Raw genomic sequence first — 115,343 nt, forward strand, 5'->3', positions numbered from 1 at the left:
CCATAACAGCATACATAGCCGCACCTGTAGCAATACCTCCGGCTGCGATTAAAGGAACATTTATTCTTTCTTTGACCATAGGAATCAATGCTAATGTAGTAGTCTCATCTCTTCCATTATGCCCTCCTGCTTCAAATCCTTCTGCTACCACTGCATCAACACCAGCCTCTTGTGCTTTTAAAGCAAATTTAAGGCTGCTTACTACATGTACTACTGTAATTCCTTTTTCTTTAAGGTAAGAAGTATATATTTTTGGATTCCCGGCAGAGGTAAATACTATTTTTACACCTTCTTCGATAATAATCTGTATAGCCTCTTCCAAATTAGGATATAACATCGGAATATTTACTCCGAAAGGTTTACTGGTTGCTTTTTTACATTTCTGAATATGCTCTCTAAGTACATCTGGGTACATAGATCCCGATCCTATAAGCCCCAAGCCTCCTGAGTTACTCACTGCACTTGCTAACCTCCAACCACTTGCCCATATCATCCCCCCTTGTATTATTGGGTATTGAATATCAAATAGCTCTTTAATTTTGTTCATACTATATAAATATGTGTAGTTTAATTTTTATGAGATTACTCCAGACCCAACTAATTCATCTTCGATATACCATGCTACAAATTGACCTTCGGTTATTGCGCTTTGATCATTTTCAAAAACCACATATACTCCAGAATCAACCCTATACAATGTAGCTTTCTCTAATGGTTGTCTATATCGAATTCTCGCCATTACTTCTAGCTCTTCATCTATCATTAATTTAAGATCATCTCTCACCCAATGCAGCTCTTCTATAGCTATAAACAAAGCTTTTCTATATAATCCAGGATGTTTTTTTCCCTGACCTGTATAAATAGTATTCGTTTCTACATCGGTTTCTATTACGAAAAGTGGTTCTGGAGTACCTCCAACCGCCAAACCTTTACGTTGTCCTTTAGTATAAAAATGTGCACCCTGATGTTTTCCTACTACCTTACCATCATTAATATCATACGTATATTTGTTAGATAAAAACTCTAATTCGTCTCTTTTGGATACAAATTGAGGGCGTTCTCGTTGGTATTTTTTTTCTGAAGGAGATATTTCAATAATATTTCCTTGTTTTGGTTGTAATTTTTGTTGAAGAAATTCTGGCAGTCTAACTTTCCCAATAAAGCATAATCCTTGAGAGTCCTTTTTATTTGCAGTTGCTAAGCCTTGCGCTTTGGCAATATCTCTAACTTCGGGTTTCAATAATTCACCTACAGGAAAAAGTGTTTTTGCCAGTTGTTCCTGAGATAGTTGACATAAAAAATAAGATTGATCTTTATTAGGGTCTTTTCCTTCTAATAAACGATATACTTCTTTTCCTTCTTTTATAATAGTATCTTTTCTACAATAATGTCCTGTAGCTACATAATCTGCTCCAAGAGATAATGCAATTTTTAGGAAAACATCAAATTTGATTTCACGATTACATAATACATCCGGATTTGGTGTACGTCCTTTCTCATATTCATTGAACATATAATCAACTATACGTTCCTTATACTCTTCACTAAGATCAACAGTCTGAAATGGTATTCCTAATTTTTCTGCTACCAATAATGCATCATTACTATCATCTAACCAAGGGCATTCATCAGATATTGTAACCGAGTCATCATGCCAGTTTTTCATAAACAAGCCAATAACTTCATACCCCTGTTCTTTAAGTAAATATGCGGCTACACTAGAATCAACTCCACCCGATAATCCTACGATTACTCTCTTCATCAAAAATGCTGTATTTAATCTTTAAAATTTTTATGCAAAAGTAATAAATAAAAAAAGCAATGCTAGTGCAATGCTTTATGGTTTTATCTATAATGGTATTTTATATATCAATCCTAAAACCCTCTTTTTTGAACTGGAAATAATTTTTGTTCAGAGAGTTTTCCTTCTTTATAGTAGTTCCACATACCATCTTTACGTCCTCTTTTATAATTTCCTTCGATAATCAATATTCCGTTTGTATCATAATACTTAGTAATCCCATGTAACTGGTCATTTTCATAGGTAAATTCTTTTATGATCACACCTGTATCAGAATACATAATTCTTTTTCCGTTTTGCTTGCCATTTATATACAGAGCTTTTTCGGTTAACTGGCCATTTTCAAAATAGGTAAGTTGTTCTCCTTCTAATTTTCCAGATTGGTATTGTTCGGTCATCATGATCTTATCAGATCCTTTATGGTAATATTTCCATATTCCTATTCGGTTTTTACCAATCATCTGACCCTCACTTATTACTTTCCCTTTTTGAGTAAAGTATTTAACGCCAACTGTATCGTTATCTTTTGAGAACGTTTTAATTGCCGTAGGAAACTCCCCATTAATAGGTTTGTAAAATTTAAATTCTCCTATTTCTTTTCCGTGATCAAATTTTCCTTCATAGCGAAGCTGGTCGCTATCTTTGTATTTTTTTTGCCATTTACCATGCCGTTTACCATTAGCATCAAATGCATTATATTTTTGACCTAAAACAGAGCAACATACAAGAAAAGATAAACTACAAAATAAAAATATACTTCGCATAACTACAATTTAATTTGGGACATTATTTCAACAAATCTAATCTCCAAAAAGTATACCAATAATATAAAATCAAATTCACAAAACGAAGGTTAAATTAAAAAAAAGCTCCTTATTCAGGAGCTTTTCTAAAATATATGAACATTAAGGTTATTTCTTTTTTGTCTTTTGTTGTTGTTCTGCCTGTTCCATTAATTCCTTCATTTTTTTCTGAAACTTACCTTGTTTCTTAGGTTTCTTCTTATTTTCTTGAATCTTGGCATGAATCTTATCTTCATCAATAATTACATTTTTAATGACTAACATAATCCCTATAGTAATTAGGTTAGAAATAAAATAGTACAATGATAAACCACTTGCATAGTTATTAAAGAAAAACAACATCATTAATGGAGATAAATACATAATAAATTTCATATTAGGCATCCCTGGTTGTTGTGTTTGCATTGTTTGCCCTGTAGTCATCATCATGTAGATAAAAATAGCTACCGATGCCAGTATAGGAAACAAACTGATATGATCTCCATAAAAAGGTATAGTAAATGGCAGCTCTGCTATAGTATCATAACTAGATAAATCATCTGCCCACAAGAAACTTTTTTGTCGTAATTGAAATGCACTTGGGAAGAAATTGAATAAGGCATAAAAAACAGGAATCTGCATTACCGCAGGTAAACAACCGCTCATCGGGTTAACCCCTGCTTTGCCATAAAGAGCCATTGTTTCTTGTTGCCTCTTCATCGCATTATCCTTATGTTTTTCGTTAATTTCTGTAATCTCTGGTCGCAAAACTTTCATTTTAGCCTGTGATAAATATGACTTGTACGTAACGGGAGATAAAATGATACGTACAATAATGGTCATCACAATAATAGCGATCCCATAAGGCAGAAAACCACTTAAAAATGCAAAAAACGGTATAAACAAATACTTATTTATTATCCCAAAAATTCCCCAACCTAGAGGTACTATCTCATCAAGATTACGCTCATAAGTATTTAAAATTCTATAATCAGTAGGACCATAATACCAATCCATTGAATAATTAAGTTCTCCTCCTTGTAGCTCTAAAGGCATAGAGGCAGAAAATTCTTTGGTTACTTTTATATCTTTATCATCCAACTCGCTTGAGTTTGCTATATTTTTAGAAGTAAAAGATGCTTTTTTGAATGGAGTATCTGTTAGCAGCACAGAAGTAAAGAAATGTTGTTTAAAAGCTATCCAACTCACATCTTGCTCTTCGTCATCTGCAAACTCTCCTTGCCCTAAATAGTCATCTTTATCACCATCATATTCATATAAAACCTCGGTATATCGATTTTCATATGTTGCGCTTTTAGCATGTCTTATCCCCTGAAGTTTCCAATCCAGGTTTACTGTTTGACTACTATTAATTACTTGTTGTAACCCTTGAGATCGAACTGTAAAATCAACCATATACTCATCTGGTTTCAGTTCATATCGATATTCTAGAAATTTGGTGTTCGAAACCTTTAGTTTCATAGATAAGATTGTATTCTCTCCATTTTTGGTTACCGTAGGTTCAAAGAATAAATCTTTTGTATTTAAGATTCTATTATCTGTAGTTCCAAAATTAATATTGAAAGAAGCATTTTTCCCGTCCTTAATCAGATAAACAGGAACCGAATCATAGGTTTTAAAGTTTTTTAATAATGCTTCAGAGATATACCCTCCTCTATTATTTACTTTAAGGCTCAAAACTTCATTCTCAATCTTGGTGAATTCATCTTTGGCCGAAGGTAAACTAGCAGAATACGAAAATGCTCCTAATTGCGATTTTGCATTAGATAATGCAACCGAATCTAATGGATTTGCTATGATAGCTTCGCTTTCTTTTACAAAATCTGTAGTTTTTTCCTTGTCTGTTTTTGTCTCTGACTCTAACTGTTCTTTTTTAGCTTTTTCTGCCTCAATTTCTTCTGGAGTTGGTTGATTTAGGTAGAACATCCAAACGATGATTCCAAAAATAAGTGCAAATCCAATTATCGAATTAAGATCAAATTTCTTTTCTTCCATGTATTGATGTATAAAAAGCCTTTATTTGATATCTCAGAAAGGCTTTTAGAATTATATATTGTTATTTTGTTGTCAATTATCTAGCCAATTACTATCCTTGTGACACTTTGGCACTCTTATCACTTTTTGAATATTCTACAGCGGCTCTTATAAAAGCAATAAACAAAGGATGTGGGTTTGCAACTGTACTCTTATACTCTGGATGGTATTGAACCCCAACAAACCAAGGATGATCTGGGATCTCTACAATTTCTACCAATCCAGTTTTTGGATTAACCCCTGTAGTACTAAGTCCTGCTTTTTCTAATTGTTCTTTATAATTATTATTATATTCATACCTATGGCGATGGCGTTCGGCTATCATAGATTTTCCGTATGCTTCAAACACTTTACTGTTTTCTTTCAATTCACAATCCCAAGAACCTAATCGCATAGTACCTCCCATATCGGTAATATTCTTTTGCTCTTCCATAATATCAATTACTGGATGTGGAGTATTTTCATCTACTTCTACAGAAGAAGCTTCTTTTATCCCCATAACATTACGAGAATACTCAATAACTGCCATTTGCATTCCTAAACAAATTCCAAAAAACGGGAGTTTATTTTCTCTAGCAAATTGCACTGCTTTTATTTTTCCTTCTGTCCCACGTTCACCAAATCCCGGTGCTACCAAAATACCATCTAAGTGAGCTATTTCATTTTCTATTGTATCGTTAGTAATATACTCAGAATGTATACTTACCACATTTACTTTCACTTCATTTTCTGCACCTGCATGAATGAAAGCTTCTAAAATCGATTTATAAGAATCTTGTAGTTCTACATATTTACCTATAAGTCCAATAGTGACCTGGCATTTTGGATTTTTATGCCTCTGCAAAAATTTATTCCAGTTTTCTAAATCCGGAGTATCATCATCTTGAAGTACCAGTTGTCTAAGAACTACTTTATCCAGACCTTCTTCTAACATTAGATTAGGTACATCATAAATTGTAGATGCATCTATAGATTGTATTACTGCTTCTTGTCTAACATTACAAAAAAGCGCTAGTTTTTTACGTAAATCATCAGAGAGTTCATGCTCGGTTCTACATACCAAAATATCTGCTTTGATCCCACTTTCCATCAATGTTTTCACACTATGCTGAGTAGGCTTTGTTTTTAACTCTCCAGCTGCAGAAAGATATGGAATTAAAGTTAAATGAATCACTAAAGCATTAGTATCCCCAAGTTCCCATTTTAATTGACGTACAGCTTCTATATACGGTAAAGACTCTATATCACCAACGGTTCCTCCTATTTCGGTAATTACAATATCGTAGGATCCGCTTTTACCCAGAATCTGTATTCTTTCCTTTATTTCGTTTGTAATGTGCGGAACAACCTGAACTGTTTTTCCTAAAAATTCTCCTCTTCTTTCTTTTTGAATAACACTTTGATATATTCTTCCTGTAGTTACATTATTGGCTTGAGAGGTTGGCGTGTTCAGAAAACGCTCATAATGCCCCAGATCAAGATCAGTTTCTGCTCCATCGTCGGTTACATAGCATTCACCATGTTCATATGGATTCAAGGTTCCCGGATCAACATTAATATATGGATCCAGTTTCTGAATTGTAACCCTGTATCCTCTTGCTTGTAATAATTTTGCCAGAGAAGCTGCTATAATCCCCTTTCCTAAAGAAGAAGACACACCTCCGGTTACAAAAACATATTTGGTATTAGCCATGTAAACTAAATATTTAGTAAGATTGTATTAAAATTTTGCGCAAAAATACAAAGAAGTCATCAAATCATACATCGAAAATCGATCAATATTATGTAACTTATCCATATTCCTTCAACAACTTAAAAATTTGAAAATGAATTCACAACACATATAAAAAAATAAAATCCTGCCTCACGACAGGATTTTATTATAAAAAATTATGTTCTTATTCTTCTTCTTCAGTAACTTTCTCTTCTTCTATTTCATCAAAATCTGTTAATCCTTTGGATTGTAAAATATTATACCATTGAATTACTTTTTTCATATCGCTAGCATACACTCTATCCTCATCATAATCTGGTAGCACTTCGCTAAAATAAGCTTCTAATTTGTCTTTAGATTCTTTGTGACTTATAGCTTTTTCGCCATTTTCTTTTTCAAAAATCTTTTTAAAGATTTCTCGTAAGGGAACTTCTTCTGTAAATGTATAAATTGCAATTTCGCTAAGCACACTTACATTGTGTCTTATACTTACCGATAACCTTTTTCCATCTAATAAAGATTCTGCTAAAAATCCACTTCGAGTTTGAGTTTTTAACTCATATAAACCAGGTTTACCCGAAATTGCTAATATTTTATCTAAGCTCATATATTTTTATCTATTTATGATATATTTCTTTTTAAAGATCAGACCTGTATTAACGCAGATCGATAAGGAATTTACACGCCAATTATTTCAATTACTATTAAAATTTTTAAAGCTTGTTCATCTTCCTCACAAAGTTGGCAAATATCAGTAGTTCGTTTTAAAAAATCAAACATTTAACCAACATAAATATTAAAAGTAGCCTGTGATTACCTACCTTTTTTTAGTAAAGGGAATCGCATTCTGTATTCTGAATTAATTTTCCCTTTAGAAATATTTGCTAGTTTCCCTTTTATTAAACGCTTTTTAAGGCTCGATAGTTTGTCTGTGAATAAAACACCTTCGATATGATCATATTCATGCTGAATTACTCTTGCTGCCAGCCCGCCATAAGTCTCGGTATGCTCTACAAAATTCTCATCAAAATAGTGAATTTTTATAGTTTCATTACGAAATACATCCTCTCGTATTTCAGGAATGCTTAAACATCCTTCGGCAAAAGCCCACTCCTCACCTGTTTCTTCTAAAATAGTAGCATTAATAAATACTTTTTTAAAATTCTTTAACCGATCTGCTTCTTCTTTAGATAATTCTTCATCTTCAGAAAAGGGTTCTGCATCAACGATAAATAATCGAATAGGAAGTCCAATCTGTGGAGCTGCTAACCCTACTCCATGTGCATTATACATGGTCTCAAACATATTATCCAGCAATTCTGATAATTTGGGATAATCTTTGGTTATCTCTTTTCCTTTTTTCTTCAATACCGGATCTCCGTATGCTACAATGGGAAGTATCATATTTTATTTCTTATTTCTAATTATTTATCGATTATACAAATAATCTTGCAGTATAATCGTCGCACTAATCTGATCTACTAATGCTTTATCTCTTCTTTTCTTTTTTGAAATACCACTAGCTATCATTGTATCAAAAGCAATTTTAGAGGTAAAGCGTTCATCAATTCTTTTTACAGGAATATCTGGAAGTAATTTATTCAATTTCTCTAAAAAAGGTAAAATTAACTGTTCGCTTTCTGAAGCTTCTCCATGCAACCTTTTAGGTTCTCCTACTATAAAAAGCTCGACCTCTTCCTTAGACACATAATCCTTTAACCATAACAATAAATCACCAGTATCGACAGTAGTCAACCCAGAAGCGATAATCTGCAATTCATCTGTAACTGCAATCCCGCAACGTTTTCCTCCATAATCAATCGCTAAAATCCGTGGCATTCCTTTTTTTTGCAAAAATATAATATTATTACAAAACGACACTTATTTATTAATGGTTTCCTAAAATATCTATAATAGATACTTTTTTCAAAGGAAGCTGTTATCTTTACCAAAATTTTTTATTCGATGAACCAACTAAAAGAAACCATAGAAAAAGCCTGGGAAAACAGAGAGCTTTTAAAAGAATCAAATACGCAAAGTGCAATACGTGAAATAATTAACTTATTGGACTCTGGAAAACTTAGAGTTGCAGAACCTGTAGAAGGTGGCTGGCAAGTAAATGAATGGGTAAAAAAAGGAGTAGTACTATATTTTCCTATTCAAAAAATGGAAACTCTAGAAGCCGGAATTTTTGAATATCACGATAAAATTCCATTAAAAAAAGGATATGAAGCCAAAGGAATTCGTGTAGTTCCTAATGCTGTTGCACGTCACGGTGCTTACATCTCTCCTGGCACTATCTTAATGCCTAGCTATGTAAATATAGGAGCCTATGTAGATCAAGGAACTATGGTAGATACATGGGCAACTGTGGGTAGCTGTGCTCAAATAGGAAAAAATGTTCATCTTAGTGGTGGTGTTGGCATTGGTGGTGTTTTAGAGCCATTACAGGCTGCTCCTGTAATTATAGAGGACAATGCATTTATAGGATCCAGATGTATTGTAGTTGAAGGAGTTCGAGTAGAAAAAGAAGCTGTGTTAGGTGCTAATGTAGTATTAACAGCGTCTACCAAGATCATTGATGTTACAGGAAATACTCCTGTAGAAAGAAAAGGAATTGTTCCTGCTGGATCTGTTGTAATCCCAGGAAGTTATACAAAGAAATTTGCTGCTGGAGAATTTAATGTACCTTGCGCTTTAATTATTGGAAAACGTAAGGAAAGTACAGACAAGAAAACTTCACTTAATGATGCTCTTCGTGAATATGATGTAGCCGTATAGTGTAAAGCATATAGAAAGAAACTTGAGCTTGTCTTCTCTTTTTAAGACAAGCTCAATTATTTTGATCAATAGCATATGAAGATTTTGGTTATTCAACAAAAGATGATTGGTGATGTGCTCACAAGTACTATTATTTGTGAAGCATTACGAAAAGAACACCCTAATGCTACTATTGATTTTTTGGTGAACTCTAATACTAAATCTGTCATAACAGAAAATCCATTTTTTGATCATATCATAGAGTTTAAAAATGAATTTCAAAATGACAAAAGGGCTTTTTACACTTTTTTAAAAGAAATACGAAAGTCCAAATATGATCATGTAATCGATGTATATGGGAAATTAGAAAGCAATCTTATCACTTTATTTTCTGGTGCTTCAAAAAGAGTATCTTTCTATAAATGGTACACTCAGTTTTTGTATACCAAAACCATTAAAAGAAATCTTGTTCCTATTACAAATGCTAGTATAGCCATTGAAAACAGATTACGTTTGGTTTTTCCTGAAAACAGAATTACTTCTGAGATTACGAGACCAAAAATATTTTTAACTAAAGAAGAAAAAGAAAAAGCTCGTGAGTTTTTAGAATCTAATGGAATTGTTACCAAGACGCCATTAATAATGATTAGTGTTTTGGGTAGTGAAATGAGAAAAACACTTCCTTTCGAATATATGGCTGAAACTATAGATGCAGTTGTTAAGAATACAGGGGCAAATATTCTTTTTAATTATATCCCAAATCAAGAAAAAGATGCCCGCACAATCTACAACCATACCATGCCTAAAACACAGAGGCATATTCATTTTGATGTATTCGCCAAAAGTTTACGAGGATTCCTTGCAATTCTCTCTCATTGTGATGCATTAATAGGCAACGAAGGAGGAGCTGTAAATATGGCCAAAGCACTTGACATACCTACTTTTACTATTTTTTCTCCCTGGATTCATAAAAAACATTGGAATATGTTTGAGGATGGAGAAAGGCAAACATCGGTTCACTTATCTGATTATATGCCTGAATTATTTTTAGACAAAAACACTAAAGAACTCAAAAAGAAGTCCTTAGAACTTTACCCTTATTTCAAAACAGAATTGTTCATTAATCAATTATATATTTTTTTAAGTAAAAACTTGTAATTTGCATTTTTAAAACTAAACTATCATAGAAAAAGACGTTTTACATAGAGAAAAAATTACAGCTATAGTCCCATGCTATAATGAAGAACACAATATCAAAGATGTATTAGAATCAGTTTCATTTGCTGATGAAATTATGGTTGTTGATTCTTTTAGCACAGATAAAACGGTCGAAATCGCAAGAGAATATACAGATTTCATTATCCAAAGAAAATTTGATTATCCTTCATTTCAAAAAAATTGGGCTATTCCTCAAGCTACGCACCAATGGATATTATTAGTTGATGCAGACGAAAGAGTAACCCCTGAGCTTAAAAATGAAGTCTTGGAGGTATTAAAAGATCCCGGAAAAGATAATTATGTAGCATACTGGATAAAGCGAATGAATCATTTTATGGGAGAAAGAATACACTATAGTGGCTGGCGAAATGATAAAGTTATTCGCCTATTTCATAGAGATAAATGTAAGTATGATAACAGGCATGTACATGAAGAAATTGTTACTCCGGGTAAAATAGGGATATTAAAAAACAAATTTTACCACAATACATATACTACTTTTGACGCTTATATCAGTAAATTAAATAGATATGCTTCTTGGCAAGCAGAAGATTATGACAAAAAAACAAAACGATTAACACCATATCATTTTGTTATAAAACCACTTTGGGCATTTTTTAAACATTATATTATACAAAGTGGATTTAGAGATGGTGTTCCTGGTTTAGTTATAGGTTATGTTCAGGCATATGCAGTTTTTATGAGATATGTAAAGCTTTGGTTATTTAGAAAAAATCGAAAATAACATGTAAAGGTTTCTATATTTTTTCTCAGAGAAAAATTCTTCTTTTTTAAAAAACCAGGCTTATCGGGTTTTTTCGAGGTTCTTCTTTATTTTAGAATACATAGTATACAACAGATATAGTTTTGAATAAAAATTGTTTAAAACTATATCAAATATGAAGAAACAACTTGTATACCTATTTTGTCTATTTTGCCTTGGAAGCTATGCTCAGGAAAAATTTTCAATAAGTGGATATGTAAAAGACAATCTTTCTGGAGAAAAACTACTGGGAGTTAATATTATTATTAATAATACTTACGGAACTACCACAAACGACTATGGTTTTTATTCTATAAATCTAAAAAAAGGCATTCACCAAATTGAAATTAGCTATTTAGGATATAAAACCATTAGTAAAGAGATTAGTATAACTGGCAATCAGAAAATAGACTTCGATCTCTCCGAAGAATTAGCAGAATTAGATGAGATTATAATTTCTTCTAATACAACCCGAAAGAATATCGAGTCGACTGAAATGAGTGTGATATCCTTAAAAGGAGAAACCATCAAAAAACTACCCGCTATACTTGGTGAGCCAGATGTACTAAAATCACTTCAATTATTACCCGGTGTATCCAGTGTTAATGAGGCTTCTTCTGGATTTAATGTAAGAGGTGGCTCTGTTGATCAAAACCTTATACTTCTTGACGAAGCTACTATTTATAATGCCTCTCATCTGTTTGGTTTTTTCTCTGTCTTTAATTCTAATGCTATTAAAAATGCAAAGCTATACAAAGGAGGAATCCCATCAATATATGGAGGTAGATTATCATCGGTACTAGATATTAAACAACGAGAGGGTAACACCAAAGATTTTGGTGGAGAAATAGGAGTTGGTTTAATTTCGGCAAAAGCACTTATAGAAGGGCCAATATTAAAAGGGAATAAAGAAGAAGCTTCTGGAAGCTATATGCTCGCAGGCAGAAGGTCTTATATTGACTTGTTTACTTTTCTTACCGATGATTTTAAAAATAGTTCGCTTTTTTTCTATGACCTCAACCTTAAATCGAATTACAATATTAATGCTAACAACCGTTTATTTTTATCAGGATATTTTGGCAGGGATAAATTCGAGCTAGATAAGTTTTTAGGAACCATATGGGGAAACACATCCGCATCCTTACGCTGGACTAGTATTCTTAACGAAAAACTCTTTTTGCAAACCTCTGCTATCTATAGCAATTACGATTACAACCTTGATAATTTGAGAACAGGATCTGAGTTTAGATGGAAATCCAGTATTACTAACTATAATTTCAAACCAAGGTTATCCTGGTTTATTAATAACAATAATACTCTTAAAACAGGTATCGATATTACATATTATAATTTCAAACCAGGGAAAATATCTCCTTTTAAAGGCTCTACTATTAATGAGGAAGAATTTAGTCAGAAATTTGGTTTAGAAAATGGTATTTATGCCGATTTAAAACAAAAACTTTCTAAAGATTTAAGTTTGCAATATGGAGTACGTTGGTCAAATTTCTCAAGGTTAGGAAAGGGAGACATTCGTGAATATAATACAGGAACTCCTCTTACCTATAACGCAGAACAAGACATTTATGAAGAAAATGAAGTTACACAGATCACAAATTATAGCTCTGGAAAACGCATTAAAACATTTAATGGTTTTGAACCTAGAATTTCTATTAGATACCTTTTAAACGAATCTAATTCTTTAAAACTAAGTTATAATAAAATGTATCAATATTTACATCTTATTTCTAATACTACTTCTCCTACTCCTCTAGATGTATGGTCGCCCAGTGGCCCGTATTTATCACCACAATCAGCAGATCAGCTCGCACTTGGATATTTTAAATCTTTTAAAAAAGGGAAATATGATCTAAGCCTTGAAACTTATTATAAAAAACTAAAAGATGTAACCGATTTTATTGACGGAGCAGATCTTTTATTTACTGAAGAAATAGAAACTCAGGTCGTACAAGGAAAAGGAAGAGCATACGGACTGGAAGTACAACTTAATAAAAACGAAGGCAAGCTTACGGGATGGTTGAGCTATACCCTCGCTCGCTCTGAAAACAAAGTACTGGGTATTAATAACAACAAATATTACCCCAGCAATAGTGATCAATTACACGAACTAAACCTGGTAGGTTTTTATAAACTTAATAATAGGTGGGATTTTGGAGTAAACTTCATTTTTGGCTCAGGAAGGCCCGTTACTTACCCTACAGGACGATATACACAAAGTGGACTAGTGGTAGCCGATTATAACAATAGAAATGGCAATCGATTACCTACATATCACAGATTAGATATTTCTGCAACATTAAATCCAAAAAAAGGTAAAAAAGGAAAATGGGTTTTCAGTATTGTTAATGTGTATAACAGGCAAAATGCAGCCTCGATCTATTTCAATGAAATTGGCGAAACTAACAACGTAGAGATAGCTACGGGAATGACACAAGCAACCAAATTATCATTCTTTGGGATCGTACCTAGTATATCATACGAATTCAAATTTTAAAAATTATTAGCATGAAAAATATAATCACCATACTGTTTACGTTATTAATTATAATCGTTTCTTCTTGTGAAACAGATGTTACCAACGATATCTCTCTAGTCGAAACACCACCTCAACTAGTAATTGATGGAGGTTTAGAACGAAATATCAAGGCTTCCGTTACCACACAACAAATAAGATTACTAACCACAGCACCCTTTTTATCTAATAAAGATTTTCCTTTTATTAGTGATGCTCAGGTTACTATATCTAACAGTGCAAATTCCTGGATTTTTGAACATACAAACAATGGATTTTATGAAAACTCAGACATAGTCCTGGAAATCGGAAATACCTATACTATCACAATCTTATGGAAAGGAGAAACATACCAAGGAACAGATACGCTACAGGAAGAAGTACCCAAATTCGATAAGTTTTATTTTGAGTTTGAAGAAGAAACCGTTTTTGCAGACGAAGGATACTATATAAAGTTTGATACAACCGACCCTATTAATGTTCAAAATTTTTACCATTACAAACTCTTCAAAAATAATGAGTTCGTCACCGTTCCCGACCCGGGGAATAGCCAAGTATTAGTCGTATCTGATGAATTTTTTGATGGAAAACAACGTATTGGGGTTAAACCTAACGAAGATATCTTTTTTGAAATTGGAGATATTGCAACCGCTCAGCAATTATCAATATCAGAGCCTTATTTTGATTACCTTAAAGAATTATTTACTCAAACCGGAAACTTAGGAAATCCAATAGTTGGTAATCCTCCTCCGGCATCAATACGAGGAAATTTGATAAATTTAGACAATAGTAGCAATCGCGCCCTTGGGTATTTTTATGTAGTAGATGTAGAAGAAGATACTGTAACCATTACTGAAAACTAAAATAAAATAGTATACATTGAAAAGTAACAGAATATATTTTTATCTACTTATCATTCTTTTGTTGAATGCTCTTCATCTTATTAGTGAAATCTATACCGATGGTTTAGAAGAAGGTATCATTGAAACCTTAATTCTGTTACCAGTTAGTTTTCTTTTTACTTTATTTGTCTTTTGGTCAAGATTGTATATCAAAAACACTATTGCAAACAAAATTATAACAGGTAAAAACAAAATACACTTTTTAAGCTTCTGGGCTATAGTTATTACAATCAAAACCCTAGTATTAACTTTCGTTTTAAAAGGATTCAGCACTTACTTTTTTAATGATGATGAAGACCCCGAACCTTTCTTTGATTTAGCTTTTTGGGCAGTATTACTTGCCTGTTTCTCTATAATCGTATTTGTATATTTTATAGAGATCTTTCTTGAGTCTCAAAAAGAAAAACAAGATATTAAAGTAAAACTAACCCAGTACCAAAGTGAAAAATCTATAGCTCAATATTTGGCCTTAAAGAAACAATTAAACCCCCACTTTCTTTTTAATAGTTTTAATAGTCTTTTGGGTTTAATTAGTATTGACAGCAAAAAGGCTGAATATTTTTTACAAGAACTATCTAATATCTACAGGTATAATTTAACCCAAAGTGAAGAAGTTGTAGTAACATTAAGGAAAGAGCTTAAACTAATATACTCCTACATGTCTTTACAAAAAATAAGGTTTGGAGAACACATAACTCTTGAAGATCATATCGAAGAAGCTAAACTTAATTTTTTACTACCTCCTATGACTTTAGAGTTGTTATTGGAGAATGCCATAAAACATAATATCATCGAGAGTAATAAACCGCTAAAAATATCTATCATAAGTGAAGGGAATAGTATTAAAGTAATGAACAACTTTCAACCTAAGAATCATCATTACGAAAAGTCATTAGGAATAGGGTTAAAAAATCTAATCAATCAATATAAAATGCTGCATCCAGAAATTCCGCATTTTAAAATAATCAATGGTAATTATATTGCTTATATTCCTTTAATAGAGCCTGAATTATGATAAAAAGTATTATTATAGAAGACGAAAGTATTGCTGCCATTAGGTTACAGAACTTAATTCAAGAAGTTAATGAGCAAATTATAATCACAAAAGTACTTTCTTCTGTAAACGAATCTATACAATATCTATCTACAGAAAATCCCGATCTCATTTTTTTAGATATTAATTTATCCGACGGGTATTCTTTCGAAATTTTTAAAATACTAGATATTAATGTTCCTATAATATTTACAACCGCATACTCTGAATATGCTATCAAAGCTTTTGAACAAAATAGCATTGATTATCTTTTAAAGCCAGTTACCAAAGAAACACTACAACGTAGTATAAATAAGTTTTTTTCACTTAACAAAAAGCAGCTTCCGGCATATAAAGATTTGTTTTTGCATACCGGACAAGAATACAAAAAAAGGTTTTTAGTAAAGATGAACACCAGTTTAAAAACTATAGACATCAATCAGGTTGCCTATTTTTATACAGACGAAAAATTAACTTTTATTAAACTATGGGATGGTAAGAAAATACCAATTGATTTTTCATTAAAAAAACTAGAACAAGAGTTAAATCCTTTGGATTACTTCAGAATAAACAGAAAATACATTGTTCATTTAAAATCTATTGGAGAAATGTATTACTCTTCTAAGTCGAGGATAAAAATAGCTTTAAAACCAGCATCGCACGAAACTAATATATTTGTTGCTATTGAAAAACTAGGGAAATTTAAAAAATGGCTTTCGCTTTAATCATAACTGTTCATTTTTAATCTTCCCGATATTTTTTCTTCCAGAAAAAGATTTTTCTTTTTAACGCTATTTTATCATGATATTTCTTTTGAAATGCTTCAGTAAGTTCCCACATGTTTTGATATAGCATTGATTCATCCTCACCAGTTAACTTGGCATATTCATTAGACATAATTGCAACCATTTCCTTTTTGGGCGTTAATCTCGAAAAATTACGGATTCTGGTTTCTATATCCAAATCCCTAAACTCCATCCTATTAAGATCTACCAAATAAAAATCATACCCAGAGCTTGTTTTTACAATCAATGTATTCCCGGGAGAATGATCTAAAAACAGGATTCCCTTTTCATGAAGATCATACGTAAATCTTGTAAAAGCTCGTAAAATAGCTTCATGATCTGGATAATCTGGCTCATGTACTAATTCGCGATACGTAAGGTCATAATTGAGCAATTCACTAACATAATAGCTTTTTCTAAATAAAAAAAAGGTAGTATACAAATCATAGGCTAATGGGAATGGAGTTTTTATTCCCAGTTCTAACAACCTATTTGCATAATTATAAGACCTTTCTGCTTTTGATTTTCTAAAGAATCGATATACAACCTGATTTATAAAATTAGGAACCTTGAATGATTTGATAGTATATTTTTTACCTTCAATCTCTACAATTTTTATAACATTGCGTTCTGCATCTCCCAATATCTCATGATAATCATCAAAATGCGCTATTGTCTTCTGCACTTCGGTTTCAACTGATTTGTATTTTGGGTGTATGATAAATTTACGTTGCATTCTTTATGTATAATAATCTAAACAAAAGTAACTTTTTGATACGGTTCCTCGGTAATTAGTATTTCGGGATAAGACAAACTTATACACTTAGTATAAATTACATTAAGGATTTGTATATTTCATTGTATTCTAATGCTGCTGTTTGCCAACTAAATTTTTCTAATTGGGTTTTAATTTTTTCTTCCATTATAAGTCTATTAGACTCAAAATAGGTGATTTTTGTTAAAAATACATCAGCCATATATTCAGGTCCTAATTCTTCCCAATAAAAACATGCTTCACCTCCTATTTCGGGTAGTGACGTTTTATTATAAAGAAAAATAGGTTTATTAAAGTTTAATGCTTCAACTACTGGTAATCCAAATCCTTCTCTTGAAGAAGGAAACACAAAAGCAAAACAATTAGAAAACAGCTTAACTTTTGTTTCTTCGGATACAATACCTTTCAAAAAAACTCTATCTTCAAGCTTATTTTCTTTAATTACATTTTTTAAATGTAAAACATAATCACTACTACCTTTTCCTGCAAGAATAAGTTTAAATTTTTCTGGAATGTGATTCATCATTAAAATAAGCTTCTCCAGGTTTTTATAGGGTCTCATTTCCGTAATACAAAAAAGATAATCATCTGTGCTCTTTTCAGGATCAACTAACGAGGTTTCTTTTAAAGAATTACCATTATAGATTACTTTTTGTGTTTTTGATGCAGTAACATTGAAATGCTTATTCACCTCATCTTTGGTAAAGTGCGATACAAAAACAAGTACTTGTGCTCTATCTATTTTTTTTTGAATAAAATCCTTCGTTTTCTGATCTACTGTATCCTCATACATAAAATTAATATCATGAATCGTTAAAACATATGGGATTTTCTTATTCGAAGGTTCAATTTTACTTAGTTGGTTAGTAGAATGAAATATATAATTACGACCAAAAACACCCAACTGGCGATGTATTGAATAATAGTATTTAACAAAAATATTTTTCTGATTAAATATTGATTTATAACCTCCTTTTTTGGGGGTATAAAAAACATAATTCAGATCGGTATCAATAGATGAAAAAGCTTTAGACAAATGATATGAAAATTGTCCAAAGCCTTTATTTAAGTTTTTTAAGTAATGAAAATCTACAAATACTCTTTTATTCTTCACCTTATTATAAATTTAGAATTCTCTTTATCCAATTATCTATCAGGTACTTTTGATAGATTTCATCTGGTATTTCTTCATATTCATTTTCAAAAAAAGATTTAGGAATTTGAATATCGTTTTTATCTATGATTAAGATATTATTTGGGTTATAAAAATCATAGCTAGCAATAGCTGCATTGGTAGTTATTAGTTTTTTGTTGTTTCCTAAACTTTCAAAAACTCTAAACGATAGTCCATCTTGTCCTTCTCTATGAATATCTAACAATACATTAGAATGAGCTACTAACTCATTAACCTCTTTCATATTTATTCGTTCTGTAACGTACTCTACACTACTTTTAGATTCGATTTTCTTTTTACCGAAACTAACAATTTTATAGGAAACCCCTAACTCATCTAATTGTAATGCAATATTATCTATAACTTTAGATCGTTTACTAAACGTACTTATATTAAAAACCTCTTGTTCTATCGATAGGTTATTTTTGTTTTCTTTAAAAATATAATTTGTTGCAAATTTAAAATTATGGTTTTTTGAATCATTGGGCTCAAAAGTATATACCTCATTAAAAAAAGGTGCTACTAGTAATATTTTTGGTATTCTTTCTATATTATCATTAAAAAATGCTGTCAAATCCTCTGTAAATGAACTTATATTTTTAATAATCTGAGGCAGTAAAAAATTAGCGTTAAGCATTAGGATTTTATCTTGTTTCCCTATTTCATTTAATCGCTTAAGGATTTCTTTATTTAAGTGATTCTTTTTTATATCATACTTAAAAAAAGTTTTCCCAATAAAATTAAAAATTCGATGAAAAACTGTAGGATACTGATACCTAAAAGTGTGAAAGTTTATATGATTAACTTCATATCCCTGCTTTTTTAGACTCTTGGCAATTTCATCGTTAATCCCCAAAACATCTAGACTAATCAGTGTTATTTTCATGTTTAAAATAATAATAGAGACAAACTTACTAAAACTAAAGAATCATATTGCTAAAAAAGTAATTTTTAAAATCAATACATTTGTCAGCATTATATTAAAATTATTATAATGAATTATCTATTTATCATTTTACTTATTGTGCTATTAGGGATTGCATTTCCTAAAATCCTCAAACTTATTAAGCATAAATCATTATATCCTTTTATGCCCTATAAATATAATTTTAGAAGAAGACGCATAACTTTTTCTAAAACATTACAGCTTTTAAATGAACGAAATGCAAAAATATTGGTAGAGACGGGAACTTCGAGAAACGGTCTTAAAGCGACTAAAACTGATGGCGGAGCAACAATCGTTTTTGGTAAATGGGCAAAAGAAAATAATGCAAAATTGCATTCTGTAGATATTAGCAAAGATTCTGTACAAGGGGCTCAGGAAGCAGTACAAGAAGAAAACTTACAAGATAGTACAACAGTATATCTAGGAGATTCTCTAGATTTCTTAAAGAATTTCAACGAATCTATCGACTTTTTATACTTAGACAGCTATGATTATTCAAAAACCGATATAGAGATTCAAAAGAAAAGTCAGGAACATCACTTACAAGAATTTATCCTGGCCGAAGATAAATTACATGATAAATCTATCGTTTTAATAGATGATTGCAGACTTCCCGGAGGTGGTAAAGGAAAAACAGTTGTAGAGTATATGCTAAAAAAAGATTGGGAGATTTTAATTAATGCATATCAAATTTTATTAGTAAAAAAATAATCCTGTTTATAAGGTTTTAAAAAATTATTACACTTCAATTACCTAATACTAATTAATGTGATTTTAATATAGATCGATATATTTGCATGATATTTAGTAATTGCATCCTAAAAATAAAGTGATAATTTCTATTCAAAATGTAGTTGCAAAAATTATCATTAACTAAAAAACATTATAATAATGGATTATGACAATAAACCCGAGGGGTACTACAATAATATCAGAAATGAAATGTTTTCTTTTTTTCCAAAAGAAGCAAAAACAGTATTAGATGTTGGTTGTGGAGAAGGTACTTTTGCTGCTTTTATTAAAGAAAAACACAATACTGAAACCTGGGGTATTGAATTGATGCCAGAGCATGGAAAAAAGGCCGAAAAAGTGCTCGACAAAGTTTTTATTGGTGAATGTGAAAAATTTATTGATGAACTACCAGATAATCATTTTGACGCTATCTATTTTAACGATGTTTTAGAACATCTTGTAGATCCATATTGGGTATTAGAAAAAATAAAAAACAAACTATCACAAAACGGTGTCATTATAAGCTCGATACCTAATATGAGATACCATAGTGCTTTAAAAAATCTGGTGCTTAAAAAGAATTGGGAATATGAAGAACACGGTATAATGGATAAAACACACTTGCGATTCTTTACTGGTAAGAGTATTGCAAATATGTATACGAGATTAGGATATAAAATAGTACTTCATAAAGGTATTAATAAAACAAAATCTATTAAGCCATTTCTATATAATATTCCTTTTCTATTTACAGCAATGGATATGAGATATCTGCAGTATGCTACTGTTGTTAAAAAGTAAGATCTAAGAAAGAGATGAATAATCTGCTTTCTTTGGATAATAAGAATATTAAATTAACATATCACTTACTCCAAAATACAGAAGGCATTTTATATACAAATTAACAAAGGGTTCCAATATTGGAACCCTTTGTTTTTTTTAAATTCTATCTAATTTTAGCGTTTATCAAACTACCAATTAATTCGATCTCTCCATCGGTTACGTTCTACATCGCCATACATCTTCTCTGTTATGGTTCCGCTTACATTAATATCCCAATGAGCACCAGCTATTGGTCCCGGAGCAGTGACAGAATTAAGAAGTAATGTTTGATGGGTAGCACAAGAGGATGAAAATACAACAGAACGATTATTAACATCACTTGGATGAGGTGAAACCGGACCATTATGATTTCTTAAAAAAGAGTTATTACTTAAATTAATTGAAATTTCTCTTCTTTCCCCAGAAAGTCTCCATCTTCTACGTTTAGGGTTATATTCTAATTTTACTCGTAAGAATATTCTATAGGTATCTACCCGGAAAGGTCCTCCTGTATTTAAATGTTCTGCATAAACTTCATGCACATATTTAAAAGCTCGAGGAGAAGTTCCTTGAACGTTACCCGAACCGCAATTCTCAACATATCTTTGCTTTCTAAATTCATATTGATTATCCACAACAACTGTTTTTGCACCATCTATTCCTGTCTCATTACTAGGCACTCCTTTCGGATTAACTCGAGTGTAGGATACAGAACCAACTTCTTTAAGGTTTTCTATATTAGATTTTTGATTAGCAATTTCTCCTTCGTCAAGTTCATAAAATTTGCCAGCATTAAACCAAACGATTTTTCCACCCAATTCAAACTCATTATCATTATTTAAAATCCCTTGAATTGCAGGTGAAACCTCTAGGTCTCTATCAAATGAGAAAAAAGAGTTCATTTCTAACTCTTCCATACCCAATTTTGAAAACTTAGAATAAAGATCATTAAATTCATTCCAATCTTTAAAAGAAAATCTATCCGTTTTTGATTCAATAATCGATTCGACACTTGCCTCTTGTTCAATAGAATTGACATCTCTTTTTTCACAAGAAATGATTACTGTCATTATGAACAGTAAAAAAATGATTTTTTTCATAATATTAAGGTTTTAAGATTATTTTTGCACAAAATAATTTCTGTCATGCATTCAGAATTTGTATAATGGAATTGGCCAATTCATAAATGAATGTTTTCAACAATAAGCATGTTACTGGCAAAAACAATAATTACAACTACTTTAACTTTTCTTACAAAAAAAGTTTTAAAGTAATACCATTTCATAATCATCTATTAATTCAAAACTAATGTCTGATCAAATCATAGAAACCCAAAATGCAATCAATACACTAAAAAAAGGAGGGATTATCCTCTATCCAACCGATACGATTTGGGGTATTGGTTGTGATGCTACTAATGCAGAAGCAGTTGATAAGGTATATGCCCTAAAAAAAAGGGAAGAAAGTAAATCTATGATCTGTTTGGTTAGTGATTTTAAAATGCTACAACAATACATAGAAGAAGTCCCAGAAGTAGCCTATGATATTCTAAAATATGCTACAAAACCTACTACTATTATCTATGACAGACCTCTGCGTGTGGCAGAAAATATTATTGCAGATGATAATACATTAGGTATTCGAGTGATTAGAGATCCTTTTTGCGGAAAACTAATTAGGAAACTTAAACGACCCATCGTTTCAACTTCTGCTAACATTAGTGGTATGCCTGCTCCAAAAAACTTAAAAGAAATACCTGCTGCAATTTTGGAAGGCGTAGACTATGTCGTAAATTTGCCCCTACAAAAAAAAGGAGCTAAACCTTCTTCGATTATTAAAATAGGAGGCGATAGTACCGTAAAAATTATTAGGAAGTAATTGATTCATGTCGGAAATCAAAAATTATAAAGAAGCGTTACAACATCCAATTTTTGATACAATTGCCAAAGCATCAGCACATCTAAAATTAGACAGCTATGTTATCGGCGGATTTGTAAGAGATCACATATTGCAAAGAAAAACTGCCAAAGATATTGATATTGTTGCTATTGGCAGTGGTATAGCATTAGCCAAAGAAGTATCCAAACTTTTACCTGGTAATCCTAAAGTACAGGTTTTTAAAACCTATGGTACAGCAATGCTAAAAACTGAGGATATCGAGGTAGAATTTGTTGGAGCACGAAAAGAATCTTACTCTAAAAATAGTCGCAATCCCACCGTAGAAAACGGAAGTTTAGAAGATGACCAGAATAGACGGGATTTTACAATTAATACTCTTGCTTTACACCTATCACCAGAAAATTACGGAGAAATACTGGATCCTTTTAATGGTTTAGAAGATCTTAAATCAAAAATAATCCGTACTCCTTTAGATCCTGATATTACATATTCTGATGATCCTTTGCGAATGATGAGGGCTATTCGTTTTGCTACACAACTCAATTTCAAAATAGAATCCACCTCGCTAGGGGCTATTGCAAAAAACAAAGACCGAATTAAGATCATTACCAAAGAACGCATTGTTGATGAGTTACATAAAATTATGTTAAGTGATAAACCATCAACTGGTTTTAAATTACTAGAACAAACCGGTCTTTTGAATTATATTTTACCCGAACTTATTGATTTAAAAGGTATAGATGAAGTCGAAGGACAACGACATAAAGATAATTTTTATCACACCCTAGAGGTGGTAGATAATATTGCCCAAAACACAGATGATCTCTGGTTACGCTGGGCAGCTTTACTTCATGATATTGGTAAAGCTCCTACCAAAAAATTTAGCAAAAAAATAGGATGGACTTTTCATGGTCATGAATTTGTGGGTTCAAAAATGGTATTTAAACTCTTTAAGCGTTTAAAAATGCCCTTAAATGAAAAAATGAAGTTTGTTCAAAAAATGGTATTAATGAGCTCCAGGCCTATAGTGATTGCAACAGAAGTTACAGATTCTGCAGTTCGAAGACTGGTGTTTGATGCAGGAGAACATATTGAAGAGCTAATGACACTTTGTGAAGCCGATATTACTACCAAAAACCCGAAACGCTTTAAAAAGTATCACAATAATTTTAAGATTGTAAGACAAAAAATGATTGAAGTTGAAGAGCGAGATCATATTCGCAATTTTCAACCTCCTGTTACCGGAGAAGAGATTATGGATACTTTTAATATCAAACCCTCTCGTGAAATAGGAATCATTAAAGAAGCTATAAAAGAAGCAATTCTAGAAGGTGAAATTCCTAATGAGCATGAAGCAGCTTACGAGTATATGGTAAAGAAAGGTGAAGAATTAGGGCTAAAAAGTAACTAAGATTCTCTATATCAAAAATTTGTATTAGCAAAAAAATGAAAAAAGACAATAAAAAGGTAATATACTGGTTGCTCACAGGCTGCCTATTGATTTTTATTATGGTTGTTGTTGGTGGAATTACCAGACTTACTCATTCTGGGTTATCAATCTCTAATTATAAATTAATTTCAGGCACTATTCCTCCTATGAGTGAAACAGAATGGAATGCTGCATTTGACCTATACAAACAATACCCCGAATATCAAAAGATAAACCATCAATTTACTCTCGAAGATTTTAAAGACATCTATTTCTGGGAGTGGCTGCATAGAGTTATCGGAAGATTTATAGGTATCGTATTTATTATTCCATTCGTATATTTCTTAATCAGAAAGCAACTTACGAGACCCACCATAAAAAAATCTATAATACTTATGTTATTAGGAGGTTTTCAAGGGTTTCTTGGTTGGTTTATGGTAAAAAGTGGATTAATCGACAGGCCCGATGTAAGCCATTATCGTCTTGCAATGCATCTTACTGCAGCATTCATAACCTTTGCATATACATTTTGGGTAGCTCTAGATCTTATATATCCTAACAAAAAGCAAATTGACATTAAATTTAGAAATCTAATCCGATGGGGATTGGCAGTTCTTTTACTTCAAATTATCTATGGCGCTTTTGTTGCAGGATTAGATGCTGGCTTGCTACACAATCATTGGCCATTAATGAATGACGGAACTTTAATTCATGAATCTGTTTATATAGAACAATCTCCTTTAATCAAGAATTTTGTAGAGGGAAAAAGCGGAGTTCAGTTCATACATCGCTATCTGGCTTATATCGTTGTAGGACTTATTGCCTTTATCTGGTATAGAAGTAAAAGAATTAAAAAAAATAATATTCAATCTAATTCATTAAATACATTAGTAATTATCGTATGTATCCAGTTTTTGCTAGGAATATTTACATTAATTTTTAGAGTACCCATAGTATTAGGGATATTACATCAAATTGTTGCTTTTTTCTTATTAGGGGCAATGACTTTTTCATTACACCGTTTTAGTAAATAACAATGCATTTATAGTATCTTTGCATTTTCAAATTAATAAATAATGATATACCGTTTCAGAATTATCCTGGATACAGAAGAAGATGTATTTAGAGATATTGAAATAGAACAAGATGCTACTTTAGAGCAGTTTCATAATGTAATAACCCAATCTTTTGGTTTTGATGGAACAGAAATGGCTTCTTTTTACATTAGTGATGATCAATGGAATCAAGGAGAAGAAATATCATTATTTGATATGAGTGATGGTAATCAACCTGTTAGATTAATGAATGAGACAACTCTTATTGATGTGGCTCATGAGGCTTCTCCCAAGTTAATCTATATCTATGATTTCTTAAGTATGTGGACGTTTTTGGTAGAACTTGCTGAAATTGCTGAATATGAAAACGGAAGAGAATATCCAAATGTAATGTATATTCATGGTCAAATACCTGATCAGGCACCTGATAAAGAGTTTAAAGCAGACGAATTAGACGACTTTAATGAAGAAGGTGAAAATAAAGATTTTATGGATCTTGATGAATATGAAGATTTGGGATTTGATGAGAATTGGAATTAAAATTTAACTATTAATTAAAAAGATCCCGGCTTTCGCTGGGATGACATACATGTCATGATCAACTTATATAGCACTCAAATCGAATCATTATCGGTTCACCGGGTTGGAAACAAGAATAAAAATGAAAATATATTCTTGTCAGAATCACCATATGTCCTTAATGATGAATTAACTGCACTTCTAAAAGAATATTTTTTTAAACCTTTTAGAGAAAAGGAAGAGAATTATTTTCAATTTGCTAATGAAGTAGATATAGAATTTAATCCACTGTTTAAAATTGTAACCGAAATTTTTGAACATCCTTCTTCAGTTCATGAAAAATCTAAAAGAATTGCTTCATTATTGTATGAACAATCACAACATCCACATATTAAAAGTGGCGAGGTATATGTCACTTATTTAGACAATGTGACTATCGATAATGAAAAAGTTGATGCTATAGGTATCTTTAAATCAGAATTAAAACATGATTTCCTTCAGTTTGAAGAAAAAGAAACTGATATCGAATTATTAATCCAACAAGGTGTAAACCTAAATAAGCTTGATAAAGGCTGTTTAATTTTTAACCATAAAAAAGAAGAAGGATATAAAATCCTTTCTATAGATTCTAACCGTTATGATACCAAATATTGGTTAGAGCATTTCTTAGGAGTAGAAGCTTTTGCCGATGAGAATTTTTATACTAAAAAGTATATGAAATTCTGCCAGGATTTTGCAAAAGATGTAGTACTCCCTGCCGAAGATAAAAAAGAAGAAGTGATGTTTATGAATCGTGCTGTAAACCACTTTGCCAAAAATGATGAATTTGAAGAATCTGCATTTTTAAATGATGTGATTGATAATCCTGATTTGATTCCAGAATTTAAGCATTATAAAGTAGAAAAAGCACCAAAATATCAAATCGAGGACCTTACCACCTTTCCTATCGCAAATAATGCAGTAACTGCTGCTCGCAAAAAGATAAAAAATGTCATCAATCTAGATACTAATGTGCAGATAAAGATGGATTTCATCAACCCAGAATCCGCAGAAAAATTTGTAGAAAAAGGATGGGATGAAGAAAAGCAAATGTATTACTATTTGGTATATTTCAATAAAGAACAAAAGACCTAAGAAAGCAAAAAGCTAATAACCATCTATTATGGATTTTATTCTGGTCGGTATTATAGCTTTATTAGGATCGGGATTAACATTTTTTTCTGGTTTTGGGTTAGGTACATTATTGATGCCTGTATTTGCTATATTCTTTCCTATAGATATTGCAATCGCTCTTACAGCAATAGTGCACCTGCTTAACAATTTGTTTAAACTAACTCTTGTTGGTAAAAAAGCCAATTTGCAAACAGTACTGCGTTTTGGGCTACCTGCTATTGTATTTGCCTTTTTTGGAGCATATACATTAGGAAAACTCACCTATATAGATCCTTTATTTAGTTATACTATTGCCAATACCCTATATGAAATCACAGCAGTAAAAATATGTATCGCAATAGTATTAATCTTTTTCTCTCTGTTTGATCTCATTCCAAAATTGAAACGATTAGAGTTTGATATCAAATATTTACCCTGGGGTGGCGCACTAAGTGGCTTTTTTGGAGGATTATCGGGGCATCAAGGAGCATTACGAACAGCTTTTTTAATTCGAGCAAAACTTAGTAAAGAAGCTTTTATAGCTACAGGAGTTATTATTGCTTGCTTTATTGATATCTCGAGACTTACTATATATGCCAAAGACCTTTTACAATTAGGTGATCAACTTAATTATCCTATGCTTATAGTCGCAACATCAATGGCTTTTATTGGAGCTTACATCGGGAATAAATTTCTTAAAAAAATCACCATACATACGATTCAAATAGTGGTAGGAGTTTTATTAATTGTTTTTGCACTACTTCTGGGAATTGGAATTTTGTAACCTGAGTTCGACCAAAGCTAAAATATTATAAAAAGCGTCAATTCGAGCGGTTTTTCAGAATGACCTCTCGACTACGCTCGAGGTGAGGTGGAGAAAAACTGTATCGAGAATAGTTTTTTTGGATAGAAAACCACTATTCTCGACACAATCTTTTTACCTGTACTGAGCTATGTCGAAGTATCAGATCACTAGAATTGATGTGATTTTCTTACGTCAAACTCAGGTTTGTAAATCTGATCTTAGATCAAACGGCATAGGTCTTACGCTTTTTTCGTTTCTTACTCCTGTTCAGAGTACACATTTAAAAAAAGTGTGATTTCATTTTTGTTTCAATCGATGTTAATCAAATGGGTTATCAAAAGTATCTGGTCCTTTCTGATAGAAGAGTACTTCTCCTCCTACTTTTCTATTATCATTCCATACATCCCAATCACAATGAAATTCTATCCCCCTTACTCTTTGTTTAAACCACTTATTTGAAATATAACCAGACGATACCTGAGTTCGAGGTGAAAGAGTTATTTGTCTAATCTCTTTGAAATGATTTCCTTCACCTTCAGTTACACTAAACTTAACCTGTCTGTCATAATCACAGTTTCCAACCTTAAAGCGAAGTCCTCTGCAAGACTTCCTTACAGTCCAATTATTATGTGTATCTGGACCAGCATTCCAATTAAAAGGTGTATAATTAAAGTAATACGCTGTACCTGAATTGGTTGAACTATTAACCCATACTCTTTTCCCTCCTGTAAGGAAGCTATTACATTGCGATAACTGAACAGGAACAGGTGAAGCAGCTCGATTTTTTAATTTTGACATCGTTGATACTGATATTTTTATGGGACTTTTATGATTCTCTATTATTTTTCTAGTAGAGATCAATTTTTGTACATCCTTAAAATCAGGTGAATCCATAAATGCTTTTGGTACTGCAACATGGTCTTCTGTAAGTAATAAAAATCGCTTAAGACAGCCATCGTTCTCGTCAAAATCAATTATTTCATTGTCCATCGAACCTCTTTCTTCGTAATAAAAACCCTCGCCATTAAATTCGAATGTCACCGTATTGTTATTGGGCAGCTGTAATGTTGCCAAGGTTTTCCATCCTAATTCTTCAGTTTCAGGTTCATGCATAATCTCATCGTGATCTGTACAGTTTAACAGGAATAAACACACACCTAGGGGCAAGGTATTTTTAATTAATAATTTTCTCATAGTTTTACCATTGGTAAAGTTTAAAATGTTTGACAACATGATTAATTTTTTAAAATTAAAATCTCCTAAACTTTTATAGACACTCAGGGATATGTCTTTATAATTTTACTATTTGTTTTAAAATAATAATCTAGCTTTCTAATATTTGCCAAACCTAGGGAGCTATCGATATTATATTGTCCTGATTCTTTGAATTTTCAAGAAATAAGGACAGTTTTGTAAAATTTTATAAGGCTCTAGAGTGAGGTTACTACAGTTGCTTGGATAGAAGTTTTAATACTATTTAATTAATCTACTGGCTTCTCTCAACTCTATAAATTCATTAATATCTTGCAATTACAAATTACATTTATGTATATTTGCCCTTGAATTCCTACCCTATTACAAAATCAATATTTATTTAATTTTTAAACTATGAAGAAAAGTATATTTCTATCAGTATCTCTTGTATTGATATCATTCATCAGTACTGCTCAAACCAACACTTTCCCAACTACTGGTAATGTAGGAATTGGAACGACCACTCCAGATCAGGCTCTTGTGGTTAAAGGAAGTATTTCATTTGATTATGGTGACACAAAATCCTATAATGGTTTTCGACGTAATGGTGCTAAAACTGAATACTACAATATAATTACAGGTGTAAATACCAATGTTATTCATGAGTTCACGGGAGCTAATCGAACAATTATGTCTCTTACACAAGGAGGTAATGTAGGGATAGGAACAACTAATCCTCAAGAAAAGTTACATGTAAAAGGAAACCTTTTGATCGATGCCTTTCAAAATGGAGGAGGAGCTAAAGGTGTGTTTTTTAGAGAAGGCTTTTCTACTTCAAACAAATATAATTTATCTATATTAACACATCATGATGGAGACAATACTCCCGATGCTTTAGACATCAACGCTTATGATGGAGTGTATTTCAACACAGGTTCTAATGATAGAAATCCTAGAATGGTTATCTTAGGAGATGGTAATGTAGGAATAGGAACAACAATCCCAGATTCAAAACTTGCAGTAAATGGTAAAATACATGCCAAAGAAGTAAAAGTTGATCTAACCGGTTGGCCTGATTATGTATTCGAAAATAATTACAACTTACCTAGCTTACAAGAAGTAGAACATCATATCGCAGAAGAAGGACACTTACCTAATATCCCATCTGCTTCTGAAGTAGAGAAAAATGGTATTCAACTTGGAGAAATGAATGCTAGACTACTTCAAAAAATCGAGGAACTTACGTTGTATATGATTGCACAAAATAAGAAGACAGAACAGTTACAAAGAGAGATAGAGTTACTCAAACAAAAGAATATAGAATTAGAAAAAAAATAGTGTACTTTTTTTTCTAATAAAACAACCAAAAGGTTTCTGATAGAATATTGGGAACCTTTTTTGTTTCTTTAAGCAGAATAATTCCGCAGAGAGTTATCGAAATAATTAGATAAAGATCAATCTAATTTAAATATACAGTTTATAAGTATAACATCACTCTAATAATCGTCTCATATTCACATTCTCATAATTACGTCGTACAAAATCCATCGCCGTTTTAAGAACTTCACCCATAGATTTACTACGACGAAATTTTAAATCCAAAGTAAAATTATACAGATGTTCTCTAAGTTCTTTCAAGTTTTCTTGGGTAGAGATGCGATCTGCACACATACATTCAAGCAAATTTTCATAACGGGATCTCGATGTTAATACTCGTTTTGCCAAAATAGAACGTTCTTCTTTTTTATATTGTTCGATAGAACTTAGCTGCAACTTATTCATCACAATATCTACCATATCAAAATTCTCTTTAAAAAACTGGGGTTGATATACTTTAAGTTTTCCTTCATAACATTGCTGATCAAAATCAATAGCTCTTATCTTGTATTCTACATGATCAAAATCGTGAATAGGAATAATCACATAGTTATAAGATCTCATATCTCCTAGCAATCGCATTTGGCAACGCTCATTAAATTTCACAAATTCTTTAGCTATCTGTGACTTGGCCTGATCGCTTAAATCAGGTAAAAAATCTTTGATAAATACATCCCCGGGAATCCCGGCAATATGTTCTTCAATAAGTGTATTTTTATACACCAAAAAGTTAATTCTATTTGGTGAAAACATATGCTCTAATTCTAGTCCATAAATACGCGACGCATCAGCTTTTTTCACATAGATATATGTATAGTTATCATTAAGAATATTTCTAACTTTTATTCTAAAAGGCTTTGAGTTTCCAAAAGTACAATAATCTATAGCATCGATATTAAGAAACTCAATAGCATCTTCATTACCATCAGAATGCAGAATTGTATATACTTTTTTAAGGCTGGATTCTATTTCTGGTCGCTCATGTTCTTCATAATACACCCGTACCCATAGCGTATCCTCATCCTTGCTATCATAAACAACTATAGAACCCGAAAACCTAAGTAAATCATCATAAAATACCGGAATCTTAATTTTACGATTACATTCTTTTAAATACGTATCCAGTTTATCGTTGATAGGATACGTTGGTTTTTTCTTCGACATTAATTTTTCGTCCATAGCAGCACTTTTTGTAAAAAAGCAATTTACAAATTTCAGATGTACAAATCACTTTTAAAAAAAATTGCTGAATACCGTTTAACAAACAATAATCCACAATAAAAAACATATACTTACATTCAATAAATAACTATCTACGTCAAAAAAACATACACTTACATTCAACAAATAACTATCTACATCAAAAAAACATACACTTACAATCAACAAATAACTATCTACATCAAAAAAACATACACTTACATTCAACAAATAACTATCTACATCAAAAAAACATACACTTACAATCAACAACTATCAACTTTCTTGTAACAAAACCCTATACTTGTCGTCTTGTTTTATATAACCACCAAAAACAATTACAATTGGAAAATATCCTCACCTTAAACAATCTCACCAAAAAGTTTGGAGCACTAACGGCTGTCAAAGACCTCTCTTTTACTATAAAGAAGGGAAATGTGTATGGCATTCTTGGTCCAAACGGAAGTGGTAAATCTACTACTTTGGGTATCGTACTTAATGTTGTTAACAGTACCTCTGGTGAGTTTATCTGGTTTGATGGTAATACATCAACTCATGATGCACTAAAAAAAGTTGGAGCAATTATAGAACGCCCAAACTTTTACCCATATATGACTGCGGCCCAAAACCTTAAATTGGTATGCCAAATTAAAGGGGTGGACAGCAATAAAATTGACGAAAAACTTGAAGTTGTAGGGTTATTAGATAGAAAAGACAGTAAGTTTAGAACGTTCTCTCTGGGAATGAAACAGCGATTAGCTATTGCTTCTGCCCTGCTAAATGATCCCGAAATATTAATCCTTGATGAACCTACTAATGGATTAGATCCACAAGGGATACATCAAATTCGTGAAATCATCAAAAAAATTGCCTCTAAAGGAACTACTATTCTTTTGGCATCTCATCTACTCGATGAAGTAGAAAAAGTTTGTAGCCATGTAGTGATTATAAGAAAGGGCGTAAAACTATATTCTGGACCTGTAGATGAAATGAATGCTAGTTATGGATTTTTCGAACTGAAGAGCGATCAAAAATCTGCATTAACAGAGTGGTTATCTAAGCATAATGATTTTAAAAATTTCAAAGAAGAAGACGGTAAAATAATTGCATTTTTGGCACACGAGCTGGATGCAGAAAGTCTTAACAGGCAACTATTTAAAGAAGGAATAGTTCTTACACACCTTGTGAAACGAAAAGAAAGTCTCGAAGAACAATTCTTACAATTAACCAACAATTTAAACTAAAGCCATGTTACGACTACTAAATATAGAATTTCAAAAACTAAAATATAACAAAGCCGCAAAGGTAATTACGATAACCTACTTTATATTAATAACCTTTATCGCTTTAATCGCCTCGATAGAATTTAATTTTGCTGGTGTAAAATTTAGAATAGCCGATCAGGGGATTTTCAATTTTCCATATATATGGCATTTTAATACGTATATCGCTGCGTGGTCCAAGCTATTTTTGGCTATTGTTATTGTTTCTATGATGGCCAATGAATACAGTCATCGGACCTTAAAACAAAATCTAATCGACGGACTAAGTAAAAAAGAATTCATTAGTTCTAAGTTTCTAACCGTTGGTGTCTTTGCCCTGATCTCTACCCTATTTTTATTCGTAGTATCTATGATTTTGGGATTAAGCTTCTCTGATTATAATGAGTTTTCTATTATATTCTCTGATCTAGAATATGTTCTGGCGTATTTCATAAAACTAATTGGTTTTTTTGCTTTTTGTATGTTCCTTGGGATTTTTGTAAAGCGTTCTGCCTTCGCCCTTGGGTTTCTATTTATCTGGTGGGTTGTAGAAAATATTATATATGCATTGCTAAAGTTTAGGCTATTTAGAGGGACCGAAATCGCAGATAACATCGTACAGTTTTTCCCTTTAGAATCTATGGCAACTTTGATTAATGAACCTTTTACACGGTTAAATTTTATTCAATCGGCTGCAAGTCAATTAGGAGAAACTTTTCAAAGAGATTATACTGTACATTGGTATGAAATCTTAATCGTATTGGTTTGGACAGTTGTTTTTATATATCTATCTTATTACTTGCTTAAAAAGAGAGATTTGTAATATATTTGGGCTTCAGAGCTCAACTATGCGATACATCTATGTAGTTTTTTTTGCTTTATTCTTTCACTATTCATTGCTGTATAGTCAGGGAGAAGCTAATAGTTGGTATTTTGGTCAGAATGCAGGTATAAGTTTCAATACAACTCCTCCTACTGCACTTACTAATGGTAGAGTGAATACACTTGAAGGGTGTACTACAATATCTGATGCAACAGGAAATTTATTATTTTATACCGATGGCATTACCGTTTGGGATCGATCGCATTCTATTATGCAAAATGGTACAGGGTTAAAAGGTGATCCCTCCAGTACTTCTTCTGCACTAATTGTTCCTCAACCAAACTCTCCAAATCTGTACATCGTTTTTACTGTAGATGAGCCTCATCATGACAATGCTGATAATGACCCTACTACTTTTGATGGAGATGGGGTAAACGATGGATTTATGTATTCTATTGTAGATATGTCTTTGAATGGAGGAAATGGAGCTGTAGTTACAGGCCAAAAAAACATACCTTTAATTACTTACAATACTTCAAATGGCTTAGAGAGTCGATACAAATGTTCAGAAAAAATTACAGCTGTAAAAAGTGATGATTGTGATTCATTTTGGGTAATTACACATTTTGTAGATACATTCTATGCTTTTAAAGTTGGTCAAACAGGAGTTAATACTACACCGGTTACTTCTCGCATTGGAGTTACTGTTCCTCTTTCTGGGTATCGGCGTAATGCTTTAGGGTATATTAAAGCTTCACCAGATGGTGATAAAATAGCTGTAGCACATTTTGGTTTTGCAACTGTTACGGCAGGTAATGGGCCAGGAAAAGTTTTACTTTACAATTTTGATAATACCACCGGAGCTATTAGTAATGAGGTCGAGTTAAGCAATAGCAATTCTCCCTATGGAATAGAGTTTTCTCAAACCGGACAAAGACTATACGCTACTTTCGATATTGGTGACGAAGGAAACGGACAAAGTTTTTTAATGCAATATGATCTCTCATTGCCGGATAATCAAATTGCAGCAAGCGGAACAAGGATTCTTAACCAAAATAATCAAAGCACTTTTTCTTTTGGTGCAGGAGCTATACAACTCGGTCCAGATGGTAAGATTTATCGAACATTATATGATTTCAACACCCAAATAGGCGATTATCTTGGAGTTATCCAAAACCCCGAAGCAGCAGCAGCCAATATAATTTATAACGAGCAAGGGGTACTTGTTAATACAGATGGTTCTAGAAGTGCTCTTCTTGGACTTCCTCCCTTTATTCAATCTATTTTTGCACAAAATATTGATATCATTAATAATGGAGATCCTAATAACGTTAATCTTGCTTTATGTGAGGGAGGTACATACCGATTGTCTTATCAAAATATCCCAGGTGCCAGCTATACCTGGTTTGTAGATAACAATCAGATTGCAAATGCTGTTCATTTTTTAGATATTACAATAACAGCCAACTACAGATTAGAAGTTGATCTTAATGATGGTAGCTGCCCTCTCATTGGCGTTGCTAATGCCACTTTTTTCGAAGTCCCGACTGCTATTGCTTCTACACTAGTACAGTGTGATGCGTATCAAACTATTGGAGATAATATTACCCTGTTTGATTTACATCTTGCAAACGATCAGCTTACTGGTGGAAATAATCAATACACAACCCAATTCTTTATAGATCAACCTTCTGCACAGGCAGGAACACCAAGAATCAGTAATGAAAATGCTTTTCAAAATACTCAAAATAATCAACAAGTATATGCGCGGGTAATTAATACCAACAATACAAATTGTTTTGACATTACAACTGTTACTTTAGAGGTGAGTTCTACCGATGTAAACGATGCCGAGTTACGAGTTTGCGATGATGATGGTACCGAAGATGGGTTTACTGTTTTTGATCTAACTGAAGCAAATCAACAGGTATTATCAGGAATTACCAACCCTGGATTAACGATTACATATTATGAAAATACAGAAGATGCATTATTAAACAGAAACCCTATTACAACCACTACCAATCGTACACAAAACACTCAAGGTGATGATATTGTTTATGCAAAAGCTGAAGAAAATGGAGGGGAATGTTTTGGAATAAGCAGTGTACGTTTATTTGTAGTCCCGTTACCCAATATCGAACCTGATTCTGAGTATTTCTTATGTCAAAACGAAACAAATATCGAAATCGATGCTGGCCTCCCTACTAATGGTAATCTCAATGATTTTACAATCTTATGGTCAACAAATGAGTCTACAGAAACAATTTTAGCAAATCAACCCGGAGATTATACCGTAGAAATTACAAGCCAGCAAACCGGGTGTTCTAAATCCAGAACAGTAACTGTAATTGCATCCAGTGTAGCAACTATACGGTCTATTGATATCAATGATGCAAGGGATAATAATACTGTTACTATTAATACAGAAGGCCTGGGTAATTATGAATATGCAATAGAAATAAATGGAGTTTTGAGTGCATATCAGGATGATTCCACTTTTACCAATGTACCTCCAGGTTTTCACAGGGTATATGTAAGAGACAAAAACGGATGTGTTCCTGTAACCTCTCAGGATATTTCGGTAGTTGGATTTCCAAAATATTTCACTCCAAATGGAGATGGTTTTCATGAAACCTGGAACGTAGAAGGAATATCAAACCAGATTATGGGTAATTCTCTAATTTTTATATTTAATCGATACGGAAAACTAATCAAGCAGCTAAGAGCAGGTACTCCCGGATGGGATGGGACCTTTAACGGGCAACTAATGCCCTCTAGTGAATATTGGTTTCGTGTAGAATTAGAGGATGGTAGAATTCTTACCGGAAGTTTCTCTCTTATTCGTTAACTATGTTTACCATAGAGTTTATAGAGAATATTAAACTAGCTTTCTATTTATTAGTATCTTGACCGACAATATAAATACCCCAAATGAAAAAAAAATTACTTTTAACTTTACTTCTTACTTCTGTATTTTTTATCGGTTATTCACAAAACGAACCTACCGATTGTGTTAATTCTATTATTGTTTGTGGAGATACTAATCTAGAATTAAACTCTAACGGTGTAGGCATCAACGATTTTGCATTACCTGGTAACAATGCTCCTGCTTGTTCTTTTACAGAAAGTCAAAGTTTATGGTTACGAGTTAATATTGTTCAATCAGGAACGCTAGCATTCACCATAACACCAGAATCCTCAAGCACTGCCGAAGATTATGATTTTGCAGTTTACGGACCTAATGTTACATGCTCTACTTTAGGTAGTTCTATTCGATGCTCCTCTACCAATCCTCCAGCAGCTGGAGTCTCTACCTTAACAGGGCTCAATAGCACTGAAACGGATCTGAGCGAAGGCCCCGGAAATCTTGGAAATGGGTTTGTACGTGCCATAGATGCCGTAGCCGGAGAAGAGTATTTTATTTTAATTGATAATTTTTCTCAGAATGGAGGTTTTGACCTTACATTTACAGGTACAGCAATACTTCCAGATAGCCCTGTTAATACTGCAGGCACTACGGCAAATCTTGATCTTACAGAATGTGATGTCATAGGAAACTCTGGTGACGGAAGAACAAATTTTGATTTAAATAGTAATACAGCTGCTATATTAGGAACACAGACCAATACAGCAATCTCATATCATAATACCGAAGAAGATGCCAGTATTAATAACTTGCCCTTAGCCAGCCCTTATCTAAGTACTCAAAATAATGAAACCATACATGTACGTATTGAAAATACAATTACTGGTTGTTTTATCACTGATACATTCACATTGATAACCATTCCTGGACCACAAATAACTACTCCTTCCCCATTCACGGTATGTGATAATGCCAATGATGGCAATGATACAAATGGATTTGTTTCTTTTTTACTTAGAGATAAAGACAATGAAATTCTTAACGGACTAGACCCTGCTATCAATATCATAACATATCATTCATCTCTGACTGATGCAAATACTGGAATTGGTATTATAGATAAAAACGCTCCTTTTACAAATACTGTGAATCCTCAGACGATTTTTGTTAGAGCACAATATGCCGCAACACAACCATGTATAAATACTATTAGTATTGTTCAATTTAATTTAGAAGTAAACCCCTTGCCTGTAGCAAATGCCATTTCTTTAATACAATGTGATGAATTCATGGATCCAACAGATGGCATCACTCTTTTTAATCTTAATGAAGCTAGTAATCAGATTACGGGAAGTACAACAAATAGAACTGTATTATTCTTTGAAGATATTGCATCTGCAAATGCAAATACTCCGGCTATTACAAATACAACCACATATCAAAATACTTCGATAAATCAGCAATTATTCGTTCGTGTTACAGATGATCTTAATGGATGTTTTAGGATTTCAACTTTAGACTTAGAAGTAAGTGTTACATCTGCAAATGATGCAATTTTAAGATTATGTGATGATGACGGTACAGAAGATGGGTTTCGTGAATTTGATCTTTCACTGGCTAATCCACAAATATTGCTTGGCATAGCAACACCTAATTTAACAGTTATGTATTATCAAACTATAGCAGATGCTTTAAGTGAATCTAACCCTATAACAACAACAACTAATACCACTTCATTAACACAAGGGCAAGATATAGTATTTGCTAGAGTAGAAAACCTCAATCAATGTTTTGGTATCAATCAAGTACAATTATTTCTTAATCCTTTACCTAATATTGAACCTGAAGCACAATATTTCTTATGCCAAAACCAAGCAAACATTGAAATAGATGCAGGTTTATTATCTGGTAGTAATGCTGGTGATTTCACTTTTCTCTGGTCTACTAATGAAACTACTCAAACCATTTTTGTGAACCAGCCAGGAACATATACAACACAAGTTACCAGTACACTTACAGGATGTTCTAAATCCAGAACAGTAACTGTAATTGCATCCAGCGTAGCAACTATACAATCTATCGATATCAATGATGCAAGAGATAATAATACCGTTACCATTAATGCAGAAGGTTTGGGTAGTTATGAATATGCAATAGAGATAAATGGGGTTTTGAGTGCATATCAGGATGATCCCACTTTTACCAATGTACCTCCAGGTTTTCACAGAGTGTATGTAAGAGACAAAAACGGATGTGTTCCTGTAACCTCTCAGGATATTTCGGTGGTTGGATTTCCAAAATATTTCACTCCAAATGGAGATGGTTTTCATGAAACCTGGAACGTAGAAGGGATATCAAACCAGATTATGGGTAATTCTCTAATTTTTATATTTAATCGATACGGAAAACTAATCAAGCAGCTAAGAGCAGGTACTCCCGGATGGGATGGGACCTTTAACGGGCAACTAATGCCCTCTAGCGAATATTGGTTTCGTGTAGAATTAGAGGATGGCAGAATTCTTACCGGAAGTTTCTCTCTTATTCGTTAATTCTATAGGTAGATTTGGTATCTTTATTGTGAAAAAGAAAAGATACATGAAGTTCGAATTGGAATCTGAATTCAAACCCACTGGAGATCAACCAGAAGCAATACGACAATTGGTTGAAGGTATTGAATCTAACGAAAAATATCAAACGCTTTTAGGCGTAACGGGATCAGGAAAGACTTTTACTGCTGCTAATGTAATCCAACAAGTACAGCGACCAACTTTAATATTGGCGCATAACAAAACATTGGCCGCCCAGCTTTTTTCTGAGTTTAAACAATTTTTCCCTAAGAATGCTATAGAATATTTTGTTTCATACTATGATTACTATCAGCCAGAAGCTTATATTCCTACTTCGGGAACCTATATCGAAAAAGATTTATCAATCAATGATGAGATTGAAAAGCTACGTTTAAGCGCTACTTCTTCGCTCTTATCTGGAAGAAGAGATGTTTTGGTTGTCGCTTCTGTATCTTGCCTATATGGTATTGGTAATCCTGCAGAGTTTAAGAAAAATGTGATTTCGATACAATCAGGACAGTTTGTATCCAGGACAGCTCTATTGCACCGTTTGGTACAAAGTTTATATTCGAGAACCGAAGCTGAGTTTAAACATGGAAATTTTAGAATAAAAGGAGATACTGTTGATATTTTTCCAAGTTATGCTGATGATGCATTTAGAGTTCATTTTTTTGGAGATGAAATTGAAGAGATAGAATCTTTTGATGTACAAACCAATACGGTTGTTGAGAAATACGATCAATTGAACATTTATCCAGCCAATATGTTTGTAACTTCTCCTGAAGTATTACATAATGCAATTGATCAAATTGCGCTTGATTTAGGAAAACAGGTAGAATACTTTAAAGAAATTGGAAAACCACTAGAAGCTAAACGACTAGAAGAACGCACTAATTTTGATCTGGAAATGATCAAAGAACTTGGTTATTGTTCTGGTATCGAAAACTACTCTCGTTATCTCGATGGTAGAAATCCAGGCACAAGACCATTTTGCCTACTCGATTATTTCCCCGATGATTATTTAATGATTATTGACGAAAGTCATGTTACGATACCCCAGACTCATGCCATGTATGGTGGTGATCGCTCTAGGAAAGAAAACCTGGTAGAATATGGCTTCAGACTTCCTGCCGCAATGGATAATAGACCTTTAAAGTTTGAAGAACTTGAGGCAATCCAAAATCAAGTTATGTATATCAGTGCTACACCAGCAGATTATGAATTACAAAAAAGTGAAGGAACCTATGTAGAACAAATCATTAGACCAACAGGGTTACTAGACCCTGTAATAGAAGTTCGCCCTAGCTTAAATCAAATCGATGACCTCATCGAAGAGATGCAAAAACGAATTGATTTAGACGAGCGTATCCTCGTTACTACACTAACCAAAAGAATGGCAGAAGAATTAACAAAATATCTAACCAGAATCGATATTCGCTGTAGATACATCCATAGCGATGTAGACACATTAGAACGGGTAGAAATTATGCAAGATCTGCGAAAAGGTATTTTTGATGTATTGATAGGAGTAAACTTATTGCGAGAAGGGTTAGATCTTCCTGAAGTATCATTGGTAGCTATTCTAGATGCCGACAAGGAAGGTTTTTTAAGAAATAAGCGTTCCTTGATACAAACTGTTGGTAGAGCAGCAAGGCATGTAAACGGAAAAGCAATTATGTATGCTGATAAAATTACAGATAGCATGCAAAAAACCATTGATGATACAGAATACCGACGGCAAAAACAAATAGCTTACAATACTAAACATGGCATTACACCAACCGCGATTAAAAAATCCCTGGATAATGCCTTAGCTGGTAAAAAAGTAGAACCTTATACTTTTGAAAATGCTCCTACCCTAAAAGCTGCTGAAGAAGAAACAGCCTACTACACCAAAGAACAATTAGAGACACGAATCCGTAATGTTCGTAAGGAAATGGAAAAAGCCGCTAAAGAATTAGATTTTATGACTGCAGCACGATTGCGAGACGAGATCAAAATGTTGCAAAATAAGATACAGGATCAAAAAGTGTAATTTTTGCGATATAATTATAGTGTAGATCTTGAGATGATCATGCTATTAAAAAAACATAAGACCATTATGAGTAATATTTCAATTGAAAAATTTATTGAAGGTATACCTAAAGTAGAACTTCATCTACATATCGAAGGAACATTCGAACCTGAGTTGATGTTTAAAATTGCAAAAAGAAACAATAAAGAAATCAAATACTCTACAGTCGATGAGTTAAAAAGAGCTTATAGTTTTAATAATCTTCAAGAATTTCTTGATATCTATTATGCTGGTGCCAATGTACTGATCGAAGAACAGGATTTTTATGACCTCACTTGGGCGTATCTTACCAAAGTCCATACACAAAATCTTGTGCATACAGAGATTTTTTTTGATCCTCAAACCCATACCGACAGAGGTATTTTATTTGACACCGTTATTAAAGGAATTTATCGTGCATTAGAGGATGGCAGAGAAAAACTGGGGATTACCTACAAATTGATTCTATCCTTTTTACGGCATCTAGATGAGGCTTCGGCTTTTGAAACATTACAACAAGCTTTGCCTTACAAAAAATGGATTAGTGGAGTTGGTCTGGATTCTTCTGAAGTAGGAAATCCACCTTCAAAATTCGAACGTGTTTTTGCTAAAGCAAAAGAGGAAGGTTTTATAACAGTAGCTCATGCAGGAGAAGAAGGGCCTGCAGAATATATCTGGGAAGCTATTAATCTATTAAAAGTAACTCGTATTGATCATGGCAACCGATGTTTAGAAGATGATCGATTAGTAAAACAACTGGCAAGTTTACAAATACCACTAACATTATGTCCTTTGTCTAATCTTGAATTGAAAGTGATTAACGATTTAAAAAAATATCCTTTACCAGAAATGATGGATAAAGGTTTATTAGTAACCATTAATTCTGATGACCCAGCCTATTTTGGAGGATATATGAACGAGAATTATATAGGCATTGCTCAAGCATTAAATCTTTCTAAAAAGCAAATTACAGAATTAGTTAAAAACAGCTTCAAAGCAAGCTGGTTATCCGACAAAGAAAAAGAAGAGAAGATCGCACAGGTCGAAGCGTATTTTCAAAATAATTAAATTTCCATACGTGTATAGGAAACAAAAATCAAACCCAAAATAAAATAGTACATGCCGCATTTCATATTAGATTGCTCCGAACACATCATTCAATTAAAATCTCCTGAAGAAATCATACAAGCTGTATACAATGCAGCCGATGCTACCGGGCTTTTTACCGTAGGAGACATTAAAGTAAGAATCAACCCTTTTAAATACTATACTGTAGGAAATACCAAAGATGATTTTATTCATGTTTTTGGTAATTTGATGGAAGGTAGAAATGATCATCAAAAAGCTGATCTTTCTAAAAAAATAGTCAGTACACTAAAAACGATGTTTCCCAATGTACCTATTCTTTCTATTAACCTTAGAGAGTTTGAAAAATCATCCTACTGTAATAAAACAATGGTATAATCAACTTCAAAGCATCAGTTTTTCTTCTATTTTTAAATTAGATTAATAAAATACTATAGGGTAAAATTTGCCCCTTATTTGATAAGTGCTATAAACAAAATAGCTTTGTTCTGTAATCTTTAGATCCAGAATATGAGAGGCGTAATACTACAAGGAAGTTCGAAAAGTAATGGAAATACAAACAAAATAGCATTATTTATAAAAGAAAGAACCGGATTCGATATAATAGATTTGAAATCCAAAAACATAGGTCCTTTTGATTATGATTTTAAGAATAGAGATGATGACTTTCTCCCCACAATAAAAGAGATCGTTGAAAACTATGACACTCTTATTTTTGCCACACCAGTGTACTGGTATGCAATGAGTGGGATCATGAAAACTTTTATGGATAGGATAACGGATTGCATAAAAATCGAAAGGACAACCGGAAGAAAGTTAAGAGGAAAAAAGATGGTAATGATAAGTTGTGGTTCTGGATCAGAATTAAAGAAAGGCTTTACAATGCCATTTATAGAAAGTGCACATTATCTTGGTATGGAATATTTAGGAGATATCCATACATGGATAGAAGACGAGAATATTCCAAAGCAATTAGAGAACGATATCAATGTTTTTATTTCTGAAAAGATAAAAAAGAAGGATTAAATAAAAGAGGCTTGTCTGAAAAGAATATTTCAGACAGCCTCTTTACAAAAAATCACATACAATACTTGTAAACAGGTTTATTAGGTGTTCAAAATATCCCTAATGATCCTTAAATGATGAATAGCACAAACTTCTATGCTGCTTGTTGTCATACTAAATGAGAAATATATTTTTTAGAATTGAAAGCGATACCCAAAATCAGGAAAGAACCCAATTTGATCCACTTGATCCACCTGATTAGTTAAACGATTATAACGACGAGTAAAAATATTCTCATTATTCGTTACATTTTGAAGATCAACATAAAACTGGTGAGAACGTTTTTTTGATTTGCTATTGATTTTGTATCCAAATTTAACATCCCATCTAAAATAGTCATCATTTTGCTCACTAAAAGCCAAATCTTCTCTTAACACCTGAAAACCTGCCAATTGTGAAGCTTCCAAATTAACAGGGGTAAAATACCTTCCTCCTGATACGGTTAGCTTAGTATCAAAAAATAATACATCTTTCTTGGCCTTACCAATAGTAAACTCTTTTCCGGCAAGAAGATTTACTACATATCCATTATTAAAAGGTGTATTTCGTTCTATACCATCACTTCCTTCATATTTACTTTCGAATAGCGAAGTGGTTAACAATCCATAATATCCATCACTAAAAAACTTCTCTAAAGTCAGTTCTATCCCCTGGTTAAAACCTGTCCCTTCATTAACCAGTGATACCCTATCGTTTTCGAATCCAAAATCTGCTCCTTCTGTCAAAGAAGAATAGCTTGATGAAAAAGGTTCTACCGCGGCCTTACTAACATCCTGATAATATACCTCGACTTTACCTCTCCAGCCTTTACTAATTCTTACATCATAACCTAACACATAATGATTACTTCTCACAAAATCAAGATCCAGGTTGGTCTGTACCAATTCTCCATTAACGTCCTCATTTAAAAACAATAATGGTAAAGGAACTGGTTGATGATGCAATCCATATCCAAAACTAAAACGATGATTCTGATTAATCTTATAAGAAAGCCCTGCTCTAGGTTCAAATACAAATTGTTCATTCAGTGTACTATACTGCCCGTGTAGTCCGGCATTTAACGTTAGTTTCTCGGTAAGCCTAAACTGCCCCTGAATATAAGGTTGAATAATACTTAGATTTTCGTCTATATCTGTAAACGTGAAAAGATCAGGATCGCCATCACCATCATTATCAGGTTGTTTTGTACGATCTCGTTCTATAGATTCTATTCCAAAATTTTCTACCAAAACTCCTGTTCGTAATGTACTTTTACTACTCAATTTAGAGTTAAAAAGCGTAGAGAACGTGAGGCGTGATTCTGTATTATCGGCTTCAGTATATTTTATAATACGTTCTTGCGGAGTGTTTTTTTCAATAAAGCGGTCTGCTTTAAATTCATTAGTTGCAAAAGATCCAGCTACTGTTGTTCTTAAAAAAGAGGATGAACCAATATTGATCTGGTGCTTAAGACCAATCACCCCAAAACCAGAGTCTGCCTTAGAATTTTCATCTTCGGCAGCAAATAGATCATCCTCATCAATATCATCTCCAAGAAATTCAATATCAGAAAAACCAATAATCCCAAATAATGAAAAGTTACCTAGTTTACTTTTTCCAAAATCTACATTAAATGAAACATCATAGTAATTTGGTGTAGCCGATGTTCCTCCTGCTCCTATTCCCAGAAGACTTACTAATGAATATCTTCCGGCCACCAAAAACGAACCTTTATTTTTCCCTAATGGACCTTCTGCCATTGCTTCTACTCCTGTAAAAATACCTACCTGACCAGTATATTCATAATCATCTACATTACCTTTTCTAAATCCAAGATCAAATACTCCTCCTATTGCATTTCCATATTCTGCAGGGAAAGCCGAGGTAATAAAATCTGAGTTTTTTAACAGATTAGGATTTAAAGCAGAAACTGGCCCACCTGTCGTTCCCAGGGTAGAATAATGATTAGGGCTTGGTATGGGCACTCCTTCTACCCGCCATAGTAATCCTACAGGAGAATTACCTCGTATCACAATATCATTTCTACTATCATCGGGGGAAGAAACACCTGCAAAATTTGCTGCCAAACGACCAACATCACTCCTTCCTCCCGAAAAACGTGTTACTTCTTCGACTCCAAACTGTCTGGCCGAAACAGAGGTAAGTTTATTTATAGCCTGTGCTTTACCGGTTTCTGATGTAATAATAACTTCATCTAACCGATCAAAAGCCTCTATAAGTGCTACATTAACTGCTGCATCCTTACCAGAAGTTACTACGATATTTGGTATCGTAATCGATTCGAACCCAATGTAACTTACTCGTATCATTTGACGGCCAAGCGGTACATTTTCTAATGTAAAATACCCATCTATATCGGTTATCACCCCAATGGCTTGTTCTACATTTAATAACTCAATTGTAGCTCCGGGTAAAGGGCTTTCTGATTGTTTATCAACAACAAGACCTTTAATGATTCCTGTTTGTGCATTTGCTATGTATCCTAGTACAATAATAAATACAAAAGTGATTTTTCTCATGATTTGATTCCTATTTTGTTCAAATCTGTGACTTCTTTTTCAACTCTTAAAATTTAAAATACCCAGTTGGTATTTTTACTCTTGAAATGTCAAAAACAAGTCTGAATAGTATAAAATGAAGTAGTACCCTATGTCATCAAATCAAACGTTATTTAAAACAATTCAACATCTTATCTGACGATTGAATATGTCTAAAAATGATTATTGTATATCAGTTATGTATCTTTACCTGTACTATTAAAAAGGATACATCTATTATTGACTTTACATATGATATCTAAAGCATACATAAAGAAGTTTACATTTCGCTTTATTGTTATAAACGTGGTTTATTTCCTTATTAAATCGACTATCGATCATAATGGTGATGTTACAGAATTTGATGCTACTAGTTTATTTTATTATTTAACTGCTTTTTTCCTTTTTATATTCACCTGGGAGACCAATGACTGGTTAATACGAAGGGAAGTTAAGTCTAATCAAGGTAAAAGTCTGGACTTAAATAATGGAATGAATATTATTGCTATAAATATGGCGATTTTTATTCCTATAGCTGCTTCGTTATATTATTTGGCGATTTTTGAATTTAATCATATATGCAAGATTAATACTAATAAACCCTGGTTACTATTTAGAATAGATTTTTTTAGAGCTACACTCTTAGGCTTTGCTGTTGTTATTTTTAATCTCTTTTATTATTCTTTAAAACAGAAAAAAGAAATGGAAAATACAATGAACAAACTAAAAAAAGAAGTCATGACGTCTAAATATAAGTCTTTAAAAAATCAAATTAGCCCCCATTTTTTATTCAATAGCTTAAATACACTTACATCATTAATGTATCAAGACAGGGATCTGGCATCTGATTTTGTATCCAGATTAGCAACATGTTATAGGTATATTCTGGATAATCGTGAAGAGGACCTGGTTAGTCTCGAAAAAGAATTAAGTTTTCTTGATTCTTTTATATTTATGATGAATGTGAGACATGAAGGCGCGCTTAGTATTACTACTCATATTTCGGTTAATCCAAAAGAATATGTAATTCCTACCTTATCGTTACAAATGCTCGTAGAAAATGCCTTAAAACATAATTATTACTCTAAAGAAAGGCCTTTGGAGATTAGTATTATTTCTATTGAAAAAAGTAGTATTCTTATTCAAAATAATTTACGGGTAAGAAAACAAAAAGAAGAATCAACACAATTAGGGCTTAAAAATATTAAAAAGAGGTATTCCTTTTATACAAATCAAGAAGTATTAATAGAAACAGAGCATGAATATTTCAAAGTTACTCTCCCACTATTGACCAAAGATATAAAAGAAGTAACCATGGTAAAAGTTTCATAAAATGACTGCTGTAATTGTTGAAGACGAAAATATAGCCTCTAAGCGTTTGGCAAATCTCATCGAAGAATTAGCTCCAGAAATAAAGATTGCCGGTCAAATCACTTCTGTCGAGAACGGGAGACATTGGTTTGAAAATAACCCACTCCCCGATCTAATATTTCTGGACATTCAATTAAATGATGGATATGGATTCGATATTTTAGATACGCTAGAAGATCACCCCCCTATTATATTTACTACGGCATATAACGAATATGCCATAAGAGGTTTTAAGTATAATGGGCTAGATTACCTTCTAAAACCAATTGACAAAAAAGATTTAAAAAACGCTCTTGCCAAATACAAAAAGAGCTTTACGGGAGCTGGTAAATCGATAGATGATGTAAAATTCGAACGTATTAAAAATTTGTTTGCAAAAGAATACAAACGTCGTTTTATGGTTAAAGTTGGAAATCAATTTAACACTTTTAATGTTGACGATATTGCTTATTTTAAATCCCATGAAGGAATTATTTTTTTGCACTCCCACACAGGAAAGCAATATCCTATAGAATACACTATAGATCAACTTGAGGAAATTCTAGATCCTGTTCATTTTTTTAGAATTAATAGAAAATTTATGATTTCTGTTAAAGCTGTAGTTGAGATTCACAGTTATTTTAATAGTAGATTATTATTGAAACTAAAGCCTATGGACGATGATCAGATTATTGTTTCCAGAGAGCGGACCTCTAATTTCAAAAAGTGGCTTGACCTTTAATTTACAAAATGGTAAAAAAAATTACTCAAGTCATTTTTGTTCTATTAAGTACTGTGATAGGTCTCTATCCTTTTATATATCTCTTTGTAAATCGAAAATTTGGTTTATTAAATTCGAAAAGTAGTGACTTACTTGTCGATACCATTTGGAATATTGCCTTTTATAGTCATATCTTTTTTGGAGGTGTTGCGTTATTAATAGGCTGGATTCAGTTTAATAAAAAAATAAGAGTCTCTCGATCAGAATTGCATAAGCGTATTGGAAAAATCTATATGATTATGGTCTTTATAAGTGGAATTTCGGGAATTTATATTGGTTTCTTTGCTACAGGAGGAGTTATTGCATCTCTCGGATTTATATGCTTAGGAATACTTTGGATATACACTACCTATAAAGCATATTGGTATGCCAAAACTACCCGAATACCCCAACATCAAACTATGATGTATTACAGTTATGCGGCCTGTTTTTCTGCTGTAACCCTTAGAGTATGGTTACCCATACTTATTATGCTTATTGGAGATTTCATCATTGCATATCAAATAGTAGCATGGCTTTGCTGGATTCCGAATCTTATTTTTGCATATTATCTTGTGGGTAGAATCAAATCCAGGTTAGTCGTAAGTTCTATTTGAATATCACTATAAAAAATGCTCCCGGTATATCAGGAGCATTTTTACAATAGTAAATATTTAAAATCTTTATACTATTCTTCAGAATCGTTAGACTTTTTTTTAGGTTTCAGACGCTTTGCATCTTTAAGGCTTTTATGTATCATCCATTCTAGTTGCCCATTAACACTTCGAAACTCATCATCAGCCCATTTTTCAATCGACTTAAAAGTTTCTGGGTCTATTCTAAGAACAAATGATTTTTTCTTACTCATAAATTACGAATGTAATGTCCCAGTATTAATTACTGGTGTTGCTTCTTTATCACCGCACAAGACAACCATCAGATTACTCACCATAGATGCTTTCTTATCGTCATCAAAATCTATGATATCATCTGCAGATAATTTGGTTAAAGCATCTTCTACCATACCAACAGCTCCTTCAACTATTTTTTTACGCGCTGCTACGATAGCTACTGCTTGTTGTCTTTTTAACATCGAACTTGCTATTTCTGGGGCATATGCCAGGTATCCAATTCTGGCCTCAAGAACTTCTATTCCTGCAATGGCCAAACGCTCTGTTATTTCATTTTCTAAAGCTTCATTTACTTCATCCATACCAGATAACAATGTTACCTCCTGTTGTCCATCAGCAAAATTATCATACGGATAAGAGCCTGCGAGTTTTCTTACGGCAGCATCTGTTTGTACTCTTACAAACTCTTCGTACTGATCAACATCAAAAACTGCTTTATATGTATCTGATACCTTCCACACCAAAATTACATTAATCAAAATTGGATTACCAATTTTATCATTCACTTTTACCCGTTCGCTATAGAAGTTTCTGGCCCTCAAAGAAATTCTTTGCCTGGTATAAAAAGGATTTGCCCAAAAGAAACCATTATTCTTTACTGTTCCTTTATACGCCCCAAATAACACCATTACTTTAGAACTATTAGGGTTTACAATAAAAAAACCTTTAATGATAAACAATATTACCATTATAAGAATTATAAATAAGGGGTTTTCACTTAGAAGCAAACCAGTAACCATAGCCATTACAACTAATAAAAGTAAACCTAACATTAGATAACCACTACTTGCTTTTATATTTTTTTCGTATTTCATAATAATATCATTTTGATATCACAATAATACAAATATTTTTTTAATATTCTTAGAAATGACTAAAAATTAACTATTTAAAGTGATCAAAATACCTTTGTTGAGTTATTTCATTTTAGACTTGAATTAAAAAACAAAAACACTCTTTACTTTAAAGAGTGTTTTTGAAACATTAACTAACTAAATCTCAAATCAATCAAATCATGAAATCTCAATCAACCTTTTTGGTTGTACTTTTGCTTCCTCTTTTTTAGGAAGTTTTACCAATAGCACTCCGTTTTCGTATGAAGCACCTATTTTGTTACCGTTTACTGCTTCTGGTAAGCTAAATGAACGTTTAAATGCATTGTATCCAAATTCTTTTCGCGTGTACTTTCCTTTTTCATCTTTAGTTTCTTTTTCTGATGTGCTCTCTGAAGAAATAGTAAGAACATCGTTATTCAGTTCAATACTAAAGTCTTCTTTAGTAAGTCCTGGCGCAGCTAATTCTACAACAAAATCTTCATCTGTTTCTTTAACATTAACTGCTGGAGTATTTACCCCAATTTTATTAATATTAGATGTTCCACCAAGCCAATCGGTAGTAAAGAAATCATCAAAAAGGAAAGGTAATCTGTCTGTTTTTTTTAGTAAACTCATTGTATATTTTTTTAAGGTTATTCAAAATTTCAATTACAATGAGTATATAGCAATTTGGGTTCCGTTTTACTTTTAACGACATTTTGTCATTAAATCATACTCAATTAATGACATTTTGTCAAAATATCCTTTTGTAAGAGTGACAAAACATCTTAAATATTAAAAACCCGAAAGGATTTTCTTTCGGGTTTTTAGCATGAGAGCACAGCATCTTAATTATAGATGAGTCATCTCTATATTTTTAGAATATTGGTTTGATTGCTTAAATAGGTTTCAAAACCAGTACACACATAAGCTTACTATGTTAATTATAAAAACGTGTGAAAATAGAGATCAATTCCTTTGGCGGAATAATCTTATTAGGGTATTCATTCATTTTTTCAAGAACTGTATCAATGGCTTCTAGCCTAAGCCCCATATGTAATCCTATTTCTTTTATCTTATGAATTTCTAATTGAGAAGTTTCCTGATCTATATTCATGAGCAGCACCAATCTATGAAATTGAAGAATTCTTTGTGACTCGGGTTGCAAGTTCTTTTTTTCTCCCCCTTCTTCTATCAAAATATCCACCTCTTCTTTTGTTATCTTAAGTTGCGATGCAATGACCAGGATAAAATTATATTCTTGTTCTTTAAATTTTTTATCTGCTTTAGCAAACTGTATCATTTCAGAAAGCAAACTCAATTTCTCTTCTTTACTATACATAAACCAATTACTTTTTGTCGAAAATAGTAATTTTCAACTAAACTCGTACAACATTTTTCACACTCAACTTCTCATTTTAATCCCATTATCAATTCAAAAAAATATACCTTTGCAGTATGGGTTTAACAAATAATGATATTTTTAAAAAATTAAGGGTTGCACATAAATTACGCGATGATGATATTGTAAAAATCTGTGCATTGGTAGATTTTAAAGTAACTAAAAGCGAATTAGGTGCATTTTTTAGAAATGAAAATCATCCAAAATACATGGAATGTGGTGATCAAATACTACGCAATTTCTTAAATGGGCTAATTATTCATCTTAGAGGTCCGATGCCCGAAAAAAAGAAAGACACTACAAAAAATAAGAACACCAACTAACGTTTTTTACTTCAAAATAAATGCTTAATTTGGTTGAGATCAATATTTTTTCACTCAACAATTATTCAACTTAAGTATCTATGCTTACTGCAGCCGAAAAACAATTATTTAGAGAAGAACTTTTTTGTCATTTAGACGGAATTGCTGTAGCGCCTGTCGCCTATTCTCTTTATAAAAATAATATTACCGATTATTTAATTAACAATAAAGAAACATCAGTTTCACAAATTGCAGCATCTCATAAGACCAATGAAGGATATCTAAATGTCGCTTTGCGAATACTAAGTGCTCAAGGTTGGCTGGATTACAAAGTAAATAAAGATAATGTAATCATAAAAACCAATACACTTTCTGAATTGGCTTTTAATCATTTTTATCTATATGAAGACGTAGTCAATCTATTGGAATATTCTGGTAAATTTCATCCTAGAAAATTTGAATTAGAGCCTTTTCATAAACTAGAACAGTTATTTAAAAAATATCAAAACCGCTTTAGCTTACCTTCTGAAAAAGATAGCACAATTACTCAAATCCAAGATCAAATCCTTAAGCATATTGAAGGTATTTTAGTCGGCCCAACTACAGTACATTTGGGTATGGGCGGAATGTTTCATAAATATTTTATGGAAGCGTCTTTTAGCGCAGATGAATACCACAAGTTTCCTGATAGCTTTAACACTATCCTTACATTCTTAAGCTACCTGGGCTGGTTTAGCAAATCAAATGGTAACTATACTTTTACCAATAAGGGATTATTTTTTGCAAAAAGGGCTTCTGCCTATGGTGTTACTGTTTCATACATCCCCATGTTTCGACAAATGGATGCTTTATTATTTGGTGATCCCAATGCACTATGGAACCCCCAGGGCGATACCGAAATACACGTAGATCGAGAAATGAATGTATGGGGAAGCGGAGGAGCACACACTACCTATTTCAAAAAGATTGATGAAATCATTATTAGCCTGTTTAACAAGCCTCTGGATGAGCAACCTAAAGGAATTCTGGATATGGGATGTGGTAATGGTGCTTTTTTAATTCACCTCTTTGAAGTTATTGAATCCAAAACACTTCGCGGTAAACACTTAGATGATTACCCTTTGTTTTTGGTTGGTGCAGATTACAATAAAGCGGCTTTAAAAGTTACCAGAGCTAATTTAATTCAGGCAGACATATGGGCCAAAGTTATCTGGGGAGATATTAGCGATCCTGATTTATTAGAAAAAGACCTAAAAGAAAACTATACTATAGCACTAAAAGATTTATTATCGGTAAGAACATTCCTAGATCACAATAGGATCTGGAGCGATCCCATTTCACAACTGAACACTCCTAGTGAATCTACTGGTGCATTTGCTTATCGAGGAAAACGATTGCTTAATAGCGATGTTGAAAGAAATTTAAAAGATCATTTTAAAAAATGGGGGGCTCATATTGAAAAATTCGGGTTAATCGTCATAGAACTACATACGATATCTCCAGAATTAACGGCTAAAAACCTTGGCAAAACTGCAGCTACTGCCTATGATGCTACGCATGGATTTTCTGATCAGTATATTTTAGAGATCGATTCTTTTTTAAAAGTAATTGAGGAAGTAGGGTTAAAAAGTGATGACAAATACTTTTCTAAGTTTCCGAATTCTGATCTGGCAACAGTAAGTATTAATTATATTATTGGAAAATGATACCCTGTTAAGGAGCCGTACTATTGATAAATAAAAAAGTCCCAGCTGATGATTTCCGGGACTTTTTATGCATTCACATGTTTTACAATCTTATTCTTCTACGATACGTACGGGCATCTTGAATACTTTAGCTTCAGAACCATATTGTGTTCCTACTTTTTTATAATTTAATCGACTCTTAATAAAACCATCTAAGTTTTCACTTTTAGAATCAACAGATAATACTACGATTTCACCTTTACTATTTAAAGTAAATGTTACGTAGGCGGTTAATTCTTTTTTAATTTTAAAAGACGGCTTCTTTAATAACGTTCTAATCTCTTTATTAAGAGCGTTTTCTATTTTTGTTGGATTAGTACTCGCACTTGCGATACTACTTACTGCGAAGGCAACTGCCAAAAGTAATACATTCAATTTTTTCATGATCTATTCGTTTTTATTGATTTATACTTATAAGACCATTGATTATCCAAATTTGTTACACTAAGAATAAATTTTTAACACAGATTAACAAATTGATTAAATGCAATTAACATAGAAATCCCCTAAAAAAGGCGCTTCCCAGCTCTTGTGTTAATTTCTTGTAAGCTGAGTAATTATATCTTTGTGTTTTGAAAATTGCTGAATTAAGTCTTTTCTTTCTGCCAATTCAAAATCATCGAAATCAAAACCTGGTGATACTGTACACCCTACTAAAGAATAGCTATTTTCTTTTTTTACACTAGAAGCAAACCAGCAACCGGCAGGAACTACCAATTGAGGTAGCTCTCCTTCTTCTAAATTCATACCTACAGAATAACGATGATATTCTCCTTCTAAATCGATAACATGCACAAACAAAGAAGCTCCTTCATAATAATGCCATATTTCATCCTGATTGATTTTATGAAACGCCGAAAAATTGTCTGAGGTAAGAAGAAAGTAAATAGCAGTACAATAATTACGTTCTCCGCTATATTTCTCACCCAAAGCATGTTGAGAAATAACACCTTCGCTTCTATAGGTTTCTTTATAAAATCCACCTTCGGGATGTGGGTTCATATCTAATTTCTGAACTATTTTTTCTATCCTTGTATTCATGGCATTTATATTTTAGGTGTTTTTTATAAAAAAAAGAAGCGACCTATTGATGATCGCTTCTAATATATACTAAAATCTAATTAGTTATTATGCTAATACTGCCTGTACTTTATCAGCAGCTTCCTGAAACTGTACTGCACTTTGTACATCTAATCCACTATTGTCAATTAGTTCTTTTGCAATATCGGCATTAGTACCTTGCAAACGAACTATAATTGGCACATTAATCGCATCACCCATATTTTTATATGCATCTACAACTCCTTGTGCTACTCGATCACAACGAACGATACCGCCAAAAATATTGATTAAAATTGCTTTTACATTTGGATCTTTAAGGATGATTCTAAATGCTGTTTCTACACGTTTTGCATCAGCAGTACCTCCTACATCAAGGAAATTTGCTGGCTCTCCTCCTGCTTGCTTAATCAAATCCATTGTAGCCATTGCAAGACCAGCACCATTTACCATACACCCTACATTTCCATCAAGGTCAACATAATTAAGTCCTACTTCTTTTGCTTCAACCTCGATTGCATTTTCCTCTCTGATATCACGCATATCTACATAGTTCTTATGACGGTATAATGCATTATCATCCAAAGTCACCTTGGCATCTACTGCCATAATTTTATCATCACTTGTTTTAAGAACAGGGTTTATCTCGAATAAAGATGCATCTGATTTAACATAAGCTGTATATAATGACATTACAAATTTGGTCATTTCTTTAAAAGCAGTTCCGCTTAATCCCAAATTGAAAGCAACACGTCTTGCTTGAAAAGGAAGTAACCCAACAGCTGGGTCGATTTCTTCTGTAAAAATTAAGTGAGGAGTTTCTTCTGCTACAGTTTCGATATCCATACCACCTTCTGTAGAATACATAATCATGTTACGTCCAGAAGTACGATTTAGCAATACCGACATATAAAATTCATTCGGTTCGCTATCCCCAGGATAATATACATCTTCTGCAACTAATACCTGGTGAACTTTCTTACCTTCTGCCGAAGTTTGAGGTGTAATCAAATTCATTCCTATGATTTGTTCTGCCACCTCTTCTACTTCCTTAAGGTTTTTAGCAAGTTTTACTCCTCCACCTTTTCCTCGTCCACCGGCGTGAACTTGCGCTTTAATTACATACCATTCTGTTCCGGTCTCTGTAGTAAGTTGTTTTGCCGCAGCTACAGCTTCGTTTGCATTCTGTGCTACAATACCGCGCTGTATACGCACGCCAAAGCTATTTAATATCTCTTTACCCTGATACTCGTGTAAGTTCATACTATTATTTTTTTGCCTTTTTTAGGAGTTCCAAAAATAGGAAAAGTGAAGTTATTGTGCCAATCTTTTTATAGTAAAAAAAACTAACCCTTTTTTATGCCTTAATCCATTAAAAAAGTGCGTAAATACAGGTAAAGACCACTTCTTATTCATTACAGTTTAAAATCCTCAAAATCTAAAGGGTCGAAATTTTTAAAATGGCCATTCATTTTGATCGCTTTTTTGGCATTATTCATTTCTCTCACCACAGGAATTGTTTTTTTAAGATGACTAATCAAATATTTTAGCCTTTCTACCTCATTCCGAAGTTTCAATAAATGATATTCCTGATGTAAAGCCAATCCTATTTTATGTGCTACCTGATAACTAACAAAGGGAATATCAAATACAGGAGGGTTATCTATCGTTAATTCTACATATAGAATAGCTATATTTTTAAGCAATTCTTCCTGCAACTCTTCTTCACTGCTATCATTATCCTTAAGAAATTCTACCTCTCCTCCTGCGTATAGCTTACCAGGGAATTGCTGATAAAAGTTTGTGATTCTAAAAATTCTTGTCCCTTCGCATATCACATCACTCTCTCCTCCCGGGTATTTCTGAGCTATTTTTTGAAGTTTTACCTCGGTACCATATTCTAATTTTTCATCAACATACGTAGGTATACCAAATAAAATCCCTTCTTCTTCACAATCATTAATTAATTGCTGGTACCTTTTTTCAAAAATATGTAAAGACAATCGCTCCTTAGGATAAACAACGGTTTGTAATGGAAAAAGAGGTAACATGTTTTTTTTATTAAATGTACTAATTAAGACTGTTTATATTCCTTAAACACAAGTTAAAAATCTTAATTTTTCTTATGCATTATATTTTTTCTTTTCAAGACACAGATATCTCTAATTTTATTGATAATTTCGTAGGCTTAAATTTGTGACACAATGGAAAATGAAAATTTATTAGCAATTGCAAATGAGTTTGGGAGTCCAGTTTATGTATATGACTCCTCAAAAATTATCTCACAGTATGATCGTCTTTCTGATGCTTTTAAGAAAGTCAAACGGTTAAAACTTAATTATGCAGTCAAGGCACTGTCTAATATTGCTATTTTAAAGTTGATGAATTCATTAGGAGCCGGACTAGACACTGTTTCTGTTCAAGAAGTAGAACTAGGGCTAAAGGCTGGTGTCAAACCAAGTAATATTGTTTTTACTCCTAACGGGGTTTCTCTTGAAGAAATAGAAGAAGTTTCTGCCTTGGGCGTACAAATAAACATTGATAACCTTTCTATCCTGGAGCAGTTCGGCACAAAACACCCTAATGTCCCAGTATGCATCCGTATGAATCCTCATGTTATGGCAGGAGGAAACAGTAAAATATCGGTAGGACATATAGATAGTAAATTTGGAATATCAATTCATCAAATACCACATATCCTTAGGATTGTAGAAAACACAGGAATGCGTATTAATGGAATACATATGCATACCGGTAGTGATATTCTGGATATTGAAGTATTTCTACGTGCTTGCGAAATACTTTTTGAAACTGCCATGAATTTCAAAAATCTTGATTTTATTGATTTTGGAAGCGGATTTAAAGTACCTTATAAATTAGGTGATATTGAAACTAATATTGAAGAGTTTGGTAGTAAGATGACTAAACGTTTTAATACTTTTTGTAAAGAATATGGTAAAGAACTAACACTAGGTTTTGAACCTGGTAAATTTCTGGTGAGTGAAGCGGGATACTTTTTGGCTAAAGTAAATGTAATCAAACAAACTACATCTACTGTTTTTGCCGGAATTGATAGTGGTTTTAATCACTTCATTCGACCGATGTTCTACAATTCTCATCATGAGATTATCAATATTTCTAATCCAAAAGGAAGAGAACGATTTTATTCGGTAGTTGGATATATTTGCGAAACAGATACTTTCGCTACAAATAGAAGGATTTCTGAAATTAATGAAGGTGATACCATTGTTTTTAAAAATGCAGGTGCTTATTGTTTTTCTATGTCTAGTAATTACAATTCTCGTTATCGCCCTGCAGAAGTATTATGGCATGAAGGAAAAGCACATCTGATTCGTAAGCGCGAAACATTTGATGATCTTACAAGAAATCAAGTGGATATCGATGTCTTTTCTAAAGTTGTTGAAACGACATAATAGCACTTAAACAGATATACAAAAAGCGTCAGGTTTTCATCTGACGCTTTTTAATTTTATAACTGTTAATTGAAAAGATTTATTCTTTTATTCCGGGTTGTAAAATAGTGAACTTCTCTTTTTCTTTTGCTTCATCTACCATTCTTTTTACATCTGCAAGAAGTGCTTTAGCATCATAAATTACTCCATCTTTAATAGTATACTTAACCCCTCCTGCCCGAATAACTTTATTATCATCTGTTAATCGAATGGCTCCTGTTCCGTAAAGTACTTTTAAGTTCTGAAGCGGATTTTCTTCTACTACTACAAAATCTGCTAGTTTACCTACTTCGACAGAACCAATTTTATCTGACATTCCTAAAGCTTCTGCTCCATTTAATGTAGCTGCTCTAATTATTTCAAGAGGATGAAAACCAGCTTCTCGAAACAATTCTAATTCTCGTATATAAGCAAAACCATATAATTGAAAAATAAATCCAGAATCTGATCCTACAGTAACACGCCCTCCTCTATTTTTATATTCATTAATAAAGGTCATCCATAGTCGATAATTTTCTCTCCAAACGACTTCTTGTTCTGTTCCCCAGTCGTGCCAATACGAACCATGTGAGATTTTACTAGGTTGATAAAATCTCCATAACGAAGGTAATGTATAGGTCTCATGCCATTCTGCCCTACGAGCTCTTTGTAAATCTCTACTCGCTTCGTAAATATTAAAAGTTGGATCTAATGTAAAATCGAGTTCTATTAACTCATTCATTACTTTATTCCAATGATCAGAATAAGGCTTTGCCGCTTGTTTCCATAGTTTACCTGCTTCTTCAAATCGATGTTGTTCATTTTGATAATTATAATCCAAAGGGTAATGCTGAACGGTTTTATCCTCAAATAACGCCTCTGGTAATCCATACCAGTGCTCCATAGAGGTAAGTCCTGCTTTTGCAGAATTTAAGACATTCCATCGAGCCACATCGGTTTGAGAATGATGACAGGCAGAACGTAGTCCTAGTTTTTTATTTTCATCTAATGCCGCTGTCATAATTTCTGGAGCCGCTCCAAAAAACTTTATCCCATCTGCTCCTTTTTTTGCATTTTCCTGAACCCATTTTCTTGCCATCTCAGGAGTACTTATTGGCGAAGTACTACCCTGTCCAAATCCTGTGTATGCAAAAATACGAGGTGCTATAATTTCATTTTTTTTACTTGCTTTTTTTAACTTCATTGTCCAATCTACACCTCTTCCGCTGGGCTCCCTAACAGTGGTTATACCATGTGCCATCCATAATTTAAAAACATAATCAGCATCTGCACCTTGTGCCACTCCACCAATATGTCCGTGCATATCTACAAAACCTGGCAACACATACATTCCTTCTGCATTAAGCTCCTTACCTCCTGGCTTTAATACAGGACGTTTAGTAGCATTAATTGGCATACCTGGATACCCAACAACAACAATGTTTTTAATTATATTATTTTCTACAACAATATCAACTGGCCCTCTTGGAGGCGCACCATTACCATTAATCAATGTTATACCTCTGATGATTAGTTGAGAGAAAGGTCCTTCTTTAAACTCTTGTGCATTGGTTTGCAACGCCATAAATACAACAAGAAGGTAAAGTACATGTTTTGTGATTTTCATTTTAAAAGATTTGCGTGAAACAAAAAAGATAAGTGTATTTCTTTACAATTAGAAAACACTCTATATATAATTGTGATTAAACTTACTTAATTCAAAATAAAATTGAATAACCTCTATGAAGAATTTAACACCAATACATTCTTAGTATTAAATTTAATATTCATTATCTTTAATACAGCATCAAAATCATTTTAATCATGGAAAAGTTACAATGGAATTCGTTTACCAAAAAAATTTACATTCATAAATCTATTGAAGAACTATATGATTTATGGGCAACCCCCAAAGGGATTACTTCCTGGTTTTTAAAACAAGCTGAATACAGCACTGATGGACAAGTCAGAAAACCATCAGAGCATATCCAAAAAGGTGACACATACACCTGGCAATGGCATAATTGGAATGAAAAAGAAAAAGGAGAAGTATTAGAAGCTAACGGAAATAACTATATTGAAATTAGCTTTAGCAATTCAAAAGTTTCTGTAAGACTCGAAAAGAAAAACAGTGCAACTATAGTGATTTTGTCTCAATTTGATATCCCTGTAGATGATAAAAGTAAGTTACAAATACACTATGGATGTAGTAATGGCTGGACATTTTGGCTTGCCAATTTAAAAGCTTTTGCAGAGCACGGTATTTTGCTAAATGAAACCGAAATAAATTTACAGGAGAATGAACTTTCGGGATATGAATTTGTAAATATGTGATTATAAATTTTTAATATTTCTAACCAAATACTCTAATCCATTAAGTTTTAATTCATATACTGTTTGTAATTGTTGCCCCAGCAGTCCTTTGGGAAAACCTTTGTTGTGATACCATACAACATAATACTCTGGAAGATCGATCAGATATCTATCTTTATATTTACCAAATGGCATTTTGGCATAGGCTAATTTGATTAAAAAATCCTTTTGAAGTTGGATTTCCATGAGGTTGGTTATAACAGCAATTTATTTAGTAAAATCTCGGTAATACCACATTAATGTTTCTACCTTTTTTTCCCACTTTTTTTGTGCTTCTTTATTTCTTGAGTGATCTGTTTCTTCATCATATCTTTCTTGCATATTGACTCTCATTCTCTCTACCAACTTATACATTTTATTAAGATCTCTTCTTATATTTTTTCCTGCACTATACTCTTTCAATCTTTTTCTCATTATTCGCGCATGCAATTCTGAAATATCAAAATGTAGTTGTTCATGAGAAAGAAGGTCCGCTGACATCTGTCCTCTCTTAACCCAAGATAGAGACGGATAGCAATAGCTATCTACCTGATAATTTAATTCAATTTCTCCTTTATCTTTACCATAAGACCATTGATAGGTTATTCCTGTATTTACGCTAGCGTCATAATGACTATTCAAATTTGGTTTCCCTCTAAAATCTGACCAATCTAACTCGCTTCTTTCTGCGTACGAGAATTTCCCTACATAACCATTATTACTGGTAAAAAATAAAATTAAAATAATAGTAAAGCACTTACTCATAATTGCAAACAATTATGCCCAAATAAAAGTTATATTTTTATCTATTTCAGAGACGCTGGGGGAACACAATATGGGGCAAATATTGTTTGCTCTCTGCAAAATAGCATTATTTTTTAGTTCTAAATATACACGTATTTTTAAAAAATACATAATTTCTAGAATCTAATTTCGATTTATTTCTCCTTTGTTTTCCTTAATATTCCAATCCAATCAATTATAATGCCAAGAAATCTTTATTTCATAAAACAATAATAACAAAAAAGATAACCAATACAGTATCAAATATATATAAAAAATCCTTTTTTTTATATATCAAAATGTATTTTTAATCTAGTATTAAAATATTCCCCAAATAATACTAGTATACTTTATTTTTCTTTAAAAATTGATTTTCCAGGTCAATTCTTAAAACTCCAAAACTAACAAAAATTATTCAACCAGAGTTAATTTTAACTCATCATCAAACTTAATCAAATATGCAGCACTATTATGATACCCTCCTAATAGTTTCTTAGAATAGTTAAATTTATTCTCGACATATTCTGTTGTTCCTTCATAAGAAGCAGAGTGATATAGATCATCAGCGGTTCCTAATCGCATTAAAATATCATACGTTATATCAAAGCCACGAATGGCCCAATTATTAGGATCGATACCATATTCTCTCTTATATCTTTTAACAAACGAAGATGCTTCTTCTCCTTCTTCAACTTCTTTATTATCGAATTCTTTATCTACAGATGGGTAATGCATGTGCAATTTTGATAAGTGTTCATTTTTAATATTATCATTATTAAATGCATTATTTTTATCTGTAGTAAACAATGTTATTTTATGACTTTCTGCTTTGGCATTAAGCAAAGGAATAACATTACTTATCATCGCTACATCATTTGACTCTAGAAAAACCCAATTAGGCTTATTCTTATCTAAAACCTTATTTAATCTTACTTCATAAAGATAATTACCTTCTTCGATTTTAGCTATTTTGGCATTAGGGAATTTAGCAATTAGCTTCTCTTTAATTTGTTTATGTTTTTCTCCTTGCTGCACTATAAGTACAATATTTTTATCGATAGAATCTTTTTCTACAAACGAAATTATTTTGTCCTGAAGTATTACATTCGTAGGACGGGTTTGAAAAAAATTGTCATATAAGCTAGATTCTTTTCTTGATGCAGGTGAAAAAACAGGTGTATTATGTTTTTTAAGTTCTGAAGCTACTATTTCTAAATTTGTTTGGTATAATGGCCCAATCACAACATTTGTTTCGTTAAAATCATTTTCTGCCATTATTTTTTTAATATACCCTTCATTATTACTTTTCTGAGTATCAAAAACATTAAGCTCTGTAGTTATTCCTCTTGTTCTAGCAGAATCTACAGCAATCAATACTCCACTATAAAGATCTAATGCTATTCTAAGACTTTGCTTACTTTTAAGAAATTCTTCGGTATCTTTTCTAGCTTCAAAGTTTAAAGTATCCAAACCAAAAGGCAGCATTACAGCTACTTTTTTAGGAGAGAAATTGTAAAGATTTTTGCTTAGATCTATATATTTCTCTTTGCTCACATCAAAATTGGTAACCGCAGTTAATGTATCTTTAGGAATTGTAATAACCATACCTGCTTTAAGTCCATCTCTTAAATATGGATTCATTTTAAACAAAGAATCGGCAGAAATACCTGTACGTTGTAAAATTCTAAAAACAGTTTCTTTTGGTTTTACTTCATATAACTCAAATCCAGGTTGAATTGAATCCTTTAGAGAGACAAATATAGTTGTAGGTACCGTAATTTGCATTCCGATAGGAAAACTTGGATTCATGTTAGGATTGAGTTTTTCTAACTCTGCTATCGTGATCCCGTGTCTTCTTGCAATATTATATTTGGTATCTTTTGGTTTTATTGTATATCTGGTTGTGGCAGATACTCTAGAATTTGTTGGATCCGTAATTATATCACCTGGTGAAGGTTTATCTTCATATACCGGTATTCTTATTTTATCTTTCTTTTTTATCTGTTCTGCATACAATCGTTTATTATTCTTTTTTATATCCTCAACCGTAATTTTATATTTCTTCGCTATACCATATAACGTTTCTTTTCTTTTAACTTTATGAGTAATATATCGAACAATTTTTCGCTCTTTAGGAATAATTTTCAAGCTATCAAGTACAGTATCTTTTCCTTTATCAGAAATCGCATCAATAGCAGTAGGGTCCTTTTTTATAATTTTACCTACATTTAGTATTTGCCCTATATTAATTCCTTTATCAGCTTCTGGATTAAGCAAATAAATAGTTTCTATACTGATATTGTATTTTTTAGACAAACTGTACACAGTATCATCTTTTTCTACAACATGGGTGTTATACTCCTGATCATCTGTGATTGGAATAGCTAAAATTTCCCCTTCATTAATTCCTTCTTTTGCTGTTGGATTTATTCTATATATAGCTTCTGGAGTTGTATTATAACGTTTAGCTATTCTATATACATTTTCTCCTTTCGCAACAGTATGACTTTTATATTGCTGTGCAAAAGTTGAACCTGATACTATCAACAACAGAAATATCAATAAGAACTTTTTCATGTATTTATCCGATTTGTTTTTAATTCCCTAACTGTTTAATTTGTATATTTCTATTCCCATTCTATCGTTGCCGGAGGCTTAGAACTAATATCATACACTACTCTATTAACGCCTTTTACTCTGTTTATTATTGCATTAGAAGTTTTTTGTAAAAACTCATAAGGTAGATTTACCCAATCTGCCGTCATCCCATCTGTACTTTCTACAGCTCTTAATGCTACACAATTTTCATAAGTGCGTTCATCCCCCATTACTCCCACACTTTGTACAGGTAACAAAATAGCTCCTGCTTGCCAGACTTTGTTATAAAGTCCATTTTCTTTTAATCCATTAATAAAGATAGCATCTACTTCTTGCAAGATAGCAACTTTCTCTGGTGTAATATCTCCCAATATTCGAATTGCCAATCCAGGGCCAGGAAAGGGGTGTCTTCCTAATAATTCTGGATCAAGCTCCATCGATGCTCCTACTCTACGTACCTCATCTTTAAACAACATACGTAATGGTTCTACAACTTTTAATTTCATAAAATCTGGTAATCCTCCAACATTATGATGAGATTTGATCGTAGCAGAAGGGCCATTAACAGATATAGATTCTATTACATCTGGATAAATTGTTCCTTGCCCCAACCATTTTGCATCTTCTATTTTATGAGCTTCATCATCAAATACTTCTATAAAAATCTTTCCTATAATTTTTCGTTTTCCTTCGGGATCACTTTCTCCAGCCAATGCATCCAAAAAACGTGCCGAAGCATCAACTCCTTTAACGTTAAGCCCCATTCCCTCGTACTGTTCTAATACTGCAGAGAATTCATTTTTACGCAACAATCCGTTATTCACAAAAATACAGTGCAAGTTTTCACCAATAGCCTTATGCAATAATACTGCAGCTACTGTAGAATCTACACCTCCACTTAAACCTAATACTACTTTATCATTACCTATCTTTTCCTTAAGCTCTGCTACAGTAGCATCTACAAAAGAACCTGGTGTCCAATCGGGTTGAACATCTGCTATTTTGATTAGGAAATTCTCTAATAATTGTTTTCCATCGGTAGAGTGATATACTTCTGGGTGAAATTGAATAGCATAAGTTTGCTCATTTTCTATCCTATATGCTGCATTTTCGACATCTTCTGTACTTGCTAATCTAACAGCTCCAGTAGGAAGTTTTTTTATGGTATCACTATGACTCATCCATACCTGGGAACCTTTTGTAATATTTTCAAAAAACTGTTCTCCCTCCTGTACAAATGATAAATTAGCCCGACCATACTCTCGTGTATTTGATGGAGCCACTTCTCCTCCACTAAAATGAGCCAGGTACTGAGCACCATAACAAACAGCCAAAAGTGGTTTATTACCTCGAATGGCAGATAAATCAGGATGAGGAGCATCTTCTCCTCTAACAGAGAAAGGAGAACCAGAAAGGATCACTGCCTTAAAGTCTGATATATTCTCGGGTAAATTATTATAAGGGTGTATCTCACAATATATATTTAACTCTCTAACTCTTCGTGCAATTAGCTGAGTATATTGTGATCCGAAATCTAAAATAAGTACGTTGTTTTGCATAGGCAAAAATAAAATTAAATTACAACCCTCGAAATCCTAAAAGGAATAATTTTTAATATTATTTATTATCTAAGTTTTTAGGCAACATTATTCTTATAATACAAGCAGTTACCAAAAACCTTTCACCTAAATCAATTAACCGTTCGTCGGTATTTAAATGCATTTCATCGATTTCAATCATTATAAATGACACAATCATTTTAAATTTACATCAGAAACCTTCTAACCCCCAATACGATGAATAACTTTACTTTGAAACTTGCCATAATCATCATTCTTTTTTCTAATACAAGATGCTTTGCCAATGACACTGAGCATAGTATAAAAATCTCTGATCTACAGATATCGAGTCTTATGATGAAAATTCCTAATACCATGATAGATCAAAATATAGTATCTCGCACTTCATTAAGTAAAAAAAATGAGGTTCTTACCACGTCTATTTTAGAATTTATTAAAGAACATACTGATCCTTATAGAAAGAAAAATGAGGCTCAAGGTAGTTGGATCAAAAGCACTAAATGGATTAAAGATCCTAATTGGATAAAAAAAGAACTTGTATAATCATAAATGATTACTTTACAAGACATCTTATTTACTAAAAAACTTGACTACTCTTCTAATGTTTCAAGATCAGAAACTCTCCTTTTAAAGGATTCAGGTGCTTCATCAATGTTGGAATTAAATCATCACCATACTCCAGGTAGAATTCTGCAAAGTTCTTATTACGTTCTTGCAAGCTTTGATTAGGAAAAAGCTCATTTTGCAGTGTCGTTAAACGCTTTACGTGATCACCTAATTTACGTCTTTGTGCTTTCAATAACCGTTTTTCTAAAACATCTAATCCTTTAAGTTGTTTTATTTCTTGCGCTTTCACCGCATTGTTAAAAGTTACATCTGTTTGCTCTGCCAGCTTATACATGGCTTCAAACTGCTCTTTCAAATGTTTACGCTGCGGATCAAAATCAATATTTATATTAGAAATACGACGTACCTTACGGTTGATTAACTCATGTTGTTTCAGAAATAACTCGGTATCAGAAACATTTAATTTTTCTATTTTCTCAGCTTGTTTTTTGGTTTGGATCAGTACCGAATTACGAAGTAACAACATGGGAAACGGTATATCTACAGTTTCGAAATAATCCTTTAATTCTAGCCAATATGCTAATTCTCCGCCACCGCCGATATAACAAAGGTTGGGTAAAATTACTTCCTGATACAAAGGACGCATCATTACATTAGGACTAAACCTCTCTGGGAACTCAGAAAGTTCTTTTAATATCTCACTCTTACTCCAGCTAATATTTGTTTCGTTTACAAAATATCTTTCTTCTTTTTCAATAATTCTTTCGCGTAATCCATCTGCCAGATAAAACAAATTAATTTCTCTGGGGTTCACCTGCACTTTATATCCTTGTGCCTCTAGTTTTTCTGCTCTTGGTATTACTTTGGTATAGGCAACTTGATCCGTTAATTCTCTTTCGACAAATGGAATAAAAAACCTTTTTAATTCACTATCATCTCCGTCTATAATGACCAGGCCATACTCTCCAAATAATTCATTAGCCAGATATCGGGTTGCATCTGCAAGATGATTATGTTGCAGATAGGCTTTCTTAAATAAGGTTTTAAGGTATTCTGCATTTCGTCCTGATCCAATTTCCGAAGAAAAAATTTCAAAAACCTTATCTAATCCTTCGGTATCAAAAACTCCTACCGCTCCTCCATCATTACGATTCCACTGTATCTTCTTTCCAAAAAGATTAAAATAATTAATCTCATCAAAATCATGATCTTCTGTTGCCATCCAATATATAGGCACGAAATCATATTCTGGATGTTTCTCTTTTAATTCATTAGTAAGGTTAATCGTAGAGATAATTTTATACAAAAAGTATAATGGTCCCGTAAAAAGATTCAGTTGATGCCCCGTAACAACAGTAAATGTGGTAGGTGTATCTAGTGATCCTATATTTTGACTGGTAAGATCAGAAGGATCGACACCTTTATATTGTTTGCGTAAAGCTTGCACCAATACTTTTCTATGCTCTTTAGAAAAAGAGTGTTGCTTTTCTTTAATTTGATCTTTGAAGTTTCCTAATTCCGGAAAACGATTATAAAAGGGTTGTAATTCAGATTTTTGATCTAAATAATCACAAATAAGAGAAGAAAAGTAATTCGTATCACTAAACGGAATACAGTCACTAGGCATAAGCAAAATTTTTGATCGATAAATATACGGCAGATTGTGATCTCATCTGCTTTTTTATATTTTTTTTAATAGTTTGAAAGAATTCATCTACAAATCATTATCTAAATACTAAAATTTATCAATATTCTCTATTTCAAATCCTAAATTTTAGTTAATACCGATTAAATCCTAAATTTAACTCGGTATTTTACCCCTTCTAAAAGAATTCACCGATCAATGAAAAAACTAATCATTACACTCTTTGTCGTAACTGTAACGACTTGCTTAACCTATTCTCAAAACAAATTACAATCTCCTGCCGAATTTTTGGGCTATGAAATAGGTGATCAATTTACACGTCATGCCGATGTTGTAAATTATTTTAATCATGTTGCTGATCATTCTAGTATGGTGAGCTATCATACTTATGGAAAAACAAATGAACGCAGACCCTTAACTTATGCTATTGTTTCTTCTGAAGAAAACCTAAACAACATAGAAAATATAAGATTAAACAATCTAAAAAATATTGGTATTGCAGAAGGCGCAGCTAATCCAGAAGTTGCAATTGTATGGTTAAGTTATAATGTACATGGTAATGAAGCTTCTAGTACAGAAGCCGCTATGCAAACTATTTATGAGTTAATTACTAAGAAAACTGCATGGTTAAAAAATACTGTGGTTATTATAGACCCTTGTATAAATCCTGATGGTCGTGATCGATATGTAAATTGGTATAATCAAACAAAAGCTACACCTTATAATACAGATCAAGTAGCAACAGAACATAATGAACCCTGGCCAGGCGGAAGACCAAATCACTATTTATTCGATCTTAACCGTGATTGGGCATGGGCAACCCAAGTAGAATCAAGACAACGTATTAAAGCATACAACACATGGATGCCACATATTCATGTAGATTTTCATGAGCAAGGTATCAATGAACCTTATTATTTTGCTCCGGCAGCAGAGCCTTTTCATGAGATTATAACTCCATGGCAAAGAGATTTCCAAACTCAAATCGGTAAAAACCATGCTCGATATTTTGATGCAGAAGGATGGTTATTCTTTACCAGAGAACGTTTTGACTTACTATATCCTAGTTACGGAGATACCTATCCTACGTTTATGGGAGCCATAGGAATGACCTATGAGCAAGCGGGACACGGACGCGCTGGTTTAGGTATTCAAACCGACGAAGGTTATATATTAACGCTAAAGGATCGTGCATTACACCATACTACAACAGGCTTATCAACAGTAGAGATTTCTTCTAAACAAGCTACAAAATTAAATACCGAGTTTAAAAAGTTTTTTAATACCTCTGGTCTGAAATATAAAAGTTATGTATTAAATGGAGAAGCTGATAAGATTAATGCATTAGTAAAACTACTAGAAACCCATGATATTAAATATGGGTATACGAATACTGCAAAAATTTCGGGATTCAATTTTAAAGAAAATAAGCAAGGAAGTATTAATGCAAATGGTGCATTGGTAGTAAGTACAAACCAACCAAAAGGTAAAATGGTAAAAGTACTTTTTGAACCCAATGCCAAACTTAGCGACCCACTTACTTATGATATTACTGCCTGGAGTGTTCCACATGCATATGGATTAGACGCCATAGCTTCGACTTCATTAATACCTGCCAATGGAAATAAAAAAGCTAATACCATAAATAATACAGCTAACGCATCTGGTGCTGGTTATATCACTAAATGGAATAGCATAGACGACGCTGCTTTTATGGCTGATTTACTTCGTCATAATATTAGAGTACGTTTTAGTGAAAAAGATTTTAGTAATGGCGCAGAGAATTTCAAAAAAGGAAGTCTTATTATCACCAAAAGTGACAATCGAAAAACTAAAAATTACGATAAAACGGTTATCGATATCGCTAATGCTCATTATAGAAAACTATATACAGCTCCTACTAGTTTTTCTAGTAAAGGGGTAGATTTTGGTTCTCCGGATGTAAAACTCATAAATAACCAACGTATAGCAGTATTAAAAGGTCGATATACCTCTTCTTTAAGCTATGGAGAAATTTGGTACTTCTTTGAGCAACAGCTTAAATTTCCTATTACTTCAATTGATACAGATTATTTTAAGAATGTTGATCTTACCAAGTATGATGTGTTAATTATGCCAAACGGATATTACAATAGCTACTTAGACAAAGGAGCTTTGGATAAATTGAAAGGATGGGTAAGCAGTGGTGGTAAAGTAATAGCGATTGGTAATGCAGTAAGAACCTTTGCCGATAAAAAAGGATTTGATCTTAAGAAAAATAAGGCCGATAAAAAGGAAAAAGACTCTATCGGTAATCTTATTCCTTATGATCAACGTGAACGCAAAAGCGTAAAGGATTTTATTACAGGAAGTATTTTTAAGACCAAAATAGATCATTCGCACCCAATGGCTTTTGGATATGATGACACCTATTTTAGTCTGAAATTAGGAAGTAGTTCTTATAAATTTCTTCAAAAAGGATATAATATTGCTTATATAGAAAAACCACAAAGTGTTTCTGGATTTGCAGGTGCAGATGCCCTTAAAAACCTAAACAACTCTTTGGTTTTTGGTGAATCAAGAATGGGTAGCGGAAGCATTATCTATATGGTAGATAATCCTTTATTCAGATCTTTCTGGGAAAATGGAAAGCTTTTCTTTGTTAATGCTATCTTCTTTGTTAACAATAATAAATTTAGAATTTAAATTAAATAATCATGATTAACTCACACCTCTCTACAACCATCAAGACTGTAGCCTTATCGGCTATTGTACTCTTAGCCAGTTGTAATCAAAAGAAAGAAACTGTGGAAACTACAGCAGAATCAGAACCTAAAGAGACAGCAAATGTCTTATTAGAAGAATGGACCGGATCATATGGTGGCACCCCTGCATTTGATAAAATGAATGTAGCCGATATAAAACCCGCTCTCGAAAAAGGAATGGAACTTAATCTTAAAGAAATCGATGAGATTGCAAATAACTCTGAGGCTCCTACTTTTGAAAATACCATCGTTGCTATGGAGAGAGCCGGAGCAGAGCTCGATAGAATTTTTACATACTATGGTATCCTAAGTAGTAATATGTCTTCTCCAGAATTTAGAGACGTTCAAAAAGAAATGGCTCCTAAGCTATCAGAATTTAGTTCTAAAATATCACAAAACGAAAAATTGTTTAAACGTATTAAAACCGTTTATGACAATGCTCAAAAAACACCATTAGAAGCAGATCAGCAACGTGTAGTAGAACTTACTTATAAGTCTTTTGCTATGAATGGAGCAGAATTAGACGAAGAAAAGAAGAAGCGTTATGCAGCGATCAATAAAGAATTATCAGAACTGTATACCAATTTTTCAAATAATATATTAGAAGATGAAGAAGGATATGTAACTTACTTAACCAAAGATCAGTTAAGTGGTTTATCAGAACCCTTAATCAAAGCATATGCAAAAGCAGCTACAGATAGAGATCAAGATGGTAAATATGCAGTAACCAATACAAGATCTTCTATGGATCCTTTCCTTACCTATTCTGATGAACGTGCTATACGTGAAAAAGTATGGAGAAATTATTATTCTCGTGGAGATAATGGTGATGAGAAGGATAATAATGAAAATATTGCCAAAATTCTAAAACTAAGAAAAGAACGCGTTGGATTATTAGGACATGATAACTATGCAGACTGGAGGCTTCAAAACCGTATGGCTAAGAATCCTGATAATGCAATGAAACTTATGAATGCTGTTTGGCCAGCTGCCATAGCCAGGGTAAAAGAAGAAGTAACCGATATGCAAGCCGTGGCAGATGCAAACGGAGATAAGATAACGATCGAACCATGGGACTATCGTTACTATGCAGAAAAAGTAAGAAAAAAGAAATATGATCTGGATTCTGATGAAGTAAAACAATATTTACAATTAGATAAATTAAGAGAAGCTATGTTCTTTGTAGCAGGCGAATTATTTAATTTTAAATTTACTCCTATTGAAGAAGGTAAAGTTCCTGTTTTTCATGAAGATGTAAAAGTATGGGAAGTAAATGACAAAACCTCTGGAGAACATATCGGCCTATGGTATCTCGATCCATTTGCCAGACCTGGTAAGCGATCTGGAGCATGGGCTACTACGTATAGAAGTCATACTACTTTTGATGGTAAAAAGAATGTACTCGCTTCTAATAATTCTAATTTTGTTAAACCAGCTCCGGGAGAAGCAGTTTTAGTTTCCTGGGATGATGCAACTACTTTTTTCCATGAATTTGGTCATGCTTTACACTTCTTTGCTTCCGAAGTAAGATACCCAACTCTTAATGGTGGTGTACGTGATTATACAGAGTTTCAATCTCAATTGTTAGAGCGTTGGTTATCTACCGATAAAGTCATTGACAATTATCTGGTACATTACAAAACTGGAGAAGCAATCCCAAAAACACTGGTTGATAAAATTAAAAAAGCAGCTACTTTTAATCAAGGGTTTGCTACAACAGAATACCTGGCTTCTGCCTTAATGGATATGAAATTTCATTTAGCAGACCCAACTAATATTGATGTAGATAAATTTGAAAAGGAAACTCTTACAGAATTAAATATGCCAAAAGAATTAGTGATGCGCCATCGCACACCACATTTTGGGCATGTATTTTCTGGAGAAGGATATGCTACCGCTTATTATGGATATATGTGGGCAGATGTACTTACCTCTGATGCGGCAGAAGCTTTTGCCGAAGCTCCAGGAGGATTTTATGATAAAGAAGTTGCCGCTAAACTAGTAAAATATCTTTTTGCACCACGTAATGCTATGGATCCAGCAGAAGCGTATCGCAAATTTAGAGGACGCGATGCAAAGATCGAAGCTTTAATGAGAGACAGAGGATTTCCGGTTCCTAAGTCGTAACCAAAAATAACATGTAATTAAAATACACATATGCCATTATAACAGAAGGTATATGTGTATTTTTATATAAGAGCTGTACTTCATCATTATAAAAACTAAACCACACCAAGTTTAGAATAGATGTAACCAGGATAAGAGAACAAATAAGACACTTTTATGAAATACACATATAGATCAATAATCTTGCTTTGCGTTCTTGTTCTTTTTTTTAATGGAAAAAAATATCAAAAAAAATCATCTATGGATATCGTTAGAGGACTTAAACCTGCTATTGCCGAGTTTACCGATTTAGAGCAAAAACTCGTTATAAAGGTTGCCAAAAAACTAAAAAAAAATGGATTTCCGGTTGATGATTTAACAAGAGTTCACCTCAAAAGAAGAATGCTTAATGATAAAGATTATTATGCTAAGAATGAAATTACATTTTTTGTAAACCCAGGAGTTTATAAAGAAAATGAATTTAATTGGGGAATAGAAACAATCACTATAGACTGGGAAGACCCTTCTGTTGTAAGAACACCAGATGGAGGTATCGAGTTTATGGTAGGTAATAAAATAAAACCTGAAGACCTTGTGATGAATCTTTATGGAATGAACGATTCTTATTCATATCATTCACTTTTAAAAGATCATGATAATATTATAAAAAAAACAAATAATACCTTATTGGCCAATAATTTAGAAGAAATTAAGCATTTCACTTCTCAAGGGATAGCAGGGTTACTTAGAAATTACCTAATTGTAATAACAACATATAATGAAAAAGAAAATGTATATGAAATGGCAATAAGAAGGATAGATCATGATCTTATTGATTCGAAACATTATAATAAACTCCTTGAGCAGTATCGTTTAAAAATAGATATAAATACATCTAGAATAGAAGTATTAGATAGTTTTGATCCTACTTTCTTTCCTACCCCAGCTACAGTACCACCAATTAAAAAGAAATTTTAAAAAACAAAACAAAGCATGACAATTCAGGATTTAGGATACAATAGTGCCCTAGAGCAATTTAGAACCGAACAAAATTTGGATTCTTTTGAGGTAGGCAGAATACTATCTGAGCATAAAGAAAGATATGTTATTAAAACTCCTATACATGAATTTGATGCCGAACTCATTGGTAATTTAAGATATACAGCAGAAAGTAGATATGATTTCCCAGCTGTTGGAGATTGGGTTGCTTTTTCTGAATATGATGAAGGCAAAGCTCTAATTCACGCTATTTACCCTCGAAACTCTATCATAGAAAGACAAGCAGTTGGTACATCTGGAAAAGTGCAAATAATTGCAACAAATATTGATTATGGTCTCATTGTTCAAGCTGTCAACAGAGATTTCAATATCAATAGATTAGAAAGATATCTAACGATCTGTAATGCTTCTAAAGTCGAACCGATTATTATTTTAAGCAAGATTGATTTACTAGATGAAGCTGGTTTGCAGAATATCATAAATCAAATAAAACAACGAATCAAAGACATTACAATACTTACAGTTAGCAACCAAATAACCAAAGGGTATGATACTCTAAATCAAATTATCCAAAAAGGAAAAACGTACTGTTTACTTGGATCTTCTGGAGTTGGAAAATCTACTCTTCTTAATAACGTTGCCGGTAAGCTACAAATGAAAACAGGAGAAATAAGTGCGAGTGTAAACAAAGGAAAGCATATTACAAGCCACCGAGAGTTAATTGTATTGAATAATGGAGGGATTCTGATTGATAATCCCGGAATGCGTGAGATTGGAATTGCTGATACATCAAGTGGATTAGAAACTACATTCGAAACCATTATCGAATATGCCGACAATTGTAGATTTAAAGATTGCACGCATGTGCATGAGCAAGGTTGTGCCATATTGGAAGCTGTTGAAAACGAAGAAATTGATAAAGATTCGTATCTCAATTTTCGAAAAATGGAAAAAGAAAAAATACATTTCGAGTCAGATGTCAAAGAGAGAAAAAAGAAAGATAAAGACTTAGGAAAAATGATTAGAAGTGTTCAAAAACAGAGAAGAAATAATAAATACTAATAAAATGTAATCAATATATGAATAACAGTATAAACCTGGAGCCTGAAAAAATTATCAAAACCATTGATCTCCTCGAAAAACGAGTTTCGGATCGATTTCCTGATTCAGGACTTAGAAAAGTTTGCTTTCAATTTCTGCATACTGCTCAAAAAAGTAAACAAAATATTGATTGGATCTCTTCTCCAAATATTTTACTTCGCGTATTTTCTCATATGATCATACTAATTGGTTTAGGAGGATTGATCTATAGTATCACTTATATTGATTTACAAATTGAAAATACTACTCTTGCTAATGTTGTTACGATTTCTGAAGCTATTTTTAATGATATCATACTATTAGGGGCTGCAATCTTTTTTCTTGTTTCACTAGAATCCAGGCTAAAAATGAAACGAGCCCTAAAATCTCTTAACGAACTCAGAGTAATTGCTCATGTTATTGATATGCATCAATTAACAAAAGATCCTAATGTCACTGATGCACCAGAATGTGCTACAGAAAACTCTCCTAAACGAACTTTTACTAACTTTCAGCTTCAACGATATCTCGATTATTGTTCTGAAGCTACAGCGCTAATTGGTAAAGTTGCGGCACTATATTCTCAAAGCCTACCCGACGAAAAAGTAGTAAGGGCAGTAAATGAAATCGAAATATTAACTACAGGATTAAGTAGAAAAATATGGCAAAAACTCATCATATTAAACGAACAAAAAACCAATAAACAATAATTAGTTGACACAGAAAACACCCTAAAATCTCGTCAAATAATAAAAATAAAAACATGAATCAAGATACCATAATCAAACAGATAACAACAGATCTTCTAGAAAGCTTTACCTTCTTTGCAGATTCTAATTATACCGGATATGACCCTTTACATCCAGTTTCTAAGATTGTATTTGCCGCGCAGGGAGAGATCACTACGCCTCCTGATTTGGGTTTTATGGGATATGGAGGTGGATCAGAAGGAGAAGCCTTTAGTGATTGTGGGGTATTAGATCTCGAAGCTTTTTTTCCGTTAAATGAAGAAGGTGATTATTACCGAGAAGATGATGACGAGTATAAAGAAAAATGTTTTCATAATGCTTGCCAGGCAGTTTTACAGGCACTTACTACTGTAGCCAAAAGTGATGAATTTCAAAAAATCCCTAAAGAAGGTCCTATAGTGTTTGTTTTAAATCTTATAGATCAGTTTAATAAAGTATTATGTAGAATTCATCCTGATGGAGAGGTTGAATTACCGCCAAAAAAGGAATAGTATACAATGGAAAAAATCAAATTTCTAATTATAATGATAATACTCTTCTCTTGTAATAGTGAAAAGAAGCAGATTCTTGAAAAAAAAGATGCTAAACAAGAGAGTTTTACAAAAAACAAATCATCTCTTGATATAAATAAAGAGGAAAGTACAAAAGACTTTACTAATTTTATTGCTGACGGTTTTGAAATTGCTGTAGTTCAAAATAAGAAAAAGATAGTATTTGGAGATTTAAATCAAGATGGTTTTCAGGATTTTGTGGCTGTACTAGTAAATTCGAATACCAATATAGAGGACAATGATCCCGAAGAGGTTAGAATTGCTATATATGAAGGATCAGAAAATAATAGGTATATACAAAAGGCCCTAAGCGGAAACTTAACTTCTGCATTTATTTATAATGAAAACCCAACACTTAAAATAACATCGCCAATACTAAGTGTTAGTCATCAATCTATGCGACACGATTATGAGGTAAAATTTAGATTCGAAAAAAAACACAATGACTATATGCTTATTGGCTCAGAATTAAACAACTATGGAAATGCTACTCATGATGGAGCGGGAAACACCAGCATTAATTTTTTAACAAAAACAAAAATTAAGAAGGTATTTGCATATGATCATGAAAAAGAAAAATTAAAAGAACTGAAACCTGTTGTAACAAAAATCGAAGAAGACCTTATATCAATTACTCAAATTAGTGACCTCAACATATATAAAATTATAGGAAGTGAATAAAAGTTAATATCGCATATAAAAATTTCATACTCATCAATACTTTATCAATCATGAAAACAATTAAATTTTTAGTATTCATTCTAGTCATATCAGGAGTTTTGGTTTCCTGTAAAAAGAATACAGCAACAGAAGAATCATCTCAAGAAATCGTTGAAAATAAGGATTTCAAAGTCGATTTTGAAAAATTTACACTCGATAACGGATTACAGGTGATATTCCATATCGATCGATCAGATCCTGTTGTTGCTGTTGCCCTAACTGCGCACGTAGGTTCTGCTCGTGAAAAAGAAGGAAGAACCGGTTTTGCACACCTATTCGAACATTTACTTTTTCTCGAATCAGAAAACTTGGGAAAAGGCGGATTAGATAAAATGAGTGCTCGCATTGGTGGATCCGGAGCAAATGGTTCTACAAGTCAGGATCGTACAAACTATTACCAGACTGTACCCAAAGATGCACTTGAGAAAATGATTTGGGCAGAAGCTGATAAATTAGGTTTTTTTATCAATACCGTTACCGATCCCGTTCTAGCTAAAGAAAAGCAGGTGGTTAAAAATGAAAAGCGTCAAAGTATCGACAATCGTCCTTATGGTCATGTTAATTATGTAATCGATAAAAACATGTATCCTGCAGATCATCCATATAGCTGGCAAGTAATTGGGTCATTAGAAGATTTACAAAATGCAACACTACAGGATGTAAAAGACTTCTACAATCATTGGTATGTTCCTAATAATGTTACACTTACTATAGCCGGAGATTTTGATTCAGATCAGGCTAAAACCTGGGTGCATAAATATTTTGATGAAATTAAACGCGGAGAAGATATCCCTGCATTAGAAAAACGCCCTGTGGTTTTGACAGAAACCAAAAAATTACATTATGAAGATAATTTTGCACGTCTTCCGCAATTAACGATGACCTGGCCAACCGTACCTGTATATCATCCCGACTCATATGCTTTAGAAGTACTTTCTACCTATTTATCTGAAGGAAAAAAAGCTCCTTTCAATAAAGTATTGGTAGAAGACAAACAACTTACTCCCGAAATTACCATGTTTAATTTTGGATCAGAATTAACAGGCCAATATCATTTGATTATTCGTGGATTTGAAAAAACAGATTTAAATACTATCGACAGTGCTGTTTCTGAAGCTTTTGCAAAGTTTGAGACCGAAGGCATCTCACAAGAAGACCTTGATCGTATTAAAGCAAGTCAGGAAACCGCATTTTACAATGGGCTATCTAGTGTACTGGGTAAAGGATTTCAGTTAGCACAATACGAAATTTTTGCAGGAGATCCCGGTTTTATAAATCAGGATGTAAAAAATATCCTTGCAGTTACTATTGACGATGTAAACAGAGTATATAATCAATACATCAAAGGGAAGCATTATGTTGCTACAAGCTTTGTGCCTATTGGGCAAGCTAATTTGGCTTTAAAGGATTCTAAGCTTGCAGAAGTAATCGAAGAAAAAATTGTAGAAGGAGCAGAAGAAAATTTTGATGCTAGTATAGTGGCAGATTATGAAAAAACACCTTCGAGTTTTGATCGTTCTACAGAACCACCATATGGAGACACTCCCGAGGTTACAGTACCACAGGTATGGCAAGATCAATTTTCATCAGGAATTGAAGTATACGGGATACAAAATGATGAAATCCCTTTGGTACAATTTAGAATAAACATAAGAGGAGGTTTATTATTAGAAAAACCAGATAAAGTAGGCGTATCAAATTTATTGGCACAACTTATGACTAAAGGTACTCAAAACAAAACTACCGAAGAATTAGAAAATGCAATAGAAAGTCTGGGAGCATTTATTAATATTTCTGCAAGAGATGAAAGTATCGTAATAAACGGGAGTACTTTATCCAGAAACTATACTAAAATTATGGCATTGGTAGAAGAAATGATTCTTCAGCCAAGATGGGATCTTAAAGAGTTTGAGTTAATCAAACAGAGTGTTATTAGCCAGATTCAACAAGAAAAAGCAAGTCCCACAAGTATTGCCAGTAACGAATATGCTAAACTAAGCTATGGAAAAGATCATATTCTTTCTCATAATAATTTAGGCACAGAAACCTCTGTATCTGCTATTACATTAGAAGATCTTAAACACTATTATAATGCTAATATAGTTCCTAATGTTACCAAAATGCATGTAGTAGGCGATATTACAAAAGCTATGACAAAAACATCTCTGGCAAACCTCAATACCAAATGGCAGCGTAAAGAGGTTAAATTTCCGGCTTTAGACGCACCAAAAGCTCCGCAGCAATCCAAAGTATATTTTTATGATGTCCCCGATGCTAAACAATCTCAATTGCGATTTGGATATCCCGCATTAGCTGCAACAGATCCAGATTACTATCCGGTGCAGGTTATGAATTATCGCCTGGGTGGCGGTGGTTTTGCATCACAACTCACACAACAATTACGAGAAGGTAAAGGATATACCTACGGTATAGGCTCTGGGTTTTCGGGAAGTACTATCCCGGGAATGTTTACTATATCTAGTGGCGTAAGATCTAATGTTACCTATGAGTCTGCGGATTTGATCAAGGAAATCCTGAATGACTACGGAAAAAACTATACTCAAGAGGATTTAGACATCACCAAAAGTTCTTTAATAAAAAGTAATGCAAGAGCTTTTGAAACCTTTAATTCTAAATTGAATATGCTAACTAATATGAGTACATTTCAATACCCAAAAGATTATGTTACGCAAAGAGAGACAATTGTAAATAATATGACCGTAGATGAGATTAAAAAACTAACAGGTACATATCTAGACCCTAATAAAATGATTTATCTTGTAGTAGGTGATGCAAAAACACAGCTCAAAAAACTAGAGCAGTTAGGTTTTGGCACTCCTGTTTTGTTAAATGAAGAAAATACAGCAGTTAAGGATTAAAGTTTCTGATTTATTGTTATAGAAACTTCTTAAAATAGTAAACACAGGCCTATTCTGAATTTATTTTCAGAATAGGCCTGTGTTATATTCATCGTATTGATATAAATAATGGAAATCTATATTTTACCTGTTGTCATCAATCCATAGTCTATTATCATATAGCGATTAAAAGTCACTGTTGTAAAACGATTTTTTAACATATATCCAGAGTCTTTGAAAACATAATTAACTAAATTTTATCAGTATCCACCAGAGAAACATATCTAATTAACTAAACGATTTTGTATTTTTAAATTAGGAAAACAGAAGCACATAAAAAGAATTTTAACCCGAACGCTACTGTAGTTTATTTTATATCAAAATGAAACGAATACATGCATTTGAATTTGAGGATTTACATTGGTTCCCAAAAAACTTGCGAAACTACATGACCGATTTTTTACAATTTGGATCAAATATATTCGACATCTATAAAAGCGTTGTCCCTATTCTTGAAAGAGGAATAAAAAGCGCAGGAAACAACAAAATAATTGATATTGCTTCTGGCGGTGGAGGTGGTTTAATCAAACTTGCCGAGCATTTAAAAAAAAATAATCCGACATTAAAAATCACTCTTTCTGACTATTACCCCAACCTACATGCTTTTAAGAGAACAAAATCAAAAATACCAGATGTATTTGATTTTATTGACTATCCCGTAGATGCAATGAATGTTCCTTCAGAATTAAAAGGGTTTAGAACACAGTTTACATCATTACATCATTTTAAGCCAGAAAATGCAAAAGCTATTTTTCAGAATGCTATAGACGCCAATCGGCCTATTGGAGTTTTTGAGCCACAACAAAGAAATATCAAGAGCATGATTCCTATGCTCCTATCCCCTATTACGGTTATATTAATGACTCCTTTTATAAGACCTTTTAAGCTAGGCAGGATATTATTTACCTATCTCATCCCTATATTACCACTATTTATACTTTGGGATGGAGTAATTTCTGTATTGAGAACATACACGATTTCTGAGTTGAAACAAATGATTTCTGAATTGAATAACAGCAATAGTTTTGATTGGGAAATTGAAGTAAAAAAAGGAAAACCGAGTGAGATTCTATATGTATTAGGCGTTCCAAAAGAAAATTAATAATTCATATCAATGACTATGAAAACAGTTCTACACAAATCAAATACCAGAGGAAAAGCAGAATATGGATGGTTAAATTCTCATCATTCTTTTAGTTTCGCAAATTATTATGATCCAAAAAGAATGAACTTTGGGGTATTACGTGTGCTTAATGATGATATAGTTGCTCCAGGTATGGGTTTTAAAAAACATCCACATGATAATATGGAAATTATTTCTATTCCTTTAGAAGGTGATCTGGAGCATAAAGATAGTATGGGAAACACTACGGTTATAAAACAAGGAGATATACAAGTGATGAGTGCGGGTACAGGAGTATTTCATAGCGAGCATAATAAAAATAGAGATCGTGATGTAAAATTTCTACAGATATGGATTGTTCCTAATAAAAGAGATGTCGAACCCAGATATGACCAAATTACTTTGAACTCTAAAAACTTACAAAATCAACTATATCAGATTCTCTCTCCTAACACAAACGATTCGGGAGTATGGATACATCAGAATGCCTGGTTTTATATAGGCGAATTAGAAATGGGGAATGTACAGAATTATACGCTAAAAGATCCTAAAAGTGGAGTGTACATATTTGTACTAGATGGTGATATAACAATAGAAAACCAAAACTTACATAAAAGAGATGGATTTGGTTTATGGGAAACAGGTCACATTAAAATTAAGGCTGATAGCAATTCAAAAGTATTACTAATGGAAGTACCGATGACTAGTTAATTTCGACCATAATGCATTTGCAAAACTTCATTTTTAAATAAAAAACACATATTGTTAAATTAGTTTTTTAATTCTACCTCTTAACAAGATACATCTCTTTCTCTTTTAAATAATACATAATAACCAACAAAAACCGGTTATTGATGATTTTTCGATAACAAACACCCAAAAATACTCAGTTAATGTTATCTAATTGTTAATTATTAATCTTACTAGAATGACTTCAGTGTTAGCAAATTTTCAATAAAATAGTTTAAAAATTGATAAAATCATTCTTGTTTTAATAAGGTATTAGCAATTAAGAATTCTCTTTGTACTCTTATTAAAAATTCCATAATTTATTCTTTTCAAAACTTCTAATTATCAAATAATTCGTTAGCAAAATTTTAATATTTCCTGCCATTTTTTTAGATACATTTGCCGCCGATTTAAATGAGTAAAATTTTAACCCAAAATAGAATTTAAAACAATGATCAAAAAATAGTTTCTCTTTATACGAGTATAGAGTTAGCCAAAAAACAAAAGAATCTATTTAAAAAAGACTGCCCTTATAGGTGGTCTTTTTTGCTTTGATCGTTTTTCTCAAATTTTCATCTCCAAAAAAGTATTATTTTTCTGCAAAAAAGATAAACAAATAAAAAAACCAACCACATACTTTTAAGGTGACTCTTTTTATAAAAAAAATCAAAACAGTATCTTTAAAAGATAATACAGAAAAAATGAAAACGCTAAATAGAGTTCTTTTTCTTCTTTTTATTGGATTTGGGTGCTTCCAAGTCTTTGCTCAAGAATCAATAGATCATAAATACAAAGAATTTAATTTTTGGATTGGAGAATGGAACGTATATAAACACAATACAGATTCTATTGTAGGAAAAAGTAAAATAGAGTCTATTATAGACAATAAAGTAATTAAAGAAACCTATTATTCTACAACATCAAAATATCATGGTACAAGCCTAAATAAGTATAATCCCAGAACTGATCAATGGGAACAATTTTGGGTAGATAATAGTGGTCTTACCTTATACATTATCGGTAACCTTGAAAAAGGTAAAATGATATTACAAAATGAGGTAATTACAAAAAAGGGAGTCGTATTAAATAAAATTAAGTGGCAAAAAAATAGCGATACTACGGTACGACAAACCTGGTATCAAAGCACAGATAAAGGACAAAACTGGGTAACTCTATTTGATGGTGATTATAAACCTGTAAAAAAGAATTAAATCACTTCACCATATAAATCAAAATCTTCAGCTTCATTTATTTTTACTGTTGCAAAATCACCTGTTTTAAGGTAATACTTAGAAGCATCAATAAGTACTTCATTATCTACATCTGGAGAGTCAAACTCGGTACGACCTACAAAATAATTTCCTTCTTTACGATCCACAATTATTTTAAATTCTTGCCCAATTTTTTGTTGGTTTAGCTCCCATGAGATTTGTGATTGAATCTCCATAATCTCGTTAGCTCTTTCTATTTTTATTTCTTCTGGCACATCATCTTCTAGATTAAAAGCATGAGTGTTTTCTTCATGAGAATATGTGAAGCATCCCAAACGTTCAAAACGCATTTCTTTTACCCAAGCTCTTAAGGTTTCAAAATCTTCCTGCGTTTCTCCTGGATATCCAACAATAAGTGTGGTACGAATAGCCATTTCTGGAACGGCTTCTCTAAACTCTTCGAGAAGTTTTGTTGTTTTTGCTTTGGTAGTTCCTCGTCGCATCGATTTTAGTATCGGGTCAGAAATATGCTGTAATGGTATATCGATATAATTACACACTTTTGGTTCTTCTTTCATTACTTTAAGCACTTCCATAGGAAACCCAGTCGGAAACGCATAATGTAAACGTATCCATTCTATTCCGTCAACCTTTACTAATGCTCTTAGTAAATCAGCTAATTTTCTTTCTTTATAAAGATCTAATCCATAATAGGTTAAATCCTGTGCGATCAGAACCAATTCTTTTACTCCATTTGCAGCTAATTTTTCTGCTTCTATCACTAATTCTTCAATAGGTGTAGATTTATGAGTACCTCTCATCAAAGGTATTGCACAAAAAGAGCAAGGACGGTCACATCCTTCTGCAATTTTGAGGTATGCATAATTCTTTGGAGTTGTAGTGAGTCGTTCTCCAATCAATTCGTGTTTATAATCGGCTCCCAAAACCTTTAATAAACCAGGAAGTTCTGTAGTACCAAAATATTGGTCTACGTCAGGAATTTCTTCTTCCAAATCCGGTTTATATCGTTCTGATAAACAACCTGTAACAAAAACCTTATCTACTACTCCTTCTTCTTTTTTCTGTACATACTCTAAAATAGTATTTACAGACTCTTCTTTAGCATTAGCAATAAAACCACACGTATTAATGACAACAATATTTCCTTCCTCTTCATGAACAACTTCTTTATTATTAGCACGCAGTTGCCCCATTAACACCTCACTATCATATACATTTTTACTACATCCTAGTGTAACTACATTGATTTTGTTCTTCTTTAATGTCTTTGTTCTCATATCTTCCGGATAAAGGTGTGCAAAGATACAAGGATTAACCAAAGTATACGGTATAAATTCAATAACTATATCAGTATAATCCAGATTATCCCACAAAATACCAATTAAACCTTTTGTATATTGTAGAGTCCAAGTCTACAAAACCCAACCTATGAAAGCGAAATCTATACCATTTCTGGTTTCGATATTGTGCTTTACTCTATCTTGTTCTGATAATGAGTCTATAGAAACAATAGATAATGGAACGATTAATATCGATTCTAACACCTTATATTTTCCGCCTATAGATTCAGATACCTGGGAGACTATATCTGCTCAAGAATTAGGGTGGAATATCAATAATGAGCAGCCACTATATGACTTCCTTGAAGCAAAAAACACTAAAGCGTTTATCATTCTTAAAAATGGAAAAATCGTTATTGAGAAATATTTTAATGGAGGAACAGTTTCTGATCATAATCCCTGGTATTCGGCAGGAAAAACTTTAACCGCATTTACAGTCGGAATAGCCCAACAAGAGAATTTACTAAATATCAATGACATTTCGGCAATGTATTTGGGAACAGGGTGGGCTAATATTACTACAGAACAAGAAAATGCAATAACAGTTAGAAATCATTTAACTATGACAACAGGTTTAGATTATAATGTTTTGAATCAGAACTGTACTGATGCCGCCTGCTTTACCTATCTTAATGATCCTGGTAATTTTTGGTATTATCACAATGCTTCATATACGATACTAAGGGATATCATTTCGGGAGCTACTCATCAGGAGTATAGCACTTATTTTGATTCCAAAATTAAAAATAAAATAGGAATGAATGGTACATGGGTTACTCTTGGTTATGTAAATATATATTACAGCACAGCCAGAAGTATGTCTCGTTTTGGTTTGCTAAACTTAAATAAAGGGACTTGGGATACTACAGAAATTCTTACGGATCAAAACTACTTTACACAAATGACCTCTACTTCCCAGACGTTAAATCAATCCTATGGTTATTTATGGTGGTTAAATGGAAAATCAAGCTATAGGATTCCTGGATCTGAAAATGAATTCATTGGGTCACTAATCCCCAATGCTCCAGAAGATCTTGTAGCAGGTCTGGGTAAAAACGATCAAAAACTATATATCGTTCCTAGTCAAAATCTGGTGATCATAAGAATGGGTGATGATACGGGAGATTCATTATTAGGACCTTCTGGATTTGATAATGAATTATGGAAAAAAATTAATCTACTTATGAATTAATTTTAAAAAGAAACTCGAAAAACTACATTAGGAGTAACTCCTAATGTAGTTTTTCGAGTTTCTTCAGGAATCTTTTCTTCATTTAATGAATAATAATTCGTAATTGTATTTTTATTATTCGTAACATTCCAAATAGATATACCAGTATGCGCTTTGATTCTTTTAGTTAAATCAAAATCATAAACTGCAGAAAAGTCTAATCTAAAATATTCCTGCAATCTATCACTATTGGCTCTAGTATAATTAATTTCTTCTTCAACAATAGGTTCTGACATTACTGGTCTAGTAGTTGGCAATCCTGAATTCCAATTAAGTCCTGTCGAAATTTTAAATCCTTTAAATGAATAGGCTCCTCCCCAGGTTATAGAATGAGTAATATCTATATTATTAGGAAATTCTCTTTCTTTAAAAGTTTCAAAAACATATTCATTATTGGCATATGAATAACTTAGCCATGTACTGATATTTACAAACCGTTTATTGATTAAAAACTCTAATCCACTAACCGTAAAATCACCTATAGATCTTACAAATTCATACTGATTTTGAAATCCCTGGCTTCTTGCCGTAATGCCATCTATCATTTTGTAATACCCTTCTGCTGTTACCAACCAACCTTTCCGGTTATATTGTAATCCTGATGAAATTTGCTTACTTTTAATTACTGGTATATCAATATCATTGGCTAAAATCCATCTTCGTTTCTCAATACCCAAAAAATCATTCTGAAAATTGATCACTTGAGAAGTGTTTTGATGTTTAAATTCGCCCTGTATCTCTAGATTAATATATTTACCTATACGTTGATTATATCTCACTCTGGGTTCAACAAAATGGGCATTAAACTTTTCATTATAAGTATACCGAACACCTAGACTAAGAAATAACCTTTTATTTTTTGTTTTATAATTAGCTTGAGAAAATATACCATGTGTTCGGATTACTCTAACTTGCTCTTCAATAAAAATAGGAACATCAACATCATTTAGGTTCGTGATTCCAGTTTCGATAAATTGATACCCATTTTGAAGAACCACATTTCTATTTAGCTTATAAGATGTATTAAGTTTAACTCCTGTTTCAGAAACTTTATTTTCTTGCAAAAATCTCTGTCCTTGTTGAAGATTTGCATTTATAGATCTTAATTTATAATCTGTTTCATATAACTGCAAAGAAGAAATAAAGTTTTTATTCCAATTTCTTTCATACCAGATACCTCCGGCAATACTGCTTTGTATAATATTGCTTTGGCGAGAAACTGGTTCTGAATTTATTGCTGTATTTTCGGTAAACACTAAGTCATTATTAATCAATAAAAAATTAGCTCTAACTTTATCTCTGTCTGAAAATTTATAATTCCATCTTACATTAGTATCATAAAAGTCAAACTCAATATCAGAATTAGACACTTCTTCTTCATTATTACTATCTAATTCACTATCCTGTGATATCCTATCAAAATAACTAGAATACGTAGGTGTTTTCAAAAATTCATTAATCGATTTTCTAGTAGAAAGTTGTAAAGAAGATTTTTTACCAATCGGAATATCAGCATAAGCGTCTACATTAATCATATTTACACCTATACTAGCTGAGAAATCACTATTCACCTCTGAGTCAGAATTCATTATAATTGTTCCTGAAACTCCATCTGTATGTTCTGAATGTGTTCCATTTTTTATTAGGGTAGCCTTTGATGTTATATTTGGATTAAAAACAGATATCAATCCAAAAAAATGACCCGACTGGTACATTTTTATACCATCCCACATAATCAGATTTTGATCGTGGGTCCCTCCTCTTATATTTATATTTGAAACAGTCTCATCTGCACTTTGAACTCCTGGTAAAGCCTGTATTGTTTGTAATACATCAGTTTCAATAAGTCCTGGAAGAATTCCGAAATTTGAATAATCTATCTTAAACCCTCCTACATTAGTTTTACTTATTCCTTTTGTGATATAATTTTTAAGAATGATTTCTTGTAAATCAATAGTTTTCGGTTCTGGATAAATAGTTAAGCAACTCTCGTTTTGAAAAGACGTTATAGAAAGAGTTAGAGTTTGATATCCCAAATGATCGATCGTAATATTTTTTTGATCCTCTTTAACCTCAAGTTCAAAATATCCTTTTTCATTACTAATTGTCGATACATTTTCGCTTTGAATTGTAGCTCTTTGTATAGGGTTACCTACACTGGTTTTAATTTCTCCACAGATTACCAATGATCTATTACGTTTATTAATTGAAACAAAATTATTCTTGAGAATGGTAAAAATAAGATAGGTTTCTTTTTCGAGGTGGCTAAGGGCTTCTTCAAACGTTAGGTCGCCATGTGGAGGTATAACAACTATATTTTCAATAACATCGTTTGCATAAGTAAACTGAAATGGATAGCGATATTCTAAATCATAGATAACGGCGGCAAGAGGTTGTTTTTTGATGTCATTCTGACCATAAATATTTACACAAAAGGCAAAAAACAACACCCCAATGTAACTAGTATTCTTTACATTACTTTTTAATTTTTTGGAATGTGATATGATTAGACGTATCAATTGAATAGTTTAAATCTAAAGGTAAAGTTATAGATTTTAAACCATCTTGTAAATTATTATGGACAAAACCACCTGTAAAAATACGTTGAGTATCAATATTATCAATTGAAAAGGTTACATCATAATGTCTTTCAAACTCTTTAATTACTTCTTCAAAAGGGACACTTTTAAAGCTACTTGTATTACTTACCCATGACGGAAAAGAGTTCGAATTCTTCTCAAAAGTGATATTATCTTTTACGATTCTAAAAGAACTTCCAGCAGGAATATTTCTGGTAAAATTCTCGTCACGTGTTAAACTTACCAAACCTTCAAGACAAGTTACTTCAAAATAACCATCTCGACTTTTTACATTAAATTGAGTTCCTAGCACAGTGACAACACCAAAAGATGTCACCACATCAAATCTACTACCTTTAGACACTTTAAAAAGAGCTTCTCCATCAAGGTTAACACTGCGTATTTTATCCCACTTCTTCTCATTATAACGTACTGAAGATTTTGAATTAAGAGTTACTTCTGAAGCATCAGGAAGCTTGATAGTTATCTTTTCTCCTATTAAAGTATCTACATGTGTATCACCAAACATAAAGAAAAGAGATGTTACTCCTAATACAATTACCACAGTTGCTGCAATTTTAAGTAGTGGTTTATACCAACCAATATTTTTAACTTTTGATTGATTTTTATCATGGATTCTAGCATAAAAAGTTTCTAAATCAGTAATTTCTACAACTTCAGAAGCTTTAAATTTTTTAGCACCTTCAAGAATTTTGATATGTGAATCATAATCCTCCAAATTCTCAAAAGCTCTTCTTTCTTCCTCGGACAATTCGTCTGATAACCACTTTTTTATTAGGTATTCTTTATCCATTTTTAAGTACTCCTTTATATATATAACAACTCAATATTTATTTTCCCTCTATTTTATTCCGAAATTATTTAAATCCGTCTAATGTATTCTTCAATTTATTGTATGCCACATGAATTCGATTTTCAATAGCTTTTCTCGTTGTCCCAAGCATTTCGGCTATTTCTGCTTGTTTTTTACCTTCTACTTTATTCAACAAGAATGCAACACGTTGATCCTCGGTTAAAAGGCTTAATGCTTTTTGGTATTTTTTCAAGAACTGTTCTTGTTCGAGAATGAACTCAGGAGATTCGTTAGTATACGCTTTTGGTTTAATCTGCTTATATCGTAAGATAACATTTTGATGCTTGATTTCGTTAAGCATCATATTATTGGCAACTGTAAATAGAAAGCCTTTTGCTTTATCAGGAGTAACTTCTTTACATTTATCCAGAAGTTTCATAAATGCATCTTGCATTTTATCATTAGGTCCTAAATTTTCTCCGAATTTATAATAGAGATATTTAAATAAGTCATTAGAATATTCTTTATAAATCACAGAAAACACAGTGTCATCACAAACATTTTTACGTAGTTTTTCTGGCATAAAACAATAAATATTTTTAATAAATGTAAAAAATATAAAATAATTAAGGGATTTTTGGTAGTTAGTTGTTTTTATAATAGAAGGCTCTTCTAAAAATAAAACATGAAAACACAAAGAAACTTTATTTTACTTTTTTTGCCCCTGATCATATTACTCTTTTTCTCTTCATGTAGAAATGAATCTGACACTTTCATAGAATCAAATGAAAATCAATCTATTAAACCTACTTCAAAAATAGCTAGCTTGATGTCAAAAATTGCTATGAACGACGGATCTATTGATAATATAATCGATAATTCAACTTGTTTTACAGTAAAATTGCCAGTTACTGTAATTGCTAATGGATCAGAAGAAATTATTAACTCCGCCGAGGATTTTCAAGTCATTGAAGATATTTTTGCGGAGTTTAATAATGACACAGATGAATTAGAAATTATTTTTCCTATTACAGTTATTTTTAATGACCATACCGAGGTTAGTGTAGAAAACCAAATTGAACTAGAAGCTATAGATGGTAATTGCACAACCAACAATGAGAATATCGAATGTGCAGATTTTAAATATCCATTCGAAATATCCGTTTTTAATTCTCAAAGTGAACTTCTTGAAACTATCACTTTTAATAGTGACAAGGAATTATTTAAGTTTTTGAAAAAATTAAAAGAAGAAGACATTGCAACCATAAACTTCCCTATTACGCTCATTTTTTCTGATAATACCGAAACAACAATCACCAGTATAGAGAATTTGCAACAAACTATCGAAAACACCGTAGATAGCTGTGATGAGGATGACACCACTACCGATCTGTTTACCCAGACTATAACGAAAGGAAAATGGGAAGTTCAAAAATATAAGGATAATCAAAATAACGAAACTCAAAATTACAAAGACTTTGTCTTTACTTTTTCTGAGGATGGTTCGATATCTGTCGAAAACGTAATAACTAACGAGATAATCAATGGTAATTGGTCTGTAATTACCAGAGCAGATGGAGGCCTTGATGCTAATTTAGAATTTGGTTCACAACCTCCTCTAGATAAACTTAACAACACCAATTGGAATGTAAAAAAAACACAAGAAAATAGAATAATGCTTGATGATAGAAAAGATGGTGGAGTTAGCAAAGATGAGTTGTTTTTTAAAAAAATATAATACTTAAAAAAGGGAAATATAGAAAAGTATTAAACACGAATAAAATTATAAAGTTATGGTAGCAAAGAATAAAATATTAATAGGAGGAGCTTTAATAATTATATACTGTATTTTTTTGGTTTACATTTTTATAATCAAAATGAATATCTACAATTAAGAATAAGAATTTAATATAATTATCGCTGGGAACATAATTGTAATGGAATACATTAAAGGGTTTAATACATCATCTGACAGGGGTAATTATCAGAAGTTAATTAAATCATTACATACCTCTAAATTAACCATTTAGAGGTATTCTTTTTTAGTAAAAAACATAAAGCAATTAAAGGGATTTTTAAAAGTTAGTTGTTTCTATATTATAAGCTATATCTAAAATACATCTATGAAAATATAAAAGAACTTTAATTTAATTTTTGTTATCAAACTTTAAAATGAAATACTCTTAAATACCACAACTTAATAACAATTCTCAAAATGTCTAGATTAAAAATAATCCTAAAGCGCAAAACTCTCATTTATGGAGTCTTGATGATAATCTATTGTGCTCTATTGTTCTTAATATCTTTAAAAGCAACTGTCATTTAACTGAAATTACCAAAAAAGCAGGGATGTGATACACACATTCGGTTTTTATAAACCTCTGAAAATAGATTTAATTTTTCATACGTAAGATCATTTTTTTTATTAATTCGGGGGTTTATCATTATATTTTTATTTGGGAAGAAGAGATTATCTGAAAAGATAATCTCTTCCTTATTTATAAAACCCCATACTTAACAGGTATCTTCTTTCCTTTTGAAACTTATTTTTATAAACACAGCTTATTTGCAACAATTTAGTTGTAGAAAAAAATTAACAATAAACATATTTTTTTCATTCTCCTTCGTTTACCTCATTTATTATCATCTCTTAACATATCCCATTTCAAAAACAAAACACTATATATACCCATAGTCTTAATCACATTTTTCATTTCCCGGAAAACAGGGGGAGTAAAACGATTTTCATGATTTAATTTTCGACTTTAATTATTAACCACATATTAAATTCACAAAACAAATCATGAAAAAAAACAATTCTTAAAACAGTTTCTGTTGTACTACTAGCCACCTTTATAGGTAGCTGCGAAAAACCAGAAACAAATGAAAACATTGAATCTATTGAAAACACAAAACCAATAGATGCATTCGACCAGAAAGCTCCTAATTGTTATGGTCAAACACGATATATTAATCATAATCAAACCATCCCTAAAGGCTGGGTTTTAATAAGCTCTACTGGTAGTACCTGGAAAATTAAATGTACCACAGGAGCTCCTTATGGAGCAGAAATAGATATTGTTCCCAAGTCTGTAATCCCCTCGGGATGGGTATTAATAACAGATAATGATAGATATTGGAAAATTAAATGTGTTATAAAAGGTCGATATAAAACAAAACTAAATATTGTACCTAATTCTGTAATACCAGCAGATTGGGTATTAACCGGAACTCGTCCTAATGTATGGGAAATTACTTGTGTAAATAAAGCTTTATACAAATCACAATTAGAAATCATTCCTAATTCTACAATACCTAAAGATTGGGTACTAACACGTACAGTGGGTAGTATTTGGAAAATTACCTGTACAAGTGGTGCATCTTATAGTGATAAATTAGATATCATTCCTAACTCTACAATACCAAAAGATTGGGTATTAATACATACAACAGGTAGTAGTTGGAAAATAAAATGTGCCGGAGGGAATTCAAGGTATGGACATGAACTTAGAATTATTCCTAATTCTGTTATACCAGCGGGTTGGGTATTAAAACGCAATGTGGGCAGCACGTGGTTAATAGCATGTACAAAAAAGGCTACCATTGGTAAAGAATTAGAAATCATTCCTAATTCTACTATACCTAAAGACTGGGTATTATCAAGTGCCAATAATAGTCGCTGGATAATTACATGTATAACAAATGCAGCATTTAACGCTTCAGTAAAAGTTGTACGTAACTCGACCATCCCAAAAGGCTGGGTATTATCCAAAGTCATTCATGGATACTGGATAATCAAATGTACAAACAAGGCTCCTTTTAGAGGAAAAGTAGAAATTGTTGCTAATTCAGTAATACCTTATGGTTGGGTATTTACTGGTCGTACACCTATGCTAAACTGGTACATTGTATGTGCAAAAGGGGCTAAACCCGGAGATTTATTAACTATTATGCCTAATTCTGTAATTCCTCCTGGTTGGAAACGTATTTCTGCCTCTCCTTCTTCCTGGTTAATAAGATATAAGTAATAACTCCATTACCTGAAAAGTTGTTTTTTTTATATCTACAGTTTAGATTTGACAACTTTTCAGGTAACTCTATTTAGCAATTTAACATCATTCAATCTACATAATTAGTAGGCTCTTTTCTTTCTTTTGTAGCTTGCTCGTAAGCACCACCCAATTGTAATAGCGAAGCTTCAGAAAAAGGTTTAGCAATAAATGTAAGTCCTTTTGGTTCACCTTTACTTGTATATCCCATAGGAACAGTAAGCGCTGGATATTTGGCCACAGCAGCATAACCTGCATGATAATTATTTATAGATAGTACCGCATCTAGTTGATGAGTATCAATATGGGTATCAAAATAATTTCGTGCAACCATTTTTAGGTTTTCTTTTATGTTATCTAATTCTTCAGTAGTAGTACTATCGTTAAGGATACCTTTAAATAATTGTTGCCCATAAGGAATTCGGTTTATTGAGTCCTGTTGATTAAATACAATGGCATCTTTTATATTTTTAATAGTAACATCACTCCCTGCCTGAGTACTTATATATGCAGGAAGATCATTTTTCATATCTATATTTAAAATGCTTAAAAAACCTGGTAATTGTACTTGTTTTGGTTCAATTTCAATAATCTCCCCTCCTGCTTTCTTTATTTTTTCTATAGCTATTTTATAGATAGAATCTTCTAAAAATTCTTTAATTACTCCAAAACGTTTTTCTTTTAGAGAACTTTCTTTTATTGAGTTCACAAAATTTATATCAACAGCTCTAGAGGCAACATCATTGTCATCTTTACCTGTAATAGCATTAAGTACAATAGCATTATCGATCACACTCTTAGTCATAGGTCCTGGGGTATCTAATGTACTCGAAATAGGCACTATTCCTGTTCTGCTTAATACTCCTATAGTTGGTTTTAAACCTACAACAGAATTTTGACTAGATGGCGACAAAATAGATCCACTGGTTTCTGTTCCTATTGCAGCAACACAAAAATTAGCTGCTACAGCTACTCCGCTGCCAGAACTCGAACCACCAGTCTCAAAAACCATTCTCCCATAAGGATTAAGTGTTTGCCCTCCTATAGCACTATATCCAACAGGGCACCCCGAACATAAAAAATATGCCCATTCACTCAAATTAGCCTTACCCAGAATTAATGCATTTTTATTTAACAATCTTTCTGTAATAAATGCGCTTTTACCATTGTTATTTTGAAACGCTACGGCTCCTGCTGTAGTTACCATATCTTTTGTTCCAATATTATCTTTTAACAAAATTGGCATTCCGAAAATAGAATTGACATCAATATTTTTTTTATCTATTTTATCCAAATTTCTAGCTTGTTCAACTACTTTTGGATTGAGTGAGATCACCGAATTTAAAGATAAGGCATTATCACTTTCGTACTTTCTGATACGATAGATATAGAAAAGCGTTAACTCTTCATAGGTAAGTTTACCATCTTTTATTTGTTGTTGAATGGTCGGAATATCTTTTTCGAGAATATACTTTTTTAAATCATCATATTTCTCTTCAGAAAAGAAATCCAACTCAGGCTCTAAAGTTTTCCAGATATCATTTTTATCCAGTGCTTTAGAATTTATTAGTTTTAAATGCATCCTTGTTTGCTCTAACATTTCTGTAGCTGCCAAATCTGCAGCTTCATCATATGGTTGCCAAACTACCCTAGATTCTTTTTCTTGTTGTGTTTCTGTTTTTTCTTGCTTCTTACAAGAGATAAGCATAAAAACCGAAACTAAGACAAATACTATCTTTCTCATTGCGATATGTTGTGTAAAGATTATTTTATTTGAGACTATGCGATCATATCAATTCATACCTGGTATTATTTTAAATAACAATATCAGAGTATATTTTTTATGATACTATAATTCTTTAAAATATAAAAAAAGGCGGTGAGAATACTTCTCATCGCCTTTTTTAACTATTTTGTAACAAATATTATTTGAAGAAAGAATCTACAAATTCATACTTATTGAATACCTGAAGATCTTCTATTCCTTCTCCTACGCCTATATATTTTACCGGAATCTTAAATTGATCACTTATTCCTATTACAACCCCGCCTTTTGCAGTTCCATCGAGTTTGGTTACGGCCAACGAAGTAACTTCTGTAGCTGCTGTAAATTGTTTTGCCTGTTCAAAAGCGTTCTGACCTGTAGAACCATCTAAAACCAATAATACATCGTGAGGAGCATCATCTATAACTTTTTGCATCACTCGTTTCACTTTGGTTAACTCATTCATCAAATTAACTTTATTATGTAACCTCCCTGCTGTATCTATAATGATAACATCTGCATCTTGGTTTACACCAGATTGTAAGGTATCAAAAGCCACCGAAGCCGGATCACTCCCCATATCTTGTTTTATGATTGGAATATCTACGCGATCTGCCCATACTTGCAATTGATCGATTGCTGCAGCCCTAAATGTATCTGCTGCCCCCAATACCACTTTTAGCCCTTTTTTCTTTAATTGATAGGCTAATTTTCCGATAGTAGTGGTTTTTCCTACTCCATTTACTCCAACCACCATCATCACATAAGGTTTTTTATCCTTTGGAATTTCAAAGTCTGTAGCCTCTCCGACATTAGTTTCAGAAAGTAAACCAGCAATTTCTTCACGCAGAATTTGATTTAACTCATCGGTTCCAAGATATTTATCCCGTGCTACCCTGTTTTCTATACGCTCGATAATCTTAATGGTAGTCTTAACTCCTACATCACTTGTAACCAATATTTCTTCCAGGTCATCTAAAACATCATCGTCTACTTTAGATTTACCAGCTACCGCTTTACTTAATTTAGAAAAAAAGTTGGTTTTGGATTTCTCTAATCCTTTATCTAGTGTTTCTTTTTTTTCTGAAGAAAATATATTTTTAAAAAGCCCCATTTGTACTATTCAATATGCTAGAAATTAAAAACTAAAACCTTTGGTTATATTGCTTAAATATAAAAAGAAAGAGCCATTTCAATACAATTGAAACGGCTTCTTTTTAAAATATCTTGTACAGAGAATTACTTTTTCTTTAAAAAGTCGCTAACCGCTTCTGGCGGCATAATTGACTCTACAAAAGTATAGGCTCCTGTTTTAGGAGATTTTACCATTTTTATGGCTTTAGTTAATCTCTTTGATCCTGTCTGTAATGATGCTACTGATTTCTTTGCCATCTCTTATTATTTTATTTCTTTATGAACCGTCATTTTCTTCAAGATAGGGTTAAATTTCTTTAATTCTATTCTATCAGGAGTGTTCTTTTTGTTCTTGGTTGTAATATATCTTGATGTACCCGGTTTACCAGAAGCTTTATGCTCTGTACATTCTAAGATTACCTGTACTCTATTACCTTTCTTTGCCATTATAAGTATCTTTTAAAATAAAGAGATTATTTATTTAAGAAACCTTTTGCTCTTGCTTCTTTTAAAACAGCAGAGATTCCGTTCTTATTTATATTTTTTAATGCAGCGGTTGACACTTTAAGTGTTATCCAACGATCTTCTTCTGGAATATAAAAACGCTTTTTTATTAAATTCGCATTGAATTTACGTTTCGTTTTATTCATCGCGTGGGAAACATTGTTTCCTACCATTGCTTTTTTACCTGTAAGCTCGCAAACTCTTGACATCTCTTCTTAATTTTGGTATTATTTCAAAACAGGGTGCAAATTAACGAATTATTTACCGAACCACCAATAATAGTTTCGTAATTTTTCTTCTTTTTTTAGTTTTTTTTTACTGCTTTAGAAAAATGAAAAAACAGGTGTTTTTACGTATTTCAAAAATATGACAATACATCTATCTTTACAATAGTTAGTATTACAATTGTAACTAACTACTTAATATGGGGTAATTAAGTAGTAAACGAAGCGGGTCATTTAAAAATGACCCGCTTTTTTGTTGTGCTTTATATTATAGCAATACAAACACATACTAAACACCAATAAAACCTAACTAACCTAATTTAAACAAAACTTATTTTTAAAAACTTTGATCTGTATATTCAACACTTTGACTCCATATATTATTTTCTATCTGTACCATAGAATCACTTAATTCACTTACATATTGTGCAGCACCATAATCATTTTTACCTTCGGCTACTACAAATGTTATATTACATCCCAAGTCTTTTGCTGCATTAACATTTTTATACGCTTTCTTTATAGAAAAATATCGATCTTTCGTCCCGTGAACAACATAGATAGGAGTATTTATTTTATCCGAAACTTCAAAATTAGATGCTACAACAATGAGAGCAGAGAATAGATGATCATTCTCTTTTACGAGTTTAATTGATTGTAAGGCCCCATTGCTATATCCTATAAGAACAATTTTTTTATCATCTATTGGATAGCTATTTCGTGCAGCGTTTATAAAATCAACAATAATATGCTCTAAAGCTTTCTCATCTGGTCTTTTCCATGAAATTTTTGGACTAAAAACAATCCCTTGCATATTTTCAATTCCTGGAATAATAAAATCTTTTTTAAAATTTGGGTATTTCTTTGCTCCTACTCCTCCCGGAAGTACAATATAGACAGGTAACTTTTCATTCTGATTATTCTCTGGCAGAACAAGATCAAACTCTCCTTCGTATACTGCATTAAAAGTTTCCATTTCTGAACCAAACACCGTGTTATGTGGTTTTCCTGCTATGGTTATAGTTACAAACATTCCTATTAACAAAGAAAGTATCGTTTTAGAAGAAGGAATTAAAGTTTTCATAGTTATCAATATTGTTTTGATTACTGTAAAACTACTTCTGTTTGTCGTTTTAAAACGTGTTTCATCGTTCAGTCGCGCTTTTTTGTCGATGAATTGCAAAAATATATAGATAAGCAATATTGATATTATGGGTTAACCACAAAAAACACCTAAATTAGGTAGTATATAATACTAAAGTAATGTATTAAGCAAAAGTTCGAAAGATTTATTTACTGCTTTACCAATGGTTCGCTCTCTAAGATTACTGAAGACATATTGCTCTGAAAAAACACCTTTTGGGGAGGCTATTGCAATAAAAACTGTTCCTACTTCGACATCCCCATCGCCTTTTTCGGGGCCAGCATTACCTGTAGTAGCAATTGCATAATCTGATTTAAACTTTTCTTTTACTGCCAGTGCCATAGCTTCTGCAACCTCGGTGCTTGTTACAGTATGTTTTTTGATAATCTTGGGATCTATACCCAATATATCTATTTTGGATTGCGTAGCATAGGTAACAGCTCCACCATTAAAATAGGCAGAAGCACCTGCATTGGCCGTAAACGACTGTGCTATTTTGCCTCCTGTACAACTTTCTGCTACAGAGAGTGTTTTACCTTGCTTAATCAATAGCTGACCAATTCTCTTCTCTATAGTTTCGTCTTCTTCGTACCCAACAATAACATCTCCTATTATAAGGCGTAAGGCTGATACCTTTTGTTCTATAGTATCCTCGAGAAGTTTTTTATCGCTCCCTCTTGCTGAAAGACGAAGTCTTACTCTTCCTAAATTAGGCAAATATGCTAATTTGATATATGAAGGTAAGTTATTCTCCCAGTCTTCAATTTTTTCTGCTACTGTACTCTCGCCCATACCATAGGTAAGTATCGTTTTATGAATGATATAGGGTCTATTAAATCTCTTTTGCAACCTAGGTAGCACCTCATCTTTCATTAATCCTTTCATTTCGTAAGGTACTCCAGGCATAGATATAAAAACTTTGTCTTCTTTTTCTAGCCACATCCCTGGAGCTGTACCATAGAGATTCATCAAGACAGTGGATTTACTAGGCACAAGGGCTTGCTGTTTGTTTACATCAGAGATTGGTGTAGAGATATATTTAGCAAATAACTTTTCGACGTGGTCAAGCACCTCCTTATTTTCGACTAATGTATCTTCAAAATATTCGCAAATGGTATGTTTTGTAATATCGTCTTTTGTAGGGCCCAGACCTCCTGTTATTAATACAACATCTACTCTATTACTAGCTTCTGCTATTGCATCGAGAATATGTTGTTTATCATCTTTTACAGATGAGATCTGATGTACATCTATACCGATTTTGTTAAGCTCTTTACCTATAAATGCAGAATTAGAATCAATGATTTGTCCAATCAAAATTTCATCTCCTATAGTAATAATTTCTGCAAGCATATTTAGCTAAAATCTGCTTTCAGGTCTTCGAGAGCCCCATTAACTGTAGACACAATATGATCCAGAATAGGTATGATCTGTTCTTTTTCTTTCTTCGTTTTTGACCAAGCTTCTATTTGTTTTATTTGTGCTAAAAGATCTATATCAAATAATTGAAGATTAGGTTTCATCTTATGAGCATATTGATATGCCATCTGTGGATTATCAGAATTTACAGCCTGAACCATACTATCAAGATCAGGCGGTATTTCTTCTAGAAAAGTCTGTACCAGGACAGCTATAAATTCGTTATCTCCTCCTGATAATTCATTTACATTTTTTAAACTATATCCTTTGCTCATTTATTTTACTTTTATTGAAAAAAATTGTTGGTTATTTATATATCCTGTCAAAATATCATTTGGTTTTACGACTCCAACACCTGCTGGTGTTCCTGTAAATATAATATCTCCTATCTTTAAAGTAAAATATTTTGACACATATTCTATTAATTCATCGATCTTCCATAGCATAAGTCTTGTATTACCATGTTGTGCGGTTTCACTATTTTTCTCTAAACGAAAATCAATAGCATCAATATCTTCATATTCGTCTTTAGACACCCACTTTCCTATTACCGCTGCTCCATCAAAGGCTTTAGCTTTCTCCCAAGGAAGACCTTTCGCTTTAAGTTTAGCCTGCAAATCCCGTGCCGTGAAATCTATTCCAAGGCTTACTTCATTATAATATTTATGAGCAAATTTTTTATCAATATACTTACCAACTTTATTTATTTTCACTAACACTTCAACTTCATGATGAATATCATCTGAGAAATCAGGAATAAAAAAAGGTTGTTTTTTTAACAAAATAGAAGTATCTGGCTTTATAAAAACTACAGGATCTTCGGGTCTTTCATTTTCTAGTTCCTCGATATGATCTGTATAATTACGACCTATGCAAATAAGTTTCATGATATAAAATGATAAAAGAAAATGATTATAGATTTAGGCTATTATTTAACTTACGAAGTCGAACTGCTGTAAGTACTTTTTTGGTATACAAAGGAAAGTCTGCATTTTGTATCCAACCAAAATATCCAGGTTCTTCTTCCATTACCTGTTCTACTAATTTTCCTTTGTGTTTTCCAAAAGAAAAAATTTCTTTTTTATTATCGTCATAAGCAATAAAACCAGCAAAATCTGCAAACTGCTTTCTAGAACTAAATTCTGACAAAAACTTGGCATCGTTTTCTAATTCTGGATAACGATCTAATTGTGCTTTTAACACTTCATAAGTAGCTAGTGTGTCGGCTTCTGCAGAATGTGCATCTGTTAAATCCTTATCACAATAAAATTTATATGCAGCAGACAGTGTTCTTTTTTCCATTTTATGATAAATGGTTTGCACATCAATTGCAACGGTATTTTTCATATCAAAATCCAACCCTGCTCTCAACAATTCTTCTGCCAATAATGGTATATCGAACCGATTAGAATTAAAACCTCCTAAATCGCAACCCTTTATCATTTCACTAACTTTACTAGCTATTTTCTTAAAAACAGGCTCATTAGCTACCTTGGCATCATCGATACCATGCACCGCTGTAGTTTCTGGAGGTATTGGCATTTCGGGGTTGACCAACCAGGTTTTGCTTTCCTGGGTACCATTGGGAAATATTTTTAGAATAGAAATTTCTACAATACGATCTTTAGAAATATTTATACCGGTAGTTTCTAGATCAAAAAAACATATCGGTCTTTTTAAATTAAGCTCCATAAATTGATTGTGTGATACTCAAAGATAACAGCTATTCTTTAACATTCTTATAGACTAGCTCTATTTTAACATTTACAAAAACTATACAACCTTATTAACGAATACATTATCCGCAAATTTTCTTGTAACTGTTTCTATTGTATTATCAAATTTAATTCGAATTGATTTATCAAACTCCCGAACTTCAAGAATTTGTATTTCACTACTTAATGCCAAGCCAATTTCTGATACATATTTTAAAAAATGAACAGAGCCATCATTTACAGCAATAAGCTGGCAAACATCTCCTTCTGATAAGGAAGAAAGCGTTATTTTAGGTATGATCGAATATTCTCCATTAGCATTAGGAATCACCTCACCATGAGGGTCTTTTTTAGGAAAATCCATAAAGCGATCTAATTCATCAATCAACTTACGAGATTTTATATGCTCTAATTGCTCTGCCACATCATGAACCTCATCCCAGGTAAAATTTAGATAATTACACAAAAAAGTCTCCCATAATCTATGTTTACGAATCAATCGCACTGCAACAGACTTACCTTCTTCTGTTAATTCTAATTTACCATACTTTTCGCTTACTACATAACCTTTAGTTTTTAACTTCTTAATCATGTTATTTGTAGAAGCTGGAGAAACTTTAAGATAATCTGCCAATTGATTATTTCCCACTTTTACAGAAGCATCTTCTATAAGTAACTGAAATATAGCCTTTAAGTAATCCTCTTCACTTTTTGTTAAATTATTCAAATTTAATTTGTTAGTCATAACTAACTTTTTTAGTTTTGTCAAAATAATAAAACAAAATTACTAAACCTAATGCAATTACGTATAATAATCTTATTCACTTTTATCAATTCGCTTACTTACAACCCCTTACACTCCCAAGAGCTTAATTCTACCGGCACATTAAAAGGTGTAATATACGATGACAATGGAATACTTCCTTTTGCTAATATATATATAGAAGGAACTTCTCTTGGTAGTTCTAGTGATGAAAATGGTGTATTTAGCATTGAAAATGTACCTGTTGGAGATTACAAAGTGGTTGCTTCATTTACGGGTTACACACCAATTAAGAAAAAAGTATCTATAGTAGGAGGAGAAAATAAAATAAACCTTGTTATGTCACAAGGATCATCTCTAGATGAAGTAGTAATCACAGGAACATTGAAAGCCGTAAGTCGATCAGAAAGCCCCGTTCCTGTAGAAATCTACTCTCCTACATTTTTCAAAAAAAATCCAACACCAAATTTGTTCGAATCCTTACAAAATGTAAATGGCGTAAGACCACAACTTAACTGTAGTATTTGTAACACTGGTGATATACACATTAATGGATTAGAAGGGCCTTATACACTGGTAATGATAGACGGAATGCCTATTGTAAGTGGATTATCAACTGTTTACGGATTATCAGGAATACCTAATTCGCTAATTGATAGAATTGAAGTGGTAAAAGGTCCTGCTTCATCTCTATATGGAAGTGAAGCTGTTGGAGGCCTTATCAATGTTATTACAAAAAATCCTAATGATGCTCCCGAGGTAAGTACTGATATTTTTGCTACTAGTTGGGGTGAAACCAATATAGATTTTGGTTTTAAAACCAAATTAGGCAATGCTACTGCATTATTTGGCGCCAATTATTTTTATTATGACCAAGCTATAGATAATAATGATGATGGATTTACTGATCTTACATTACAGGATCGTATATCTATATTTAATAAATGGAATTTTAAACGGAAAAGTGGAAAAAACTTTACGCTTGCCGGTAGGTTTTATTATGAAGATAGATGGGGAGGAGAAAATGAATGGAATTCTGATTTTAGAGGAAGTGATCAAATATACGGTGAGAGCATATATACTGCACGATATGAAATACTGGGCAGTTATGAATTACCCATAGAAGAACCTTTAACACTCTCTTTTTCTTATACAGATCACGATCAAGACTCGTATTATGGGATCGTATCCTACCAGGCAAAACAACGTATTGGTTTTACTCAATTAACCTGGGATAAAAAAATAAAATCGCACGATCTACTATTCGGAGTTGCGTACAGATATCAATATTATGACGATAACACACCAGCAACAACTTCGAACGGTCAAAATAACCCCGAGGAAACAAGTACTCCCGGTATATTTTTACAAGACGAAATCACACTGGCTCCCAAGCATAAATTATTATTAGGAACAAGATTAGATTACCATAACCGACACGGAACCATTTTTACTCCAAGACTTGCTTATAAATGGAGTATTAATGATAAAAATATTTTTAGATTTAATGCCGGTACAGGATTTAGAGTAGTTAATCTTTTTACAGAAGATCATGCAGCCCTCACAGGTTCTCGAGAGGTCATTATCGAAGAAGATCTCGATCCCGAAGAATCTTATAATGTAAATCTTAATTATATCAAAAAAATATTTTTTGATAACGGAACCTTTATAGGACTGGATGCTTCGGCCTGGTATACCTATTTCACAAATGCTATCATTCCCGATTATGAAACAAATGCTGAAGAAATAAGATACGGCAATTTAGATGGTCATGCAGTGTCTACCGGAGTAAGCCTTAATACCAATATTAACTTTTCTAATGGACTAAAATTTACATTAGGAATGAGTGGACTTAATGTTTCGAATACAGAGAACGGAGTAACTACACGCCAGATACTCACAGAAAGTTTCACAGGAACCTGGGGAGCTACTTATAAAATACAATCTCTTAATCTAACGATAGACTATACGGGAAATCTATATGGTCCTATGCGATTAGCAACTCAGGGACCAGACGATCCCAGAAAAGACAAATCACCATGGTGGAGTATCCAAAACATACAATTCTCACACAAAACCAAAAATAACATAGAAATATACGGAGGCGTTAAAAATTTATTAGACTGGACACCTAGTAGAGGAAATCCTTTTTTAATAGCCGGAGCCGACGACCCTTTTGGACCAGATTTTGATACCACCTACATATATGCTTCTAATCAAGGAATACGAGGTTTTTTAGGAGTTCGTTATTCCTTGTAAATTCAATACAAAATGAAAGCTTTTTATATCATATCATTCTTTATATTATGCCTTCTAAATCAAAATGTAACAGCACAGTTACAAATTGATTCTTTTGAGTCCATAGAAAACAAAATGACTACTGCCCCTAAACCTCTGGTCGTATTTATTCATACCGATTGGTGCATGTATTGTAAGAATATGGAAAATACAACTTTTAAGAATAATGATATTATACAACAATTAAACGAAAATTTCTATTTCGCTTCACTAAATGGCGAAAGTCGTGAAACCATACATTTTCTAAACACCTCCTTTCGTTTTCAACCTAACGGAAATAAAACTGGAGTACATCAATTAGCCAGAGAACTTGCTACAGTTAATAACCAAATTGGCTATCCAACATTGGCAATTCTAAATCACAAATACGAAATCATATTTCAACAGCAGTCTTTTTTAAGTGCTAAAGAACTTATCAAAATATTAAATAAACTTTCTAAAAATGATTCATAAAAAATTAATGCTATTACTTCTGGTTTTCACGTTTTTCTCCTGTAAAAAAGAAGTAAAAGATAAAAATCAAAAACTACAAGTGGTCACTACCACCTCTATGATCACTGATATGGTTAAAAATATAGGTGGAGATCTAATTGAAGTCGAAGGATTAATGGGAAGTGGTGTCGATCCTCATTTATATAAAGCCAGCGAGGGAGATGTATCTAAATTAGTGAATGCCGATGTAATTTTTTATAACGGTTTACACCTGGAAGGAAAACTGGTAGAAGTATTTGAAAAAATGAAACATCAGGATATTAATACCATAGCTATAGGAGAAAGTTTAGATAAAAATACATTAATCGGTTCTGATTATTTTGCTTCTAATTACGACCCCCATATATGGTTTAGTGTAAAAAACTGGAAAATCATAACGACGTTCGTTACCCACAAACTCACAGAGATAGATCCAAAAAATGCTGAAGTTTTTAAAGCCAACGGAAAAACATACTTAACTAAGCTTGATGAATTAGAAAACAAATTAAAAAACACCATAGCAACCTTACCAAAAGAAAAGCGAATTCTCGTTACAGCACACGATGCTTTTAGTTATTTTGGAAAAGCATATGATTTTGATGTAGTTGGTTTACAGGGGTTATCTACTGCTACAGAAGCTGGAGTACAGGATGTTCAAAAATTAGCTAACTTTATTATTGAGAAGAAAGTAAAAGCTATTTTTGTAGAAAGCTCTGTACCTAAACGAACTATTGAAGCCTTACAAGCTGCAGTAAAATCAAAGAATCATGAAGTAGCCATTGGCGGAACATTGTTTTCTGATGCGCTAGGTAATGCAGAAACAAAAGAAGGTACCTATATTGGGATGTTTGAATATAATGTCAATACAATTATAAATGCGTTGAAGTAATAGTAAACAAATAATTTGTAGTGATTATATTGAATAAAAATTGTTTACATGAAAGAACAAAAAATCGCAGTTCAAATAGATGATTTAACTGTAGCTTACAATTACAAACCTGTACTATGGGATATTGATCTTGCTATACCAGAAGGTGTACTTATGGCTATTGTAGGGCCAAACGGAGCAGGAAAATCTACTTTGATAAAATCGATTTTAGATATCATTAAACCCATTGCAGGAAGCACTCAAATTTATGGGAAACCTTACAAGAAACAACGCTCACTGGTAGCTTATGTTCCTCAAAAAGGGAGTGTAGACTGGGATTTCCCGACCACTGCACTAGATGTAGTAATGATGGGAACTTATGGGAGTTTGGGATGGATCAAAAGACCTGGGCAAAAACAAAAAAAAGCTGCTCTTGAAGCATTAGAAAAAGTAGGTATGCTTTCTTTTAAAAGCAGACAGATAAGTCAGCTTTCGGGAGGACAGCAACAACGTATTTTTTTGGCAAGAGCTTTAGTTCAAAATGCATCTATCTATTTTATGGACGAACCTTTTCAAGGAGTCGATGCCACTACAGAAAAGGCAATTATTAATATCTTAAAAGAACTTAGGAAAGCTGGTAAAACAGTAATTGTCGTACATCATGATTTGCAAACTGTACCAGAATACTTTGATTGGGTTACTTTCCTTAATGTAAAAAAGATCGCTACCGGACCGGTAAAAGACATTTTTAATGATGACAATTTAACCAAAACCTACGGAATTAATTACAAGGTTAGTATACAACAGTAAGAACTATGGATATAAAAGAATACATAGAACTTGTCTTTACAGATTACACCTTACGTACTATTACATTAGGTACAGCAGTACTTGGCGCCATCTGTGGCATGTTAGGTAGTTTTGCAGTATTGCGTAAACAAAGTTTATTAGGAGATGCAATTTCTCATGCCGCATTGCCAGGCATTGCCATCGCTTTTCTAATTATTGGCACAAAAAATAGCTCTGCATTTCTATTAGGAGCATTAATTAGTGGTTTAATTGGTACTTTTTGGATTCGTGGTATCACTAGTAAAACACACCTGAAATCTGATACAGCTTTAGGTCTTATTTTATCATTATTCTTTGGGTTCGGAATGTTATTACTAACCTATATCCAGAAAATGCCCAACGCTAATCAGGCCGGTTTAGAAAGCTACCTTTTTGGACAGGCAGCCACACTTTTAGAAAGTGATGTATGGCTTATGATCACTGTTACAGGAATCAGCTTGGTAGTTTTATTATTATTCTGGAAAGAACTCAAACTATTATTATTCGATGCTGATTACACTAAGACGTTAGGGTTTAACACCAAATTCTTAGATATTCTTATCACCACATTTATTGTAATTGCAATCGTATTAGGGCTACAAACCGTAGGCGTAGTATTAATGAGCGCTATGTTATTAGCTCCCGCTGCTGCGGCTAGACAATGGACAAACAATTTAGCTGTAATGGTTATTCTGGCAGCGATTTTTGGCGCATTCTCCGGAGTTTTCGGGACCGCTATCAGTGCCAGTCATAATAACTTATCTACAGGACCTGTAATTGTACTGGTTGCTGGTGTTTTTGTACTATTTTCTTTTATTTTTTCTCCCGGTCGAGGGCTATTATTTAGAGAAATACGGTTTAGAAAAAACAGAAATGACCTTCAATTGCATAAAACATTATCTTTTATGTATAATATTGCTAGTACACACGAAAACATTGCACATCCACATGCAATTAAAATTCTGAATAACTTTCAGGGGTTCACCAGAAAGTCACTTCAAAAACTAGAAGATAAAGATTATGTGAAAATTGAGGGCAGTATGTGGTCTCTAACCGAGTCTGGATATAAAACTGCTTCCAATTTATATGATCAATTAACAAAAGAAGAGAATGAGTAACGCACAGATAGAAATACAACTAATTGCCAGCCTGGTAGCAATAGCTTGTGCTATCCCAGGAACTTTTTTAGTATTACGAAAAATGGCATTAATCACTGATGCAATCAGTCATTCTATCCTGCCAGGTATTGTAATCGGTTTTTTTATTACTCATGACTTATCGTCTCCTTTATTGATCATTCTTGCTGCTGCAAGTGGTGTCGTTACTGTAGTATTGGTAGAGTTTATCCAAAAGACAGGCTTAGTAAAAGAAGATACCGCTATAGGTCTCGTTTTTCCTGCCCTTTTTAGTATTGGTATCATACTTATTGCACAAAATGCAAATGATGTACACCTAGATGTTGATGCCGTATTATTAGGAGAACTTGCCTTTGCCCCCTTTGATCGATTACTTATAGGAGGTACAGATGTAGGCCCTAAATCTTTATGGATTATAGGCACTATATTACTGATCACATTAGGGCTATTATTTGCATTTTTTAAGGAACTAAAAGTAAGCACATTCGATGCAGGTTTAGCTTCTGCTCTTGGGTTATCCCCTGTAGTTATGCATTATGGACTAATGACGGTTTCATCAATCACTACGGTAGGTGCTTTTGATGCAGTTGGTGCTATTTTAGTCATTGCATTAATGATTGCTCCTGCAGCTACTGCTTATTTACTAACAAATGACTTAAAAAAAATGCTTCTGTTATCTGTTATATTTGGAGTAAGTAGCGCCATTATAGGATATTGGGTAGCACATGCGTTAGACACATCTATTTCTGGATCAATGACTACAGTATTAGGATTAGTTTTCTTATTCGTATACCTATTTGCTCCCAACAAAGGCTTGTTTTCTGTGTTGTATAGACAAAAACAACAACGTATCGAGGTTTCCTTACTCACCTTTCTTCTACACTTGGGAAACCACCAAGAAGAGGAAGAACGGCATGTAAAACATTTAAATGAACATATTAATTGGCAGAAGGTACAATCAAAATCTGTTTTGAATCTGGCACTTAAAAACAATATGATTACGATTAATAATGATATTGTTTCTTTAACTAAAAAAGGGAAAAACTTTACAGCAGAAGCAATTGATTATATTGTAACTAATAAAAATGCTGAAATCGAAAACATGAAGGATAGGTTTTTCCTGTTTAGAGGTTAAAACTCGTATATTTAAAGGAAAAAAGGGAAATGTTTGCATCTTTAAAAAGGAATTTTATACCACTATCCATTTTATTTTTTTCAATCAGTTGTACTTCCTATGCTCAGGAAAAACCTGTTCGCTTAGTAGAAGATAAGCAGAAAAAAAGAACAATCATATACATCCAAAATGACACGGATACAGATAAGAGTGTATTTTTAAAAGTAAATCCGACTGGATATCGCAAGAGTGCCCAACGACCTATTATTAAAAATATCCCTGCCAAAAGTAAAGTACAAATATTAATCCTTATCCCATTAACAGATGTTGAATCTCACTATACATATAATCTGGTTGTAAATGAAGAATTAGAAACTATAGATGTAAAACACAGTAAAAGTTTAAAAAAGAAGGATAGTATTTGAGTTATACTTCCTAAAAGTTTTGATTTCATATACCGAAGTGATTTCTTTATTAGACCTCACAGGTTTTAGAAATCTGTGAGGTCTAATAGTAACCTGATAATATAATTTTGAATCGGGAACAATTATTTTTTGTCATATACTTTGAAAACGTATTTCACATAGAAATCTATATATTTAGACTTAAAAAGTCTAATCCACTTCTATACTTTATGAATCATACAAAACCACCATGGTATTTTCTCTTACTGGTCATTTTAGCAGGAGAATCCGTTTTTATCCTTCCATTTGTTCTTTCACGAGTATTTAGACCAACAGTACTTGAGGTATTTAATTTAGATAATATTCAGTTAGGTATATGTTTCTCTATTTATGGAATTGTAGCTCTAATATCCTATCTTTTTGGAGGCGCCTTAGCGGATAAGTTTCCTCCAAGAAAATTAATAGCAACAGCACTATGGATGACCGCTTTGGGAGGATTAATATATGCCAGTTTCCCCAATTATACAGTATTAAAAGCACTTTATGGTTATTGGGGGTTCACTACTATATTTTTATTCTGGGCTCCCATGATTAAAGCTACTCGCGTTTGGGGCGGCAACACTTCTCAAGGTAAAGCGTTTGGGTTTTTAGATGGCGGCCGAGGATTAGTTGGTGCTTTATTTGGAGTCTTGGGAGTATTTATTTTTTCGCTATTTATTACTTCAGAAATCTCTGAAGTGACTACTGCCGAAAGCAAAGCTGCTTTTAAATATGTAATCTTAGTATCCTCTGGGCTTGTTAGTATTGTAGGAGTATTAGTTTGGTTATTTATGAAAATGGGTCATGAATTAGAAAAACAAATTACAGTAGAGAAAATCACAATATCTCAAGTTCAAGAAGTATTGCGCTTACCTTCTGTTTGGTTGCTCATGATTATTATTCTATGCGCTTATGTAGGCTACAAAATTACCGATGTATTTTCATTATATGCTAAAGATGTTATGCTATATGATCAAGTGCAATCGGCTCAAGTGGGTACATTTTTGTTATTTATCCGACCCATTATTGGAGTTTTAATCGGAATATTAGCCGACCGTTCACAAACCACCTTTTGGCTACTTATTAGTTTTATAGTTTCATTCTTCGGAGCATTATTGTTTGCCTCTGGTATAATTTCAGATTCTGCAACAATTTTATTTTTTATATCAATTTTAGTAGTAGCAACAGGAGTGTATGCAGCTCGTTCTTTATACTTTGCAGTAATGCAGCGAGGAAAAATCCCATTGGTTCTTACAGGAACTGCTGTTGGGATTATTTCTCTTATAGGCTATACTCCTGATATATTTGCAGGGCCCGCAATGGGATATCTTCTAGAAAATTCACCAGGACCCGAAGGACACCAACATGTATTCTGGATGTTAGCTTTATTTTCTTTTATTGGTGGCCTAGCTGCCTGGTATTATTACAAATTATATAGTACACAAAAAAAGTAAGTATAAGAAAATCTCAAAAAATAAAATTACTTATATAAAAAAACCACGATAACTATTATCGTGGTTTGTATTTATTTTAGAATAATGTTTCTTAAAACTCTCTATTCACATCCCAGGCTTCCAGATAGTCTTTTATACGTTGTACAAACTGCCCTCCTAGCGCTCCGTTAACAACTCTGTGATCATAAGAGTGTGATAAGAACATTTTATATCGAATACCGATAAAGTCCCCTTCTGGTGTTTCTATTACAGCAGGAACCTTTCTAATCGCTCCCAAAGCCAAAATACCTACCTGTGGTTGATTAATAATTGGTGTCCCCATAATGCTTCCGAATGTACCCACATTAGTTACTGTATACGTACCGCCTTGTATATCATCTGGTTTTAAAGCGTTATTACGTGCTCTATTTGCAAGATCATTAACCGCTTTGGTCATTCCTACCAAATTTAATTGATCTGCGTTCTTAATCACAGGTACAATTAAATTACCATCTGGTAAAGCTGCTGCCATACCCAGATTTATATTTTTCTTTTTGATAATTGTATCTCCAGAGATAGAGATATTCATCATCGGGAAATCTTTTAATGCTTTAGCAACTGCTTCCATAAAAATAGGAGTAAACGTAAGGTTCTCCCCTTCTCTCTTCATGAAATCTCCTTTTACTTTCTTTCTCCAATTCCAGATATTGGTTACATCGGCTTCTATAAATGACTGTACATGAGCAGAAGTCTGTACAGATTCGACCATATGATGTGCAATAAGTTTGCCCATTCTGGTCATTTCTATAATCTCGTCTTCTCCTGATGCTACGACCGGTGCTGCTTTAGCTACTTCTTTCTTTTTAGCTGGAGTTGCTTCTGGTTTTGCCTTTATTTCTTCTTTTACAGGCTGCGTTTTTATTTTTCCGTTTTTGCGATCATCTACAAATTGTAAAATATCATTTTTGGTAACACGACCATCCTTACCTGTTCCCGAAATAGCTTCAAGTTCATTTATGGAAACATTTTCTGTCGCAGCAATATTCTTTACTAACGGAGAATAAAACTTACTACTCCCAGAAAAATCGGTTGCATTTCCTGCCACTACTGTTTCTGCGATTTGTGTTTCTAATACTTCTGCTTCTTTTGGAGTTTCCTCTACTTTGGCAGTAGTTTCTTGCGGAGTTGATTCTATAGCTCCCTCACTTTCAGTCTCTATTACAGCTATAACCTGGCCTACCTGTACTACATCATCAACATCAAAAAGTTTTTCTACCAGTACACCTTCTACCTCACTAGGCACCTCACTATCTACTTTATCAGTTGCTATTTCAACAACTGCATCATCTAATTCAATAGTATCCCCAACTTCTTTTAACCAAGTTGTTATTGTTGCCTCTGCAACACTCTCACCCATTTTTGGAAGTTTCAGCTCAAATTTTGCCATATTCTTAATCAAAAGTGTTTATAAGTTATGTTTTTTGCGAATTTAATTAAAATTCGGCTTAAAAATTATTTTTTTCGTATTAAAATTTACTTAACATCTATATCTTCAAGTTTACAGATACTTCTAAATATATGCAAATCAAGGACTCTTTAATGCATTCTCAAAAGGAATTCGATTAAGTATACTTCTTCCCAAAGTAACTTCATCTGCATATTCTAACTCATCATTAACACCAATTCCCCTGGCAATGGTAGAGGTTTTTATATCTATTCCTTCTAACTGTTTATACATATAGAAATTAGTAGTATCCCCTTCCATGGTTGCACTTAATGCAAATATCAATTCTTGTATTTCTCCAGATTTAACTTTCTCGATCAAAGAACTAATATTTAATTCTTGTGGACCAATACCATCTAATGGACTTATCTTACCTCCCAAAACGTGATACAATCCTCTAAATTGACCCGTACTCTCTATAGCCATTACATCTCGTATATCTTCTACTACACAGATAATTTCACGATTTCTACTTGGGTTACTACAGATATCGCAAATATTTGTATCACTGATACTATGACATGTAGTGCAAAATTTAATATCCTCTCGCAATACTCCCAAAGCTTTGGTTAAGTGTTGGGTCTGGGTTTCTGGCTGCCTAAGTAAATGTAATACTAATCGAAGTGCAGTACGTTTTCCTATCCCTGGTAATTGAGACATTTCATAAACTGCATTCTCTAATAATTTTGAAGAAAATTCCATAGCGCAACAAATTTAGCATTTTTAATGATCAACTCCGCCCAGAGTTCCATTCTTTAAACAAAAAATTATGTTTTTATATCATAATGACATTTTTTATCCCTATAACCGCACCAGCTAATTATAAAAGACATTAACAGAGGAAAAAATGAAAGTTCGCAGTGCGTAAGAAAACTTGATATAAATTTAATTTTGAGGTATAAACTATGATAATCTTAACTATACAATTAAGGCCTTTTTGTTACTTTTACTCCAAAAGTAAAAGTAATGTTAGATACTCTTTCTGAAGAAACACAGTTAATTTTAATGATTATAGTTATTGCTATTTTATTCGTAGCAGTATCCTGGAACACCAAACGAAATAAAAATAAACTGTATGATCGTGAAAAACGTAATTTTAGACAGAACTATCAAAAAAAGAAAAAGAGAAAATAACTATATTCTATAAAATGAAACAAACATTTGTTAGAAAAGCTACACCAAAAGATATAGAATGGGTAAATAACACTTATCAAAACATAGATTTTGTAGTATCAGATTATTCTACCGAATATATTGTTTTAGCAGAGGTTGAAGGTGTAAAATGTGGACTGGGAAGAGTTGTTAATATTGATCAAAACAACTTAGAATTAGGAGGAATGTATGTATTGGATCAATTTCGAGGTATGGGAATTGCAGAGAAGATCATCTTGCATTTATTAAAAAATCATGAACAACATAAAAAGATATGGTGCCTTCCTTTTGAACATCTTCAGCATTTTTATAATAAGTTTGGTTTTCTAGACCAAAAAACACACAATTACGAAATTCCGGATAAAATACATGCTAAACACAAATGGTGTAATCAAAACTATACTAAGGATGTACTTTTATTAGTTAAGTAGCTATCATCTATTAAACAAACATGCAATTCAATGAAAATATATACTAAAACCGGTGATAAAGGAACCACTGCCCTTTTTGGTGGAACCAGAGTACCTAAACATCATATTCGTATCGACAGTTATGGTACTGTTGACGAGCTTAATTCACATATTGGACTTATCAGAGATCAAAAAATTGATGAACTAAGTAAGAAAATATTAATTAATATACAGGATAAACTTTTTACTGTTGGAGCTGTTTTAGCAACTGACCCTGAAAAAGCTATACTAAAAAGCGGGCAAAAAAGACTAAACATACCTACTATTTCTACAGAAGATATTGAGCTATTAGAAAAAGAAATCGACAGAATGAACGAATCTTTACCGCCAATGACACATTTTGTATTACCGGGAGGGCATCAAACTGTGTCATTCTGTCACATTGCTCGTTGTGTATGCCGAAGAGCAGAGCGTTTAGCAACGGCACTCTATGAAATAAACCCTTTTGAAGAAACAACACTGCATTACTTAAACCGACTATCTGACTATCTTTTTGTACTGGCACGAAAGTTGTCCCACGATCTTAAAGCAGAAGAAATTGAGTGGATTCCTAAAAAGAATTCTTAAAATTTAATAACTGTTAAAATTAGTAAGGGAAACTCCCTAAAAAATCACGTTCTTATAATTATTGTTTAAATAATTAATTTTTTACTTGACTTTTTAAACTAAAAAATTATTTTTGCAAAAAATTAAACCAGTAAACATATGTATTGGACTTTAGAATTAGCATCTTATTTAAGTGATGCACCTTGGCCTGCTACAAAAGACGAGTTAATAGATTATGCAATTCGTACTGGAGCACCTCTGGAGGTTGTAGAAAATCTACAAGCAATTGAAGATGAAGGAGATTCGTATGACTCTATAGAGGAAATATGGCCTGATTATCCTACAGATGAAGATTATCTTTGGAATGAGGATGAATATTAAATAAATGAAATAGTATTAAAAGTCTCGCAAGAGGCTTTTTTTTTGCGTAAATTATGCCACTTTATGGCTATTTACGGCTTAAAAGTATTGTATAATATGACCACTTAGGTCCTGAGATAGTGATAGACTTCAGATATTGAAGTCAGATTAGCATGTTACCTTAAGTAGATAAGGAACCAATTAGTTTCGTTTTGAAATTAAAATCTCATTAAACACACAACCATAAAATTATGGGAATTTTAGATTCTGTATTAAAAGTATTTGTTGGAGATAAGTCCAAAAAAGATATCAAAGAAATTCAACCAAAGGTCGAATTGATAAAACAAGCAGAAAAGGCAATTGAAGGCCTTTCTCATGATGAATTACGCGCTAAAACTGTTGATTTTAAAAATAGAATAAACGAAGCACGTACAAAGATCAATGCAGAAATAGAAACGCTTACCGAAGAAGCCAATAACACAGAAGATATCGACAGAAAAGAAGATATCTATGGTGAAATAGACAAATTAAAAGAAGAAGCATATGAAGCTACAGAAAAAGCTTTAGATGAGATTCTTCCTGAAGCTTTTGCCGTAGTAAAAGAAACCGCAAAGCGTTTTGCTAATAATGAATCAATAAAAGTTACGGCTTCTGCTTACGATCGAGAACTCTCTGGTACCAGAGATCATATTACTCTTGATGGCGAACAAGCTATTTGGGCAACAAGTTGGGATGCAGCTGGTAAAGAAGTAAAATGGGATATGATCCATTATGATGTACAACTTGTCGGAGGTATTACACTACACGAAGGAAAAGTAGCAGAAATGCAAACAGGAGAAGGTAAAACCTTGGTGGCAACACTCCCAGTATACCTTAATGCATTATCTGGTAATGGTGTTCACCTGGTAACAGTAAATGATTACCTTGCTCGTCGTGATAGTGAGTGGATGGCTCCTATTTTTCAGTTTCATGGACTTACCGTAGACTGTATTGACAATCACAGACCTAACTCTGCAGAACGTAGAGCAGCTTATAATGCAGATATCACATACGGAACCAATAATGAATTTGGATTTGATTATCTACGTGATAATATGTCTCACGCTCCAGAAGACCTGGTACAACGCCCTCATAATTATGCAATTATAGATGAAGTAGATTCTGTATTAATTGATGATGCCCGTACACCACTAATTATTTCTGGACCTATACCAAAAGGAGATATCCACGAATTTGATGAGTTAAAGCCAAAAATTGCTGATATTGTTTCGGTACAACAAAAATATCTTACTACTGTTTTAGCTGAAGCTAAAAAATTAATTAAAGAAGGTGATGCCAAAGAAGGAGGTTTTAAATTACTACAAGTATACCGAGGGATCCCTAAAAATAAAGCTTTAATTAAGTTTTTAAGTGAGGAAGGAGTAAAAATGTTACTTCAAAAGACAGAAAACTTCTATATGCAAGATAATAACAGAGAAATGCATAAAATTGATGCCGATCTGTATTATGTAATAGAAGAGAAAAACAATCAGATAGATCTTACTGATAAAGGTGTAGATTATCTTTCGGGAAAAGATGATCCGGATTTCTTCGTACTACCACAAATTGGTATGGAAATAGCTAAAATTGAAGGTTTAGAATTATCCAAAGAAGAAGAAGCAGAAAAGAAAGAAGATCTTTTTAGAGAATATAGTGTAAAAAGTGAACGCATTCACACCTTACGTCAACTATTAAAAGCATATTCTTTATTCGAAAAGGATGTAGAATATGTGGTGATGGATAATAAAGTAAAAATTGTAGATGAACAGACGGGTCGTATTATGGACGGACGTCGATACAGTGATGGACTGCACCAAGCTATTGAAGCCAAAGAAAATGTAAAGATTGAAGATGCAACTCAGACTTTTGCTACTGTGACACTTCAGAACTATTTCCGTATGTACGGTAAATTATCTGGTATGACAGGTACTGCAGTAACAGAAGCAGGAGAGCTTTGGGAAATCTATAAACTCGACGTAGTAGAAATACCGACCAACCGACCTATAGCTAGACATGACAGAGAAGATTTGGTATACAAAACCAA

Annotated in this window: 106 protein-coding genes (2 of these 106 cut by a window edge); 59 read left to right on the forward strand and 47 right to left on the reverse strand. The window is 32.6% G+C overall.

Annotated features, from left to right (window positions below; translation table 11 throughout):
* From NNL09_RS24815 to ruvX, 8 genes are all read right to left on the reverse strand, one after another.
* Positions 1 to 547, reverse strand: partial view of a nitronate monooxygenase family protein gene (locus NNL09_RS24815; RefSeq protein ID WP_025667272.1) — the 5' portion only. Its footprint begins 398 nt before the window's first position; 547 of the gene's 945 nt are visible here — the first part of the coding sequence; the start codon lies at positions 545 to 547; the stop codon falls past the left edge of the window.
* A gap of 27 nt (positions 548 to 574) precedes the next feature.
* On the reverse strand, positions 575 to 1,762 hold the full coding sequence (gene mnmA, locus NNL09_RS24820) for a tRNA 2-thiouridine(34) synthase MnmA (protein ID WP_025667271.1): 1,188 nt from the start codon (positions 1,760 to 1,762) through the stop codon (positions 575 to 577).
* 113 nt (positions 1,763 to 1,875) lie between these two features.
* Positions 1,876 to 2,565 (reverse strand): toxin-antitoxin system YwqK family antitoxin, encoded by a 690-nt coding sequence (locus NNL09_RS24825; RefSeq protein WP_025667270.1) that lies wholly within the window; start codon positions 2,563 to 2,565, stop codon positions 1,876 to 1,878.
* 147 nt (positions 2,566 to 2,712) lie between these two features.
* A complete protein-coding gene (gene yidC, locus NNL09_RS24830) occupies positions 2,713 to 4,599 on the reverse strand; it encodes a membrane protein insertase YidC (RefSeq protein ID WP_025667269.1) in 1,887 nt (628 codons plus the stop codon).
* A gap of 91 nt (positions 4,600 to 4,690) precedes the next feature.
* The gene (locus NNL09_RS24835) at positions 4,691 to 6,331 is read right to left on the reverse strand and encodes a CTP synthase (RefSeq protein ID WP_196911192.1); all 1,641 of its coding nucleotides are present in this window, start codon (positions 6,329 to 6,331) and stop codon (positions 4,691 to 4,693) included.
* Positions 6,332 to 6,536: 205 nt separating this feature from the next.
* Positions 6,537 to 6,959, reverse strand: coding sequence for a DUF5606 domain-containing protein (locus NNL09_RS24840; protein ID WP_025667267.1), 423 nt, complete (start codon positions 6,957 to 6,959; stop codon positions 6,537 to 6,539).
* Positions 6,960 to 7,165: 206 nt separating this feature from the next.
* Positions 7,166 to 7,756, reverse strand: a complete 591-nt coding sequence (def, locus tag NNL09_RS24845; RefSeq protein WP_074408631.1) for a peptide deformylase — start codon at positions 7,754 to 7,756, stop codon at positions 7,166 to 7,168.
* A gap of 24 nt (positions 7,757 to 7,780) precedes the next feature.
* Positions 7,781 to 8,191 (reverse strand): Holliday junction resolvase RuvX, encoded by a 411-nt coding sequence (ruvX, locus tag NNL09_RS24850; RefSeq protein WP_025667265.1) that lies wholly within the window; start codon positions 8,189 to 8,191, stop codon positions 7,781 to 7,783.
* A gap of 126 nt (positions 8,192 to 8,317) precedes the next feature.
* On the opposite strand from ruvX, the gene NNL09_RS24855 reads away from it, so the two are divergent.
* From NNL09_RS24855 to NNL09_RS24885, 7 genes are all read left to right on the forward strand, one after another.
* A complete protein-coding gene (locus NNL09_RS24855; RefSeq protein ID WP_025667264.1) occupies positions 8,318 to 9,133 on the forward strand; it encodes a 2,3,4,5-tetrahydropyridine-2,6-dicarboxylate N-succinyltransferase in 816 nt (271 codons plus the stop codon).
* A gap of 75 nt (positions 9,134 to 9,208) precedes the next feature.
* A complete protein-coding gene (locus tag NNL09_RS24860; protein ID WP_196911193.1) occupies positions 9,209 to 10,270 on the forward strand; it encodes a glycosyltransferase family 9 protein in 1,062 nt (353 codons plus the stop codon).
* 25 nt (positions 10,271 to 10,295) lie between these two features.
* Positions 10,296 to 11,075 (forward strand): glycosyltransferase family 2 protein, encoded by a 780-nt coding sequence (locus NNL09_RS24865; protein ID WP_196911286.1) that lies wholly within the window; start codon positions 10,296 to 10,298, stop codon positions 11,073 to 11,075.
* Positions 11,076 to 11,229: 154 nt separating this feature from the next.
* Positions 11,230 to 13,605 (forward strand): TonB-dependent receptor, encoded by a 2,376-nt coding sequence (locus tag NNL09_RS24870; protein ID WP_196911194.1) that lies wholly within the window; start codon positions 11,230 to 11,232, stop codon positions 13,603 to 13,605.
* 11 nt (positions 13,606 to 13,616) lie between these two features.
* A complete protein-coding gene (locus NNL09_RS24875; protein ID WP_196911195.1) occupies positions 13,617 to 14,486 on the forward strand; it encodes a DUF4249 domain-containing protein in 870 nt (289 codons plus the stop codon).
* 16 nt (positions 14,487 to 14,502) lie between these two features.
* Positions 14,503 to 15,540: a sensor histidine kinase gene (locus NNL09_RS24880; protein WP_051476124.1), complete on the forward strand. Its 1,038-nt coding sequence runs from the start codon at positions 14,503 to 14,505 to the stop codon at positions 15,538 to 15,540.
* Positions 15,537 to 16,283, forward strand: coding sequence for a LytTR family DNA-binding domain-containing protein (locus NNL09_RS24885; protein ID WP_051476123.1), 747 nt, complete (start codon positions 15,537 to 15,539; stop codon positions 16,281 to 16,283). Before NNL09_RS24880 ends, NNL09_RS24885 begins: the two co-directional genes overlap by 4 nt.
* Positions 16,284 to 16,299: 16 nt before the next feature.
* Here the strand turns inward: NNL09_RS24885 and NNL09_RS24890 are convergent, their stop codons facing one another.
* From NNL09_RS24890 to NNL09_RS24900, 3 genes are all read right to left on the reverse strand, one after another.
* On the reverse strand, positions 16,300 to 17,079 hold the full coding sequence (locus NNL09_RS24890; protein ID WP_196911196.1) for a lipopolysaccharide kinase InaA family protein: 780 nt from the start codon (positions 17,077 to 17,079) through the stop codon (positions 16,300 to 16,302).
* A gap of 97 nt (positions 17,080 to 17,176) precedes the next feature.
* Positions 17,177 to 18,232 carry a glycosyltransferase family 1 protein gene (locus NNL09_RS24895; protein ID WP_196911197.1) on the reverse strand — a complete coding sequence of 352 codons (1,056 nt, stop codon included), beginning with the start codon at positions 18,230 to 18,232 and terminating at the stop codon, positions 17,177 to 17,179.
* 4 nt (positions 18,233 to 18,236) lie between these two features.
* Positions 18,237 to 19,178, reverse strand: coding sequence for a hypothetical protein (locus NNL09_RS24900; protein ID WP_196911198.1), 942 nt, complete (start codon positions 19,176 to 19,178; stop codon positions 18,237 to 18,239).
* A gap of 108 nt (positions 19,179 to 19,286) precedes the next feature.
* Here NNL09_RS24900 and NNL09_RS24905 point away from each other — a divergent pair, with 108 nt between their 5' ends.
* Both NNL09_RS24905 and NNL09_RS24910 read left to right on the forward strand, forming a co-directional pair.
* Positions 19,287 to 19,949 carry a class I SAM-dependent methyltransferase gene (locus tag NNL09_RS24905; protein WP_025667254.1) on the forward strand — a complete coding sequence of 221 codons (663 nt, stop codon included), beginning with the start codon at positions 19,287 to 19,289 and terminating at the stop codon, positions 19,947 to 19,949.
* A 180-nt stretch (positions 19,950 to 20,129) separates the two neighbouring features.
* Positions 20,130 to 20,771: a class I SAM-dependent methyltransferase gene (locus NNL09_RS24910; protein ID WP_025667253.1), complete on the forward strand. Its 642-nt coding sequence runs from the start codon at positions 20,130 to 20,132 to the stop codon at positions 20,769 to 20,771.
* 170 nt (positions 20,772 to 20,941) lie between these two features.
* On the opposite strand, the gene NNL09_RS24915 is transcribed toward NNL09_RS24910, so the two are convergent.
* Positions 20,942 to 21,892 carry a hypothetical protein gene (locus tag NNL09_RS24915; protein WP_196911199.1) on the reverse strand — a complete coding sequence of 317 codons (951 nt, stop codon included), beginning with the start codon at positions 21,890 to 21,892 and terminating at the stop codon, positions 20,942 to 20,944.
* Between the two features lie 208 nt (positions 21,893 to 22,100).
* On the opposite strand from NNL09_RS24915, the gene NNL09_RS24920 reads away from it, so the two are divergent.
* From NNL09_RS24920 to NNL09_RS24945, 6 genes are read left to right on the forward strand one after another with little or no spacing between them, the layout of a single operon-like run.
* Positions 22,101 to 22,670, forward strand: a complete 570-nt coding sequence (locus tag NNL09_RS24920) for an L-threonylcarbamoyladenylate synthase (RefSeq protein ID WP_025667251.1) — start codon at positions 22,101 to 22,103, stop codon at positions 22,668 to 22,670.
* A gap of 7 nt (positions 22,671 to 22,677) precedes the next feature.
* A complete protein-coding gene (locus NNL09_RS24925) occupies positions 22,678 to 24,102 on the forward strand; it encodes a CCA tRNA nucleotidyltransferase (RefSeq protein WP_035096595.1) in 1,425 nt (474 codons plus the stop codon).
* Positions 24,103 to 24,137: 35 nt separating this feature from the next.
* Positions 24,138 to 25,154: a COX15/CtaA family protein gene (locus tag NNL09_RS24930; RefSeq protein ID WP_196911200.1), complete on the forward strand. Its 1,017-nt coding sequence runs from the start codon at positions 24,138 to 24,140 to the stop codon at positions 25,152 to 25,154.
* Between the two features lie 42 nt (positions 25,155 to 25,196).
* Positions 25,197 to 25,715: a hypothetical protein gene (locus NNL09_RS24935; protein ID WP_025667248.1), complete on the forward strand. Its 519-nt coding sequence runs from the start codon at positions 25,197 to 25,199 to the stop codon at positions 25,713 to 25,715.
* Positions 25,716 to 25,769: 54 nt separating this feature from the next.
* Positions 25,770 to 26,828, forward strand: coding sequence for a nucleoid-associated protein (locus tag NNL09_RS24940; RefSeq protein ID WP_025667247.1), 1,059 nt, complete (start codon positions 25,770 to 25,772; stop codon positions 26,826 to 26,828).
* A 28-nt stretch (positions 26,829 to 26,856) separates the two neighbouring features.
* A complete protein-coding gene (locus tag NNL09_RS24945; protein WP_025667246.1) occupies positions 26,857 to 27,630 on the forward strand; it encodes a sulfite exporter TauE/SafE family protein in 774 nt (257 codons plus the stop codon).
* 339 nt (positions 27,631 to 27,969) lie between these two features.
* Here the strand turns inward: NNL09_RS24945 and NNL09_RS24950 are convergent, their stop codons facing one another.
* Positions 27,970 to 28,845: a hypothetical protein gene (locus NNL09_RS24950; RefSeq protein WP_196911201.1), complete on the reverse strand. Its 876-nt coding sequence runs from the start codon at positions 28,843 to 28,845 to the stop codon at positions 27,970 to 27,972.
* Between the two features lie 414 nt (positions 28,846 to 29,259).
* Here NNL09_RS24950 and NNL09_RS24955 point away from each other — a divergent pair, with 414 nt between their 5' ends.
* The gene (locus NNL09_RS24955; protein ID WP_231389234.1) at positions 29,260 to 30,183 is read left to right on the forward strand and encodes a tail fiber protein; all 924 of its coding nucleotides are present in this window, start codon (positions 29,260 to 29,262) and stop codon (positions 30,181 to 30,183) included.
* Positions 30,184 to 30,336: 153 nt separating this feature from the next.
* Here the strand turns inward: NNL09_RS24955 and NNL09_RS24960 are convergent, their stop codons facing one another.
* Positions 30,337 to 31,401 (reverse strand): hypothetical protein, encoded by a 1,065-nt coding sequence (locus NNL09_RS24960; protein WP_196911202.1) that lies wholly within the window; start codon positions 31,399 to 31,401, stop codon positions 30,337 to 30,339.
* A 365-nt stretch (positions 31,402 to 31,766) separates the two neighbouring features.
* Between NNL09_RS24960 and NNL09_RS24965 the strand changes: the two genes are divergently transcribed.
* From NNL09_RS24965 to NNL09_RS25000, 8 genes are all read left to right on the forward strand, one after another.
* On the forward strand, positions 31,767 to 32,666 hold the full coding sequence (locus NNL09_RS24965) for an ABC transporter ATP-binding protein (protein ID WP_025667242.1): 900 nt from the start codon (positions 31,767 to 31,769) through the stop codon (positions 32,664 to 32,666).
* Positions 32,667 to 32,670: 4 nt separating this feature from the next.
* Positions 32,671 to 33,507 (forward strand): ABC transporter permease, encoded by an 837-nt coding sequence (locus NNL09_RS24970; protein WP_025667241.1) that lies wholly within the window; start codon positions 32,671 to 32,673, stop codon positions 33,505 to 33,507.
* 25 nt (positions 33,508 to 33,532) lie between these two features.
* Entirely contained in the window at positions 33,533 to 36,358 is a 2,826-nt protein-coding gene (locus NNL09_RS24975) for a T9SS type B sorting domain-containing protein (protein ID WP_196911203.1), read from the forward strand.
* Between the two features lie 83 nt (positions 36,359 to 36,441).
* On the forward strand, positions 36,442 to 38,925 hold the full coding sequence (locus tag NNL09_RS24980) for a T9SS type B sorting domain-containing protein (RefSeq protein ID WP_196911204.1): 2,484 nt from the start codon (positions 36,442 to 36,444) through the stop codon (positions 38,923 to 38,925).
* A gap of 46 nt (positions 38,926 to 38,971) precedes the next feature.
* Complete coding sequence (gene uvrB, locus NNL09_RS24985; protein WP_025668091.1) at positions 38,972 to 40,978, forward strand: excinuclease ABC subunit UvrB; 2,007 nt, start codon at positions 38,972 to 38,974, stop codon at positions 40,976 to 40,978.
* Positions 40,979 to 41,044: 66 nt separating this feature from the next.
* Positions 41,045 to 42,064, forward strand: a complete 1,020-nt coding sequence (locus tag NNL09_RS24990) for an adenosine deaminase (RefSeq protein WP_196911205.1) — start codon at positions 41,045 to 41,047, stop codon at positions 42,062 to 42,064.
* Positions 42,065 to 42,115: 51 nt separating this feature from the next.
* Positions 42,116 to 42,460, forward strand: coding sequence for a 5-carboxymethyl-2-hydroxymuconate Delta-isomerase (locus tag NNL09_RS24995; protein ID WP_025668089.1), 345 nt, complete (start codon positions 42,116 to 42,118; stop codon positions 42,458 to 42,460).
* Between the two features lie 132 nt (positions 42,461 to 42,592).
* Positions 42,593 to 43,108: a flavodoxin family protein gene (locus NNL09_RS25000; RefSeq protein WP_196911206.1), complete on the forward strand. Its 516-nt coding sequence runs from the start codon at positions 42,593 to 42,595 to the stop codon at positions 43,106 to 43,108.
* Positions 43,109 to 43,281: 173 nt separating this feature from the next.
* Here the strand turns inward: NNL09_RS25000 and NNL09_RS25005 are convergent, their stop codons facing one another.
* Positions 43,282 to 45,666, reverse strand: coding sequence for a TonB-dependent receptor (locus tag NNL09_RS25005; protein WP_025668087.1), 2,385 nt, complete (start codon positions 45,664 to 45,666; stop codon positions 43,282 to 43,284).
* A gap of 270 nt (positions 45,667 to 45,936) precedes the next feature.
* On the opposite strand from NNL09_RS25005, the gene NNL09_RS25010 reads away from it, so the two are divergent.
* Genes NNL09_RS25010 through NNL09_RS25020 form a run of 3 tightly spaced genes read left to right on the forward strand, consistent with a single transcriptional unit; the run spans position 45,937 to position 48,411 of the window.
* The gene (locus tag NNL09_RS25010; RefSeq protein ID WP_196911207.1) at positions 45,937 to 47,016 is read left to right on the forward strand and encodes a sensor histidine kinase; all 1,080 of its coding nucleotides are present in this window, start codon (positions 45,937 to 45,939) and stop codon (positions 47,014 to 47,016) included.
* 1 nt (position 47,017) lies between these two features.
* Entirely contained in the window at positions 47,018 to 47,776 is a 759-nt protein-coding gene (locus NNL09_RS25015; protein ID WP_025668083.1) for a LytTR family DNA-binding domain-containing protein, read from the forward strand.
* Positions 47,777 to 47,784: 8 nt separating this feature from the next.
* A complete protein-coding gene (locus NNL09_RS25020; protein ID WP_196911208.1) occupies positions 47,785 to 48,411 on the forward strand; it encodes a DUF2306 domain-containing protein in 627 nt (208 codons plus the stop codon).
* A gap of 71 nt (positions 48,412 to 48,482) precedes the next feature.
* Here NNL09_RS25020 and NNL09_RS25025 read toward each other — a convergent pair whose 3' ends face one another.
* From NNL09_RS25025 to NNL09_RS25040, 4 genes are all read right to left on the reverse strand, one after another.
* The gene (locus NNL09_RS25025) at positions 48,483 to 48,662 is read right to left on the reverse strand and encodes a hypothetical protein (protein ID WP_024771257.1); all 180 of its coding nucleotides are present in this window, start codon (positions 48,660 to 48,662) and stop codon (positions 48,483 to 48,485) included.
* A 3-nt stretch (positions 48,663 to 48,665) separates the two neighbouring features.
* Positions 48,666 to 49,520, reverse strand: a complete 855-nt coding sequence (locus tag NNL09_RS25030) for an SPFH domain-containing protein (protein WP_196911209.1) — start codon at positions 49,518 to 49,520, stop codon at positions 48,666 to 48,668.
* 198 nt (positions 49,521 to 49,718) lie between these two features.
* Positions 49,719 to 50,156, reverse strand: coding sequence for an Hsp20/alpha crystallin family protein (locus NNL09_RS25035; RefSeq protein WP_025667553.1), 438 nt, complete (start codon positions 50,154 to 50,156; stop codon positions 49,719 to 49,721).
* A gap of 304 nt (positions 50,157 to 50,460) precedes the next feature.
* Positions 50,461 to 50,862, reverse strand: coding sequence for a TerB family tellurite resistance protein (locus NNL09_RS25040; RefSeq protein WP_196911210.1), 402 nt, complete (start codon positions 50,860 to 50,862; stop codon positions 50,461 to 50,463).
* 116 nt (positions 50,863 to 50,978) lie between these two features.
* Here NNL09_RS25040 and NNL09_RS25045 point away from each other — a divergent pair, with 116 nt between their 5' ends.
* Together NNL09_RS25045 and NNL09_RS25050 are read left to right on the forward strand one after the other, a co-directional pair.
* Positions 50,979 to 51,245, forward strand: a complete 267-nt coding sequence (locus NNL09_RS25045; RefSeq protein WP_025667551.1) for a DUF1456 family protein — start codon at positions 50,979 to 50,981, stop codon at positions 51,243 to 51,245.
* Between the two features lie 80 nt (positions 51,246 to 51,325).
* The gene (locus NNL09_RS25050; RefSeq protein WP_196911211.1) at positions 51,326 to 52,930 is read left to right on the forward strand and encodes a class I SAM-dependent methyltransferase; all 1,605 of its coding nucleotides are present in this window, start codon (positions 51,326 to 51,328) and stop codon (positions 52,928 to 52,930) included.
* A gap of 90 nt (positions 52,931 to 53,020) precedes the next feature.
* Here NNL09_RS25050 and NNL09_RS25055 read toward each other — a convergent pair whose 3' ends face one another.
* The 4 genes from NNL09_RS25055 to NNL09_RS25070 form a co-directional block, all read right to left on the reverse strand.
* The gene (locus NNL09_RS25055; RefSeq protein ID WP_025667549.1) at positions 53,021 to 53,353 is read right to left on the reverse strand and encodes a hypothetical protein; all 333 of its coding nucleotides are present in this window, start codon (positions 53,351 to 53,353) and stop codon (positions 53,021 to 53,023) included.
* Between the two features lie 150 nt (positions 53,354 to 53,503).
* A complete protein-coding gene (locus NNL09_RS25060; protein WP_025667548.1) occupies positions 53,504 to 54,010 on the reverse strand; it encodes a cupin domain-containing protein in 507 nt (168 codons plus the stop codon).
* A gap of 87 nt (positions 54,011 to 54,097) precedes the next feature.
* Positions 54,098 to 55,291, reverse strand: coding sequence for an ADP-forming succinate--CoA ligase subunit beta (gene sucC / locus NNL09_RS25065; protein ID WP_025667547.1), 1,194 nt, complete (start codon positions 55,289 to 55,291; stop codon positions 54,098 to 54,100).
* 152 nt (positions 55,292 to 55,443) lie between these two features.
* Positions 55,444 to 56,079 (reverse strand): LON peptidase substrate-binding domain-containing protein, encoded by a 636-nt coding sequence (locus NNL09_RS25070; RefSeq protein ID WP_025667546.1) that lies wholly within the window; start codon positions 56,077 to 56,079, stop codon positions 55,444 to 55,446.
* A gap of 153 nt (positions 56,080 to 56,232) precedes the next feature.
* Between NNL09_RS25070 and lysA the strand changes: the two genes are divergently transcribed.
* The gene (gene lysA, locus NNL09_RS25075) at positions 56,233 to 57,462 is read left to right on the forward strand and encodes a diaminopimelate decarboxylase (RefSeq protein WP_196911212.1); all 1,230 of its coding nucleotides are present in this window, start codon (positions 56,233 to 56,235) and stop codon (positions 57,460 to 57,462) included.
* A gap of 79 nt (positions 57,463 to 57,541) precedes the next feature.
* On the opposite strand, the gene NNL09_RS25080 is transcribed toward lysA, so the two are convergent.
* Positions 57,542 to 59,065, reverse strand: a complete 1,524-nt coding sequence (locus tag NNL09_RS25080) for an amidohydrolase family protein (RefSeq protein ID WP_231389238.1) — start codon at positions 59,063 to 59,065, stop codon at positions 57,542 to 57,544.
* 239 nt (positions 59,066 to 59,304) lie between these two features.
* Between NNL09_RS25080 and NNL09_RS25085 the strand changes: the two genes are divergently transcribed.
* Complete coding sequence (locus NNL09_RS25085) at positions 59,305 to 59,814, forward strand: SRPBCC domain-containing protein (protein WP_025667543.1); 510 nt, start codon at positions 59,305 to 59,307, stop codon at positions 59,812 to 59,814.
* Here NNL09_RS25085 and NNL09_RS25090 read toward each other — a convergent pair whose 3' ends face one another.
* The 4 genes from NNL09_RS25090 to guaA all read right to left on the reverse strand — a co-directional run bounded on the left by NNL09_RS25090 (position 59,815) and on the right by guaA (position 64,772).
* Positions 59,815 to 60,039, reverse strand: coding sequence for a DUF3820 family protein (locus NNL09_RS25090; protein WP_196911214.1), 225 nt, complete (start codon positions 60,037 to 60,039; stop codon positions 59,815 to 59,817).
* Between the two features lie 21 nt (positions 60,040 to 60,060).
* Entirely contained in the window at positions 60,061 to 60,597 is a 537-nt protein-coding gene (locus tag NNL09_RS25095; protein WP_196911215.1) for a DUF922 domain-containing protein, read from the reverse strand.
* A gap of 429 nt (positions 60,598 to 61,026) precedes the next feature.
* Entirely contained in the window at positions 61,027 to 63,192 is a 2,166-nt protein-coding gene (locus tag NNL09_RS25100) for a LysM peptidoglycan-binding domain-containing protein (RefSeq protein ID WP_196911216.1), read from the reverse strand.
* A 50-nt stretch (positions 63,193 to 63,242) separates the two neighbouring features.
* Positions 63,243 to 64,772, reverse strand: coding sequence for a glutamine-hydrolyzing GMP synthase (guaA, locus tag NNL09_RS25105; protein ID WP_025667539.1), 1,530 nt, complete (start codon positions 64,770 to 64,772; stop codon positions 63,243 to 63,245).
* A 237-nt stretch (positions 64,773 to 65,009) separates the two neighbouring features.
* Between guaA and NNL09_RS25110 the strand changes: the two genes are divergently transcribed.
* Positions 65,010 to 65,336 (forward strand): hypothetical protein, encoded by a 327-nt coding sequence (locus NNL09_RS25110; protein WP_196911217.1) that lies wholly within the window; start codon positions 65,010 to 65,012, stop codon positions 65,334 to 65,336.
* Between the two features lie 55 nt (positions 65,337 to 65,391).
* On the opposite strand, the gene bshC is transcribed toward NNL09_RS25110, so the two are convergent.
* A complete protein-coding gene (gene bshC, locus NNL09_RS25115; RefSeq protein ID WP_196911218.1) occupies positions 65,392 to 66,987 on the reverse strand; it encodes a bacillithiol biosynthesis cysteine-adding enzyme BshC in 1,596 nt (531 codons plus the stop codon).
* 216 nt (positions 66,988 to 67,203) lie between these two features.
* Between bshC and NNL09_RS25120 the strand changes: the two genes are divergently transcribed.
* From NNL09_RS25120 to NNL09_RS25170, 11 genes are all read left to right on the forward strand, one after another.
* Entirely contained in the window at positions 67,204 to 69,690 is a 2,487-nt protein-coding gene (locus NNL09_RS25120) for a M14 family metallopeptidase (protein WP_196911219.1), read from the forward strand.
* A gap of 11 nt (positions 69,691 to 69,701) precedes the next feature.
* Entirely contained in the window at positions 69,702 to 71,876 is a 2,175-nt protein-coding gene (locus NNL09_RS25125; RefSeq protein WP_025667535.1) for a M3 family metallopeptidase, read from the forward strand.
* A gap of 240 nt (positions 71,877 to 72,116) precedes the next feature.
* On the forward strand, positions 72,117 to 72,833 hold the full coding sequence (locus NNL09_RS25130) for a hypothetical protein (protein ID WP_196911220.1): 717 nt from the start codon (positions 72,117 to 72,119) through the stop codon (positions 72,831 to 72,833).
* Between the two features lie 15 nt (positions 72,834 to 72,848).
* On the forward strand, positions 72,849 to 73,916 hold the full coding sequence (gene rsgA / locus NNL09_RS25135) for a ribosome small subunit-dependent GTPase A (protein WP_196911221.1): 1,068 nt from the start codon (positions 72,849 to 72,851) through the stop codon (positions 73,914 to 73,916).
* A gap of 17 nt (positions 73,917 to 73,933) precedes the next feature.
* Positions 73,934 to 74,644: a hypothetical protein gene (locus NNL09_RS25140; RefSeq protein ID WP_025667532.1), complete on the forward strand. Its 711-nt coding sequence runs from the start codon at positions 73,934 to 73,936 to the stop codon at positions 74,642 to 74,644.
* 53 nt (positions 74,645 to 74,697) lie between these two features.
* Positions 74,698 to 75,174: a hypothetical protein gene (locus tag NNL09_RS25145; protein WP_196911222.1), complete on the forward strand. Its 477-nt coding sequence runs from the start codon at positions 74,698 to 74,700 to the stop codon at positions 75,172 to 75,174.
* Positions 75,175 to 75,180: 6 nt separating this feature from the next.
* On the forward strand, positions 75,181 to 75,915 hold the full coding sequence (locus NNL09_RS25150) for a hypothetical protein (protein WP_196911223.1): 735 nt from the start codon (positions 75,181 to 75,183) through the stop codon (positions 75,913 to 75,915).
* A gap of 50 nt (positions 75,916 to 75,965) precedes the next feature.
* A complete protein-coding gene (locus tag NNL09_RS25155) occupies positions 75,966 to 78,833 on the forward strand; it encodes a pitrilysin family protein (protein ID WP_196911224.1) in 2,868 nt (955 codons plus the stop codon).
* A gap of 361 nt (positions 78,834 to 79,194) precedes the next feature.
* Positions 79,195 to 79,974, forward strand: a complete 780-nt coding sequence (locus NNL09_RS25160; RefSeq protein WP_196911225.1) for a hypothetical protein — start codon at positions 79,195 to 79,197, stop codon at positions 79,972 to 79,974.
* Positions 79,975 to 79,992: 18 nt separating this feature from the next.
* Positions 79,993 to 80,706 carry a pirin family protein gene (locus NNL09_RS25165; RefSeq protein WP_196911226.1) on the forward strand — a complete coding sequence of 238 codons (714 nt, stop codon included), beginning with the start codon at positions 79,993 to 79,995 and terminating at the stop codon, positions 80,704 to 80,706.
* A 719-nt stretch (positions 80,707 to 81,425) separates the two neighbouring features.
* A complete protein-coding gene (locus tag NNL09_RS25170) occupies positions 81,426 to 81,935 on the forward strand; it encodes a hypothetical protein (RefSeq protein ID WP_196911227.1) in 510 nt (169 codons plus the stop codon).
* Here NNL09_RS25170 and rimO read toward each other — a convergent pair.
* A complete protein-coding gene (rimO, locus tag NNL09_RS25175) occupies positions 81,932 to 83,233 on the reverse strand; it encodes a 30S ribosomal protein S12 methylthiotransferase RimO (RefSeq protein ID WP_196911228.1) in 1,302 nt (433 codons plus the stop codon). The genes NNL09_RS25170 and rimO overlap by 4 nt on opposite strands.
* 151 nt (positions 83,234 to 83,384) lie before the next feature.
* Here rimO and NNL09_RS25180 point away from each other — a divergent pair, with 151 nt between their 5' ends.
* Positions 83,385 to 84,488, forward strand: coding sequence for a serine hydrolase (locus tag NNL09_RS25180; RefSeq protein WP_196911229.1), 1,104 nt, complete (start codon positions 83,385 to 83,387; stop codon positions 84,486 to 84,488).
* A 2-nt stretch (positions 84,489 to 84,490) separates the two neighbouring features.
* Here NNL09_RS25180 and NNL09_RS25185 read toward each other — a convergent pair whose 3' ends face one another.
* The 3 genes from NNL09_RS25185 to NNL09_RS25195 form a co-directional block, all read right to left on the reverse strand.
* Positions 84,491 to 87,046: a TonB-dependent receptor gene (locus NNL09_RS25185; protein ID WP_196911230.1), complete on the reverse strand. Its 2,556-nt coding sequence runs from the start codon at positions 87,044 to 87,046 to the stop codon at positions 84,491 to 84,493.
* Positions 87,003 to 87,920 (reverse strand): FecR family protein, encoded by a 918-nt coding sequence (locus NNL09_RS25190; RefSeq protein ID WP_196911231.1) that lies wholly within the window; start codon positions 87,918 to 87,920, stop codon positions 87,003 to 87,005. The genes NNL09_RS25185 and NNL09_RS25190 overlap by 44 nt, the downstream gene beginning before the upstream one ends.
* Positions 87,921 to 87,984: 64 nt before the next feature.
* Positions 87,985 to 88,503 carry an RNA polymerase sigma factor gene (locus tag NNL09_RS25195; protein ID WP_196911232.1) on the reverse strand — a complete coding sequence of 173 codons (519 nt, stop codon included), beginning with the start codon at positions 88,501 to 88,503 and terminating at the stop codon, positions 87,985 to 87,987.
* Positions 88,504 to 88,605: 102 nt separating this feature from the next.
* Between NNL09_RS25195 and NNL09_RS25200 the strand changes: the two genes are divergently transcribed.
* Complete coding sequence (locus tag NNL09_RS25200; RefSeq protein ID WP_196911233.1) at positions 88,606 to 89,658, forward strand: hypothetical protein; 1,053 nt, start codon at positions 88,606 to 88,608, stop codon at positions 89,656 to 89,658.
* A gap of 1,320 nt (positions 89,659 to 90,978) precedes the next feature.
* On the opposite strand, the gene NNL09_RS25205 is transcribed toward NNL09_RS25200, so the two are convergent.
* Positions 90,979 to 91,218, reverse strand: a complete 240-nt coding sequence (locus tag NNL09_RS25205; protein ID WP_196911234.1) for a hypothetical protein — start codon at positions 91,216 to 91,218, stop codon at positions 90,979 to 90,981.
* A 43-nt stretch (positions 91,219 to 91,261) separates the two neighbouring features.
* Between NNL09_RS25205 and NNL09_RS25210 the strand changes: the two genes are divergently transcribed.
* On the forward strand, positions 91,262 to 91,948 hold the full coding sequence (locus tag NNL09_RS25210) for a hypothetical protein (RefSeq protein ID WP_196911235.1): 687 nt from the start codon (positions 91,262 to 91,264) through the stop codon (positions 91,946 to 91,948).
* A 91-nt stretch (positions 91,949 to 92,039) separates the two neighbouring features.
* On the opposite strand, the gene NNL09_RS25215 is transcribed toward NNL09_RS25210, so the two are convergent.
* The 11 genes from NNL09_RS25215 to NNL09_RS25265 form a co-directional block, all read right to left on the reverse strand.
* Positions 92,040 to 93,713 (reverse strand): amidase family protein, encoded by a 1,674-nt coding sequence (locus NNL09_RS25215; RefSeq protein WP_196911236.1) that lies wholly within the window; start codon positions 93,711 to 93,713, stop codon positions 92,040 to 92,042.
* A gap of 181 nt (positions 93,714 to 93,894) precedes the next feature.
* A complete protein-coding gene (ftsY, locus tag NNL09_RS25220; RefSeq protein ID WP_025667521.1) occupies positions 93,895 to 94,848 on the reverse strand; it encodes a signal recognition particle-docking protein FtsY in 954 nt (317 codons plus the stop codon).
* 125 nt (positions 94,849 to 94,973) lie between these two features.
* Positions 94,974 to 95,126: a DUF4295 domain-containing protein gene (locus tag NNL09_RS25225; RefSeq protein WP_081748330.1), complete on the reverse strand. Its 153-nt coding sequence runs from the start codon at positions 95,124 to 95,126 to the stop codon at positions 94,974 to 94,976.
* Positions 95,127 to 95,132: 6 nt separating this feature from the next.
* The gene (rpmG, locus tag NNL09_RS25230; protein WP_024771295.1) at positions 95,133 to 95,315 is read right to left on the reverse strand and encodes a 50S ribosomal protein L33; all 183 of its coding nucleotides are present in this window, start codon (positions 95,313 to 95,315) and stop codon (positions 95,133 to 95,135) included.
* Between the two features lie 26 nt (positions 95,316 to 95,341).
* Positions 95,342 to 95,581, reverse strand: a complete 240-nt coding sequence (rpmB, locus tag NNL09_RS25235) for a 50S ribosomal protein L28 (protein ID WP_025667520.1) — start codon at positions 95,579 to 95,581, stop codon at positions 95,342 to 95,344.
* A gap of 352 nt (positions 95,582 to 95,933) precedes the next feature.
* Positions 95,934 to 96,680 (reverse strand): dienelactone hydrolase family protein, encoded by a 747-nt coding sequence (locus NNL09_RS25240; RefSeq protein WP_196911237.1) that lies wholly within the window; start codon positions 96,678 to 96,680, stop codon positions 95,934 to 95,936.
* Between the two features lie 171 nt (positions 96,681 to 96,851).
* Positions 96,852 to 98,093 carry a competence/damage-inducible protein A gene (locus NNL09_RS25245; protein ID WP_025667518.1) on the reverse strand — a complete coding sequence of 414 codons (1,242 nt, stop codon included), beginning with the start codon at positions 98,091 to 98,093 and terminating at the stop codon, positions 96,852 to 96,854.
* 2 nt (positions 98,094 to 98,095) lie between these two features.
* The gene (locus NNL09_RS25250) at positions 98,096 to 98,434 is read right to left on the reverse strand and encodes an Hpt domain-containing protein (RefSeq protein WP_025667517.1); all 339 of its coding nucleotides are present in this window, start codon (positions 98,432 to 98,434) and stop codon (positions 98,096 to 98,098) included.
* Positions 98,435 to 99,046 carry a fumarylacetoacetate hydrolase family protein gene (locus NNL09_RS25255; RefSeq protein WP_025667516.1) on the reverse strand — a complete coding sequence of 204 codons (612 nt, stop codon included), beginning with the start codon at positions 99,044 to 99,046 and terminating at the stop codon, positions 98,435 to 98,437.
* Between the two features lie 25 nt (positions 99,047 to 99,071).
* On the reverse strand, positions 99,072 to 99,851 hold the full coding sequence (locus NNL09_RS25260; RefSeq protein WP_025667515.1) for a 3'-5' exonuclease: 780 nt from the start codon (positions 99,849 to 99,851) through the stop codon (positions 99,072 to 99,074).
* Positions 99,852 to 99,932: 81 nt separating this feature from the next.
* The gene (locus NNL09_RS25265) at positions 99,933 to 100,619 is read right to left on the reverse strand and encodes a metal-dependent transcriptional regulator (RefSeq protein WP_196911238.1); all 687 of its coding nucleotides are present in this window, start codon (positions 100,617 to 100,619) and stop codon (positions 99,933 to 99,935) included.
* Positions 100,620 to 100,670: 51 nt separating this feature from the next.
* Here NNL09_RS25265 and NNL09_RS25270 point away from each other — a divergent pair, with 51 nt between their 5' ends.
* The 8 genes from NNL09_RS25270 to NNL09_RS25305 all read left to right on the forward strand — a co-directional run bounded on the left by NNL09_RS25270 (position 100,671) and on the right by NNL09_RS25305 (position 109,249).
* A complete protein-coding gene (locus NNL09_RS25270) occupies positions 100,671 to 102,896 on the forward strand; it encodes a TonB-dependent receptor (protein WP_196911239.1) in 2,226 nt (741 codons plus the stop codon).
* A gap of 12 nt (positions 102,897 to 102,908) precedes the next feature.
* Positions 102,909 to 103,388, forward strand: a complete 480-nt coding sequence (locus NNL09_RS25275) for a thioredoxin family protein (protein ID WP_025667512.1) — start codon at positions 102,909 to 102,911, stop codon at positions 103,386 to 103,388.
* On the forward strand, positions 103,378 to 104,295 hold the full coding sequence (locus NNL09_RS25280) for a metal ABC transporter solute-binding protein, Zn/Mn family (protein ID WP_152538387.1): 918 nt from the start codon (positions 103,378 to 103,380) through the stop codon (positions 104,293 to 104,295). Before NNL09_RS25275 ends, NNL09_RS25280 begins: the two co-directional genes overlap by 11 nt.
* A gap of 48 nt (positions 104,296 to 104,343) precedes the next feature.
* Positions 104,344 to 105,084, forward strand: a complete 741-nt coding sequence (locus tag NNL09_RS25285) for a metal ABC transporter ATP-binding protein (protein ID WP_025667510.1) — start codon at positions 104,344 to 104,346, stop codon at positions 105,082 to 105,084.
* Between the two features lie 5 nt (positions 105,085 to 105,089).
* Entirely contained in the window at positions 105,090 to 106,220 is a 1,131-nt protein-coding gene (locus tag NNL09_RS25290; protein ID WP_025667509.1) for a metal ABC transporter permease, read from the forward strand.
* Positions 106,213 to 107,373, forward strand: coding sequence for a metal ABC transporter permease (locus tag NNL09_RS25295; RefSeq protein ID WP_196911240.1), 1,161 nt, complete (start codon positions 106,213 to 106,215; stop codon positions 107,371 to 107,373). The genes NNL09_RS25290 and NNL09_RS25295 overlap by 8 nt, the downstream gene beginning before the upstream one ends.
* A 29-nt stretch (positions 107,374 to 107,402) precedes the next feature.
* Positions 107,403 to 107,777 (forward strand): hypothetical protein, encoded by a 375-nt coding sequence (locus NNL09_RS25300; protein ID WP_196911241.1) that lies wholly within the window; start codon positions 107,403 to 107,405, stop codon positions 107,775 to 107,777.
* A 209-nt stretch (positions 107,778 to 107,986) separates the two neighbouring features.
* Entirely contained in the window at positions 107,987 to 109,249 is a 1,263-nt protein-coding gene (locus NNL09_RS25305; protein WP_025667506.1) for a nitrate/nitrite transporter, read from the forward strand.
* Positions 109,250 to 109,340: 91 nt separating this feature from the next.
* Here NNL09_RS25305 and NNL09_RS25310 read toward each other — a convergent pair whose 3' ends face one another.
* Positions 109,341 to 110,675, reverse strand: a complete 1,335-nt coding sequence (locus tag NNL09_RS25310) for a dihydrolipoamide acetyltransferase family protein (RefSeq protein WP_196911242.1) — start codon at positions 110,673 to 110,675, stop codon at positions 109,341 to 109,343.
* A gap of 138 nt (positions 110,676 to 110,813) precedes the next feature.
* Complete coding sequence (gene recR / locus NNL09_RS25315; RefSeq protein ID WP_025667504.1) at positions 110,814 to 111,434, reverse strand: recombination mediator RecR; 621 nt, start codon at positions 111,432 to 111,434, stop codon at positions 110,814 to 110,816.
* Positions 111,435 to 111,698: 264 nt separating this feature from the next.
* Here recR and NNL09_RS25320 point away from each other — a divergent pair, with 264 nt between their 5' ends.
* From NNL09_RS25320 to secA, 5 genes are all read left to right on the forward strand, one after another.
* Positions 111,699 to 111,866, forward strand: coding sequence for a hypothetical protein (locus NNL09_RS25320; protein ID WP_160170143.1), 168 nt, complete (start codon positions 111,699 to 111,701; stop codon positions 111,864 to 111,866).
* 14 nt (positions 111,867 to 111,880) lie between these two features.
* Positions 111,881 to 112,315 carry a GNAT family N-acetyltransferase gene (locus NNL09_RS25325; protein ID WP_196911243.1) on the forward strand — a complete coding sequence of 145 codons (435 nt, stop codon included), beginning with the start codon at positions 111,881 to 111,883 and terminating at the stop codon, positions 112,313 to 112,315.
* A gap of 30 nt (positions 112,316 to 112,345) precedes the next feature.
* Positions 112,346 to 112,921, forward strand: coding sequence for a cob(I)yrinic acid a,c-diamide adenosyltransferase (locus NNL09_RS25330; RefSeq protein ID WP_025667502.1), 576 nt, complete (start codon positions 112,346 to 112,348; stop codon positions 112,919 to 112,921).
* 138 nt (positions 112,922 to 113,059) lie between these two features.
* On the forward strand, positions 113,060 to 113,281 hold the full coding sequence (locus NNL09_RS25335) for a DUF2795 domain-containing protein (RefSeq protein WP_008272287.1): 222 nt from the start codon (positions 113,060 to 113,062) through the stop codon (positions 113,279 to 113,281).
* A 230-nt stretch (positions 113,282 to 113,511) separates the two neighbouring features.
* A protein-coding gene (gene secA / locus NNL09_RS25340; protein ID WP_025667501.1) for a preprotein translocase subunit SecA crosses the window boundary here: on the forward strand, positions 113,512 to 115,343 show its 5' portion. It continues 1,525 nt past the right edge of the window; only the first 1,832 of its 3,357 coding nucleotides appear in the window; its start codon is at positions 113,512 to 113,514; the stop codon falls past the right edge of the window.

Source organism: Aquimarina sp. EL_43 (assembly GCF_943422735.1).
Classification (GTDB): Bacteria; Bacteroidota; Bacteroidia; order Flavobacteriales; family Flavobacteriaceae; genus Aquimarina; species Aquimarina megaterium.

What these genes read in the sequence shown, in the direction of transcription:
- mnmA (WP_025667271.1), bottom strand. Translation starts at nt 1,762, where the DNA reads ATGAAGAGAGTAATCGTAGGATTATCGGGTGGAGTTGATTCTAGTGTA.
- NNL09_RS24825 (WP_025667270.1), bottom strand. Translation starts at nt 2,565, where the DNA reads ATGCGAAGTATATTTTTATTTTGTAGTTTATCTTTTCTTGTATGTTGC.
- yidC (WP_025667269.1), bottom strand. Translation starts at nt 4,599, where the DNA reads ATGGAAGAAAAGAAATTTGATCTTAATTCGATAATTGGATTTGCACTT.
- NNL09_RS24835 (WP_196911192.1), bottom strand. Translation starts at nt 6,331, where the DNA reads ATGGCTAATACCAAATATGTTTTTGTAACCGGAGGTGTGTCTTCTTCT.
- NNL09_RS24840 (WP_025667267.1), bottom strand. Translation starts at nt 6,959, where the DNA reads ATGAGCTTAGATAAAATATTAGCAATTTCGGGTAAACCTGGTTTATAT.
- def (WP_074408631.1), bottom strand. Translation starts at nt 7,756, where the DNA reads ATGATACTTCCCATTGTAGCATACGGAGATCCGGTATTGAAGAAAAAA.
- ruvX (WP_025667265.1), bottom strand. Translation starts at nt 8,191, where the DNA reads ATGCCACGGATTTTAGCGATTGATTATGGAGGAAAACGTTGCGGGATT.
- NNL09_RS24855 (WP_025667264.1), top strand. Translation starts at nt 8,318, where the DNA reads ATGAACCAACTAAAAGAAACCATAGAAAAAGCCTGGGAAAACAGAGAG.
- NNL09_RS24860 (WP_196911193.1), top strand. Translation starts at nt 9,209, where the DNA reads ATGAAGATTTTGGTTATTCAACAAAAGATGATTGGTGATGTGCTCACA.
- NNL09_RS24870 (WP_196911194.1), top strand. Translation starts at nt 11,230, where the DNA reads ATGAAGAAACAACTTGTATACCTATTTTGTCTATTTTGCCTTGGAAGC.
- NNL09_RS24875 (WP_196911195.1), top strand. Translation starts at nt 13,617, where the DNA reads ATGAAAAATATAATCACCATACTGTTTACGTTATTAATTATAATCGTT.
- NNL09_RS24885 (WP_051476123.1), top strand. Translation starts at nt 15,537, where the DNA reads ATGATAAAAAGTATTATTATAGAAGACGAAAGTATTGCTGCCATTAGG.
- NNL09_RS24890 (WP_196911196.1), bottom strand. Translation starts at nt 17,079, where the DNA reads ATGCAACGTAAATTTATCATACACCCAAAATACAAATCAGTTGAAACC.
- NNL09_RS24900 (WP_196911198.1), bottom strand. Translation starts at nt 19,178, where the DNA reads ATGAAAATAACACTGATTAGTCTAGATGTTTTGGGGATTAACGATGAA.
- NNL09_RS24905 (WP_025667254.1), top strand. Translation starts at nt 19,287, where the DNA reads ATGAATTATCTATTTATCATTTTACTTATTGTGCTATTAGGGATTGCA.
- NNL09_RS24910 (WP_025667253.1), top strand. Translation starts at nt 20,130, where the DNA reads ATGGATTATGACAATAAACCCGAGGGGTACTACAATAATATCAGAAAT.
- NNL09_RS24915 (WP_196911199.1), bottom strand. Translation starts at nt 21,892, where the DNA reads ATGAAAAAAATCATTTTTTTACTGTTCATAATGACAGTAATCATTTCT.
- NNL09_RS24920 (WP_025667251.1), top strand. Translation starts at nt 22,101, where the DNA reads ATGTCTGATCAAATCATAGAAACCCAAAATGCAATCAATACACTAAAA.
- NNL09_RS24925 (WP_035096595.1), top strand. Translation starts at nt 22,678, where the DNA reads ATGTCGGAAATCAAAAATTATAAAGAAGCGTTACAACATCCAATTTTT.
- NNL09_RS24930 (WP_196911200.1), top strand. Translation starts at nt 24,138, where the DNA reads ATGAAAAAAGACAATAAAAAGGTAATATACTGGTTGCTCACAGGCTGC.
- NNL09_RS24935 (WP_025667248.1), top strand. Translation starts at nt 25,197, where the DNA reads ATGATATACCGTTTCAGAATTATCCTGGATACAGAAGAAGATGTATTT.
- NNL09_RS24940 (WP_025667247.1), top strand. Translation starts at nt 25,770, where the DNA reads ATGATCAACTTATATAGCACTCAAATCGAATCATTATCGGTTCACCGG.
- NNL09_RS24945 (WP_025667246.1), top strand. Translation starts at nt 26,857, where the DNA reads ATGGATTTTATTCTGGTCGGTATTATAGCTTTATTAGGATCGGGATTA.
- NNL09_RS24950 (WP_196911201.1), bottom strand. Translation starts at nt 28,845, where the DNA reads ATGAGAAAATTATTAATTAAAAATACCTTGCCCCTAGGTGTGTGTTTA.
- NNL09_RS24955 (WP_231389234.1), top strand. Translation starts at nt 29,260, where the DNA reads ATGAAGAAAAGTATATTTCTATCAGTATCTCTTGTATTGATATCATTC.
- NNL09_RS24960 (WP_196911202.1), bottom strand. Translation starts at nt 31,401, where the DNA reads ATGGACGAAAAATTAATGTCGAAGAAAAAACCAACGTATCCTATCAAC.
- NNL09_RS24970 (WP_025667241.1), top strand. Translation starts at nt 32,671, where the DNA reads ATGTTACGACTACTAAATATAGAATTTCAAAAACTAAAATATAACAAA.
- NNL09_RS24975 (WP_196911203.1), top strand. Translation starts at nt 33,533, where the DNA reads ATGCGATACATCTATGTAGTTTTTTTTGCTTTATTCTTTCACTATTCA.
- NNL09_RS24980 (WP_196911204.1), top strand. Translation starts at nt 36,442, where the DNA reads ATGAAAAAAAAATTACTTTTAACTTTACTTCTTACTTCTGTATTTTTT.
- uvrB (WP_025668091.1), top strand. Translation starts at nt 38,972, where the DNA reads ATGAAGTTCGAATTGGAATCTGAATTCAAACCCACTGGAGATCAACCA.
- NNL09_RS24990 (WP_196911205.1), top strand. Translation starts at nt 41,045, where the DNA reads ATGAGTAATATTTCAATTGAAAAATTTATTGAAGGTATACCTAAAGTA.
- NNL09_RS24995 (WP_025668089.1), top strand. Translation starts at nt 42,116, where the DNA reads ATGCCGCATTTCATATTAGATTGCTCCGAACACATCATTCAATTAAAA.
- NNL09_RS25000 (WP_196911206.1), top strand. Translation starts at nt 42,593, where the DNA reads ATGAGAGGCGTAATACTACAAGGAAGTTCGAAAAGTAATGGAAATACA.
- NNL09_RS25005 (WP_025668087.1), bottom strand. Translation starts at nt 45,666, where the DNA reads ATGAGAAAAATCACTTTTGTATTTATTATTGTACTAGGATACATAGCA.
- NNL09_RS25010 (WP_196911207.1), top strand. Translation starts at nt 45,937, where the DNA reads ATGATATCTAAAGCATACATAAAGAAGTTTACATTTCGCTTTATTGTT.
- NNL09_RS25015 (WP_025668083.1), top strand. Translation starts at nt 47,018, where the DNA reads ATGACTGCTGTAATTGTTGAAGACGAAAATATAGCCTCTAAGCGTTTG.
- NNL09_RS25020 (WP_196911208.1), top strand. Translation starts at nt 47,785, where the DNA reads ATGGTAAAAAAAATTACTCAAGTCATTTTTGTTCTATTAAGTACTGTG.
- NNL09_RS25025 (WP_024771257.1), bottom strand. Translation starts at nt 48,662, where the DNA reads ATGAGTAAGAAAAAATCATTTGTTCTTAGAATAGACCCAGAAACTTTT.
- NNL09_RS25030 (WP_196911209.1), bottom strand. Translation starts at nt 49,520, where the DNA reads ATGAAATACGAAAAAAATATAAAAGCAAGTAGTGGTTATCTAATGTTA.
- NNL09_RS25035 (WP_025667553.1), bottom strand. Translation starts at nt 50,156, where the DNA reads ATGAGTTTACTAAAAAAAACAGACAGATTACCTTTCCTTTTTGATGAT.
- NNL09_RS25040 (WP_196911210.1), bottom strand. Translation starts at nt 50,862, where the DNA reads ATGTATAGTAAAGAAGAGAAATTGAGTTTGCTTTCTGAAATGATACAG.
- NNL09_RS25045 (WP_025667551.1), top strand. Translation starts at nt 50,979, where the DNA reads ATGGGTTTAACAAATAATGATATTTTTAAAAAATTAAGGGTTGCACAT.
- NNL09_RS25050 (WP_196911211.1), top strand. Translation starts at nt 51,326, where the DNA reads ATGCTTACTGCAGCCGAAAAACAATTATTTAGAGAAGAACTTTTTTGT.
- NNL09_RS25055 (WP_025667549.1), bottom strand. Translation starts at nt 53,353, where the DNA reads ATGAAAAAATTGAATGTATTACTTTTGGCAGTTGCCTTCGCAGTAAGT.
- NNL09_RS25060 (WP_025667548.1), bottom strand. Translation starts at nt 54,010, where the DNA reads ATGAATACAAGGATAGAAAAAATAGTTCAGAAATTAGATATGAACCCA.
- sucC (WP_025667547.1), bottom strand. Translation starts at nt 55,291, where the DNA reads ATGAACTTACACGAGTATCAGGGTAAAGAGATATTAAATAGCTTTGGC.
- NNL09_RS25070 (WP_025667546.1), bottom strand. Translation starts at nt 56,079, where the DNA reads ATGTTACCTCTTTTTCCATTACAAACCGTTGTTTATCCTAAGGAGCGA.
- lysA (WP_196911212.1), top strand. Translation starts at nt 56,233, where the DNA reads ATGGAAAATGAAAATTTATTAGCAATTGCAAATGAGTTTGGGAGTCCA.
- NNL09_RS25080 (WP_231389238.1), bottom strand. Translation starts at nt 59,065, where the DNA reads ATGGCGTTGCAAACCAATGCACAAGAGTTTAAAGAAGGACCTTTCTCT.
- NNL09_RS25085 (WP_025667543.1), top strand. Translation starts at nt 59,305, where the DNA reads ATGGAAAAGTTACAATGGAATTCGTTTACCAAAAAAATTTACATTCAT.
- NNL09_RS25090 (WP_196911214.1), bottom strand. Translation starts at nt 60,039, where the DNA reads ATGGAAATCCAACTTCAAAAGGATTTTTTAATCAAATTAGCCTATGCC.
- NNL09_RS25095 (WP_196911215.1), bottom strand. Translation starts at nt 60,597, where the DNA reads ATGAGTAAGTGCTTTACTATTATTTTAATTTTATTTTTTACCAGTAAT.
- NNL09_RS25100 (WP_196911216.1), bottom strand. Translation starts at nt 63,192, where the DNA reads ATGAAAAAGTTCTTATTGATATTTCTGTTGTTGATAGTATCAGGTTCA.
- guaA (WP_025667539.1), bottom strand. Translation starts at nt 64,772, where the DNA reads ATGCAAAACAACGTACTTATTTTAGATTTCGGATCACAATATACTCAG.
- NNL09_RS25110 (WP_196911217.1), top strand. Translation starts at nt 65,010, where the DNA reads ATGAATAACTTTACTTTGAAACTTGCCATAATCATCATTCTTTTTTCT.
- bshC (WP_196911218.1), bottom strand. Translation starts at nt 66,987, where the DNA reads ATGCCTAGTGACTGTATTCCGTTTAGTGATACGAATTACTTTTCTTCT.
- NNL09_RS25120 (WP_196911219.1), top strand. Translation starts at nt 67,204, where the DNA reads ATGAAAAAACTAATCATTACACTCTTTGTCGTAACTGTAACGACTTGC.
- NNL09_RS25125 (WP_025667535.1), top strand. Translation starts at nt 69,702, where the DNA reads ATGATTAACTCACACCTCTCTACAACCATCAAGACTGTAGCCTTATCG.
- NNL09_RS25130 (WP_196911220.1), top strand. Translation starts at nt 72,117, where the DNA reads ATGGATATCGTTAGAGGACTTAAACCTGCTATTGCCGAGTTTACCGAT.
- rsgA (WP_196911221.1), top strand. Translation starts at nt 72,849, where the DNA reads ATGACAATTCAGGATTTAGGATACAATAGTGCCCTAGAGCAATTTAGA.
- NNL09_RS25140 (WP_025667532.1), top strand. Translation starts at nt 73,934, where the DNA reads ATGAATAACAGTATAAACCTGGAGCCTGAAAAAATTATCAAAACCATT.
- NNL09_RS25145 (WP_196911222.1), top strand. Translation starts at nt 74,698, where the DNA reads ATGAATCAAGATACCATAATCAAACAGATAACAACAGATCTTCTAGAA.
- NNL09_RS25150 (WP_196911223.1), top strand. Translation starts at nt 75,181, where the DNA reads ATGGAAAAAATCAAATTTCTAATTATAATGATAATACTCTTCTCTTGT.
- NNL09_RS25155 (WP_196911224.1), top strand. Translation starts at nt 75,966, where the DNA reads ATGAAAACAATTAAATTTTTAGTATTCATTCTAGTCATATCAGGAGTT.
- NNL09_RS25160 (WP_196911225.1), top strand. Translation starts at nt 79,195, where the DNA reads ATGAAACGAATACATGCATTTGAATTTGAGGATTTACATTGGTTCCCA.
- NNL09_RS25165 (WP_196911226.1), top strand. Translation starts at nt 79,993, where the DNA reads ATGAAAACAGTTCTACACAAATCAAATACCAGAGGAAAAGCAGAATAT.
- NNL09_RS25170 (WP_196911227.1), top strand. Translation starts at nt 81,426, where the DNA reads ATGAAAACGCTAAATAGAGTTCTTTTTCTTCTTTTTATTGGATTTGGG.
- rimO (WP_196911228.1), bottom strand. Translation starts at nt 83,233, where the DNA reads ATGAGAACAAAGACATTAAAGAAGAACAAAATCAATGTAGTTACACTA.
- NNL09_RS25180 (WP_196911229.1), top strand. Translation starts at nt 83,385, where the DNA reads ATGAAAGCGAAATCTATACCATTTCTGGTTTCGATATTGTGCTTTACT.
- NNL09_RS25190 (WP_196911231.1), bottom strand. Translation starts at nt 87,920, where the DNA reads ATGGATAAAGAATACCTAATAAAAAAGTGGTTATCAGACGAATTGTCC.
- NNL09_RS25195 (WP_196911232.1), bottom strand. Translation starts at nt 88,503, where the DNA reads ATGCCAGAAAAACTACGTAAAAATGTTTGTGATGACACTGTGTTTTCT.
- NNL09_RS25200 (WP_196911233.1), top strand. Translation starts at nt 88,606, where the DNA reads ATGAAAACACAAAGAAACTTTATTTTACTTTTTTTGCCCCTGATCATA.
- NNL09_RS25205 (WP_196911234.1), bottom strand. Translation starts at nt 91,218, where the DNA reads ATGATTTCTAATTGTGATTTGTATAAAGCTTTATTTACACAAGTAATT.
- NNL09_RS25215 (WP_196911236.1), bottom strand. Translation starts at nt 93,713, where the DNA reads ATGAGAAAGATAGTATTTGTCTTAGTTTCGGTTTTTATGCTTATCTCT.
- ftsY (WP_025667521.1), bottom strand. Translation starts at nt 94,848, where the DNA reads ATGGGGCTTTTTAAAAATATATTTTCTTCAGAAAAAAAAGAAACACTA.
- NNL09_RS25225 (WP_081748330.1), bottom strand. Translation starts at nt 95,126, where the DNA reads ATGGCAAAGAAATCAGTAGCATCATTACAGACAGGATCAAAGAGATTA.
- rpmG (WP_024771295.1), bottom strand. Translation starts at nt 95,315, where the DNA reads ATGGCAAAGAAAGGTAATAGAGTACAGGTAATCTTAGAATGTACAGAG.
- rpmB (WP_025667520.1), bottom strand. Translation starts at nt 95,581, where the DNA reads ATGTCAAGAGTTTGCGAGCTTACAGGTAAAAAAGCAATGGTAGGAAAC.
- NNL09_RS25240 (WP_196911237.1), bottom strand. Translation starts at nt 96,680, where the DNA reads ATGAAAACTTTAATTCCTTCTTCTAAAACGATACTTTCTTTGTTAATA.
- NNL09_RS25245 (WP_025667518.1), bottom strand. Translation starts at nt 98,093, where the DNA reads ATGCTTGCAGAAATTATTACTATAGGAGATGAAATTTTGATTGGACAA.
- NNL09_RS25250 (WP_025667517.1), bottom strand. Translation starts at nt 98,434, where the DNA reads ATGAGCAAAGGATATAGTTTAAAAAATGTAAATGAATTATCAGGAGGA.
- NNL09_RS25255 (WP_025667516.1), bottom strand. Translation starts at nt 99,046, where the DNA reads ATGAAACTTATTTGCATAGGTCGTAATTATACAGATCATATCGAGGAA.
- NNL09_RS25260 (WP_025667515.1), bottom strand. Translation starts at nt 99,851, where the DNA reads ATGGAGCTTAATTTAAAAAGACCGATATGTTTTTTTGATCTAGAAACT.
- NNL09_RS25265 (WP_196911238.1), bottom strand. Translation starts at nt 100,619, where the DNA reads ATGACTAACAAATTAAATTTGAATAATTTAACAAAAAGTGAAGAGGAT.
- NNL09_RS25270 (WP_196911239.1), top strand. Translation starts at nt 100,671, where the DNA reads ATGCAATTACGTATAATAATCTTATTCACTTTTATCAATTCGCTTACT.
- NNL09_RS25275 (WP_025667512.1), top strand. Translation starts at nt 102,909, where the DNA reads ATGAAAGCTTTTTATATCATATCATTCTTTATATTATGCCTTCTAAAT.
- NNL09_RS25280 (WP_152538387.1), top strand. Translation starts at nt 103,378, where the DNA reads ATGATTCATAAAAAATTAATGCTATTACTTCTGGTTTTCACGTTTTTC.
- NNL09_RS25285 (WP_025667510.1), top strand. Translation starts at nt 104,344, where the DNA reads ATGAAAGAACAAAAAATCGCAGTTCAAATAGATGATTTAACTGTAGCT.
- NNL09_RS25290 (WP_025667509.1), top strand. Translation starts at nt 105,090, where the DNA reads ATGGATATAAAAGAATACATAGAACTTGTCTTTACAGATTACACCTTA.
- NNL09_RS25295 (WP_196911240.1), top strand. Translation starts at nt 106,213, where the DNA reads ATGAGTAACGCACAGATAGAAATACAACTAATTGCCAGCCTGGTAGCA.
- NNL09_RS25300 (WP_196911241.1), top strand. Translation starts at nt 107,403, where the DNA reads ATGTTTGCATCTTTAAAAAGGAATTTTATACCACTATCCATTTTATTT.
- NNL09_RS25305 (WP_025667506.1), top strand. Translation starts at nt 107,987, where the DNA reads ATGAATCATACAAAACCACCATGGTATTTTCTCTTACTGGTCATTTTA.
- NNL09_RS25310 (WP_196911242.1), bottom strand. Translation starts at nt 110,675, where the DNA reads ATGGCAAAATTTGAGCTGAAACTTCCAAAAATGGGTGAGAGTGTTGCA.
- recR (WP_025667504.1), bottom strand. Translation starts at nt 111,434, where the DNA reads ATGGAATTTTCTTCAAAATTATTAGAGAATGCAGTTTATGAAATGTCT.
- NNL09_RS25320 (WP_160170143.1), top strand. Translation starts at nt 111,699, where the DNA reads ATGTTAGATACTCTTTCTGAAGAAACACAGTTAATTTTAATGATTATA.
- NNL09_RS25325 (WP_196911243.1), top strand. Translation starts at nt 111,881, where the DNA reads ATGAAACAAACATTTGTTAGAAAAGCTACACCAAAAGATATAGAATGG.
- NNL09_RS25330 (WP_025667502.1), top strand. Translation starts at nt 112,346, where the DNA reads ATGAAAATATATACTAAAACCGGTGATAAAGGAACCACTGCCCTTTTT.
- NNL09_RS25335 (WP_008272287.1), top strand. Translation starts at nt 113,060, where the DNA reads ATGTATTGGACTTTAGAATTAGCATCTTATTTAAGTGATGCACCTTGG.